Annotated in this window: 102 protein-coding genes; 61 read left to right on the top strand and 41 right to left on the bottom strand. The window is 58.7% G+C overall.

The window, feature by feature from the left end; all coding sequences use genetic code 11:
- The first annotated feature begins 154 nt into the window (after window positions 1-154).
- The 11 genes from ACE3NW_RS02005 to ACE3NW_RS01955 all read left to right on the top strand — a co-directional run bounded on the left by ACE3NW_RS02005 (window position 155) and on the right by ACE3NW_RS01955 (window position 8,990).
- Window positions 155-928 (top strand): AzlC family ABC transporter permease, encoded by a 774-nt coding sequence (locus tag ACE3NW_RS02005; RefSeq protein ID WP_374279840.1) that lies wholly within the window; start codon window positions 155-157, stop codon window positions 926-928.
- Entirely contained in the window at window positions 925-1,275 is a 351-nt protein-coding gene (locus ACE3NW_RS02000) for an AzlD domain-containing protein (RefSeq protein ID WP_374279838.1), read from the top strand. The genes ACE3NW_RS02005 and ACE3NW_RS02000 overlap by 4 nt, the downstream gene beginning before the upstream one ends.
- Complete coding sequence (locus ACE3NW_RS01995; RefSeq protein WP_374279836.1) at window positions 1,275-1,574, top strand: DUF4911 domain-containing protein; 300 nt, start codon at window positions 1,275-1,277, stop codon at window positions 1,572-1,574. Before ACE3NW_RS02000 ends, ACE3NW_RS01995 begins: the two co-directional genes overlap by 1 nt.
- A gap of 197 nt (window positions 1,575-1,771) precedes the next feature.
- Complete coding sequence (pyrH, locus tag ACE3NW_RS01990; protein WP_374279834.1) at window positions 1,772-2,485, top strand: UMP kinase; 714 nt, start codon at window positions 1,772-1,774, stop codon at window positions 2,483-2,485.
- A 20-nt stretch (window positions 2,486-2,505) separates the two neighbouring features.
- Window positions 2,506-3,066: a ribosome recycling factor gene (gene frr / locus ACE3NW_RS01985; protein WP_374279832.1), complete on the top strand. Its 561-nt coding sequence runs from the start codon at window positions 2,506-2,508 to the stop codon at window positions 3,064-3,066.
- Between the two features lie 130 nt (window positions 3,067-3,196).
- Complete coding sequence (locus tag ACE3NW_RS01980) at window positions 3,197-3,919, top strand: isoprenyl transferase (protein WP_374279830.1); 723 nt, start codon at window positions 3,197-3,199, stop codon at window positions 3,917-3,919.
- Window positions 3,909-4,724 carry a phosphatidate cytidylyltransferase gene (locus ACE3NW_RS01975; protein WP_374279828.1) on the top strand — a complete coding sequence of 272 codons (816 nt, stop codon included), beginning with the start codon at window positions 3,909-3,911 and terminating at the stop codon, window positions 4,722-4,724. Before ACE3NW_RS01980 ends, ACE3NW_RS01975 begins: the two co-directional genes overlap by 11 nt.
- A gap of 222 nt (window positions 4,725-4,946) precedes the next feature.
- Window positions 4,947-6,275: a 1-deoxy-D-xylulose-5-phosphate reductoisomerase gene (gene dxr / locus ACE3NW_RS01970; protein WP_374279826.1), complete on the top strand. Its 1,329-nt coding sequence runs from the start codon at window positions 4,947-4,949 to the stop codon at window positions 6,273-6,275.
- Window positions 6,269-7,423, top strand: a complete 1,155-nt coding sequence (rseP, locus tag ACE3NW_RS01965; RefSeq protein WP_374279824.1) for an RIP metalloprotease RseP — start codon at window positions 6,269-6,271, stop codon at window positions 7,421-7,423. The genes dxr and rseP overlap by 7 nt, the downstream gene beginning before the upstream one ends.
- On the top strand, window positions 7,423-8,277 hold the full coding sequence (tsaB, locus tag ACE3NW_RS01960) for a tRNA (adenosine(37)-N6)-threonylcarbamoyltransferase complex dimerization subunit type 1 TsaB (RefSeq protein WP_374279822.1): 855 nt from the start codon (window positions 7,423-7,425) through the stop codon (window positions 8,275-8,277). Before rseP ends, tsaB begins: the two co-directional genes overlap by 1 nt.
- A 95-nt stretch (window positions 8,278-8,372) precedes the next feature.
- Window positions 8,373-8,990 carry a nitroreductase family protein gene (locus tag ACE3NW_RS01955; protein WP_374279820.1) on the top strand — a complete coding sequence of 206 codons (618 nt, stop codon included), beginning with the start codon at window positions 8,373-8,375 and terminating at the stop codon, window positions 8,988-8,990.
- Between the two features lie 97 nt (window positions 8,991-9,087).
- Here the strand turns inward: ACE3NW_RS01955 and ACE3NW_RS01950 are convergent, their stop codons facing one another.
- The 4 genes from ACE3NW_RS01950 to ACE3NW_RS01935 are packed head-to-tail and all read right to left on the bottom strand — an operon-like array spanning window position 9,088 to window position 13,209.
- The gene (locus ACE3NW_RS01950; protein WP_374279818.1) at window positions 9,088-9,933 is read right to left on the bottom strand and encodes a histidinol-phosphatase; all 846 of its coding nucleotides are present in this window, start codon (window positions 9,931-9,933) and stop codon (window positions 9,088-9,090) included.
- A 26-nt stretch (window positions 9,934-9,959) separates the two neighbouring features.
- Entirely contained in the window at window positions 9,960-10,886 is a 927-nt protein-coding gene (locus ACE3NW_RS01945) for a bifunctional riboflavin kinase/FAD synthetase (protein ID WP_374279816.1), read from the bottom strand.
- 40 nt (window positions 10,887-10,926) lie between these two features.
- Complete coding sequence (locus ACE3NW_RS01940) at window positions 10,927-11,424, bottom strand: hypothetical protein (RefSeq protein ID WP_374279813.1); 498 nt, start codon at window positions 11,422-11,424, stop codon at window positions 10,927-10,929.
- Between the two features lie 39 nt (window positions 11,425-11,463).
- Window positions 11,464-13,209 (bottom strand): DEAD/DEAH box helicase, encoded by a 1,746-nt coding sequence (locus ACE3NW_RS01935; RefSeq protein ID WP_374279811.1) that lies wholly within the window; start codon window positions 13,207-13,209, stop codon window positions 11,464-11,466.
- A gap of 255 nt (window positions 13,210-13,464) precedes the next feature.
- Between ACE3NW_RS01935 and hisI the strand changes: the two genes are divergently transcribed.
- The 8 genes from hisI (at window position 13,465) to tyrS (ending at window position 21,064) form a co-directional block, all read left to right on the top strand.
- Window positions 13,465-13,881, top strand: a complete 417-nt coding sequence (gene hisI / locus ACE3NW_RS01930; RefSeq protein WP_374279809.1) for a phosphoribosyl-AMP cyclohydrolase — start codon at window positions 13,465-13,467, stop codon at window positions 13,879-13,881.
- 12 nt (window positions 13,882-13,893) lie between these two features.
- Window positions 13,894-14,787 (top strand): ATP phosphoribosyltransferase, encoded by an 894-nt coding sequence (gene hisG, locus ACE3NW_RS01925; protein ID WP_374279807.1) that lies wholly within the window; start codon window positions 13,894-13,896, stop codon window positions 14,785-14,787.
- Window positions 14,788-14,967: 180 nt separating this feature from the next.
- Window positions 14,968-15,741, top strand: a complete 774-nt coding sequence (locus tag ACE3NW_RS01920) for a YkgJ family cysteine cluster protein (protein ID WP_374279805.1) — start codon at window positions 14,968-14,970, stop codon at window positions 15,739-15,741.
- 383 nt (window positions 15,742-16,124) lie between these two features.
- Window positions 16,125-17,387 carry a sulfite exporter TauE/SafE family protein gene (locus tag ACE3NW_RS01915; RefSeq protein WP_374279803.1) on the top strand — a complete coding sequence of 421 codons (1,263 nt, stop codon included), beginning with the start codon at window positions 16,125-16,127 and terminating at the stop codon, window positions 17,385-17,387.
- 2 nt (window positions 17,388-17,389) lie between these two features.
- Window positions 17,390-18,121 (top strand): hypothetical protein, encoded by a 732-nt coding sequence (locus tag ACE3NW_RS01910; RefSeq protein WP_374279801.1) that lies wholly within the window; start codon window positions 17,390-17,392, stop codon window positions 18,119-18,121.
- A 462-nt stretch (window positions 18,122-18,583) separates the two neighbouring features.
- Window positions 18,584-19,327, top strand: a complete 744-nt coding sequence (locus ACE3NW_RS01905; protein ID WP_374279799.1) for a hypothetical protein — start codon at window positions 18,584-18,586, stop codon at window positions 19,325-19,327.
- Between the two features lie 165 nt (window positions 19,328-19,492).
- Window positions 19,493-19,741 (top strand): hypothetical protein, encoded by a 249-nt coding sequence (locus tag ACE3NW_RS01900; protein WP_374279797.1) that lies wholly within the window; start codon window positions 19,493-19,495, stop codon window positions 19,739-19,741.
- Between the two features lie 126 nt (window positions 19,742-19,867).
- The gene (tyrS, locus tag ACE3NW_RS01895; protein ID WP_374279795.1) at window positions 19,868-21,064 is read left to right on the top strand and encodes a tyrosine--tRNA ligase; all 1,197 of its coding nucleotides are present in this window, start codon (window positions 19,868-19,870) and stop codon (window positions 21,062-21,064) included.
- 132 nt (window positions 21,065-21,196) lie between these two features.
- Here tyrS and ACE3NW_RS01890 read toward each other — a convergent pair whose 3' ends face one another.
- On the bottom strand, window positions 21,197-23,005 hold the full coding sequence (locus ACE3NW_RS01890; protein WP_374279793.1) for a diguanylate cyclase: 1,809 nt from the start codon (window positions 23,003-23,005) through the stop codon (window positions 21,197-21,199).
- Between the two features lie 135 nt (window positions 23,006-23,140).
- On the opposite strand from ACE3NW_RS01890, the gene ACE3NW_RS01885 reads away from it, so the two are divergent.
- The gene (locus ACE3NW_RS01885) at window positions 23,141-24,376 is read left to right on the top strand and encodes a 6-phosphofructo-2-kinase/fructose-2,6-bisphosphatase (RefSeq protein ID WP_374279791.1); all 1,236 of its coding nucleotides are present in this window, start codon (window positions 23,141-23,143) and stop codon (window positions 24,374-24,376) included.
- A gap of 117 nt (window positions 24,377-24,493) precedes the next feature.
- Here ACE3NW_RS01885 and ilvN read toward each other — a convergent pair whose 3' ends face one another.
- The 6 genes from ilvN to rpsB form a co-directional block, all read right to left on the bottom strand.
- Window positions 24,494-24,790 (bottom strand): acetolactate synthase small subunit, encoded by a 297-nt coding sequence (gene ilvN, locus ACE3NW_RS01880; protein WP_374279789.1) that lies wholly within the window; start codon window positions 24,788-24,790, stop codon window positions 24,494-24,496.
- On the bottom strand, window positions 24,787-25,524 hold the full coding sequence (locus ACE3NW_RS01875) for a thiamine pyrophosphate-dependent enzyme (RefSeq protein ID WP_374279787.1): 738 nt from the start codon (window positions 25,522-25,524) through the stop codon (window positions 24,787-24,789). The genes ilvN and ACE3NW_RS01875 overlap by 4 nt, the downstream gene beginning before the upstream one ends.
- Window positions 25,463-26,464 carry a thiamine pyrophosphate-binding protein gene (locus tag ACE3NW_RS01870; RefSeq protein WP_374279785.1) on the bottom strand — a complete coding sequence of 334 codons (1,002 nt, stop codon included), beginning with the start codon at window positions 26,462-26,464 and terminating at the stop codon, window positions 25,463-25,465. The genes ACE3NW_RS01875 and ACE3NW_RS01870 overlap by 62 nt, the downstream gene beginning before the upstream one ends.
- 272 nt (window positions 26,465-26,736) lie before the next feature.
- Window positions 26,737-28,326: a transporter associated domain-containing protein gene (locus ACE3NW_RS01865; RefSeq protein ID WP_374279783.1), complete on the bottom strand. Its 1,590-nt coding sequence runs from the start codon at window positions 28,324-28,326 to the stop codon at window positions 26,737-26,739.
- 309 nt (window positions 28,327-28,635) lie between these two features.
- Window positions 28,636-29,493, bottom strand: a complete 858-nt coding sequence (gene tsf / locus ACE3NW_RS01860; protein ID WP_374279781.1) for a translation elongation factor Ts — start codon at window positions 29,491-29,493, stop codon at window positions 28,636-28,638.
- A gap of 162 nt (window positions 29,494-29,655) precedes the next feature.
- The gene (gene rpsB / locus ACE3NW_RS01855; protein WP_374279779.1) at window positions 29,656-30,429 is read right to left on the bottom strand and encodes a 30S ribosomal protein S2; all 774 of its coding nucleotides are present in this window, start codon (window positions 30,427-30,429) and stop codon (window positions 29,656-29,658) included.
- A gap of 411 nt (window positions 30,430-30,840) precedes the next feature.
- Here rpsB and ACE3NW_RS01850 point away from each other — a divergent pair, with 411 nt between their 5' ends.
- From ACE3NW_RS01850 to ACE3NW_RS01770, 17 genes are all read left to right on the top strand, one after another.
- A complete protein-coding gene (locus ACE3NW_RS01850) occupies window positions 30,841-33,753 on the top strand; it encodes an insulinase family protein (protein WP_374279777.1) in 2,913 nt (970 codons plus the stop codon).
- 102 nt (window positions 33,754-33,855) lie between these two features.
- Window positions 33,856-34,674: a cobamide remodeling phosphodiesterase CbiR gene (gene cbiR / locus ACE3NW_RS01845; protein ID WP_374279775.1), complete on the top strand. Its 819-nt coding sequence runs from the start codon at window positions 33,856-33,858 to the stop codon at window positions 34,672-34,674.
- 15 nt (window positions 34,675-34,689) lie between these two features.
- Window positions 34,690-35,751, top strand: coding sequence for a bifunctional oligoribonuclease/PAP phosphatase NrnA (locus ACE3NW_RS01840; RefSeq protein ID WP_374279773.1), 1,062 nt, complete (start codon window positions 34,690-34,692; stop codon window positions 35,749-35,751).
- Window positions 35,752-36,089: 338 nt separating this feature from the next.
- A complete protein-coding gene (locus ACE3NW_RS01835) occupies window positions 36,090-36,887 on the top strand; it encodes a 2-amino-3,7-dideoxy-D-threo-hept-6-ulosonate synthase (RefSeq protein WP_374279771.1) in 798 nt (265 codons plus the stop codon).
- A gap of 5 nt (window positions 36,888-36,892) precedes the next feature.
- Window positions 36,893-37,876, top strand: a complete 984-nt coding sequence (locus ACE3NW_RS01830; protein ID WP_374279769.1) for a 3-dehydroquinate synthase II family protein — start codon at window positions 36,893-36,895, stop codon at window positions 37,874-37,876.
- Between the two features lies 1 nt (window position 37,877).
- Window positions 37,878-39,104 (top strand): prephenate dehydratase, encoded by a 1,227-nt coding sequence (gene pheA, locus ACE3NW_RS01825; RefSeq protein ID WP_374279767.1) that lies wholly within the window; start codon window positions 37,878-37,880, stop codon window positions 39,102-39,104.
- Window positions 39,101-40,537: a 3-phosphoshikimate 1-carboxyvinyltransferase gene (locus ACE3NW_RS01820; protein WP_374279765.1), complete on the top strand. Its 1,437-nt coding sequence runs from the start codon at window positions 39,101-39,103 to the stop codon at window positions 40,535-40,537. Before pheA ends, ACE3NW_RS01820 begins: the two co-directional genes overlap by 4 nt.
- A 137-nt stretch (window positions 40,538-40,674) precedes the next feature.
- Window positions 40,675-41,406: a prephenate dehydrogenase/arogenate dehydrogenase family protein gene (locus ACE3NW_RS01815; RefSeq protein WP_374280090.1), complete on the top strand. Its 732-nt coding sequence runs from the start codon at window positions 40,675-40,677 to the stop codon at window positions 41,404-41,406.
- A 171-nt stretch (window positions 41,407-41,577) separates the two neighbouring features.
- Window positions 41,578-42,657 carry a flagellar type III secretion system protein FlhB gene (gene flhB, locus ACE3NW_RS01810; RefSeq protein ID WP_374279763.1) on the top strand — a complete coding sequence of 360 codons (1,080 nt, stop codon included), beginning with the start codon at window positions 41,578-41,580 and terminating at the stop codon, window positions 42,655-42,657.
- 83 nt (window positions 42,658-42,740) lie between these two features.
- On the top strand, window positions 42,741-44,846 hold the full coding sequence (flhA, locus tag ACE3NW_RS01805) for a flagellar biosynthesis protein FlhA (RefSeq protein WP_374279761.1): 2,106 nt from the start codon (window positions 42,741-42,743) through the stop codon (window positions 44,844-44,846).
- A 270-nt stretch (window positions 44,847-45,116) separates the two neighbouring features.
- On the top strand, window positions 45,117-46,160 hold the full coding sequence (locus tag ACE3NW_RS01800; RefSeq protein ID WP_374279759.1) for a flagellar biosynthesis protein FlhF: 1,044 nt from the start codon (window positions 45,117-45,119) through the stop codon (window positions 46,158-46,160).
- Window positions 46,161-46,192: 32 nt separating this feature from the next.
- Window positions 46,193-47,005, top strand: a complete 813-nt coding sequence (locus ACE3NW_RS01795) for a MinD/ParA family protein (RefSeq protein WP_374279757.1) — start codon at window positions 46,193-46,195, stop codon at window positions 47,003-47,005.
- 158 nt (window positions 47,006-47,163) lie between these two features.
- Complete coding sequence (locus ACE3NW_RS01790) at window positions 47,164-47,946, top strand: FliA/WhiG family RNA polymerase sigma factor (protein ID WP_374279755.1); 783 nt, start codon at window positions 47,164-47,166, stop codon at window positions 47,944-47,946.
- A 77-nt stretch (window positions 47,947-48,023) separates the two neighbouring features.
- The gene (locus tag ACE3NW_RS01785) at window positions 48,024-48,404 is read left to right on the top strand and encodes a chemotaxis response regulator CheY (protein ID WP_374279753.1); all 381 of its coding nucleotides are present in this window, start codon (window positions 48,024-48,026) and stop codon (window positions 48,402-48,404) included.
- 226 nt (window positions 48,405-48,630) lie between these two features.
- Entirely contained in the window at window positions 48,631-49,296 is a 666-nt protein-coding gene (gene fliL, locus ACE3NW_RS01780) for a flagellar basal body-associated protein FliL (protein WP_374279751.1), read from the top strand.
- A 122-nt stretch (window positions 49,297-49,418) separates the two neighbouring features.
- Complete coding sequence (locus tag ACE3NW_RS01775; RefSeq protein WP_374279749.1) at window positions 49,419-49,739, top strand: hypothetical protein; 321 nt, start codon at window positions 49,419-49,421, stop codon at window positions 49,737-49,739.
- On the top strand, window positions 49,736-50,161 hold the full coding sequence (locus ACE3NW_RS01770; protein WP_374279747.1) for a hypothetical protein: 426 nt from the start codon (window positions 49,736-49,738) through the stop codon (window positions 50,159-50,161). Before ACE3NW_RS01775 ends, ACE3NW_RS01770 begins: the two co-directional genes overlap by 4 nt.
- Window positions 50,162-50,441: 280 nt before the next feature.
- Here ACE3NW_RS01770 and ACE3NW_RS01765 read toward each other — a convergent pair whose 3' ends face one another.
- The 7 genes from ACE3NW_RS01765 to topA form a co-directional block, all read right to left on the bottom strand.
- Window positions 50,442-51,161 (bottom strand): hypothetical protein, encoded by a 720-nt coding sequence (locus tag ACE3NW_RS01765; RefSeq protein WP_374279745.1) that lies wholly within the window; start codon window positions 51,159-51,161, stop codon window positions 50,442-50,444.
- A gap of 179 nt (window positions 51,162-51,340) precedes the next feature.
- On the bottom strand, window positions 51,341-52,882 hold the full coding sequence (locus ACE3NW_RS01760; RefSeq protein ID WP_374279743.1) for an efflux transporter outer membrane subunit: 1,542 nt from the start codon (window positions 52,880-52,882) through the stop codon (window positions 51,341-51,343).
- Window positions 52,879-56,085, bottom strand: coding sequence for an efflux RND transporter permease subunit (locus tag ACE3NW_RS01755; protein WP_374279741.1), 3,207 nt, complete (start codon window positions 56,083-56,085; stop codon window positions 52,879-52,881). The genes ACE3NW_RS01760 and ACE3NW_RS01755 overlap by 4 nt, the downstream gene beginning before the upstream one ends.
- 7 nt (window positions 56,086-56,092) lie before the next feature.
- Window positions 56,093-57,205 carry an efflux RND transporter periplasmic adaptor subunit gene (locus tag ACE3NW_RS01750; RefSeq protein ID WP_374279739.1) on the bottom strand — a complete coding sequence of 371 codons (1,113 nt, stop codon included), beginning with the start codon at window positions 57,203-57,205 and terminating at the stop codon, window positions 56,093-56,095.
- 358 nt (window positions 57,206-57,563) lie between these two features.
- Window positions 57,564-58,205: a thioredoxin gene (locus ACE3NW_RS01745; RefSeq protein ID WP_374279737.1), complete on the bottom strand. Its 642-nt coding sequence runs from the start codon at window positions 58,203-58,205 to the stop codon at window positions 57,564-57,566.
- Between the two features lie 198 nt (window positions 58,206-58,403).
- Entirely contained in the window at window positions 58,404-59,579 is a 1,176-nt protein-coding gene (locus ACE3NW_RS01740) for an XdhC family protein (protein ID WP_374279735.1), read from the bottom strand.
- Window positions 59,572-61,812: a type I DNA topoisomerase gene (gene topA, locus ACE3NW_RS01735; protein ID WP_374279733.1), complete on the bottom strand. Its 2,241-nt coding sequence runs from the start codon at window positions 61,810-61,812 to the stop codon at window positions 59,572-59,574. The genes ACE3NW_RS01740 and topA overlap by 8 nt, the downstream gene beginning before the upstream one ends.
- A 408-nt stretch (window positions 61,813-62,220) precedes the next feature.
- On the opposite strand from topA, the gene ACE3NW_RS01730 reads away from it, so the two are divergent.
- The 6 genes from ACE3NW_RS01730 to ACE3NW_RS01705 all read left to right on the top strand — a co-directional run bounded on the left by ACE3NW_RS01730 (window position 62,221) and on the right by ACE3NW_RS01705 (window position 67,803).
- Window positions 62,221-62,943 (top strand): hypothetical protein, encoded by a 723-nt coding sequence (locus tag ACE3NW_RS01730; RefSeq protein WP_374279730.1) that lies wholly within the window; start codon window positions 62,221-62,223, stop codon window positions 62,941-62,943.
- Window positions 62,944-63,062: 119 nt separating this feature from the next.
- Window positions 63,063-63,701 carry a complement resistance protein TraT gene (gene traT / locus ACE3NW_RS01725; protein WP_374279728.1) on the top strand — a complete coding sequence of 213 codons (639 nt, stop codon included), beginning with the start codon at window positions 63,063-63,065 and terminating at the stop codon, window positions 63,699-63,701.
- A gap of 211 nt (window positions 63,702-63,912) precedes the next feature.
- On the top strand, window positions 63,913-65,040 hold the full coding sequence (locus ACE3NW_RS01720; RefSeq protein ID WP_374279726.1) for a hypothetical protein: 1,128 nt from the start codon (window positions 63,913-63,915) through the stop codon (window positions 65,038-65,040).
- A gap of 12 nt (window positions 65,041-65,052) precedes the next feature.
- On the top strand, window positions 65,053-66,798 hold the full coding sequence (locus ACE3NW_RS01715; RefSeq protein ID WP_374279724.1) for a glycosyltransferase family 9 protein: 1,746 nt from the start codon (window positions 65,053-65,055) through the stop codon (window positions 66,796-66,798).
- 59 nt (window positions 66,799-66,857) lie between these two features.
- Entirely contained in the window at window positions 66,858-67,463 is a 606-nt protein-coding gene (locus ACE3NW_RS01710; RefSeq protein WP_374279722.1) for a hypothetical protein, read from the top strand.
- Between the two features lie 16 nt (window positions 67,464-67,479).
- A complete protein-coding gene (locus ACE3NW_RS01705) occupies window positions 67,480-67,803 on the top strand; it encodes a hypothetical protein (protein ID WP_374279720.1) in 324 nt (107 codons plus the stop codon).
- Window positions 67,804-67,905: 102 nt separating this feature from the next.
- On the opposite strand, the gene thiE is transcribed toward ACE3NW_RS01705, so the two are convergent.
- Both thiE and ACE3NW_RS01695 read right to left on the bottom strand, forming a co-directional pair.
- Entirely contained in the window at window positions 67,906-68,553 is a 648-nt protein-coding gene (gene thiE, locus ACE3NW_RS01700) for a thiamine phosphate synthase (protein WP_374279718.1), read from the bottom strand.
- Between the two features lie 17 nt (window positions 68,554-68,570).
- Complete coding sequence (locus tag ACE3NW_RS01695; RefSeq protein ID WP_374279716.1) at window positions 68,571-69,605, bottom strand: DUF362 domain-containing protein; 1,035 nt, start codon at window positions 69,603-69,605, stop codon at window positions 68,571-68,573.
- 121 nt (window positions 69,606-69,726) lie between these two features.
- Here ACE3NW_RS01695 and ACE3NW_RS01690 point away from each other — a divergent pair, with 121 nt between their 5' ends.
- Both ACE3NW_RS01690 and ACE3NW_RS01685 read left to right on the top strand, forming a co-directional pair.
- Window positions 69,727-72,594 (top strand): mechanosensitive ion channel family protein, encoded by a 2,868-nt coding sequence (locus ACE3NW_RS01690; protein WP_374279714.1) that lies wholly within the window; start codon window positions 69,727-69,729, stop codon window positions 72,592-72,594.
- A 135-nt stretch (window positions 72,595-72,729) separates the two neighbouring features.
- Window positions 72,730-73,077, top strand: a complete 348-nt coding sequence (locus ACE3NW_RS01685) for a cupin domain-containing protein (RefSeq protein WP_374279712.1) — start codon at window positions 72,730-72,732, stop codon at window positions 73,075-73,077.
- A 109-nt stretch (window positions 73,078-73,186) separates the two neighbouring features.
- On the opposite strand, the gene aldA is transcribed toward ACE3NW_RS01685, so the two are convergent.
- Together aldA and ACE3NW_RS01675 are read right to left on the bottom strand one after the other, a co-directional pair.
- Window positions 73,187-74,620 carry an aldehyde dehydrogenase gene (gene aldA, locus ACE3NW_RS01680; protein ID WP_374279710.1) on the bottom strand — a complete coding sequence of 478 codons (1,434 nt, stop codon included), beginning with the start codon at window positions 74,618-74,620 and terminating at the stop codon, window positions 73,187-73,189.
- Between the two features lie 196 nt (window positions 74,621-74,816).
- On the bottom strand, window positions 74,817-75,644 hold the full coding sequence (locus tag ACE3NW_RS01675; RefSeq protein ID WP_374279708.1) for a P-loop NTPase: 828 nt from the start codon (window positions 75,642-75,644) through the stop codon (window positions 74,817-74,819).
- A 141-nt stretch (window positions 75,645-75,785) separates the two neighbouring features.
- Here ACE3NW_RS01675 and ACE3NW_RS01670 point away from each other — a divergent pair, with 141 nt between their 5' ends.
- Both ACE3NW_RS01670 and ACE3NW_RS01665 read left to right on the top strand, forming a co-directional pair.
- Complete coding sequence (locus ACE3NW_RS01670) at window positions 75,786-76,193, top strand: DUF5320 domain-containing protein (RefSeq protein WP_374279706.1); 408 nt, start codon at window positions 75,786-75,788, stop codon at window positions 76,191-76,193.
- Between the two features lie 86 nt (window positions 76,194-76,279).
- Window positions 76,280-76,663 carry a DUF134 domain-containing protein gene (locus tag ACE3NW_RS01665; RefSeq protein WP_374279704.1) on the top strand — a complete coding sequence of 128 codons (384 nt, stop codon included), beginning with the start codon at window positions 76,280-76,282 and terminating at the stop codon, window positions 76,661-76,663.
- A 131-nt stretch (window positions 76,664-76,794) separates the two neighbouring features.
- Here ACE3NW_RS01665 and ACE3NW_RS01660 read toward each other — a convergent pair whose 3' ends face one another.
- Genes ACE3NW_RS01660 through cutA form a run of 5 tightly spaced genes read right to left on the bottom strand, consistent with a single transcriptional unit; the run spans window position 76,795 to window position 79,599 of the window.
- A complete protein-coding gene (locus ACE3NW_RS01660) occupies window positions 76,795-77,265 on the bottom strand; it encodes a YbaK/EbsC family protein (RefSeq protein WP_374279701.1) in 471 nt (156 codons plus the stop codon).
- Window positions 77,266-77,320: 55 nt separating this feature from the next.
- Window positions 77,321-77,749, bottom strand: a complete 429-nt coding sequence (locus tag ACE3NW_RS01655) for a DMT family transporter (protein ID WP_374279699.1) — start codon at window positions 77,747-77,749, stop codon at window positions 77,321-77,323.
- 12 nt (window positions 77,750-77,761) lie between these two features.
- Entirely contained in the window at window positions 77,762-78,220 is a 459-nt protein-coding gene (locus ACE3NW_RS01650; RefSeq protein ID WP_374279697.1) for a VOC family protein, read from the bottom strand.
- Window positions 78,221-78,266: 46 nt separating this feature from the next.
- Complete coding sequence (locus tag ACE3NW_RS01645; RefSeq protein WP_374279695.1) at window positions 78,267-79,220, bottom strand: carbohydrate kinase family protein; 954 nt, start codon at window positions 79,218-79,220, stop codon at window positions 78,267-78,269.
- A gap of 34 nt (window positions 79,221-79,254) precedes the next feature.
- The gene (gene cutA / locus ACE3NW_RS01640) at window positions 79,255-79,599 is read right to left on the bottom strand and encodes a divalent-cation tolerance protein CutA (RefSeq protein WP_374279693.1); all 345 of its coding nucleotides are present in this window, start codon (window positions 79,597-79,599) and stop codon (window positions 79,255-79,257) included.
- Window positions 79,600-79,730: 131 nt separating this feature from the next.
- On the opposite strand from cutA, the gene nth reads away from it, so the two are divergent.
- Window positions 79,731-80,408, top strand: coding sequence for an endonuclease III (gene nth / locus ACE3NW_RS01635; protein WP_374279691.1), 678 nt, complete (start codon window positions 79,731-79,733; stop codon window positions 80,406-80,408).
- Between the two features lie 123 nt (window positions 80,409-80,531).
- Entirely contained in the window at window positions 80,532-81,485 is a 954-nt protein-coding gene (locus ACE3NW_RS01630) for a chemotaxis protein (RefSeq protein WP_374279689.1), read from the top strand.
- Window positions 81,486-81,595: 110 nt separating this feature from the next.
- Here ACE3NW_RS01630 and ACE3NW_RS01625 read toward each other — a convergent pair whose 3' ends face one another.
- Complete coding sequence (locus ACE3NW_RS01625; RefSeq protein ID WP_374279687.1) at window positions 81,596-82,513, bottom strand: nitroreductase family protein; 918 nt, start codon at window positions 82,511-82,513, stop codon at window positions 81,596-81,598.
- 142 nt (window positions 82,514-82,655) lie between these two features.
- On the opposite strand from ACE3NW_RS01625, the gene fliR reads away from it, so the two are divergent.
- The 6 genes from fliR to ACE3NW_RS01595 all read left to right on the top strand — a co-directional run bounded on the left by fliR (window position 82,656) and on the right by ACE3NW_RS01595 (window position 89,189).
- Window positions 82,656-83,447 (top strand): flagellar biosynthetic protein FliR, encoded by a 792-nt coding sequence (fliR, locus tag ACE3NW_RS01620; protein ID WP_374279685.1) that lies wholly within the window; start codon window positions 82,656-82,658, stop codon window positions 83,445-83,447.
- Window positions 83,448-83,534: 87 nt separating this feature from the next.
- Window positions 83,535-84,281, top strand: coding sequence for a glycosyltransferase family 2 protein (locus ACE3NW_RS01615; RefSeq protein WP_374279683.1), 747 nt, complete (start codon window positions 83,535-83,537; stop codon window positions 84,279-84,281).
- Window positions 84,282-84,328: 47 nt separating this feature from the next.
- Window positions 84,329-85,468, top strand: coding sequence for a DegT/DnrJ/EryC1/StrS family aminotransferase (locus ACE3NW_RS01610; RefSeq protein ID WP_374279681.1), 1,140 nt, complete (start codon window positions 84,329-84,331; stop codon window positions 85,466-85,468).
- Between the two features lie 8 nt (window positions 85,469-85,476).
- A complete protein-coding gene (locus tag ACE3NW_RS01605; RefSeq protein ID WP_374279679.1) occupies window positions 85,477-86,454 on the top strand; it encodes an SDR family NAD(P)-dependent oxidoreductase in 978 nt (325 codons plus the stop codon).
- A gap of 18 nt (window positions 86,455-86,472) precedes the next feature.
- Window positions 86,473-88,236: a methyltransferase, TIGR04325 family gene (locus tag ACE3NW_RS01600; RefSeq protein ID WP_374279677.1), complete on the top strand. Its 1,764-nt coding sequence runs from the start codon at window positions 86,473-86,475 to the stop codon at window positions 88,234-88,236.
- A gap of 80 nt (window positions 88,237-88,316) precedes the next feature.
- Window positions 88,317-89,189 carry a sugar transferase gene (locus tag ACE3NW_RS01595; RefSeq protein ID WP_374279675.1) on the top strand — a complete coding sequence of 291 codons (873 nt, stop codon included), beginning with the start codon at window positions 88,317-88,319 and terminating at the stop codon, window positions 89,187-89,189.
- Between the two features lie 180 nt (window positions 89,190-89,369).
- Here the strand turns inward: ACE3NW_RS01595 and ACE3NW_RS01590 are convergent, their stop codons facing one another.
- The 6 genes from ACE3NW_RS01590 to ACE3NW_RS01565 all read right to left on the bottom strand — a co-directional run bounded on the left by ACE3NW_RS01590 (window position 89,370) and on the right by ACE3NW_RS01565 (window position 100,183).
- Window positions 89,370-91,265, bottom strand: a complete 1,896-nt coding sequence (locus ACE3NW_RS01590) for a methyltransferase domain-containing protein (RefSeq protein ID WP_374279673.1) — start codon at window positions 91,263-91,265, stop codon at window positions 89,370-89,372.
- A 506-nt stretch (window positions 91,266-91,771) separates the two neighbouring features.
- Window positions 91,772-93,085 (bottom strand): methyltransferase domain-containing protein, encoded by a 1,314-nt coding sequence (locus ACE3NW_RS01585; RefSeq protein ID WP_374279671.1) that lies wholly within the window; start codon window positions 93,083-93,085, stop codon window positions 91,772-91,774.
- A 22-nt stretch (window positions 93,086-93,107) separates the two neighbouring features.
- Window positions 93,108-94,853: a hypothetical protein gene (locus tag ACE3NW_RS01580; protein ID WP_374279669.1), complete on the bottom strand. Its 1,746-nt coding sequence runs from the start codon at window positions 94,851-94,853 to the stop codon at window positions 93,108-93,110.
- Window position 94,854: 1 nt separating this feature from the next.
- Window positions 94,855-95,979 (bottom strand): DegT/DnrJ/EryC1/StrS family aminotransferase, encoded by a 1,125-nt coding sequence (locus ACE3NW_RS01575; protein WP_374279667.1) that lies wholly within the window; start codon window positions 95,977-95,979, stop codon window positions 94,855-94,857.
- A gap of 696 nt (window positions 95,980-96,675) precedes the next feature.
- Window positions 96,676-98,067, bottom strand: coding sequence for a glutamate--tRNA ligase (gene gltX / locus ACE3NW_RS01570; protein WP_374279665.1), 1,392 nt, complete (start codon window positions 98,065-98,067; stop codon window positions 96,676-96,678).
- Between the two features lie 67 nt (window positions 98,068-98,134).
- Window positions 98,135-100,183 carry an ATP-binding protein gene (locus ACE3NW_RS01565; protein ID WP_374279663.1) on the bottom strand — a complete coding sequence of 683 codons (2,049 nt, stop codon included), beginning with the start codon at window positions 100,181-100,183 and terminating at the stop codon, window positions 98,135-98,137.
- A gap of 294 nt (window positions 100,184-100,477) precedes the next feature.
- Here ACE3NW_RS01565 and argB point away from each other — a divergent pair, with 294 nt between their 5' ends.
- On the top strand, window positions 100,478-101,260 hold the full coding sequence (gene argB, locus ACE3NW_RS01560; RefSeq protein WP_374279661.1) for an acetylglutamate kinase: 783 nt from the start codon (window positions 100,478-100,480) through the stop codon (window positions 101,258-101,260).
- A 184-nt stretch (window positions 101,261-101,444) separates the two neighbouring features.
- Here the strand turns inward: argB and ACE3NW_RS01555 are convergent, their stop codons facing one another.
- From ACE3NW_RS01555 to ACE3NW_RS01545, 3 genes are all read right to left on the bottom strand, one after another.
- The gene (locus tag ACE3NW_RS01555; RefSeq protein WP_374279659.1) at window positions 101,445-102,077 is read right to left on the bottom strand and encodes an HD family hydrolase; all 633 of its coding nucleotides are present in this window, start codon (window positions 102,075-102,077) and stop codon (window positions 101,445-101,447) included.
- A gap of 120 nt (window positions 102,078-102,197) precedes the next feature.
- Entirely contained in the window at window positions 102,198-104,360 is a 2,163-nt protein-coding gene (locus ACE3NW_RS01550) for a clostripain-related cysteine peptidase (RefSeq protein ID WP_374279657.1), read from the bottom strand.
- 225 nt (window positions 104,361-104,585) lie between these two features.
- Window positions 104,586-105,176 (bottom strand): hypothetical protein, encoded by a 591-nt coding sequence (locus tag ACE3NW_RS01545; RefSeq protein WP_374279655.1) that lies wholly within the window; start codon window positions 105,174-105,176, stop codon window positions 104,586-104,588.
- A gap of 491 nt (window positions 105,177-105,667) precedes the next feature.
- Here ACE3NW_RS01545 and ACE3NW_RS01540 point away from each other — a divergent pair, with 491 nt between their 5' ends.
- The 3 genes from ACE3NW_RS01540 to ACE3NW_RS01530 all read left to right on the top strand — a co-directional run bounded on the left by ACE3NW_RS01540 (window position 105,668) and on the right by ACE3NW_RS01530 (window position 108,170).
- Window positions 105,668-105,958 carry an HdeA/HdeB family chaperone gene (locus ACE3NW_RS01540; RefSeq protein WP_374279653.1) on the top strand — a complete coding sequence of 97 codons (291 nt, stop codon included), beginning with the start codon at window positions 105,668-105,670 and terminating at the stop codon, window positions 105,956-105,958.
- A 60-nt stretch (window positions 105,959-106,018) separates the two neighbouring features.
- A complete protein-coding gene (locus ACE3NW_RS01535) occupies window positions 106,019-106,360 on the top strand; it encodes a hypothetical protein (protein ID WP_374279651.1) in 342 nt (113 codons plus the stop codon).
- A gap of 379 nt (window positions 106,361-106,739) precedes the next feature.
- The gene (locus ACE3NW_RS01530; protein WP_374279649.1) at window positions 106,740-108,170 is read left to right on the top strand and encodes a response regulator transcription factor; all 1,431 of its coding nucleotides are present in this window, start codon (window positions 106,740-106,742) and stop codon (window positions 108,168-108,170) included.
- Between the two features lie 50 nt (window positions 108,171-108,220).
- Here ACE3NW_RS01530 and ACE3NW_RS01525 read toward each other — a convergent pair whose 3' ends face one another.
- The 3 genes from ACE3NW_RS01525 to zraS form a co-directional block, all read right to left on the bottom strand.
- Complete coding sequence (locus ACE3NW_RS01525; RefSeq protein ID WP_374279647.1) at window positions 108,221-108,694, bottom strand: rhodanese-like domain-containing protein; 474 nt, start codon at window positions 108,692-108,694, stop codon at window positions 108,221-108,223.
- A gap of 214 nt (window positions 108,695-108,908) precedes the next feature.
- Window positions 108,909-110,270 carry a sigma-54-dependent transcriptional regulator gene (locus ACE3NW_RS01520; protein ID WP_374279645.1) on the bottom strand — a complete coding sequence of 454 codons (1,362 nt, stop codon included), beginning with the start codon at window positions 110,268-110,270 and terminating at the stop codon, window positions 108,909-108,911.
- A 35-nt stretch (window positions 110,271-110,305) separates the two neighbouring features.
- Window positions 110,306-111,811 (bottom strand): two-component system sensor histidine kinase ZraS, encoded by a 1,506-nt coding sequence (gene zraS / locus ACE3NW_RS01515; RefSeq protein WP_374279643.1) that lies wholly within the window; start codon window positions 111,809-111,811, stop codon window positions 110,306-110,308.
- A gap of 175 nt (window positions 111,812-111,986) precedes the next feature.
- On the opposite strand from zraS, the gene ACE3NW_RS01510 reads away from it, so the two are divergent.
- Window positions 111,987-112,448, top strand: coding sequence for a periplasmic heavy metal sensor (locus ACE3NW_RS01510; RefSeq protein WP_374279641.1), 462 nt, complete (start codon window positions 111,987-111,989; stop codon window positions 112,446-112,448).
- Between the two features lie 305 nt (window positions 112,449-112,753).
- A complete protein-coding gene (locus tag ACE3NW_RS01505; protein WP_374279639.1) occupies window positions 112,754-113,254 on the top strand; it encodes a Spy/CpxP family protein refolding chaperone in 501 nt (166 codons plus the stop codon).
- 250 nt (window positions 113,255-113,504) lie between these two features.
- On the opposite strand, the gene ACE3NW_RS01500 is transcribed toward ACE3NW_RS01505, so the two are convergent.
- A complete protein-coding gene (locus ACE3NW_RS01500; protein ID WP_374279637.1) occupies window positions 113,505-114,659 on the bottom strand; it encodes an elongator complex protein 3 in 1,155 nt (384 codons plus the stop codon).
- Window positions 114,660-115,069 lie beyond the last annotated feature (410 nt).

Here is a 115,069-nt window from a genome sequence, read left to right as displayed (position 1 = left end):
TTTTCTTTCTGGCCGGGCTGCCGGAAGGCTGCACCCCCAGACTGACGCACTGTAGAACTGCCGCACCGCCGAACACGCCTGCTTCCGGCTGACGGCTTGCCAGCCGGGAGCAAAGGGCGTAGCGTCATTGCCTTACTTTTATCGAGGTTATGACATGTCTGGCATTTCTTCCGCTTCCCCCCTGGCGGAGGGCCTCAGACGCGCGCTGCCCATTGTACTGGGCTATCTGCCCGTGGGCTTCGCGTTTGGGGTTCTTGCGGTCAAAAACAATATCCCCCCGTCACTGGCAGTTGCCATGTCTGTGCTCATGTTTTCCGGCTCCGGGCAGTTTGTCTTTGCCGGCATGTGGGGCGCGGGCGCAAGCGCACTTTCCATCATGGCGGCCGTATTTATTGTAAATCTGCGTTATCTGCTGCAATCTGCCGCAGAATCACCCTGGCTAGCGGGCTTGCCACGCGCACACCGCTTTTTGCTGGGCCTGGGCCTTACGGACGAAACATTTGCCGTACACATTACAGCTTTTCAGAGCGGCTGGCAGCGCAGCCTCACCACACTCTTTGTCTGCAACCACACGGCGCAGCTTGGCTGGGTTGGTGGCGCGGCCATTGGCGCGTTTTGCGGCGAGCTGGTCAGCGATGTGAAGCCCCTTGGCCTTGATTACGCCCTTACGGCCATGTTTCTGGCACTGCTGGTGCCGCAGTGTGTCAGCCGCCTGCACGTGCTGGTGGCACTGTTCACCACGGTGCTCTCCATAAGCCTCAAGGTCGCGGGCATGACCCAGTGGAACATTGCCGTGGCAACGGTGCTGGGAGCCAGCCTTGGCACATGGCTTTTGCTGCGCAAGGCGCAGCAAGAAGGCGCGCCCTGCGACTTTGCAGGCGAAACGCGTACCCCTGCCTGCAAATGCACCGAGGAGGCAGAATCATGAGCACCACCGGATGGTTCAGCACCAACGGCGCACTGCTGCTCTGCCTGCTTGGCAGTGTTGTGGTTACCCTGCTGCCCAAGATTCTGCCCGTCACCTTTTTGAAGGGCGACAGCCTGCCCCCGCTGCTGCGGCACTGGCTCTCGTTTGTGCCGGTTGCTGTCATGGCGGCGCTGGTGGGGCCCGATGTTTTCATTTATGAAGGCCATTTCAATGCGGGGCCGTCCAACCTTTTTCTGATGGTGTCCCTGCCCGCCCTGCTGGTTGCCTGGTGGACAAAGAACTATTTTCTCACCATCGCCTTTGGCCTTGCGCTGGTGATTCTGGCCCGCTTTGCAGGATGGTACTGATGCCAGCCGCCAAAACGCGCGGCGACTGCCCGCCCTCACTGCGCGAACGACGCAAACCGGCCCCGGCCCTGCCGCCGCCCACGCGCAGCGGCAGCCTGCTGGTGCGCATTGCGCCAGAGCACACGGGGCTGTTCCGCTTTTTGCTCGAAGCCTACGACCATGTGGCCTACTTTACCGTGCTTGAAAACAAGACAGCCCTGTTGCGGGTGATTTTTTCGCCCCACCGCGAACGCGAGACGCGCCAGGCCTTGCAGCAGATGGCCCAAAGCCTGTGCTTTAGCGTGCATGAATGGCCCTGAAACGCAGACAACTTCTGTATTTATAGCGAGATACACATATCAAACTATCCCCGCCGGGGACCCTTGCGCAAAAACACTTTGAGCTGCGCCTAATTTCTGTTACAATTTGCCAGTTTTGGGGCGGGGCCAAAAGTCCAGCCCTTTTCCTGCGTCTGGCGCAAGCCCGCAACACCTCAAGCCTTTACCAAGGCGGACCCATGCCCACACTGAAATACAAGCGCGTGCTGCTCAAACTGAGCGGCGAGGCCCTGGCCGGTGAAAACAAGACCGGTATCGACCCTGCAACCGTAGACACCATCTGCCGCGAAATCGGCACTGTGCTCGAAATGGGCGTCGAAATGGCCCTTGTGATTGGCGGGGGCAATATTTTTCGCGGGCTTTCCGGCTCGGCCAAGGGCATGGAGCGCTCGTCTGCCGACTACATGGGCATGCTGGCCACCGTGCTCAACGCCCTTGCAGTGCAGGACATGCTGGAAAAGCTGGGCTACCCCACGCGGGTGCTTTCGGCCATTACCATGCAGGAAGTGTGCGAGCCCTTTATCCGCCGCCGCGCCCTGCGCCATATGGAAAAAGGCCGTGTGGTCATTTGCGCCGCCGGTACGGGCAACCCCTACTTTACCACTGACACCACGGCGGCCCTGCGCGGCATGGAACTGAAGTGCGATGCCATCATCAAGGCCACCAAGGTGGACGGCATCTACGATAAAGACCCCGCCAAATACCCCGATGCCGTCAAGTACGACAGCGTCACCTATGATGAAACACTGGCCCGTCATCTGGGCGTTATGGACGCCACGGCCTTTGCCCTTGTGCGCGACAACAACGTGCCCATCATCGTGTGCCGCATGTTTGGCGGCGACATCTGCCGCGCCGTTAGCGGCGAGGCCGTGGGAACCATCGTTCAGAACTAGAGCCCTCAAGGAGAATACTGATGGATATAGACAGCATCCTTCTGGACGCCGAAGAACGCATGGAAAAAGCCGTTGCCGCACAGGAACGCGACTTTTCCAAACTGCGCACGGGCCGGGCCTCCACCGCCCTGGTGGACGGCATCAAGGCCGACTATTACGGCACGCCCACGCCCATCAGCCAGATGGCTTCCGTGTCCGTGCCCGACAGCCGCACGGTCAGCATCCAGCCCTGGGACAAGGGTGGCATTTCGATAATTGAAAAGGCCATTCTCAAGTCTGACCTGGGCCTTACGCCTGTCAACGACGGCAAGGTTATCCGCATCATGATTCCGCCGCTTACCGAAGACCGCCGCAAGGATCTGGTCAAGGTGGCCCGCAAATACACCGAAGATGCCAAGGTGGCTGTGCGCAACGTGCGCCGTGACGCCAACGACAGCCTTAAAAAGCTCGAAAAAGACAAGGCCATCAGCGAGGACGAACAGAAGAAAGCTTCTGAAGACGTGCAAAAGCTGACGGACAAGTTTGTGGCCGAAGCCGACAAAAAGTGCGTGGCCAAAGAAAAGGAAATTATGGAAATCTAGCCCGTGGCGGGTTATCCGCCGGGGATGCGCGCGCCCCGCAGGCAACTGCGGGGCGCGGCCTTGCTGCAACAGGCCACGCCATGCACAGCAGGGCCGCTGGCCCGCAGGACTTATCACCACAGGCTTTTGCATGACGGACCATCCAGACAAATTGCCCACCCACCTCGCCATCATCATGGACGGCAACGGCAGATGGGCCCAGGCACGCGGCCTGCCCCGCGAGGCTGGCCACCGCGCAGGCGCGGAAACAGTGCGCTCCATCGTAACCGAATGCCGGTCACTGGGCATACGCCACCTCACGCTCTACACCTTTTCCAGCGAAAACTGGAACCGCCCCAAGACCGAGATCAGCGCCCTGTTCAGCCTGTTGATGGAATTTTTAAGCCGCGAGGTTCCGCGCATGGTGGATCAGGGAATCTCCATGCGGGTGCTGGGCGACCTTGATTCCATGCCCCTTGCCCAACGCACGGCCCTGCGCCACGCGATCAGGCGCACCGAGAACGGCACTGACATGGTGCTCAATCTTGCGCTCAATTACGGCGGCAGGGGCGAAATTGTTCGCGCAGTGCAAAACATGCTGCGCCAGGGCCTGCGGCCCGAAGACGTAACCGAGCAAACACTGGCCGACCATCTGTACACCGCAGGGCAGCCAGATCCCGATCTGCTTATCCGCACCAGCGGCGAGCAGCGACTGAGCAACTACCTGCTCTACCAGTGCGCCTACAGCGAGCTGTATTTCACGCCCGTGCCCTGGCCAGACTTCGACGCCGCGCAACTGCGCATGGCCCTGGATGCCTATGCCGCCCGTTCGCGCCGCTTCGGCAAAACACAGGAGCAAATTGATGCCCATTGATCCCTCAACGCAGTCCATCGACATCCGCCGCATTTTCACCGGGCTTGCCCTTGCTGCGGTATTGTTGCTGGCGCTCTGGCTCAGGGGCCTGCCCCTTCTGTTTGTCATTCTGCTGGTCTGCGCCCTTGGCCTGTGGGAATTTTACTCGCTGTTCTGGGGTTCCAGCCGCGTACCCAGCCGCATTTGCGCCATCGTGCTTGGCTGGGGCATGATCTGCCTCACCTGGATGCATCGGCCCCAGGATGCCCTGGTCTTTCTTGGTGCGGGCTTTGTGCTGGCGTCCATGAGTTTTCTGTTCAGGTGGGACGTGCTGGAAGAGGACAATGCCTTTGCCTCCAGCGGCATCTTTATGGCAGGGCTGGCCTACGTGCCCCTGCTGCTGCTCCCTGCCACCTATCTTTCCACCACCAAGCTCATCTTTGTCATCGCTGCCGTGGCCATTTCAGACACCTCGGCCTATTTTGTGGGCACGCGCTTTGGCCACCACAAGCTGTGGCCCCGCGTCAGCCCCAAAAAGAGCTCCGAGGGTGCTGTGGGCAGCCTTGTGGGTTGCGTGATTTTTTGCGCCATCTACGGCTCCATCTACGGCAAGACCGGCTGGTTTTCGTTTGCGCTGCTGGGCATAGCCATCAACGCCTTTGCGCAGCTGGGCGACCTTTTTGAATCTGCCCTCAAGCGCTCGGTCAACATCAAGGATTCCGGCAACATTCTGCCCGGCCACGGTGGCATCCTCGACAGGGCAGACAGCCTGCTGTTTGCCATGCCCATGGTGGCCGTTGTGGACCAGTGGTTCTTTTTCTTTTAGGCCATCTGGCCCCTGGCCGCAGTTTTTGACAGCGGGCGGCGCAGCCGGAAACCCCAACGTTTCCCGGTGCGCCGCCCCTCTGCCCAACTGACGCACGCAACCGCGCGCAAACTGCATCAGCCAAAGCCCCGCCGGGGCGCTTGAATTTTTAGCCGCAGTACCTATCTTATGCGCACACGCGCCGCGAACATCTACGCGCGCCCATAAAAGGATAATCGCACCATGGCGCAACTTTGGCCCGGTCTGGGCGGCCCTTCCATCAATTACATTTCTGGCGCACCCAGCGAAAGCTGGCAGCAAACCTGGCCACGCAGCGTGGTGCTGCTGGGTTCCACCGGCTCCATAGGCCGCAGTACCCTGGCCGTGGCTGCGGCGCACCCGCAGGCATTTCGCATCATGGGCCTTGCCTGCGCGCGCAATGTGCAGCGCCTTGCCGAGCAGGCCCTTGAATGGCGGCCCCCGCATCTGGCCGTGCTGGACGACGAATTTGCCGCAAAACTGCGCCCCCTGCTGCCCGCAGACTACAGGCCGCGCATCCTTGTGGGAAGCAACGGCTATGCGGAGCTGGCATCACTGCCGGAAGCATCCACAGTGCTCTCTGCCCAGGTGGGCGCGGCGGGCCTGGCTGGAACCCTTGCGGCGGCACTGGCTGGCAAGGTTATCTGCCTTGCCAACAAGGAATCACTGGTGCTGGCGGGCGACCTTGTGCGCCGCGTGTGCGCCCGCACGGGGGCCGTGGTGCTGCCCGTTGATTCCGAGCACAATGCCATTTTTCAGTGCCTTGCGGGGCGCGGGCAGGAAGTGGAGCGGCTCATTCTCACGGCTTCGGGCGGGCCCTTCCGTGGCTGGAGCCGCGAAGCCCTGAGCGGGGTGACCATCGAGCAGGCCCTCAATCACCCCAACTGGAGCATGGGTGCCAAGATCACCATCGACTCGGCCACGCTCATGAACAAGGGGCTTGAGGTCATTGAGGCTTTCCACCTCTACGGGCTGCCCGTGGAGCGCATCAAGGTACTGGTGCATCCGCAGTCGGTGGTGCATTCGCTGGTGGAGTTCCACGATGGCAGCCAGCTTGCGCAACTGGGCACGCCCGACATGCGCATGGCCATTGCCGCCTGCCTGCTCTGGCCCCGTTGCGTGCCGGTCAATGTGCCCGCGCTCGACCTTACGGCCAAACCCCTCACCTTCCACGAACCAGACGAATCGGCCTTTCCCTGTCTTGGGCTTGCCAAGCAGGTGCTTGAAAATCGTGGTGGCCGTTGTGTTGTACTCAACGCCGCCAACGAGGCTGCGGTGGACCTGTTTCTTACAGGGCGCTGCGCCTTCATGGACATTCCCCGGCTGATTGAAGCCGCACTGGAGGCGCACGGCGCTTCCAATCCCGGCAATCAGCCCTTTTGCACGCCCCTCGAAGGCGCGGCCCTGTCCGATGATACGGACGCCGCCCTGCAACGGGAGGCGCATACATTGGCGGATCGCATGCAATGCCTTGACCGCCAGAGCCGCGAGCTGGTCTACACACTGGCCCGCGACGGAGGTTCCCTGTGCTGACAACAGTAATTGCCGTAGTGGTCGTTCTGGGCGGCCTGATTTTTTTCCACGAACTGGGGCATTTTTCCGTAGCCCGCTGGCTGGGCATGGGTGTTTCCACCTTTTCACTGGGCTTTGGCCCCAAGATTCTCAAATACCGCAAGGGCAAAACAGAATACGCCCTCTCGCTGGTTCCGCTGGGCGGCTATGTGGCCCTGGTGGGCGAAAGCGATCCCAAGGACATCCCGGATGGCTTTACCGAAAAAGAGAGTTTTGCCCTGCGCCCAGCCTGGCAGCGCCTGCTTGTGGTGGCTGCCGGCCCGGTGGCAAACATTATTCTGGCCTGGCTGCTGTGCTGGGCACTGGCCCTCGGCTGGGGCACGCCCATACTGCTGCCCCAGGTGGGCGGCGTGGTGCAGAACGGCCCGGCAGACAAGGCGGGCATCCAGCCCGGCGATACCATTGTGAGCATCAACGGTGTGGCGGTTGCCAACTGGCAGGCCATGGCCGACACCATTGCCCAGAGCAACGGCAAAACGCTTGATGTCACCCTTTCGCGCCCGGACATGGCCCCGCAGGCAGATAAGGAAACGCAGGCAGACGAAGCCGCTCAGGCAGAACAGGGCATGACCATCAGCGTGGAACTCACGCCCGAACGTTCAACCCGCAAAACCATTTTTGGCGAAGAAGAAAGCGCATGGCTCATCGGCATTCGCAATTCAGGCGCGGTGCGCCTTGAGCGCCACAGCTTCGCTGGCGCAGCCGTTGCCGGTGCGGGGCAGACGGCAGACATGGTTTCGCTGACCTGGCAAAGCTTTGTAAAACTTGCCGAACGCGTGGTTCCGCTGGATCAGGTGGGCGGGCCCATCATGATCATGCAGATGGTGGGCAAGCAGGCCCACGAGGGTCTTGCCGGTCTGCTGGCTCTGGCGGCGCTTATCAGCATCAACCTTGGCATTCTTAACCTTTTGCCCATACCCGTGCTCGACGGCGGGCAGATTGTGTTTTGCCTGTGGGAAATCGTCTTCCGCCGTCCGCCCAACCCGCGTTTTCAGGAATATGCCATGCGTGTGGGCATTGCCCTGCTGGTGGCCCTCATGCTGCTGGCAACCTACAATGACCTGTGGCGTATCATCAAAAATTCCGGCTGGTTCGGGAGCGGCTCATAATGCAGGCTGGCACGGGGCTAGAGCTGGTTCTTAACGCCGCCGAGGGCGCTTTGCAGATCGTTGTGACCGAAGACGAACGGCTGCTCTGCGTGCAGGAATGGCACAAGGCCGACCGGGCAACGGAAATTCTGGCTCCGGCCCTGGCCGAGATTTGCAGCACACTTGGCATTGCGCCTACCGCGTTTAGGCGCATTGCCTGCGTGCGCGGGCCAGGCTCGTTTACCGGCATACGGCTGGTGCTCACCACCGCCGCCGCCCTGCGCCGCGTGGGTCAGGCCCGCCTTGCGGGGCTGGACTACATGCAGGCCCTGGCTACCAGCGCGGTGCTCCAGCGCAACCTTTTTTACGGCACGCCGGTGTGGGTGCTTACCCATGCCCGACGCAACCTAGTGCATTGCCAGCCATTTATGTCCTACGGGCCGCAAATTCCGGCCCAACCAGCCGAGCCGGTTGACCTGTGCTCTCCGCAGGAGGCCCTGCGCCGTTTGGAAGCGGCCCGGCACAACCCCCTGCCGGAAGGTACGGCCCCCCACCGTTACGCCCACGTTTGCGGCAGCGGCCTTGCCCGCAATGCCGAGGTTTTTGCTGATCTGGCGGGTATGCGCATGGTTGTGGCCCCGGAGCAGACAGACATTCTGGCTCTGCCACGGCTGGTCTGCCCCGACTCGGCTTCGCTGTGCCTGCTGGCCCGCCACGGCGACTATTTCGATGCCGACATCGATCCCCTGTACGTGCGGCCCTGCGACGCCGTGGAAAATCTGCCCCAGCTGGCCCCCCGCATGGGCATGACCGGCGATTTTGCCCTGGCGGCCCTCGATTCCATGCTGGAACGCACCCCGCAGAGCGAAATTTGATTCTTTCCACAATGCTGCTGCGCACGCCCCCTCACCGTGATAGACGTCGTCCCGCAGCCATTGTTTCCTGATGATAAACACCAGCGGAGAACCCCATGATCCGTACAATCCGTCATTCGCTTTCCATGTTGTTATCACTGGCAGCGCTGGCACTTGTGCCAGCCAGCCCCTCTGTAACCCACGCTGCGGATAAAGCCGTGCGCATGGAACTGCCCACCCCCGCAAAAAGCGGCGGCATGCCGCTGATGCAAGCCCTGAACGAGCGACACTCCAGCAAGATGAACTACAGCGGCGCGGCCCTTTCGCCACAGCAGCTCAGTGATCTTTTGTGGGCCACCTGGGGCGTGAACCGCCCGGATGGCCGCAGAACAGCCCCCACAGCCATGAACAGGCAGGACGTGCGCCTCTATGTGGCCCTTGAAAACGGCGTGTGGCTGTACGATACGGGCAATGCCCTGATCCGGGTGCTGGAAGGCGACTGGCGGGCCCAGATGGGCGGCGGCTCGCTCACCCTGCTCTACGCCATTCCGCAGGCCAACGAATGGGGCGGAGCCCATGTGGGTTCGCTGTACCAGAATGCCGGGCTCTACTGCGCATCATCCGGGCTGGGCAACTTTGTGCATGTTTCCGGCCTGCACGCGCTCGACGGCAAACTTCCCCTGCCCGATGGCTGGAAAATCTTTATCATCCAGACTGTTGGGCTGCTCAAGTAACCCCCTGAACAACACGCACAAAGCCCCCGTTTGTACCATCTTGGCACGAACGGGGGCTTTTTTTGCGCATTCTGCTGCGGCGCGGGGCATGCCCCGGCTAAAAATCGAGCTCCAGAGGCTGGCGGCCAATAAAGATACGGCTGCGCGCAAATCCGTAGGAGGCGGCGTACTCTGCCAGTGTGTCAAAATGCGAGCCGGTATCCTGAATATTGTGCGCGTCGGAACCAAAACTGATGGTCAGCCCAAGGCCTGCGGCCAGCCGCATGATGGCCGGGCCGGGATACGGCTCGTGAAAAGGCTTGCGCAACCCGGCAGAAGAAACTTCCATGGCCGTATCGGTGGCGCGCATGGCTTCGAGCGCCGCTGCCACACGGTCTGTACTGCCCGGCAGGGCCAGCCAGGCCTGAAAATCCTCGTAGCAACACACCTTGATAAAATCCGGATGGGCCACCACATCAACCATGCCGCTGGCGGCCAGCTCCCGCATGGCTTCATAATAGGCATCATAGCGGGCAAACCGCTGCGGGCGCTCAACTTCTGGCCCCCAACTGCGCGGCGAACCCACCGGCACATCGCCCACAAAGTGCAGGCCGCCGATAATGTAGTCAAAGGGATATCTGCTCACGGCATCGCGCATCCAGGGCATGTTCACGGGCAGCCAGTCCAGCTCCATGCCCAGAAGCACCCGTGGAGCACCCGATTGCCCGCCCCCGGCGTGCCCGGCGGTCTGCTCCCTGAGTGCCATGACCTCGGCAGCATAGGCAGGAAAGGTAACGGCAAGGTCGCCCTTGTACAAAGGGCAGGAGTAGCCGGGAGGCAGGGGCGAATGCTCTGAAAATCCGTACCACGCCAGCTTGCGCGCCTGCGCGGCGGCAAACATTTCACCCACAGTGGCAAGGCCGTGCGAGGCAAGGGTGTGGTTATGGATATCGGCACAGATCATGGTGTTTCCTGCCGCTACAGGCCGGACTAAAAAGCTGCCTGGGCCAGCAGAGCACGCGCGTCTTTTACGTCCTGGGCAATGCGTTGCTTGAGGGCATCCACCGAGGCAAAGCGCTCTTCGCCGCGCACACGGGCCACAAATTCCAGGCGCATCATCTGCCCGTAGAGATTTTTTCCGTCTTCAAGCAAAAAGGTTTCAACGCCAAGCTCGTTGTCACCAAAGGTGGGTTTGCGCCCCACACAGGTAACCGCAGGCCAGGTATGGCCATCAAACGAGGCGCGGGTGGCGTACACGCCCTCAACGGGCAGCACCACCTCTGGCTTGCGCTGGTTGGCAGTGGGAAAACCCAGGCCAGCCCCGCGCCCGTCGCCGTGTACCACCTCGCCGGTGAATCCGTGGAATCGGCCCAGCAGTGTGGCGGCCCGCGCCACATCACCCTGGCCGATGAGCCCGCGCAACGAGGTGGAGCTGACAACCGTGCCGCTCACAAGCACAGGTTCAAGCTGCTCTACGGTAAAGCCAGTGAGCGCGCCCAGCTCGCGCAATACAGAAACCTGCCCGCCACGGTTACGGCCCAGCGTAAAATCGTAGCCCACAACCAGACGGCGCAGATGCATGGGCGCAAGAATGGTCTGCACAAAGGTTCCGGCCTCAAGGGCGGCCAGCTCGCGTGTAAAGGGCAGCTCTAGCACGCAGGCAACGCCCAGCGATTCAAGCAGGGCCAGCCTGTCTTCGCGGGTGGTCAGGGGCATGTGCCCGCGCTCTGGGAAAAGCACCTGGCGCGGATGCGGCCAGAAGGTCATGACCACCGGGGTCAGCCCTTCCTGCGCGGCCACCTCCAGCGTGCGCCGGATAAGCGCCTGATGACCAAGGTGAACGCCGTCAAAATTGCCAATGGTGACGGCTGACCCGGCAAGGGATCCCAGCGCGTCTACTGCGTGGACTATTTTCATTGGATATGTAGGTTCCCGAACAGATAACGCACGCCCGGCCCTAGATAAGCCGGTCGAAAACGAGTTTGTAAATCCTGCGGATATGCAGCACCAGCTTGAGGTTGATGCTTTTGGCCTGATTGGGGTCCTGGGTGGAAAAAGAGCTCAGATGCCGGGCAATTTCACTAAAGTCGGTATCGCCGCGAGGCTCGATCATGGCCCAGTATTCCCTGGCACGGTTCAGCAGATGGGCGCTGCGCTTGTCCCTGTGGGCCTGCGCGTATTCCTGCAAAAAAAGCTCAAACATGCACGTGGCATCCACGGGAAAAGACCGGGCCAGCGCAAGCCGCCACAGGGCTATGTAAAGCCCTGTCAGCTCGGCCTGCATCTGACGGCGGCGCATAAACTGCAAGCGTCTGACACCCAGCAGTTCTAGCTCAAGTGTAAAATCGGCATCTGCCAGCAGTGCCTTGAAATTCTCCAAAGCCGCCCGTGCGGCTTCGTGCGGGGCATTGTCGTGCAATGCCTCCTGTGCGGTGCTGTCTTCACTGTTCTGCATGGCTGTCACACTGTATGGTTACTCGTAAAACCCAAATGCCTAGTTTTCGCCCTCGTGGGACGAACCCTGACCCTGCCCACCGGCAGATTGCCCTGCAGCACCCTCTGTTGCCTGTGCGCCCCGGCTGCGCGATGACCGGCGGCGGCGCTTGCCCGACCGCGAAGGCTGGCCCTCGCCCGAAGCGGCATTGTCTGCGGCTTCGCCCTGCCCGCCTGCGCCGTTACGCGCGCGGGCCTCGCCCTGCGCGGAAGCCTGACCAGCGGCGGCATCATGACCGCGCCCGCCCGATGGCTTGCCGCGCCCGGAGCGCGAACGCCCCTGCCGGGCCTGATCGTGCTGGCCAGCAAGCGCACGGGGCTGCCCATCGGGAAAGCGCGTTTCGCGCAGGCTTTCCTGGTGGCAGGCGTCCAGCAGCATGGCCAGAAGCAGATTGTCTTCCTCATCGTTTTGCGACACAAGATCCCGCGCCAGCTGAGCGTAACGCCCAACCCGCATACGCTCAAGCCCCGTAAGCTTGCGAAACCGCCCTTCAAGAATGGCCGTAAGCCGGGTTCCCGCCACTTTCGCCACATCTTCATCAGTGGGCAGGGGCAGGCACATGATGCCAATCTTGTAGTGCTTGGCTATGCGGTCAAGCTCCATGCGCTGCATGACATCCACCAGCGAAATGACCGTACCGGCAGCGCCAGCGCGGCCCGTGCGTCCGGCACGGTGGATGTAGCTTTCGTGGTCTTCTGGCGGCTCGTAAAGAAATACGTGCGAGAGCTGCGGAATATCAATACCGCGCGCCGCCACATCGGTGGCCACAAGGTACTGTAGCTTGCCCTGGCGTATTTTTTCAAGCACGGCCTCGCGCCGCGACTGCGAAAGATCCGCCGAAAGCTCGTCTGCGCTGTAGCCAAACCCCTGCAACACGCCCGTAACATAGTGTACGTTCGACTTTGTATTGCAAAAAATTATGGCCGAAGCGGGATTTTCAGTTTCCAGCAGACGCACAAGGGCACGGTCTTTGTCCATGGGCTTCACCTCGCAAAAGAGGTGCTGCACTTCTGCCACATGCACTTCTTTTTGCGAAAGCGAAAGCATGGCCGGTTCTGCCATAAATTCGCGCGCCAGCCTGAGCACATGCGGCGGATACGTGGCAGAAAACAAACAGGTGTGGATGCTCTTTTGCGGCAGATAACGCTGAATTTCCTTCATATCGGGATAAAAACCGATAGAGAGCATGCGGTCGGCCTCGTCAAAAACCAGCACGCGAAGATCGCGCAGCTCCATGGTGCGGCGCAGCAGGTGGTCGAGCACACGGCCAGGCGTACCCACAATAACCTGCGCACCGTCGCGCAGGGCATCCATCTGTTTTTTGTAGCCCACGCCGCCGTACACGGCGACAGTGCGGATGCCGGTTTCTGCAAAAATTATCGCTGCCTCGCGCTCAACCTGAACGGCGAGCTCGCGCGTGGGGGCAAGCACCAGGGCCTGCGGGGCCTTGAGCTCGGCTGAAATATGGGGAAGCATGGGCAAAAGGTAGCAGCCGGTTTTGCCGCTGCCGGTGCGTGATTGCACCATAATGTCGCGCCCGGCAAGCAGATAGGGCAAGGCCAGCGACTGCACGGGCATAAGGCTTTGCCAGCCAGCCCGGCGGCAGGCATCCCCCACGGCCTGGGGCAGTTCTTCAAGAGTGACCCTGGGCAGGGAATCTTCGGGTTCGCTGACGGCTATGCCTTGCAGCGCGGCATCGGTTACAGCATCCGCATGTTCATTCACAGAAAAATCGTGTTCTGCCATGTATTTTCCCGGCGGTTCACCCGCCATAACTAAGTGTTTTGCTAACGTGCCAGCATGCCACACCCGCCGCTGATTCGCAAGTTTGGCATGCAAAGCACACCCTGCGTGCCTGTTTAACGCCATGCTTGCGTCCTGCGGCGCTTACAGGTAGATTTAACTGTTTGCGCGGAACAATCCGCGCCAGACCAACCCGTATTTTTTTGCCCTGGTGTAACGCGCAGCATGCCGCGCCACCGACACAACAAAGGAGGCTCCATGCCCTCTTCCCATACTGGCGGCGAGGCCCAGGAAGGCGCCCCCGGCTTTCAGCCCGACTTCAGCAAGGGGCTTTTGCCCGCCATCGCACAGGATTGCGACAGCGGCGAAGTGCTTATGCTGGCCTATATGAATGAAGAAGCCTGGCGCAAAACCCTTGAGACAGGCGAGGCCCATTACTGGAGCCGCAGCCGCAAAGAGCTGTGGCACAAGGGCGGCACATCGGGCAATGTACAAAAAGTACGCTCTGTGCGGCTTGATTGTGACAATGATACCCTACTGCTGCTCATTGAGCAGATTGGCGGCGCGGCCTGTCATACGGGCAAACGCTCCTGCTTTTACAGGGAACTGAAGCAAGGCTCGGTGCGGGAATGCTCCCCGCAGGTTTTTGACCCCAAAAAAGTTTACGGTCGATAGAAGGAAATTCTCATGAGCGCGGATACCATGCCCATTATCAAGCTTGGCGTGCCCAAGGGCTCGCTTGAAGACGCCACCATCAACCTTTTTGAGCGCGCGGGCTGGAAAATCCGCAAGCATACGCGCAACTATTTTCCCGACATCAACGACCCCCAGATTTCCGCATCGCTCTGCCGCGTGCAGGAAATTGGCGAATATATCGAAGCGGGCGTGCTGGACGTGGGCATTACCGGGCTCGACTGGCTGACCGAACGCAACCACGAAGACAAAGTGGTGCAGATTTCTGATCTTGTGTACTCCAAAACATCCAACCGCCCCTGCCGCTGGGTGCTTGCCGTGGCGGGCGATTCGCCCTACCAGACAGCCGCCGACCTTGCTGGCAAGCGCATTGCCACAGAGCTTCAGGGCCTGACGCAGCGCTACTTTGACAAAAAGGGCGTGGACGTGGACGTTTTTTATTCGTGGGGGGCAACCGAGGCCAAGGTGGTCGAAGGCCTGGCCGACGGCATTGTGGAAGTGACCGAAACGGGCACGACCATACGCGCCCACGGCCTGCGCATCATTGATGAGGTCATGGTTTCGTACCCCGTGCTGATCGCCAACAAAAAGGCGTGGGAAGACCCCGCCAAGCGCGCCAAAATCGAGCAGCTCGACCTGCTCCTGCAAGGCGCGCTGAAGGCCGAAAACCTCGTGGCTCTCAAAATGAACGCCCCGGCAGACAATCTGCCCGCCATTCTTGAAATGCTGCCCTCGCTCAATTCGCCCACGGTTTCGCCCCTGCGCGATGGCCGCTGGCTTTCTGTGGAATCTGTGGTGCAGATCAACGTGGTGCGCGACCTCATCCCCCGCCTGCGCGTGGCTGGTGCCGAGGGCATTATTGAATACGCCCTGAACAAGGTTATCTAGGCAATTTGCACAGCCGCGCAGCCCAAACCGGGCTGACCCGCGCGGCCTGCTGCCGCAAAGCACACATCACATACGGCAAGACGGCCTGCGCAAGCGGGCCGTCTTTTGCCCGCGCGGCGGGCATTACCGCTTCCCCCCGCCCCGCGCCGCCGCGCCACGGGCATGAAAACAGGAGTTCCCATGTCATCTGACGCCAGCCGTGAACTGCTTGAAAGCCTGCCAGAACTGAAGCCCGGCGAAACATTCTGCTTTGACTGCAACCCCGATGTGCCCTGTTTCAACCGGTGCTGCGCCGAGCTCACCCTGCCCCTTACTCCCTATGATGTGCTGCGCCTGCGCCACAACCTGGGGCTGGGCAGCGAGGAATTTCTTGCCACATTTACCACCCTGCGCTCCTTTCCTGATACGGGTTTTCCCCTGCCCATGCTGCGCATGCTCGATGGGCCGGACGAACCCTGCCCCTTTGTGACCCCCGCTGGCTGCTCGGTGTACGAAGACCGCCCCGGCGCCTGCCGCTACTACCCCCTGGGGCGCGGCACAAAAATGGCGGCTGACGGTGTATCCGAACGGTTTTTTGTGGTGCGCGAACCGCACTGCCTCGGCTTTGAAAAAGGCACTGTGCGCACGCCGCGCCAGTGGCTTGAAAATGAAGAGCTGCTGCCATTCAATACCTCCAACGACCGCTACATGCGCCTAATGGCCATGGTGCGGGCAACGGGAAAACCACTTGAACCCAAGCTGGTAACCATGCTAGTGCTTTGCCTGTTCCAGCTTGACAAATTCCGTGAGCTCATCACAAACATGCGAATATTCTCGCACGTGAATATTACGGAAGAACGCAAGGCCGCCATTCTTGAAGACAGCCAGAAGGGTGATGAAGCGGCCCTCAATTTTGGCCTCGACTGGATGGAGCTGGTGATATTCGGGCAGAGCGCAGGTTTGGAAAAAAAATAATCTGCCCAATATTTCACAAACTCAGCAAAAAAGCGCCCCCCACAGTCTTGCGCGGGAGCGCTTTTTCATATCCTGCGGGGGTCATTGAGTATTCTTGCATAGCAAAAAACTGGCTAATGACGGCAGTATTTTAAGAAAAATTTATTTTGAGCCCCCTCGCTCGTGATAAATTTCTTTTACAAATCCCCACGATTATGTCAGGATGACTTGGTACAGCATTTTATGAGCTGGAGAAATTTAAAAAAGTACAAAAATTTCAAGCATATCTACTGACAGAACCCAGCTGTGTGTAAGACGCGACACACGGCATTGCCTTAGACGGTTTGTTTGTTTTGGGGCCACGACCTCGGCCATTGGCCGGAACAATCGTATTGGAGGAGAGTATGAGTTTTGGCAGACAGGTGTATGAATTTCTGCTGAGCAGCTCCCAGGCTTACGCCAAATGGGATTTGGAAGTATCCACTTCCATTCTCAAAAACAGGAAGAAGATGCTCATTCTACTGGCGCTTGCAGTGCCGATTCTGGCAGGCTGCCTGGCAGAAGCGTATGAGTATCATGAAATGCTGGGCGGCAAAACCGCTTATGCTCCGGCATTCTACACCAACACAATCTTTCTTGCATCCATTGCAGTGGGCCTTGCAGCCGGTCTGATCACCGGGTGTATCGGTGCTGGCGGCGGTTTTATCATCACGCCGGCCCTTATGGCCGCAGGTGTTAAAGGCATTCTGGCGGTGGGCACTGACCTGTTCCACATTTTCGCCAAGGCCATCATGGGCACCACGGTGCACAAAAAGCTGGGCAACGTCTCCACCAAGCTGGCCATTGCCTTTTTGGTTGGTTCCGGCGTGGGCACGGTAATTGGCGGCGCCATCAACAAGGGCCTGTACAATGCCGACCCCCTGCTTTCCGAACTGTTCATCAGCACCATCTATGCCGTGCTGCTGGGCTTTTTGGGCTTTTACGCGCTGTTTGACTTTTTGAAGAGCTCGCGCGGCGGTGCCGCTGCCAGCCAGGACGCACACGGCGGCAGCGCTGGCATGACCGGCGTGGCCATGAAGCTTCAGGCTCTTGCCGTGCCGCCCATGATTTCTTTTGACGAAGACCTCGTGCCTGGCGGCCGCCGCATTTCCGGCTGGATCGTTGCTGCGGGCGGCGTTATCGTGGGCCTTTTGGCCGCCATCATGGGCGTGGGCGGCGGCTTCGTCACCTTCCCCATGTTTGTGTACATCTTCGGCGTGTCCTCCATGACCACCGTTGGTACGGACATTCTACAGATCATCTTTACCGCCGGTTTTGCCTCCATCGGCCAGTACGCCATTTACGGTTACGTGTTCTACACGCTGGCCATCGGCATGCTGCTGGGCTCTCTGCTGGGCATTCAGGTTGGCGCGCTGACCACCAAGGTGGTCAAGGGCATCCACATTCGCGGTTTTTACGCCATTTCGATCATTGCTGGCTTTATCAACCGCGCCGCCACCCTGCCCAAGAAGCTTGTTGAGCTTGAAGTGCTGAACTGGTCGCCCAGCGTTGTGGGCATTATTGAAGATGTGGGCAACGTGGTATTCTGGGTTGTTGTTGCCTTCTTCGGCATCTGGGTGTTCAGCAAGTTCTTCTTCAACCTCGGCAAGCTCAGAGGGGAGGCCTGATTATGCTTATTCACGCCAAAGCCCCCTTTTTCCGGGGCAGCTTGATGCTCATTTCGTTTCTGGTTCTGTTCGCCGCCCTGCTCATGCCCATCATGCGCGACGAAAACGGCAAACACCTGACCGGCCTTGAATACGCCGATAACGTGTTCAACGAGCTTTCCAAGGGATCCTCATACTTTATCCCCGGCGTTCGCAAAAATGTGCAGAGCGTTGACGGCAAAGTGGTGACGGTTACCGTAAAGCTCAAAAAAGCAGCTCTCGCTCCTGTTGCCGCCATGGCTTTGCAGCAGGCTGGTGCAACCGAAGTGTCGGCCACAGACGGCAAGGTTACCTTTACCGGCGACCTGGGCAAAATTCTTGCCTCTGCCACCGACGATGCCGATGCCCTGTACCACAACGATGCCGCCAAGGTGTCGCAGAAGTACGGTGGCGAAAATGCGCTTAAGGTGGCCGCTGCATGGTGGTACACGCTTTCGCCCAGCATCAAGGAACTGCAAAAGCAGCGCCTGATTGCCGAATCGCAGGTTGTGGACCATGTGCTGCGCCGCGCCGTTGAACCGGGTAACAACTTTTACAGTGTTACCGCTGCCAAGGTGTCCGAGCATGTGCTGCTGATGGCTGGCATGCTTATTTTCTATGTGCTTTATACCCTGTGGTATGGCTTTGCCATCTTTGAACTGTTTGAAGGTATTGGCCTGGCCATGACCAAATCCAAGGTCAAGAAAGAAGGCTAGGAACAGGCCGGAGACGCACATACCTTCCACGCCCGCGTCAGGCAGTCCACAGGATGGCTCGTAATACAGCAACCCTGCGGACAGGAAGTATGCCGGTGTTACCTGGTTGAATCTTAAAAAGGGCCGCTTCGTCGAAGCGGCCCTTTTTTTTAACAATCCATTCTACAAGCCGATAACCAGCGACCAAGCAAAGCAGTATGATCTCCATAGCCCACTGCAATCACAGCATATTTTACCGCCACCGCACGGTTACATTATAGAAAACACTAACGCTTTTTTGACATAGAATTGAGGCAGCTATAGACTCTATATCCAATCTATCAAACAAGGCAAAGTATGTCTTCAGACGCATCGTTCTGCCTCTGGAATTCAAGCTGCCACGAGTTGATCGCGAGCGCTCAGGACAGTGGGGCCAACATACACATGACATGCAGTTTCGTATGGCAAGACGAACCTGCATGTGTGAAGCTTGATGGCCTGCTGCGCGAAGTAAACGGCAGGGAAGCACAGCTTTTTGTGCGTAATATGGCAATGCAGCCCCTGAACCCCAAGGCCGATTTGGGCAGCGGCACGTATTACTTCAGCGTTAAACGCCAGATCGCGGAAGGCGTGGTTGCGCGGGTTGGCGTGTACGGCACGGGCAACATACTTGAAACAGTGATGGGCCCCGGCGGCGAGCTGGTATACCTGAGCCTGCGGTTTTCGCGGCACGTTACGGTGCGGCAGCTGCGCAACGGCAAAAGAATTCCCTGGTGCGACGACTACAACAGAATGTCGAGCGTGCTGCTTGCCCCAGAGCGCCCCGCCACATGCAACGACCTGCGTACCATACTTGGCGCGTACAGCAAGGAAACCGCACCACATACGCGTATCATCGATATTTCCGAAGGCGGCGCGTGCGTGTGCATGCCCGAAGAACTGGCCGTGCCCTCCTTTGGCGGCGATGCCACCTATCTTTTTTTTCTCCACCCAAGCATCCTGCCCGCAACCGTTCCGCCATACGTTTTTCTTGCCAAGCGGGCTGGCTTTGGCAAAACCGTGGATACCGAGGGGATTGCCGTAAGGCTGCGCTTTCAGGAAGAACTGGACTGGAACGCCCGCCGCACCCGCCTGCACTGGATCAACGTAAAGGGGGGCTCCCCCCGCCTGCGCCAATGCCTGCTGCACTATCCCGACCATGTGCAGGATTCGGAAAAATCCGCCTGATACGCAGCCCATGTGCAGCAAAGCCTGTTGCCTACACCAGCCGCCGCCCCTATACCGAGATCAGAGCCCAAGGTTTGTGGCCTTGATTTTGCATGCTTTATGGCATCCATGCCGCAATGCGGAAAATTTGACCCACAGCGGGTCATCAACATAAAGGATGCCGCCATGAACATTTCTGGAATCAACTCAGCCAATTCCTTTGCCTTTCCCACTATTGAAAAAGAAGAAAATGCCGCCCCTGCGGCTCTTTCGCACGATGTGGTGAGCCTCAGCGCCCCCAATCTGCTGGCAGACGACGAGGTGGACGGCGTGCTCAACGACACCATGGGCATGATCGCGCAAGACCCCATGAGCGCGCTTTCCGTACACGGTGGGCTGAGCGCCAGCCGGGTGGCCTCGCTGCTGAGCATGTAGGGCAGGCCGGGATCATTGCGGCACAGTTTGACACTGTCGCCGCCTTGGGGGTATCACTTTCCGTCTGCGCCGCTGCATATTTTTTGCGCGGGCGTTTATACCGAAGCCAGCACAGGGGTATGGGTGATGACGGATATTGACCGCCAAATGGCCACCATCAAGCGCGGCATTGCCGAGCTGATTGACGAAAAAGAACTGCGCAAAAAGCTTGAACGCGGCACACCGCTGCGTATCAAGGTGGGCTTTGACCCCACCGCTCCCGATCTGCACCTTGGGCACACGGTTGTGATGCACAAGATGCGTCATTTTCAGGAGCTGGGGCACCAAGTCATATTTCTTATCGGCGACTTTACGGGCCGCATAGGCGATCCCTCCGGCCGGTCTGAAACCCGCCCGCCCCTCACCGAAGAACAGGTACTCGCCAACGCAGAAACCTACAAAAAGCAGGTCTTCAAGATCCTTGATCCGCAAAAGACCGAGGTAGCCTTCAACTCTGCCTGGCTGGGCAAGATGGACGCCACCGGCTTTATCAAGCTGGCCTCTAGCTACACGGTTGCCCGCATGATGGAGCGCGATGATTTCGAAAAACGCTTCCGCGAGCAGCGCCCCATTTCGATCCATGAATTTTTGTATCCGCTGTGTCAGGGTTATGACTCTGTGGCCCTCAAGAGCGACGTTGAAATGGGCGGCACAGACCAGAAGTTCAATCTGCTGGTGGGGCGCACCCTTCAGGCCCACTACGGCATAGAAAGCCAGTGCATCCTTACCCTGCCCCTGCTTGAGGGAACCGATGGCGTGCGCAAGATGTCAAAATCTTACGGCAACTACATCGGCATTGACGAAGCCCCCGCGCAGATTTTTGGCAAGGTCATGGCCATCTCTGACGAGCTCATGTGGCGCTACTACGAGCTGCTTTCTGCCAAAAGCCTTGAGGACATCGCCGCCCTCAAAACCTCTGTGCAAAACGGCCAGCTGCACCCCAAGGCTGCCAAGGAAAACCTGGCCCACGAAATGGTGAGCCGTTACCACAGCGAAAAAGACGCCGACGAGGCCCGCCAGGGATTCAACGCCGTTTTTGCCGGTGGCGGCGTGCCGGACGACATGCCCGAACACAGCTGCACCTGTGGCGAAGACAGCACCCCCCCGGTGTTTCTTGAAGCCGCTGGCCTTGTCAAAAGCCGTGGCGAAGCCAAACGCCTCATGAAGGAAGGTGCGCTTTCGGTTGACGGTGAGCGCTGTGAAGACGCCGTTACCCCGCTGAACGCTGGCGAATACGTGGTCAAACTGGGCAAAAAGCGCTTTTTGAAGCTTATCGTGCGTTAATAGGCGCGCAGCATACAATCTGAAAAACCGTCTTTGTCTGGCCACATCTGCTGGCCGACAAAGACGGTTTTTTCATTACTTGAGGGGGTTCACGGTACGGAAAAATTTGGCCGTTGCCATGCAGCTTCTCCCTCAGCCGACCAGCACGGATTCAGGCAGATCATCTGCCAGCCGCACGCAGTTTCTGCCGCTGTTCTTGGCCTTATACAGGGCTACGTCTGCCCGCTTCATCATGTCGAGCAGGGGATTTTCGGCGTCAACCCGCAGATCCGCCACGCCAATACTCACCGTAAAGCTGATCTGCGCTTCACCGTAAGCGACAACAATGCCGGATGTTCTGACACGCAGAAGCTCGGCTATCTCCTTGCTGCGCAGGGGCGTAACATTGGTCAGCAGAATGCCAAATTCTTCGCCGCCCAGTCGGCCCACATGGTCGGGGGCGCGCATGGTTTCGCGCAGCAGCGTGCCCACACGCTGCAAAACCCTGTCACCGGCATCGTGCCCGTAGGTGTCGTTGATATTCTTGAAATGGTCGATATCCACCATCAAAAATCCCACCCCCAGCCCGTAACGCCGGGCACGGTCTATTTCGAGCTGCACTTTTTCCAGCAGATTCCGCCGATTATCCAGACCGGTGAGGGCATCTGTGGTTGCCATGGAGTACAGGTCCTCAATACGCTTTTCGAGCTGCAACTGTGTGTGCTTGAGCTCTGTGATGTCAGAGGCAATGACAAAAAATCCCCGCACCCCTAGTCCGTCAGAGTCCGGAATATAACGCGAAAGCACATAGCCCGTTGTGCCGTCGGCCTTGATACGCGGCTGTTCAAAATGCTGGGGCTCACCGCGCATGGTGGCTGCAATGAGCGGTTCGCATTTTTCATACTGCTCGTCGCCCAGCAAGGTGCGCACATCAAGGCCCACAATCTGGGCCTCGCTTTTGCCAAACCAGGCCCTGTACATCTTGTTGGCATAGCGGCATCTGCGCTGCGCATCCCAGTACGAAACCATGATGGGCGCGTGTTCCATGAGCACGCTGATAAATTTGTCACGCTCCTGCACGCTTTCGTGCATCCTTACCGCAGACATTTCAAACTGGCGGCGCGAGCGTGCCTCCACCAGCAGCACCGTGGTGGAAACAATTGCCGCAGCAAGCCATGCCAGCAGTTGAACAAACATATTACTGCGCCAGCGGGTGAGCACCTCTGTGTCGGTCATGACAGTGGCCACAACCAGCGGGCCATCAACCACAAAGGGGGCGGCAACCTGCCGCAACACAAGACGCAGCGGCTCTGCCCCCATGCGGATAAAGCCAATGTTTAACGATGCTGCGTCTGTCGTCATGCCGCGTATGGCCGCAACAAGTGCCTGCTCCTCTTCCTCCGTCATGCGGGCAAAGGGCATCAGCCCCCTGCCAGCCGCAGTGTACACGGCTGCCTGCGCATCAGCGGAGTTAAAGGCAGCAAGGCGCTGCTGCCAAAAATAGCTGGTCAGCGCCAGCGTAACAGTAATGGGCGCGTGGCCGTGCGCCGCACTGCTACGGGTGAACACACCACCCGCTGGCGTTTCCGGCACTGATCCGCTGCCAGCAATGAGGCCAGTACTGTCTGTCAGCACTATTCCGGCCACAAGGGGATGGCTGCGTGCGAGGGCGGCGAGGTGCGCTGCCACGTGAGCCCTGTCGACCCGCCCACCGCCTTCCGGCGTTACGGCCAGGCCTTCCACCGCATTGAGCAGGGCTGTCACGCTGGCCAGCTCTGATTTTACAATACTGGCCGCAATGCTGTTTTCAGAAACCAGCAAGCGCATATCCGCATCCTGAATCTGAAAATAGTCAAAAACCACATTGGCGCAGATGACAACAGCCAGTAAAGCCAGCCATACACTGTGGATGACCCAGTGTGAGCGAGAAGCCAACATCCTGCATATACTCGCAATTTTCATGGCTGTTCCCGGTTGTTAATGTGGGGGAAGTTCATACTAATACCTGGTTTTTTACTAGGCAAGTAGTTCTGCCAGATGAGGGCAGGTTCTTTTGTTTTTTTGGCTTTTCTCCTACCATGCGGCAACGGAGGTCGTATGCAAAAACTTTATGTGGCCATGGTGGGGCTGCCCGCAAGGGGAAAATCCACTCTTGCAAAGCGTATTCGCGACGGGCTGATGACCGAGGGTATCGCCGCCAGGCTGTTCAACAACGGAGACATGCGCCGGGCGCTGATTGGCGCAGAATCCACAGACCCCAATTTTTACGACCCCAACAACAGGCTGGGCCGCGAGGCCCGCGAAATGATCTGTGTGCGCAACATGGAGCAGGCACGCGAATGGCTGGCCCGCGATGGCGAGGTGGCCATTCTGGACGCCACCAACGTGAGCCGCGCACGCAGACACCTTATAGAAACCACGCTCACCGACCACCCTGTGCTGTTTGTGGAATGCGTCAACGAAGACCAGCTGCTGCTCAACGCCTGCATTCGCCGTAAAACAACACTGCCGGAATACGCCTCGTATACAGAAGAAGCGGCTCTCGCCAGCTTTATGAAGCGTATCAGCTACTACGAAACAATCTACGAACCCTTGCAGGACGAAAAATACTGGCTGCGGGTCGATTCCACTGCCAACCGCATTCTGGACGAACGCCCCTGCGAAAGTTCGCCCTACTACCCTGCCATCCGCGAAATGGTGGTGAGCGTATGGATTCAGTGCCTGTATCTGGCCCGTCATGGGCAGACAGAATTCAACCTGCGTGGGCGCATCGGCGGCGACCCGCCGCTCACGGCCACTGGCCGCGCTCAAGCCCAGGCGTTGGCAACCCACCTGCGTGAAAAGCCCATTGAATGGGTTTTTACCTCAACGCGCATCCGCTCGCACGAAACCGCCACTCCGCTGCTCACAGAAAGGCCCGAAGCCCACGCCATGGCCTTTAAGGAGTTTGACGAAATATGGGCTGGCGACTGCGAGGGCATGCTGTACAGCGAGATACGCGAACGCATGCCCGAAGTGACCCAGGGCCGCAATGCCAGCAAGTACACCTACGCATACCCCAATGGCGAAAGCTACGCCCTGCTGCGCGAACGTGTGCAGCGCGGCCTGCGCCGGGCGCTGTTTCTGGCGGGCGACGCCCCCCTGATAATTGTGGGGCATCAGGCCATCAACCGCGTGCTGCTTTCGCTCTTTTTACGCCAGCGCAATGAAGATGTGCCCTTTATCTACATTCCCCAAAACCAGTATTACCACATCAGCCTCACGCCGCGCCGCAAGGTTTTTGAGCGTGTTCCCTACGATGGATCACAGGGAACCAATCTGCTGGAACAGTAAAAAGGCCCGTGCCCCTGGCCGGTTGCGCGTCCATCAAACGCAAGCCCGCACAGGCGCACAGGCCCAGGTTACAGCTGCATAAACCGGGTGCGCCGCGTGGACGCACCCGGTTTTTACTCAGCACTCAAGGCAACCGGCCAGGCGGTTGAAAACCGTGGGCTCTGCATGGCCCACCTGCACATCAAGCACATCGTGCAGCTTGCGTACCTGTTTTACAATCTGCTCTATGCGGCCATCGTCCTTGACCACAAGCCACATGCGGCAGGTGTCGCCGTCGGCCTCTGGCGTAACCAGCACGCCCTCAAGGTTGTAGGCGCGGCCAGCAAAGAGGCCGCAGACGTGCGAAAGCACACCGGGATGATTGTTGACGCTCAAGTGCAAGGTCGTAAGTGCGCTCGTCACGGAACCGTTCATGCGTTAACCCCCTCTATCATCTGGCTGTTTGCCGCTCCTGGCGGCACCATGGGAAATACCTTTTCATCTGCGCTCATGCGCACCTCAAGCAGACACGGGCCCGGATTTTTCAGGGCTTTTTGCAGCACGGCCCTGGGGTCGTGTTCGCTGTTCAGGCTGTAGGCGGGCATGCCAAAACCCTGGGCAATGCGCACAAAGTCTGTTTTTTCCGTAAAGGTCGAGCCAAACAGGTTGCCCCCAAAGAAGAGATCCTGCTGTTGCTGCACAAGCCCAAGCCCCTCGTTGTTGCACAGAATAATCTTGACGTTGGCCTGATTTTCCACCGCTGTGGCCATTTCCTGAATATTCATGAGCAGGCTGCCGTCGCCGGAAAAACAGACCACGGTTTCTTCAGGTTTTGCCAGCGCAGCACCAATGGCTGCGGGCAGGCCAAAACCCATCGTTCCCAGGCCGCCAGAAGTCAGCCACTGGCGGGGCTGCATCATGGGATAGGCCTGTGCAACGCGCATCTGGTGCTGGCCCACATCTGTGGTCACAATGCCCTTGCCGTCCAGAATCTCGGCCACCTGCCTGATGATGCCGTAGGGTGAGCATACCTCGTCCGTGCGGTCAAAACGCAGGCCGTGTTCCGCCTTGCAGGCGGCCACGCGCTCAAGCCAGGGCTCGTGGTTGTTATTGTGCAACAGTGGCAGCAGGGCGTTGAGGGCCTGGGCCGCATCTGCCGTAATGCCCACCTTGCGGTATGCGCAGTTTGCCCACCTCGCAGGCGTCGATATCAATGTGGACAATGCCGGTTTTGGGGCAAAAGCTGTCCAGCCTGCCGGTTGCGCGGTCGCCAAGGCGTGCGCCCACCACCATGAGCAGATCGCATTCTTCGACCAGCAGATTTGAGGCCCGCGCCCCGTGCATGCCCAGCATGCCCACGGCAAGCTCGTGCCCGTGCGGAATGGCCCCAAGCCCGCGCAAGGACATGACTGCGGGTATGCGGCGGGCTTCCATAAAGGCCAGCACGGCCTGCGAAGCTTCGGGAGAAGACGTGCCGCCGCCAAGCAGCAGCAGGGGCCGTTCTGCGCGGTTCATGAGCTCTGCCGCCCGGGCAAGTGCCTTGGCATCCGGCTCTGGCATGGGGGCGGGAGCGCCCGCATGGGGCAGGGCCTGCAATTCGGCCACGGCCACCTGCACATCACGCGGAATATCCACCAGCACAGGGCCCGGCCTGTCGCCCGCCGCAATGGCAAAGGCCTCTGGGATGATGCGCAAAAGTTCTTCTATGGAGCGCACAATAAAGTTGTGCTTGGTGGCCGGGATGGACATGCCGTAGATGTCCACTTCCTGAAAGGCATCCGTGCCGATCATGCTCAGGGGAACCTGCCCGGTGATGCAGACCAGCGGCACGGAATCCATGCGCGCGTCGGCCAGAGCCGTGAGCGTGTTGGTTGCCCCAGGGCCGGAGGTGGCAAAGATCACGCCGGGGCGGCCCGTTACCCTGGCCATGCCCTGGGCGATGAAGCCCGCGCCCTGCTCGTGCCGGGCAAGTATGTGGTGGATTGTTCCCCTGCGCCCAAGGGCGTCGTAAAGGGGAAGATTGAAGCCGCCCGGAATACCCGCAATGTGCGTTACACCCTGGTTTTCCAGCAGGCGGATGGTGAGTTCTGCTCCCGAAAGACGTAACATCGCCGCAAGACTCCTTTTTGATGGTGGGCTTGTCGGCGGCGGTGCGGAATAAAAAAACCCCGCCGACTCGCGCCAGCGGGGTTTAACTATGCTTTCAGACCTTCCCTGCTCAAGACGCGCGCAAATTATGGCACCGTACTACTACGGCGCACATAATGGATAGCAGCGCTACCTGGCGGAAAGAAGATTGCTTGTTCATGCTCATGTGGTAACCCTACGCCTGCACCCTGCAAGCTGTCAACATGTCAGACCAGTTTTACGCAGAGGCCCGGCTACTTTTTTTTCTTGCGGCCATCGCTGTGGGGCAACAGCAGTTTTACGGCCCGCACCTCGTCGATGCGGCGGCGGTCCATGCGGGTTATTTCCAGCTCCCAGCCCTGATACCGCAACCGCGCGCCCTGTTCGGGTATGCGGCCCAGCCGCTCCATAATCAGCCCGCCCAGAGTGGCGCTGAAAAGACGCGGGGGCAGGCTTACCCCAAGCCAGCTGGCAAACAGATCCACAGCCAGACGGCCAGGAAACACCCAGCTGCCGTCGGCCCTGCGGCACACCTCTGGCCCGGCGGGCATGTCGCCCATCTGCCCGGCAAGCATGCTCAGCAGCTCGGCAGGGGTGATAATGCCCACAACACCGCCGTATTCGTCGCGCACAAAGGCCAGCGGGGCCGGATGCGTGCGAAAATCCTCCAGAATGGTCGGCAGGGGCGTGTGCTCGAAGATGGTCGGCGCGGGGCGCACGTAGGTTTTCAAATCCCATTCCTTGCTGCCAATGCCCTGTTGCTCATGCAGCAGAATATCACCGGGGTGTACCACACCCAGCACTTCGTCGGTATCGCGCCGCAGCACGGGCAGCCAGGCAAGACGAGAGGCGGCGGCAAAACGGGTGGCTGTGGCGCGGTCGGCATTGCTGTCGAGCCATTCCACCCTCTGGCGCGGAATCATGATAAACCGCGCCGTGCGCCCGCCAAGGCGGATAACGCGGGCCACCATATCCCTTTCTCTGGGGGCAAAAAGCTGCCCGTTGGCATCGCCCGCCAGCGCTGCGGCCTCAAGCTGCGCCTCGCCGCCACCGGGCACGCCGCCGCCCAGCAGATTAAGGATCACGCGGGCCGTTGATTCGCGCATGTCACGCATGCTGTAGCGCCTGCGCCGGCTGCGCAGGGCCCACTGGTTGCAGGCCTCTACCGCCACGGAAAAGCCGATGGCCGCGTACATGTAGCCCTTGGGAATGTGGTAGCCAAGGCCGTCGGCCAGCAGGCTCAGGCCAATCATCAACAAAAAGCCCAGGCAAAGCACAATGACCGTGGGGTGGCGCTCCACAAATTCCAGCAGGGGCGCAGCGGCCAGAACCATGATGATCATGGCCGCAACCACGGCCAGCATCATGATGAACACGTGGTCCACCATACCCACCGAGGTAATGATGGAATCGAGCGAAAAAACCGCGTCCAGAATGATGATCTGAAAAATCACCTGCCAGTAGCCAACGCGCGGCCCCTCGGTGTTGAAGCGGCCAGCGTGACCCTCCAGCCTGTCGTGCAGCTCCATGGTTCCCTTGAGCAGCAGAAAAACACCGCCCGCCATAAGGATAAGGTCGCGCGCTGAATAGCCGTGCCCACCAAGGGTGAACAGGGGGTCGGTAAGCAAGACCAGCCGCGCCATAAAGGCCAGCAGCACCATACGCATGAGCAGGGCAAGGCCAAGGCCGGTCATGAATGCCTGGCGCTTCCTCTCTTGCGGCAATTTGCCCACAAGAATGGATATGAACACCAGGTTATCCACGCCAAGCACCACCTCAAGCAGTATCAGCGTGCCCAGACCGGCCCAGGCCGAAGGGTCAGTTACCCATGCCAGATCCCACATATTATCTCCTGCGGTCGAGCCGCATTTGCATGAACAGATAAGAAGCCGCAGGCCACCAGATCAGGCCCGCGCACGGAGTTTCAGGCCTTGCTGGTCTGCCACACATGGCGCATGGCACCAGCACCGAATCCCGGTTAACGTAACCAGTGCGGGCGCTGTGCGCAACCGGGGCAAAGGGAAGATACCGTGGCAGCGCAGCAGATCGCCGCTTTTGCAAACGCAAAGGGGGGCCACAAGGCCCCCCCTTAAAAATGCGCTTACCCATGGGCGCGCAGCACTGCCAGCCGGTACTCCGGCGTAGCGGTGTGCCTATTCGGCAGCAAGCTGGATGCGTTCGAAACCGGTGACCGTGATTTCGTCGCCGATGGCCTTGCCCGTTTCGCGCACAACGTCAGCAATAACTTTTTTGTCGTCGCGGATGAAGGGCTGTTCCATCAGGCACACTTCCTTCTGGAACTTCTTCACGGCGCCGTCGGCAATCTTGTCCACGATCTGGGCAGGCTTGCCTTCTTCAATGGCCTTCTGGCGGTAAACTTCGCGTTCACGTTCCACAGCGGCCTGATCAAGGCTGGCAGCGTTGAGGGCCAGGGGGCTGGCGGCGGCAACCTGCATGGAAAGGTTTTTGGCCAGTTCGAGCACTTCGGGCTTGGAGGCGCTTTCGGCCTTGCCGCAGGTCAGGTACACGAGCACGCCGATCTTGCCGTTGGCGTGGATGTACTGGCCCACCACGTCGTTGGCGCCATTCTTGCTGAAGCGGGCAAACTTGCCAAGCTGCATGTTTTCGCCCACAGAGGCGATGAGCTGGGTCACTTCTTCGCCCATGAGGGCTTCAAGAGCTTCGGCGTCGGCAGGGGCCTTATCAAGAATAACCTGGGTCACGCGGGAGGCCATGGCCTGGAACTGTTCGCCACGGGCCACAAAGTCGGTTTCGCAAAGCAGCGAACCCATGGCAATGTGCATGCCGTCGGCGCTGGCGGCCACGGTCACGAGGCCTTCGCTGGTGGCGCGGCCAGACTTTTTGGCAGCCTTGGCCATGCCCTTCTGGCGCAGCCAGTCAACGGCCTTTTCCAGGTCGCCTTCCACTTCCACCAGAGCTTTCTTGCAGTCCATCATGCCCGCGCCGGTCATGTCGCGCAGTTCTTTAACCAATTGTGCAGTGATAGCCATAGTATACTCCACACGATGTCCGGCCCGAAGCCGGAGTTTCATAACTTTTAGTCGGTTGCGCGGCCTCCGCGAAGCGCGGCGCGCAGTCCTTCATCCAGACGGGGGCAGCGCAGCCCTTACAGGTTGCGCCGCCCCCAGGATACGGAATATGGAAAGGCCAGGCTATTCGGCGGCAGCTTCCTGCGCGGACGCGGCGGCTTCGGCCTTCTGCATGGCTTCTTCGGCGTTCACAACTTCGCCCTTGTGGTCCTTGTTCATGGCTTCGCCTTCCATGCAGGCTTCGGCGAAAGCAGCCACAAACAGCTTGATGGCGCGGATGGCGTCGTCGTTGCCGGGAATGATGAAGTCAATGACATCGGGGTCGCAGTTGGTGTCGGTCACGGCCACGATCGGGATACCGAGCTTGCGGCATTCCTTCACGGCGATGTCTTCACGGTGCGGGTCGATGATGAAGGCAAGCTGGGGAATGCGGTCCATGTTCTTGATACCGCCCAGGGTTTCCTCAAGCTTGTTCATTTCGCGTTCCAGAAGCAGAATTTCTTTCTTCTGGTAGCGATTGATGGTGCCGTCGCCAAACATGGCTTCGAGCTTCTTGAGACGGTCAACGCTCTTCTGAATGGTGACAAAGTTGGTGAGCGTGCCGCCCATCCAACGGTTGGTCACATGGTACTGACCAGCGCGGCCAGCCTCGGCGGCCACAGCTTCCTGAGCCTGACGCTTGGTACCGATGAACAGAACCTTGCCGCCCTTGGCAACGGTGTCAACCACCTTGTCGTAGGCAACGCGGAACAGCTTGACGGTCTGCTGCAGGTCGATGATATGGATGCCATTGCGGGCGCCAAAGATGTAAGGACGCATCTTGGGGTTCCAGCGGCGGGTCTGGTGACCGAAATGCACGCCGGTTTCCAGCATTTGCTTCATGCTGACATAAGCCATTGGGATTCCTCCAAAGGGTTAACTTCTTCCACCCATGCCCTGACCCTGCAACCCGATGTTCGCCTCCCCGACAGACAAGCCGCCTTGGACGCAAAAAATGGACGACGCACCACGCGCCGTCCCACCGGGCACCCCGGGCCGCTGCCTTTGGGTGTGCTTGATGGAAAGGGAGTCAATACACCAAGCCCCCGCGAATAGCAAGCACTGATGCGGCATTTTCCGCAAATAGGGCCGATCTGTCCGCAGCCGGATATCCGCAGCCTGCTGCCCGCAGCCGAATATGCTCGCCGCAGCCAACACGATGACGGGCACATGCCACGCGCCCCTTTTCAAATTGCCCGTCAATACTTATAGTTCTTTTTCACGCTGCCCCCGCACGGGCCGCAGCACATCAACTCTTCAGGATTCATCATGAACAATCACGGTTTTACTCTTCTTACCGAACAATACCTGCGCGAAGTGGACGGCACGGCCCGGTTGTGGCGGCACGATGTCACCGGGGCCCAGCTGCTTTCCGTCAGCAATAACGACGAAAACAAGTGCTTTGGCGTGAGCTTTCGCACACCGCCCGCAGATTCCACGGGCGTTGCCCATATTCTTGAGCATTCCGTGCTTTGCGGGTCGGACAAATACCCCGTCAAGGAACCCTTTGTCGAGCTGCTCAAGGGTTCGCTGAACACCTTTCTCAACGCCTTCACCTATCCGGACAAGACCTGCTACCCCATTGCAAGCTGCAATCTGCGCGATTTTTACAATCTGATCGATGTATATATTGATGCCGTGTTTCACCCGCGCATCACAGAAGACATCTTTCGGCAGGAGGGCTGGCACGTGGAGGCCGAAAGCGCCGAAGGGCCGTGGTCGTACAAGGGCGTGGTCTACAATGAGATGAAGGGCGTCTATTCCTCGCCCGATTCCGTGCTCTCGGAACAGAGCCAGCAGGCCCTGTTTCCCGATACGCTGTACAGCCTTGATTCCGGCGGCAACCCCGAAAACATTCCCGACCTCACCTATCAGGCGTTTTGCGATTTTCACAGCAGCTACTACCACCCCAGCAACGCCCGTTTCTTCTTCTGGGGCGACGACCCGGAAGATGAACGCCTGCGCCTGACCGCCGCCGCCCTTGCAGGCTACACGGCCCGCCCGGTCAACTCAGCCGTGCCGCTGCAACCCCGCATCGACACCCCGCGCCAGATTGAGGTGCCCTACGCGGCCTCCAAGGGCGAAAAACGCGCCCTGTTCACGGTCAACTGGCTGCTGGGCGAACGCGGCGATGTGCATCAGGCTCTGCTGATGGAAATGCTCGAGCACATTCTTGAAGGCCTGCCCGGCTCTCCCCTGCGCAAGGCGCTCATCGCCTCTGGCCTTGGCGAAGACACCACGGGCTGCGGGCTCGAAACCGATCTGCGCCAAATGTACTACTCCACCGGCCTCAAGGGCGTGGCCCCGCGCGACGTGCAGCAGGCCGAGCTGCTCATTTTTGACACGCTGGCCCAGCTGGCCGAGGAAGGCATACCGCGCTCTGCCGTGGAAGCCGCCGTTAACAGCGTTGAATTCGCCTACCGCGAAAACAATTCCGGCCGGTTCCCCCGTGGGCTTTCGGCCATGGTGCAGTCGCTCACCACATGGCTGTACGACGGCGACCCGCTGGCAGCGCTGGCGTGGGAAGCGCCGCTCAACGCGCTCAAGGCCCGTATCGAGGCAGGCGAACCCGTATTCGAACAGGCCATCAAGGACTGGTTTCTCAACAACGAGCACCGCGCAACCGTTATTCTATTGCCCGACGCCAAGCTGGGCCAGGTGCGCGAAGATGCGGAAAAAGCCCGCGTGGACGCGGTGCAGGCTGCGGCCAGCCCCGCAGAACGCGTCCATATGGTTGAAGAAACAGCCCGGCTCATGGAAGCTCAGGAAGCCCCCGACAGCCCGGAGGCTCTGGCCACCATTCCGGCCCTCGGCCTGGAAGACCTGCCGCGCGAAAACGCCCTTATCCCGCGTGCGGTGGCAGAACTGCCAGAAACATTTTTGACCCACGAGCTGCCCACACAGGGCATTGCCTACACGGCCCTGCTGCTGCCGCTCTCCAACGTGCCCGACAGGCTTGTGCCCCTGCTGCCGCTTTTTGCCCGCTCCCTCACCGAAACGGGCACAGCGCAACGCGACTTTACCGATCTGGGTGCGCTTATGGCGGCCAAAACCGGCGGCCTTGGGGCAGACTCGCTGATAGGCCTTGTGCGCGGCAGCCGTAAAACCATCGGCTACCTCAGCGTGGCGGGCAAGGCTGTGTACGACAAACTGCCCGATCTCTTTGCCCTGACCCGCGAAATTCTGCTGGAGCCCATCAAGGACGCGGACATACTGCGCGAAAGGCTGCGGCAGATGCTGCTGGAGGCCAAGGCGCGCCTTGAGCACGGTTTGCAGTCTGCGGGCCATGCGGCGGTAAGCTCCCGCCTGCGGGCGCGTTTTAACGGCGCAAGCGCGCTGGCCGAACGCACCAATGGCCTGAGCTACCTTGAAAGTGTACGGGGCCTGCTCGACCGCATGGAGGCAGACGCCCAATCCGTTATTGACGACCTTGAAGAGCTGCGTTCGCGCATCATCGCCCGCCCCGGCGCAATCCTTGACTGCACCGCCGAGGCCCAGGGCCTCACCATGGTTGAGGCAGAGGCCCGCCAGCTGCTGCGCGCCCTCGCCCCCGTGCGGGCGGGCTCAGAAACCGGCTTTGGCAGCACCCCCCTCGATCTGCCCAAGGGGGAGGCCTTTGTTGCCCCGGCCCAGATCAACTACGTGGGCAAGGCCGCCAACATCTATGATCAGGGCTACGTGTACCACGGCTCGGCCAGCGTGATCCTGCGCTATCTGCGCATGGGTTATCTGTGGGAACGCGTGCGCGTGCGCGGCGGGGCCTACGGGGCATTCTGCAATCTCGACCGCCTGGGCGGAACCCTCGTGTGCGCCTCGTACCGCGACCCCAACGTGGAAGACACCCTTGCCGCCTTTGACGGCATGGCCGAATATCTGCGCGGCTTCAGCCCCGACAAGGCCCAGCTTACCCAGGCCATTGTGGGAGCCATTGGCGACATGGACAGCTATCTGCTGCCCGATGCCAAGGGCGCGCAATCCCTTTCGCGCTGGCTTACGGACGACACCGATGCCGCCCGCGCCCTCATACGCGAAGAAATACTCTCCACCACCGACAGACACTTCCGCGAGTTTGCCGAGGTGCTGGCCGAAGCTGCCCGCACAGGTGCCACCTGCGTACTTGGCGGCCCCAAGACCGAAGCAGCAGCCAGCAAACTTGGCTGGAGCAGTACGAAACTGGTGTAATACGCCAAAGCAAAACACCTACAAAGGGGGAGATTTGCCACAAAATCTCCCCCTTTGTATTTTCTGGCACGCCCAGCCCACAGCAGCGCAAGGATTGCCCGCATGCACCATGATTTTGACAACCAGCCCCATCTGCGGCCCGCTGACCCTGCGGCCCGATTTACGGGCCTATTTGCGGGACGTTTTGCTGCGCCCTCCTTTGTGATTCCTGCCGGTGTGGCCGAAAACGCCCGCTTTCTGGCCGGAAAAGTGGACGAGGTGGGCCTGTGCCTGTTTGAAACCCGTGTCTGTCTGGATTACGGCCCCCACGATCTGCCGCCCGACCTCGCCGCCCTGCCCCTGCGCTGGCATGCCCATCTGCCGGTTGATCTGCCCTGGCCCCGCTCGGCAAGCGCCGCCCACCCGGCCCGCACAGCAGCCACACTGGCCCGCAGGGTGCTGGAAAAAACCGCCTTTCTTCAGCCGCGCTGTGCCGTGCTGCATCCGCCCAGGGCTTCTGCGCAAATCCAGCGCCGGTTGCTGGCGGGTTTTGCGCACCACTGGCAAAAACACTGTCATGTTCCGCTGTTGCTCGAAAACATCGCAGAAAGCGACATACACAGCCTCGGCGAAGGCTTTTTGCAGGATCATGGCCTTGGTCTGTGTCTGGACGTAGGGCATCTACTGGGATATGGTCAAAAAAATCTTTTGTTTTCGCCTCTTCCAGAGCAGGCAGCCCTGGTACACTGGAGCGCGCCCGGCGATGGCGACCGGCATCTGCCCCTCACGGCCCTAACCGCGCCGCAGATGCAGACTGCAACGGGCCTGATGGCTCGCTTTGCCGCCACGGCCACACACATGGCCGAGATATTCAACTGGAAGGGACTGGCCTGTTCATTGCCGGTATTGGACGCGCTTTTGCAACCACATCTTGCCCGGTGAACCTGAAGGAGAACCATGGCTGGCGCTACAGACCACATCGCCCTGCTGCAAAAATGGCGGGCAGGTCTTTGCAAGGATGACCGCTGGTGTATCCTCATCAACGCCGACCCCGACGCCCTGGCCTCGGCGCTGGCGCTCAAGCGTATCATGGTTCACAAGGTACACAGCGTCGAAATTGCCCGCATCAACGCGGTAACCAGACCCGACAACCTGGCCATGATCCGCTACCTCAACATTCCCGTTACCGCGTGGAAGCCCGAAAATGCCGGGCAGTACACCCGCTACGCCATGGTCGATTCGCAGCCGCACCACAACAAGGCCTTTCAGGGGCTGCACTTTGACTGCATCATCGACCACCACCCCCTGCCCCGCGTTGTCACCAACATCACGGCCTGCACCATGGCGGGCCCGGCGGATTTTCGCGATATACGCCCCGGCATGGGCGCAACCAGCACCATGATGGCCCGCTACCTCAAGGCCCTGCACATGCGGCCCGGCCCCCGGCTGGCCACGGCCCTGCTGTACGGCATACGCACAGACACCGCCGCCTTTGAACGCTCTGGCGGTGAGGACGATTTTCGCGCGTACCAGTGGCTTTCGCGCCATGCAGACAACAGCCTGCTGCGCCGCATTTTGCGCAGCGAATATCTGCGCGAATGGCTGCCGCTTTTTTCGCGCGCCTTCCGCTCGCTGGCCGACTGCCGTGGCGGCGGGGCCTTTGCCTCGCTCAACGAGGTCAACAGCGCCGATCTGCTGGTGGCCGTGGCAGACTTTTTTACACGGGTACACGGCCTGCGCTGGATTGCCGTGAGCGGCGTGGTGGACAAAACCGTTATCGTGATCTTTCGCGGTGACGGCGGGCGCGACATTGGCCGGCTGGCAGACGCATGTTTTCACGATGTGGGCGTGGCGGGCGGCCACCGCAACCTGGCGCGGGCGGAATTTCCGCTTTCTGCCGTGCCAGAGGGCGTGCGGCCGGGCGAATTTGTGCTCAAAAGGCTTGAAACACGCAAGCTCAGACCCAAAGAAAAAAACGATGAACACCCGGCAGACCCCGCAGAACGGGGCGCAGCCTGAGCCAGCCACTAAATTTACGCAAAAAATCCATTTTCCTGTTGACAGGCTTTTGGATGCCGCGTAGCTTTTGGACAGAAAATTTTAAGGATATTTCAATGCAGCGCATTTCTTCCAACCACACCTCCTCCTACGCCGCCGGCATCTTTAGCTGGTATTTTTTTGCGTATTTTACCGGAGCCTGTGGTCGGGAGCTTTGCTGACGCAAAAAAGTTAGAAAGTTCAACGGGCCGCAGGCAACAAGCCAGCGGCCCTTTTTTTGTATGGGTCGCCGGAAAAGAAGCGGCAAACCCCGCCACATGCGGGTCACCTCAAAGCAGCAGACTGAAAGGAGAGCACCCATGTACCTTGGCAAAAAAATCCGCCTGGAACGTATCATCAACCGCACCAATGGCCGTACAATTGTCGTTCCCATGGACCACGGCGTGACCATTGGGGCCGTTGAAGGCCTGGTGGACATGCGCGACACAGTCAACGACATGGCCACGGGCGGTGCAGACGCAGTGCTCATGCACAAGGGTCTTGTTCGCTGCGGCCACCGCAACGCTGGCAGCGACATTGGTCTGATCATCCATCTTTCTGCCTCTACCGCCCTTTCGCCTCTCGGCAACACCAAAACCCTGGTGGCCACGGTTGAAGAAGCCATCAAGCACGGCGCAGACTGCGTTTCGGTACACGTCAACCTGGGCGACCCCAACGAGCGCCTCATGCTGGCCGACCTGGGCCGCGTGGCCGAATCGTGTGACAACTGGGGTATTCCGCTGCTGGCCATGATGTACGCGCGCGGCCCGCAGATCCAGAACGGCTACGCCAAGGATGTGGTGGCCCACTGTGCCCGCGTGGGTGTGGAACTGGGCGCGGATATCGTCAAGGTTCCCTACACCGGCGATGTGGAAAGCTTCTCTGAAGTGGTGGCCGCCTGTTGCGTGCCCGTGCTGATTGCCGGTGGCGAACGCATGGATTCCACCCGCCAGATTCTCCAGATGGTCAAGGATTCGCTTGATGCGGGCGGCGCTGGCATTTCTGTTGGCCGCAACGTGTTCCAGCATCCCAACCGTGTTGCCCTGGTCAAAGCCCTGCGCGCCATTGTCCACGAAAACGCTTCCGTGGATCAGGCCATGGAAATGGTAGGAGAATAAGCCACATGTCGCGCATCTATTTCAACTGCGTTCCCTTTGACAAGGGTGATGTGACCCTGGCGCTGGAATCTGGCGTGGACGGCGTTATCGTGCCGCGCGAGCATATGGAGCAGGTGGCCGGTCTTTCGCGCTGCCCCGTGTGGGCTGCCGAAGATGTCACCACCATGGCGCTCACCGTAAAGGCCGACGAAGAGGCCGTGCTCGAACGCCTGCATAAAGGCGAGCGTGTGGTGCTGGCTCGCGGCTGGGAGGTTATACCGGTAGAAAACCTTCTGGCCCAGAGCGACAGCGTTCTGGCTGAAGCCGCAACGCTGGACGAGGCCCGCCTTGCCGCAGGAATTCTGGAACGCGGTGTGGCGGGCATTATTGTATCCAGAGAGGCGGTTGCCGACCTCAAAACCATTGTGGCCCAGTGCAAGCTTGCCCAGGGGCGCGAAGAGCTGCTGCCCGCCGTGGTCACGCGCGTGGAATCCGTTGGCCTTGGCCACCGCGTATGCGCCGACACACTTTCCCTGCTGCGCAAGGGGCAGGGCATGCTGGTGGGCAATTCCAGCGCCTTTACCTTTCTGGTGCATGCCGAAACAGAGCGCAACGAATACGTGGCCGCCCGCCCCTTCAGGGTCAATGCGGGGGCCGTACACGCCTATGTGCGCCTGCCCGGCGATAAAACCACCTACCTTGGCGAATTCAAGGCCGGACAGGAAGTGCTTATCGTGGACGCCAACGGCGAAACCAGCCTTGCCACCCTTGGCAGGGTCAAGATTGAAGTGCGCCCCATGCTGCTGGTTGAAGCCCAGGTGACCACCGAAGACGGCGTTAAAACCGGCGCAGTGTTTTTGCAGAATGCCGAAACCATCCGCCTGACCACCCCCGGCGGCGAGCCGGTGAGTGTGGTGGGCCTGAAACCCGGCGACACCGTGCTGTGCCGTCTGGACGAAGCTGGCCGCCATTTTGGCATGCGCATAAGCGAAGACATCCGGGAGATCTAGCATGGACGACAGCAACAGCCACTGGCCCAAGAACCAGGCAGAATCCCAGGTTCCGGCGGCAACTCCCGACGAGGCGGGCGCGCGCCTGGCCGCCATTCGGCACGAAATAGACGCCGTGGATCAGGACTTGCTGGCGCTCTTTAACCAGCGTGCCGCCCTGAGCCTTGAGGTCGGGCGCATCAAGGCCCATGTGCCGGGCATCATCTTTAAGCCCCTGCGCGAAAAAGAAGTGCTCGACAGCCTTGCCAGCCGCAACCCCGGCCCCCTGCCCGACGACCATTTGCGGGCCATCTGGCGCGAAATCTTTTCTTCTTCGCGCTCGTTGCAGCGGCCCCAGAACGTGGCCTACCTGGGCCCGGAAGGCACGTTTTCATACTTTGCGGGCGTGGAATATCTTGGCCACGCCGCCCAGTTCAGGCCGTGCAGCGACATTACCCAGGTGTTTCAGGAAGTGGCCTCCGGCCAGTGCGAGCTGGGCGTTGTGCCGCTCGAAAATTCCCTTCAGGGAACGGTGGGCGTGAGCTTTGATCTGTTTCTGAAGTATGAGGTACATATTCAGGCCGAGCTGTTTTCGCGCATTTCGCACTGTCTGCTGAGCAACGCGCCCTCGCTGGCCGCCGTGCGCACCGTGTATTCGCACCCCCAGCCGCTGGCCCAGTGCGGCGCGTGGCTGCGCGCCCATCTGCCCGGTGCGGGCCTTGTGCCGGTGGAATCTACCGCTGCCGCCGCCCAGTACGCCGCTGGCAAGGAAGATGCCGCCGCCATCGGCCACGGCAAGCTTGCCGACCTCATGGGCATTGGCGTGCTGGCCCGCCGCATTGAGGACGAACCCGGCAACTGGACGCGCTTTGTGATCATCGGCCCCGGCGATGCCCGTTCTGGCAGCCGCACGGGCGGCCCCCAGCCAGGGCACAACGGCGCGGACAAAACCTCGCTGCTGTTCACCACGGCAGACAAGGCCGGTGCGCTTTCAAGCGTGCTCGACCTGCTGGCCGCCAACGGCATCAACATGCGTAAGCTCGAATCGCGCCCCCTGCGCGGCCAGCGCTGGAAGTATGTTTTCTTTGCCGACGTGGAAAGCGACCTTGAAGATCCCCGCTACGCCCCCCTGCTGGAAACACTGCACGAAGTCTGCACCAGCTTCCGCATACTTGGCAGCTACCCCACAGGGCCGCAGCTGGACCGCCTTGACCTCCATTCGGAAACATCGGAGCACCTTGCCTCATGAGCCAGAGCACCCTTGCCGTTTCAGCGGCTGAAGAACAGGCCGTGGTGAGCGTCACCGCGCCCGCCTCCAAATCGGTTTCGCACCGGTATCTTATTGGCGCGGCCCTGGCCCAGGGCGTGTCCACGGTGCGTCATACCCTTGAAAGCCGCGACCTTGAACGCACGCGGGCAATACTGTGCGGCGCAGGGGCCACCATGGAAACCCTGCCCGAAAGCACCCAGCCCTCTGGCGCGTGGCGCGTGACCGGCATGGGCGGCAAGCCGCATGGCGGCACTGCCGGGGCGCCCCTTTCGTGCGATGTGGAAGAATCCGGCACTACATGCAGGCTGCTTACTGCCGTGCTGGCCGCTGGCGAGGGCGAGTTTCGCATCCACGGTGCGCCGCGCATGCACGAGCGGCCCATTGGCGAACTGACGGATGCGCTGCTGCATCTGGGCTGTTCCGCCACATTTGAGGGCAAGCCCGACTGCCCGCCCCTGGTGCTGCACGCCAAGGGCCTCAATCCCGCCCTGTGCGGGGGCGAGGTGACGCTGGGCATGGATATTTCGAGCCAGTATTTTTCCGGCCTGTTGCTGGCAGCGCCCATGGGGCCCGCGCCCCTTTCTGTGTCGCTCGGCGGGCAGAAAGCAGTTTCGTGGCCCTATGTGGGCCTTACCCTGCAATGCCTGACCGACTACGGCATCCGCTTTGAGGTCGAAACCCGCACCCAGGCCGACACAGCGTGGGTACAGCTGCCCCCTGGCGCGTGGCGCGAGCTCAAGGCTGCCCACCCCGGCTGCCTGCGGGTGACAGTACACCCCGGCGCGTATCAGGCTGGCGACTACACGGTTGAAGGCGACTGGTCGGGCGCATCCTACCTGCTGGCCGCTGGCGCTCTGGGCCTGCGCCCCGTGCGCGTGGAAGGCCTGCGCACGGATTCCTTGCAGGGCGACCGCGCCATGCTGGGTATCTTGCAGCGCATGGGCGCACGCATCAGCCTTACCCCCGATTCCGTCACCGTCTATCCCTCGGCCCTGCACGGCGTGGAGCTCGACATGGGCGACTGCCCTGATCTTGTGCCCACCGTGGCGGTGCTGGCGGCCTTTGCGCAGGGCTCCACGCGCGTCAGCAATGTGGCCCATCTGCGCTACAAGGAATCAGACCGTATCAACGCCCCGGCGCAGGAGCTGGCCAAGGCTGGCGTGGTCATCGACCAGCTTTCGGACGGCATGCTCATCCACGGCCTTGCCGGGCGGGGCAACGGCAAGCCCGACTGCCCGCAACTGCCCCAGGGCACGGCACTTTCGGCCCACAACGACCACCGCATTGCCATGTCGCTGGCCTTGCTGGGTTTGCGCCAACCAGAAGTGAATATCCGCGACCTGCTCGACGACCCCATGGTTGTGCGCAAGTCGTTTCCCCAATTCTGGAATATCTGGGAGCATCTTGCATGAACGGTAATGAAAATTGCGCTGGCAACCCCGCCGCACAAAACGGCGGGGAATCCGCAGCGGAGGATGGATTTGACGGATTTACCGGCTTTTGCCCGCGTAATCCCGTAAAAACCGTTATTGTCGGTTCCACGGGGCGCATGGGTGCCATGCTGCTTGGCCGCGCCCGTGCGGCGGGCCTGGCAGTGGAGGGCGTGGACGTGCCCCTGACGCCCGAAACCCTCGCCCCGGCCTGCGCGGGGGCCGATCTGGCTATTATTTGCGTGCCAGCCGCCGTATTCCGGGATGTCATCACCGCAGTCTGCCCGCACCTGCCCCCCACGGCGGTGCTGGCAGACATCACCTCGGTCAAGGAAATTCCCTTGCAGCAGATGGAAGCGGCGTGGCACGGGCCAGTGGTGGGCACACACCCCCTGTTTGGCCCGCAGCCCGACCCGCAGGCCGACCAGCCTGTGGCCATTGTGCCCGGCGCAAAGGCAGCGCAGGAACATGTGGAGCTGACATCGGGATTCTTTACCGCTCTGGGCTGCCGCGTATTTGGCAGCACAGCCGAAAAGCACGACAAGGCCATGGCGCGCATCCAGAACATGAACTTTATCACCAGCCTGGCCTACTTTGCCCTGCTGGCGGGGCAGGACGATCTGCTGCCCTTTGTGACGCCCTCGTTTTTGCGCCGCCAAAACGCGGCCCGCAAAATGCTGACAGAAGACGCGCGCATGTTTGCCGGCCTGTTCGAGGCCAATCCCTATAGTTATGAGGCTGTTCGCCAGTATCGGCAGATGCTCAACCTTGCCGCTGCGGGCGACATAGATCTGCTGTGCCAGCGCGCCCGCTGGTGGTGGCAGAACGATGCCGATACCGAAAAATCATAGTTTTCTGCTGCTGCATTCCGGCTCAGGCAAGCGGGGAATTTACCCCTGCGCGGTCTGAGGCCGCACCCCCGCAGAGCGTTCCCTTTATGCCCGCCAGTTACCTGACGGGCATATTTTTTGCTAATCCCCTGCCAGGCGCTGGCTGCGCCAACAAAGCAACGGGGTAACAGCATGTTCGGTGCGCAACAAGATCCAAGCAGAACAGAAAAAGCAACTCCAAAACGCGTCAACAAACAGCGTGAGGAGGGCAACGTTCCCAAGGCGCCAGAGCTTGGCAAGGCCGTGAGCCTCATGGGCGGCGTTGCCATTCTGTATGCCTGGGTTGGCCCCCTGGCCGACGACATCAAGCGTCTGTTCCGGCACTTTTTGAGCCACTCGTGGGAATTCGATCCCAATCCCGAAAACGTCTACAACCTCAGCATCGAAATTACCATTGAAGTGGCGCGCATGATCATGCCCATATTGCTGACCCTGGCATTTCTGGCGTATCTGGCCCAGCGCCTGCAAGTGGGCAAACTCTGGACAACCAGCGTGCTGCGCCCCAAGTTTCAGCGTTTCAACCTTGTGCAGGGGCTCAAGCAGATGATGCTCTCGCCGCAAACTGCCCTGCGCACCATCAAGAGCCTGCTTTTTTCGCTTATTCTCGGCATCATTCCTGGCTGGATGATCTACAAGGAATACCACAATTTTTTGCCCATGTACTACGCCACCACCGAGGGTGTGGCCGCCTACATGCTGCACATGGCCTTTCGGCTGGCCTGCTACGCTCTTATGCCCATTGCGGCCATTGCCATCTTTGACGTCTGGCAGTCGCGCTTTGCCTACAATGAAGGCATGAAGATGACCAAGTCTGAAGTGAAGGACGAGCAGAAACAGGCCGACGGCGACCCCGTGGTCAAGGGGCAGCAACGCCGCAAAATGATGGAAGTCATGAGCAAGCGCATGCTGGCCGATGTGCCAAAGGCAGACGTGGTGGTTACCAACCCTACCCACATTGCCGTAGCAATCAGCTACAACTCCACCGAAGCCCCTGCGCCCATTGTGCTGGCAAAGGGTGCAGACCACCTGGCCGAAAAAATCAAGGAAGTAGCCCGCGAGCACCGCATCCCCATTCGCGAAAACGTGCCTCTGGCACGAGCTTTGTATAAGTCCACAGATGTGGGCGACATGATTCCTGAAGAGCTTTACAAGGCTGTGGCCTCAGTGCTTGCCAGCATCTGGAAGCTCAAGCCCAAGACGGGAAGACCCTAAAAAGACAGGTCTTTTTTAGAACAAGCCCCAATTTTCAGGGATAAACCCGCATTCGGGAACCAACGCAGAGAGGTGTCATAAAAATGGCTGCCGGAGTACTTCCTCAGATTGACTATAGCCGTTATTCCAAAAACGGCGAACTGTTCCTTGCTGGCGGCGTGGTGACCATCCTGTTCGTCATGCTGGTTCCGCTGCCCACATTCTTTCTCGACATTCTGCTCTGTGTCAGTATTTCCATATCGCTGCTGGTGCTCATAACCACCATGTTCATGACCAGCCCGCTGGAATTTACCATCTTTCCCTCGCTGCTGCTCGTTACAACCCTGCTGCGCCTGGCGCTCAACGTGGCTTCAACCCGCCTTATCCTGCTCAACGGCAACATGGGCGCAAACGCAGCGGGCGAGGTTATCCGCGCGTTTGGCCAGTTTGTGGTGGGCGGTAGCTATGTGGTTGGCGCAGTTATCTTCATGATCCTGTTCATTCTCAACAAGGTTGTTATCACCTCTGGTACTTCGCGCATCGCAGAAGTGGCCGCCCGTTTTACCCTTGATGCCATGCCCGGCAAACAGATGGCTATCGAAGCCGACCTCAACGCGGGCCTTATAGACGAAGAACAGGCCAACGCCCGGCGCGCAGGCCTGCGCAAGGAAGCCGATTTTTACGGCGCCATGGACGGTGCGTGCAAATTTGTTTCGGGCGACGTGAACGCGGGCATGTTCATCACCATGGTGAACCTGATCGGCGGCATCATCATCGGCATGGCCCAAAAAGACATGGACTGGAATACGGCCCTCACCACCTACTCGCTGCTGACCATCGGTGACGGTCTGGTTTCCACCATTCCTTCGATCATTGTTTCCACCGGCACAGGCCTGCTTGTTTCGCGCGCCGCCTCCGAAGCCAAGATGGGCGAGGAATTTCTGGCCCAGCTTACCTTCAACAGCAAGGCGCTCAAGATGGTTTCGGGCGTGCTGCTCCTTTTTGCCCTTGTGCCCGGCCTGCCCACCATCCCCTTTTTGATCATATCGGGCATGATCTTTGCCGTAAGCCGCCTTACCGAAAACAAGGATCAGGACGCCGCCAACAGGGCCAAGGCCGAAGAAAAGAAAAAGAAGAACAGCGGTTCAGGCACGGCAGATACGCCAGAAGAAGTACAGGCCCTGCTGCCGCTCGACACCCTGGAACTTGAGGTGGGCTATGGCCTCATCCCCCTGGTGGATGAGGAACAGAGCGGCAATCTGCTGGCCCGCATACGCTCCATACGCCGCCAGTTTGCGCTGGATAATGGCGTGGTCATTCCCTCGCTGCATCTGCGCGACAATCTGCAACTCAAGCCCGGTCAGTACTCTCTGCTTATCAAGGGCAATCAGGTTGCCTCGGCAGAAATTCTGGTCGACCATTTTCTGGCCATGGATCCCGGCAACGTGACCACCAAGATCAGCGGCATCGAAACCCGTGAACCGGCCTTTAACCTGCCCGCGCTGTGGATTCCCGACAGCCAGCGCGAAGAGGCCATGCTGGCCGGTTACACGGTGGTCGATCCCGCCACGGTTATCGCCACACATCTGACAGAAGTGTTCAAGCGCCACCTGGCCGATTTTCTTGACCGTCAGGCGGTGCAGGGCCTGCTGGATACCGTGGCCAAGCACTCGCCCAAGGCGGTGGAAGACCTGGTTCCCAATGTGCTGCCCCTGGGCGTGGTGCAAAAGGTATTGCAGCTTCTGGTACGCGAAAACGTCAGCGTGCGCGACATGCTGACCATTGTGGAAACCCTGGGCGACTTTGGCGCGGGTGTCAAAAACCCCGAAACCCTGAACGAATACGTGCGCGAAAAGCTTTCGCGGGCCATTGTGAGGCCCTATCTCGACAGCCAGGGCACGCTCTCGGTGCTCACCCTGGCCCCCAATGCCGAAAGGCTGGTGCAGGAGGGCGTTCGCCACGCCGACAACGGCGTCACCTTCCTCTCCATGAACCCGGCTGTGGCACAGCGGCTTGTCAACAACATCAGCGCTGCCGCCGACAATGCGGTCAATGCCGAGGCCCAGCCCGTGCTGCTGGTCACGCCTCTCATCCGCCCGCATCTGGCCCAGATCATCACGCGCTTTCTGCCCACGGTTCCGGTTATTTCGCAGGCAGAAATTCCGCCCGATATCCGCTTGCAGTCGGTGGGCGTGGTGGACGCAGAATAAAACAAGGGTGCATACATGCACGGCGCTGCTGGCTCAAGGCTGGCAGCGCCTTTTTTTATAGGCTGTACAGGCTTGCCCCGCGCAAAAATTGCAATTTGGCCTTGTAGCGGCTATTGTAGGAATGGGGAAAAACCCCTGCGGCAATTTGGCCCTTGAGGAAAAAGAGCGCCTTACAGTTGGCCCCAAATTTGCATTTAACCTGATGTCGTCAAACAAACGGCACACACTAGCCGTTTGGCGATACTGAACCGTCAGGCAAAGGAATGGGCCATGCAGGTAAAGACGTTCACAGGGGCCACATCACAGGAAATTCTGGCCAGAATCAAGGTCGAGATGGGGCCTGACGCCGTTATCCTGGGCAACCGCACCTACCGTAAAAACGGTGTGGTCTGCCACGAAATAACTGCCGGTATTGAGCGCCCCAAGACAGAATCTGCCCAGGGTGCTGGCGCACCCGCCGGCTGGGGAGAATGGCACCGCGACTGGATGCAGCTGAAAGATCAGATTTTCGCACTGATGAAGCCAGCCATCCAGCTTGAGCGCCTCACCCCCCGTCAACGCGTGGCTCTTGAATATTTGCAGCGCGAAGGGGTTTCGGATTCTGTGGCGGTTGATCTTTACAAGCGGCTGCTGGCAGAACCCGGCGCATCGGTGCTTGAATGCCTGTGCGACATGGTCCCCGTAAAAACCTGGGGCGCAGAACACTGGGGGCAGCGCATCCACCTGATGGCCGGGCCGTTTGGCCTGGGCAAAACCACCACGGCCCTGCGCTTTGCCCTGCACCTGCGCAGAAACGACCCGGAAGCGCGCATTGCCTTTATCAACGCCGATTGCCTGCGGGGCAACGGCAGGCTGATTTTGCGCCACTGGGCAGAGCTTTCCAATTTTTCGTACATGGAAGCGCCCGACAAGGCCTCCATGGAGCACGCCCTTGCCGCCACGCGCGAGGCCAGCGCTGTATTTATCGATGTTCCCGGCCTCGACCGCAACGGCAGCCTTGCCAGCTGGAAGGCCGACATGGGGCTTGATGCGGTGGAGGCGGCAACGCACCTTACACTTTCGCCCTTTTTTGACGCCCTGCAAACCCAGGCTTTTTTGCAGCGCTACAAATCAACCGGGCCGGGTTCCATTGTCTGGACCAAGCTGGACGAAGCCGTGAGCTTTGGCAATATTGTTAATGTGGCCTGCCAGGCGGGCCTGCCGGTTTCAGCACTGTCTTTTGGCGCGGAACTCAAGGAAAGCCTTGCCCCGGCCACAGAGCCGCTGGTCTGGCGTCTCATTTTCAAAAGGCAACTTCCCGGTCAGGCCGCCTAGCGCGGTTCGGCCTTAACATGTGGAGCAGACAGATGAGCGGCACTTTCCCCCTGGTTTTTTCCGTCACTTCAGGCAAGGGCGGCGTAGGCAAGACCAATATCTCGGTCAATCTCGCCATCTGCCTTGCGCAGCTGGGCAAGCAGGTAGTGCTTATTGACGCCGACCTTGGCCTGGCCAATGTGGACGTGGTGCTTGGCCTTACTCCGCAAAAAAACATTTTCCATCTGTTTCACGAGGGCGCAACCATAGCCGACATTCTGTTTCCCACGCCCTACGGCTTTTCCATACTGCCCGCATCGTCTGGCATGAGCGAAATGCTCACGCTCTCCACAGGGCAAAAGCTGGAACTGCTGGAAGCCGTGGATGAAATGGAAGACGGCCTCGACTACCTTATTGTCGATACAGGGGCCGGTATCAGCGACAACGTGCTCTATTTCAACATGGCCGCACAGGAAAGGCTGGTGGTGCTCACACCAGAGCCCACATCGCTCACCGATGCCTATGCGCTTATCAAGGTGCTCAAGAACAACCACGGCGTCGAACGTTTCAAGGTGTGCGTGAACATGGCCCCAGACCTGAAGACAGCCAAGGACATGTTTGTGCGGCTGCACCAGGCCTGCGACCATTTTTTGAGCGGCGTTTCACTGGAACTTGTGGGTGTTATTCCGCGCGATACGGGCGTGCGCAAGGCCGTTGTGCAGCAGCTGCCCTTTTGCATCAGCGAGCCGCAAAGCCCGGCCGCCAAGGCCACAATGTCGCTTGCCAAAAATATCAGCGCCTGGGAAGCCCCCGAAAATCTCGACGGCAACATCAAGTTTTTCTGGAAAAAACTGCTTTTCCGCTAGGCGCACAGGCAGCGCACGCTGCCGCTGGCAATAACCACGATCACTAACCTCAACGTGTTGCAAACGCGGCGCTTCCGGCCTTGGCGGGCAGGTGGGGCGCAGCATAACAGGCATGCAGATGCCACGGGGTAGAAGAGGCAGATCCGAAGGAAACCATCATGAAGACCGGCACAGCGCAAGCGCAAGCTCCCTGCCCCTGGGAAGCGCTCGAAACCGGGGCAACCCCTTGGGAGAGCTTTTCACCGGCAGAGCAGGAATCTGTGGTGCGGCATTATGCGCCCAAGATCCGCTTTCTCGCTTTGCGGCTCAAAGCCAAGCTGCCGCGCAGCGTCGAGCTTGGCGAGCTGATCAGCTCTGGCACGCTGGGGCTCATGGAAGCTCTGGGCAAGTTCAGGCCGCAGCTGGGCATACGCTTTGAAACCTATGCCGAAAGCCGTATCAAGGGAGCCATGCTTGATGAATTGCGCCGTCTTGACTGGTTTCCGCGATCGTTGCGCCAGCGTGTCCGCGTGCTTGACGAGGCCATGCGCAAGGTGGAGCACGAGCACGGCAGGCAGGCCACAGAAGACGAACTGCAAAAAATTACCGGGCTTGACATGCGCGACGTGCGCCAGGGCCTTGAAGCACTGCAAAACCAGCTCTGGATTTCTCTTGATGCCATTCAGGACACACTTTCGGGCGAGGGGCCCGAGGGTGGTGGCGAGCCCTTCCGCAATACGGCCCTGCAAGAGCTTGTGGAACGCGTGGCTCCGCTGATCGACCGCTTGACGCCAAGGGAAAAATTGGTACTGTCCCTGTATTACACTGATGAGCTTAATATGCGTGAAACAGCCGAAGTAATGGGCATTACCGAAGGCCGCGTTTCACAATTGCATTCGCAGGCCCTGAACCGCCTTCGCAAAGAGTTTCATAACCTCTATGGCGAAGGTTCCGAAATATAAGCTTACAACAGACAGTGGCGCACGGCTGCAACGTCTGTTGCAAACCGATATAGACGGCGCTCCAAGGAGATTCTCTCATGCCTTACAATCCGAATATGCGTGTTCTTGTGGTTGACGATTTCTCCACCATGCGTCGTATTGTGCGCAATATTCTGCGCCAGCTCGGTTTTCAGAACGTGGTAGAAGCCGACGACGGCACTTCTGCCTGGGATGTGCTTAACCGCGAAAAGATCGACTTTATCGTTTCTGACTGGAACATGCCGCAGATGACCGGCATCGAGCTTTTGCGCAAGGTTCGCTCCAGCGAGCAGTTTGCCAACATCCCCTTTCTGATGGTCACTGCCGAGGCGCAGCAGGAAAATATCATAGAAGCGGTGCAGGCCAAGGTTTCCAACTACATTGTCAAGCCGTTCACTGCCGACACCATGAAGCAGAAGATCGACAAAATTTTTCCCTAGCCTTTGCACAAACATCCCTGGCTTAGACGGCCCGCACCTGGCCGGGGTTAGCGCCACACAGCGCAACCTGGCCGGGGCGGGCCTTTTTTTGCAGGCCCATGGCCAGCAGTGTCGCTGGCCAAGGCAAGGCCGCTGCACGATTGTTGCCCCAAGTCATCCATGGGCAGCCATTGGCGCACTTGGCCGTTTGACCTTACATATCGGGCGTGGCCGTCAGGAGTGACGCGTGGCTGAAAAACAGGATCTCAAGGAAGCCCCCGCCAAGGACGAGCTGCAAGTTGCAGTAAGCCCCGACACAAGCCTGCGCAAGGTAGAGCTTGATCTCGACGACGCGCCCTTTCTCACGGAGCAGGAATCCCCACCACCGGCCAAGAAGGAAGACGCTCCCCTTCAGGTGGCCGCAGACGCCCCCGCACCCAACAAAAAGAAAAAGCTTATTCTCATTGCGGGCGCGGCTGCGCTGGTTGTTGTGCTGGCAGCTGCTGCGGCTGTATGGTGGTTTGTGCTGCGCACACCGCCGCCACCACCGCCAGAGCCCGTCAAACCAGAAGTGATTGTGGTCCCCACACCCAAAACACCCACGGCCAAGCCTGACAGCGTCAAGGAACTGGCCCCCTTTGTCATACCCCGGCAAACGGCCAAGGGAGCCCGCTTTCTTATCTGCAAATTTTCTACTGTCAGCCAGAGCCCCAGGGTGGGCACGGAAATCGACCAAAAACTCATTCCCCTGCGGGATGCCCTGTACTATTACCTGAGCAGCAAGACGGACGCTTTTTTACTTGATCCGGCCAATGCCCCGACAATCAAGAAAGACCTGAGCGGCGTGCTCAACGACTATCTCACGCAGGGACGCATTGATGACATCCTGTTTGAAAGTTATCTGAACGAGTAAGCTGTTCCGCAGGCCGCTGCCAACGACAGAGCGCAGGGCACGCAGATTGAAGCCGAGTGCGCAGGGGGCAATGCAGGCCCATGCTGGCCCGGCAGCCTGCAAACCGGCAACAGGAGGCCGCCATGAGCGTTGACGCCACAATGGCCGTGCTGTATGCCCAGACAAATCTGGCCGCCAATGTGAGCAATGCCGCTGCGGTTGCTCCACAGGCATCTGCCGCCATGTCGCGCGTGCTTGCGGCGGCCATGGCCAAGCAGGAGCAGCAACAGGTGGCGCAGACAGACCCAAGCCACCAGACAGCCCTGACCCCCGATGCAGAAAAACGCGGTCTTCCCCAGTTTGGCAGCCGCCGCAAACGAAGACCCCCACCCAAGCCTGAGCCCGAAACAACCGGAGAACTGGCGCCGCCCCTGGTGGGTAACCTGTTGAACATAAAAGTATGAACGATACCCTGCTGTTTGCCCTGGTTGCTCTTTTTTCGCTGTTCGAGCTTGCCATTCTTGGCGGCGTGTTTGTTTTTTATATGCGCCTGCGGCGCTCCGAGGCCCTGCTCAACGCGCTGCAAGGCAATCAGGAAAGCCTGCTTGCACGCATCGAAATGAACGCACGGCTTGAAAAGGAAATTGTGGCCACCTTTGCGCAACGGCAAGCCGAACTGCGCAATCTTGATGAAAAGCTTGAGGAACGCACGCACGAACTGCGGCGCTTGCTTGAGCAGGCAGAGGGAATCAGCCGATCCCCCCAGTTTTTGCGGGAGCTTATTCTGAACGGAAGGCGCAAGGGGCTGAACAGCCGCCAGATCGCCAAAAATGCAGGCCTCAGTGTTGACGAGGTCGATCTGATCCTGGCGCAGGAAGCGCAATAGTATTTTGCGCCCCACCAGCCACGCAGGCTCTGCGCGTCGAGCGCAATACTCTCGGTGCTGACCAACGTAGCCCGCAGGGCATCTGCCACAGCTTGTCTGCCTTGCTAGCAATATTTGTGAGCTGGTTGTCAGGACGAAACATCCTGCCAGACCGCTGACCGCTACAAAACATGGCTTCCGCCATGCCTTGGGCATAAATCGGTTGGTGCGCCGCGTGCTGGTCGTTTTAAGGAGATTCCCTGCCGCGCCCTCTCCAGAACCCAAGGCGAGAGCAAAGCGGCTAAAAGCCCAGTTTGAACTGCATGCCCATGCCCAGAGCAGATTCGGGCTGTTTGTTGGCCGCCGTGCGTTCGCGTTGTTCGTCCTTGAGAATCAGCTCTGGCCCCACACGGATATTCAGGTCGTCCCCAGCATCCACATCTGCATAAGCGCGCACCACATGGCGGCTCTGCATGGGAATGTTTTCGTCAACAGATTCTGGCTCCATCTGGCTTTTTTTACGCCACGCCGATTCATCCTGCCCCACGCTCACGGCCAGGCCATTCTTGCGGTCTGCCTTGTTCGTCGCCGACTTCAGAGCTGAATTTATGCCAGAAGCCGTGTTGACGGAGTTGTCCTTGGCGGCCTCTTCGCCCACGGCGCGCTTGCGCAACTCACTGGAGCTTGTTCCGTCGCGCCATGCCTCGCGGCTATGCGTGCCGCTGTCAAATGCCCAGGCAGGGGCGTGAATGCCAGCGCCTGTTTTATCCCTGCTCTTACCGGCTGGCCGTTTTGCCTTGCCCGACGCTTCGCCACGCGTGTGGGACTTCTGCGCCTTGTCACTGCGGCCTGCGGCGTCGGCGCTGGTTGGTGCGGCAGATTCCGCCTGCCCACCACCAGATGCAGCGGCTACGGGGGCTGCTGTCGTGGGGCGTTCCTGAGCGCGCACCTCCAGTGGCGCACCCAGCATCTGCTGCGCCACAAAAAATGCAAGAAGAAGCCAGGCCAATTTTTTGTCCATGATTTCCCTTTACGACAGGCAGGCCATGTCTGTAAAGCCCACGGTTTTTACTTGCAAACCGATGGCCGCCATTCGGGCTCTGTATATCCAATGGCACAACGCACAGCGGGGAAAGCGCCGTAACGCCTTCCCCGCTGTGGTATTTGTAGTGGGGCACTGCTGCCACCACAATCAGTCTGCTATTCGGTCTTGCTCACAGGCGCCGCTTTTTTGGCGCTGGTCTGCTCTTGCAACAGCTTTTCTGTATTCACAACAGGGAAGCTGGGGCTTGTGCCCGCATCCTGCCAGCCGCCGCCAAGGGCCATGCACACGCTGACAACGCTGTTGAGTCTGTCACGCAGGGCAGTGGCCAGTTGCAGCTCTGCTGCAAAAAGCTGGCGCTCGGCGTCCAGAACCGTCAGGTAGTCGGTGTAGCCGTTTGTGTATTGCAGGCTTGCAATCTGCACGGCACGCCGCAGGCTCTCAACCTGTACCTGCATGCTGCGCACGATGTGGTCGGCCTCTCGCTGCGAGGTAAGCGATGTGCGAATATCCTCAAAAGCCGACTGCACAGTTTTGCGGTACACGGCAATGGCGGCCTTTTTCTGGGCCTCGGCGTCCTTGAGGTTATACCAGTTGCGGCCAAAATCCAGCAGGGGAATCGTGCCGGTAACGCCGTAGTTCCACGTGCCGGCAGGGCCGGTAAAGAGATTGCCCACCGAGGCGCTCAGGGTTCCCAGCATGCCCGTAAGGGAAATGGAGGGGAAGAACTGGGCACGGGCAACGCCGATATTGGCGTTATAGGCCATAATGGTAAACTCGGCGGCGCGCACGTCGGGACGCCGCTCAAGCAGATCAGAGGGCAGGCCTGCGGGCAGCACGGGCGGCGCTGGCAGCATGTTGATGGCCTGACCGCGCTTCATGGCGCTGTCCATGATGTCACGGGGCGAACGGCCAAGCAGCACGGCCAGGCCGGCTTCGGCCTTGTCCACGGCCACGGTGCTGGTATGCACCTGGGCGCGGGCTGTTTCCACTTCTGCACGGGCGCGCTGCCAGTCAAGCTCGGTTATGTCACCCTGCTTGTAGCGGGCCGTGTAGATGCGGAACGATTCTTCGCGTGACTTGAGGGTACGGCGGGCCGTATCAAGCTGCATGTCCTGCGCCAGCAGGGCAAAGTAGCCCTGTGCCGTCTGCCCGGCCACCGAAAGCCGCAGGGCCTCGTGCCCGATCACCGTGCTCATGAGCACATCGCTCAGCATGGTGTACTGGTTGCGCACCTTACCCCAGAAATCGAGCTCCCACGAGGCGTTCAACGCGCCCTGATAGCCGGTGGAGGAACGCGAGAGCTTGGACTGGTCAAAAGGTACCGTATTGGCGCTTTTTTCCGATGCCCCCTGGGCCATGGCCGCCCCCGAGCCCGAAACAGCAGGCGCAAGGGCTGCCGTGCCAACGCCCACCTGGGCCGCAGCAGATTCGATCTTGGCCATGGATTCGGCCAGATCCTGATTGTTTTTTAACGCCTCATCTACCATTTCTGTCAAAACAGGGTCGTTAAACCTGTTCCACCAGTCGGTATGCAGCGGTGCAGAGCCCATATCCACCGAACGCCACTGCTTGGGCATTTCCTGCTCCGGCCTGTCATAGTGCGGCGCAAAGGAACATGCGGAAAGCAATACCGTCAGCGTCAGCACCAGGGCCGGTGCTTTAAACTTGATGCCTGCTGTCTTGGCCGAAGCGGTCATATGTCTTCCTCCTGGTCTTCCGCAAGGTGATCCCTGCCCGCGTTGGGGTCGGTTTTTCCCTGGAGTTTCAGTGAGAGTTGCATGATGGCCTTAAAAAAGAACGGCACAAACAGCGTGGCTATGCACGTTGCTGCCAGCATGCCGCCAATAACCGCCGTACCGATGGCGTGGCGGCTGTTTGCGCCCGCGCCAGTGCTGATGGCCAACGGCACGCAGCCCAGAATAAAGGCAAGCGAGGTCATCACGATGGGCCGGAAACGCAGTTTCGATGCATGTATGGCCGCCGCATCCAGGCTGCGCCCGGCGCGCCAGGCCTCTACGGCGAATTCAACAATCAGAATGGCGTTTTTGGCCGCCAGACCAACCAGGGTAACCAGCGCCACCTGAAAATAGATGTCGTTGGAAAGCCCCCGGCCCCAGGTTGCCACCAGCGCACCAAACACGCCAAAGGGCACGGCGGTGAGCACCGAAAGCGGCAAGGACCACGATTCATACTGCGCGGCAAGAATCAGGAAAACCATGACAAGCGCCAGCACAAAGATGATGGTGGTATCGGAGCTGGCCAGCTTTTCCTGAAGGGCCGAGCCAACCCAGCCAAGCTGGAAGTCGGACGAAAGCACAACAGCTGCGGCCTTTTCCATTTCCGTAAGGGCCTGACCAGAAGAATAGCCAAGGTTGGGCGACCCCATGATATGCGCAGCCGGGAACACGTTATAACGTTCCACCACCTGCGGGGCCGTGCGGCGTTCAAGGGTCATCACCGCAGTCAGCGGCAGCATTTCGCCCGCGCTGTTGGCCACGTATATATCGTTGAGGCTTTCGGGCAGCACGCGAATATCAGACTCGGCCTGCATACGCACCTGGAAGGTGCGCCCCATCATGTTGAAGTCGTTGACATACGAGCTGCCGAATGTGGCACTCATGGCCGAGTACACATCACTGATGCTGATACCCATGTCCTTGCAGCGTTCGCGGTCAAGGTTGGCATAGAGCTGGGGCGAGCCGGTAGAGAAGAGGTTACGCACCATGCCAATGGACGGATATTTGGGCGATCCATCGGCGTTTTTGGAAGTAACCTCGGCCACCAGTTTGTTGGCGGCGTCTTCCATGTCTTTAAGGCTGCCGCTGCCGCGCATCTGCACATAGCCTTCAAAACCGCCCGTGGTGCTCATGCCGCTGATGGGCGGCGGCGAAAATCCTAGAATAAAGGCTTCGGGCTGCATCACGGTAACCGCGCCCACGGTTCCCACAATGGCGTCGGCAGACAGCTTGGGATCCTTGCGTTCGCCCCAGGGTTTGAGCAGGGCAAAGAAGGTGCCGTAGTTACTCTTGGCAGCCATGGAGGTGATATCCAGGCCAGAGAGAGTACCCACGCTCAGAACAGCAGGGTTTTTGAGCATAAAGTCGGTGAGCACCTGGTTAACCGCGCGGGTGCGGGGCTGGGCTGCGCCGTCGTCGAGGATGGCCAGACCCAGCAGATAGCCCTGATCCTCGTTGGGCACAAGACCACCGGGAACCACGCGGAACAGCCATGCAATGCAGACCAACATGAGCCCGCAGAGGGCAAGGGCCCGCCAGGCAGATGTCTTGATAAAGCGCACCGCGTTCACATAACGGCGGGTAATGCGGCCAAACACGTAGTTGAACCACACAAAGCCCTTGGCAGGCTGCCTGTCGTGCTCGTGCGGCTTGAGCAGCAGCGCGCAGAGCGCCGGGGTAAGGGTAAGCGCCACAATACCCGAAAGCACAACCGACACCGAAATGGTAATGGCAAACTGCTTGTACATCTGCCCCGCAAGGCCGCCCATAAACGAAACAGGGATAAACACGGCGCACAGCACCAGCACAATGGCGATAACCGGGGCCGTCACTTCGTTCATGGCCTTGGCTGTCGCCTCCTTGGGCGGCAGATGCTCCGAACTCATAATACGTTCAACGTTTTCAAGCACAACGATGGCGTCGTCCACAACAATACCGATGGCAAGCACCAGGGCAAACAGCGTAAGCGTGTTGATGGTGTAGCCAAAGGCAAACAGACCCGCAAACGTACCGATAATGGACACCGGCACGGCGATGCAGGGAATGAGCGTTGCGCGCCAGTTTTGCAGAAAGACGTAAACGACGATGAACACCAAAATCATGGCTTCGACCAGGGTGCTCACCACTTCCTTGATGGATTCGATAACAAAGTCGTTGTTATCCACCAGCAGGGTGTAGGCGAGGCCGTCGGGCATGCGCTTGGCTATTTCTTCCAGTTTTGCCTTGACCAGATCGCCGGTGGCGATGGCGTTGGCACCGGGCAGCAGATACACGGCGCCCATACGCGCGCCCATACTGTTGTAGCTGGAAAGAACGCTGTAGTCCTTGCCGCCCAGTTCTATGCGGGCCACGTCCTTGAGCCGCAGCATGGCGCTGTCGGCACCGGCACGGATAATGATTTCGCCAAATTCTTCGGGTGTCACCAGACGGCCCTGGGTGTCGATCTGCCAGGTGAGCTCGGTGCTATTGGCGGTGGGCATGTCACCCAGGCGACCGGGAGCGTACTGCGAGTTCTGCTCCTGAATGGCCGCGCTGACCTGTTTGGCGGTAAGGCCATACTTGGCCAGCTTGTCGGGGTACAGCCAGACGCGCATGGAGTAGTCCATGCTGCCAAACAGCGAGCAGTCGCCCACGCCGTTGAGGCGCTTGAGTTCGTCAACAACGTTTACCTGGGCCCAGTTGTGGATGAACACGTCGCTATAGCGCCCGTCGGGCGAATAGAAACAGAACACCTGCAACATGGCTGGCGAACGCTTGGTAACCGTAACACCCTGGCGACGCACGTCTTCGGGCAGCGTTGCCTGGGCCAGGTTGACCTTGTTGTTCACGTTGACCAGGGCCATGTTGGCATCACTGCCCAGGGTGAAGTAAACGTTGATGCTGCCCGAACCAGAACCCGAGGCGGCGGTGGAAGTCATGTAGAGCATGTTTTCCACACCGTTGATGTTCACTTCAAGAGGAGCAAGAACGGTCGAGGAAATCGTTTCCGCCGACGCGCCGGGGTATGACACGCTCACGTTGACGGTGGGCGGCACAAGGTCGGGGTATTGTGCGATGGGCAGGGCCTTCATGGCCAGAGCGCCCACCATGGTTATGACAATGGATATGACGGCCGAAAGTACCGGCCTACGCAAAAAGAAATTCGGCTTTGTAGAAACAGCCATATGCTACCTACTTCTTGGGCGCGGCATCCTGGGGCTGTTGCCCACCGGCCTGCTGCACGCGCACTTGAGTCCCTGGGCGGGCCTTGATGATGCCTTCGCTGATGATGCGTTCGCCGCCCTTGAGGCCCGAACCCACCAGATATTTGTCACCCACAGCCACTGTCACCGTAACGGGGATGGGATAAACCTTGTCATCCTTGTCCAGCCCCATGACCACCGCACCCTTCTGGGTCATGACCACGCACTTTTGCGGAATGAGAATTGCGTTTTTGAGCACATCACCCTCAACAAACAGGCGTACGTACTGACCGGGCATGATCTGCCCGTCGGCATTGGGAAATACCGCGCGGGCCTTGATAACGCCGGTTGTGGGCTGCACCTGGCTGTCAATAAAGGTTACCTCGCCCTCGGTGGTGTACATGGTTCCATCAAGCAGGCGCAGCCTGGCCTTGTAGCGGTTGCCCTGCGGGAACTGGAGCACGCCGCTGTTCACAAGCTGCTGGCGCATCATGCGCTCTGGCGCGGCAATGGAAAAATCAATGTACATGGGGTCGGTCTGGTTCACCGTGGTGAGCAGCGAATTGTTGCTCACCAGGTTGCCGGGAGTGTAGTTTTCCTTGCTGCTGTAGCCAGAAACAGGGGCAACCACCTGGCAGTAATCCAGATTGATCTTGGCCTGGCGCAGGGCGGCCTTGGCGCTGTCGTAAGCGGCAAGGGCCGAATCGCGGTCTTTCTGCGAAACGGCGTTCTTTTCGTACAGCGGACGAATACGCTTCCACTCGCGGTCAGCGTTTACGTACTGGGCCTGAGCCTGCTGCATCTGCGCCTCGTACTGGTCGCGCTCAAGCTGAAACAGCTGTTGCCCGGCCTTCACAAAATCGCCTTCGTTGTAAAGACGCTTTTCAATAATGCCCTGCACACGGGCACGCACCTCAACGGCGCGCGAGCCCGTGGCCTGGGCCTGAAACTGGCTGGGCCAGGGGGTGTCGGCCACTGTCACCTCTATGGCAGAAACCGGCAAGCGCATGTCGGGCGCGCCTTTTTTATCGCTTTCGCAAGCGACAAGGGCAAGGCAAAGCCCCAGTACAACTGAAATTTTTGCAATAGGTCTGATACTCATGAATAACTCCATATGGGCGTGGCGCACGGCGCTTAAAACACGCACGGCGTAACGGCGGCGGCATGAATTACCACCGAGACGGGTCATCAAAAAAACCTGGTTCCTGGGGGGGATCAGCATGTAAGATTGGGCGCACACAAGCGCCCCATGACGCACGTGGGGACGTCATTCGGCCCCAGCCTGACAACACATCGAAAATTGCGAAAAACCACCCCTCTAAAAAGCACAGTTCACGCCAAAAAGCAATGTTCAGGAAATCTTGTGCCGCCAGAGCGCCCAAATAATAAGCCATGTTATTTCAGCATGTTAGCTTATCGTGGTGCGTTTTTATAACTAGCTGAAATTACAGCATATTTTTTTAGGAGAATTCTCCATCAGATTCGGGGGTTTCATTGCCTTCAAAGTACTCTTTTATGCGCCGGGCATTGTGGCTTGCGTTGTCCAGAAACACGGTCCACCACACCGCATCCTTGAAGAGTTCCATGCGCTTGAACTTGTGCCGCTCGTCGTTCATGCGCAACACGGTAATTTCCAGCTGCTTTTCGTCGCTGGCTTCACTGGCAAAGGTAATGCGCACCCCCGCCCTTTGCATGACCCTCAGATCGGCGGGAGAATAACGGGTAAGAATTCTGCCAGCCACATCGGTGGCTTTAAGAAAGCTGGTGCTCTGGGCAGAAGAAATGCCCACCTCGCGCACTTCGCCGTTAACAAGCAGATCCGCACGCCGTATGTTGGCCAGATTGATACGGCTGCGGTTGATAACCTTGCCGTCGCGCAGCACGCGGTAATAGCAGGCCCCAATTTCTTCCGAAACACCCAAAATAACCGTGGCGTTCACATCGGGGTAAAACACGCCGATGCTGGCAGTCATGCCCGATGATTTGGCTATGTCGCCCTTTTCTTCTGCAATGATGCGCAAATGGCGGGCCGCACGCATCCTGGCATTCAGATAAATGCCCACCAGCACGAGAAAAAGCAGGGCCACAATCGTAAGGGTCATGCAAAACGCCTTGGAAGGGTTAGGGGTGAGGCGGGCCTGAAGGCCGCAGATTCTGCTGTATGTGTGGCAAAAGGCAGACGCTCAGGCGGCGCGGTAACAGGGCAGGCGGTCGGCCAACGAGCTCAACAGGGCTGGTTGTTGCTGGCCCCGCCACACACCGCAGGCACAGCAAACGCACAGGCGCGCGCCAGGCCGCGCCTAGTCGTCGAAGCGCAGTCGCACCAGGGTTCCGGCGCGCGCGGCCAGCAATTCGGCCACAATGGAAACTGCGATCTGCTGCGGGGTTTCCGCCTCTATGGTAAGCCCAATGGGGCAGCACACGGCTGCCAGCTCCGCATCTGGCACCCCCTGCTTGCGCAGGGCTGCATATACCTGTTCACGTTTGGTTTTGCTGCCTATCATGCCCACATACTGCGCATGGCTGGTCAGGGCCTGGGCCAATACCTCGCGGTCAAAACTGTGCCCGCGCGTGATAATGGCCACAAAATGCCTGCGCCCTATGCCGCAGCTCTGCACAAGGTTTTCGTACCCCGGCAGAACCAGACAGTTGCGCGCCATGGGGAAACGCCCGGCATTGGAAAATTCGGCCCGGTCGTCCACAACATCCACAACAAAATCGCAGGCATGGGCCAGACGTGCAACCTCAAGCGAAACGTGCCCACCGCCGCACAACAGCAGCACCGGCGGCGCGGCCAATGGTTCCACATAAAAGACATGGCCCTCGTGCTCTACCAGCCCCGGCTTGTTCTTGCGGGCATCGAGCAGGGGCTGCACGCCCTCCAGTCCAATGCCCACACCCGCAGGCAGCGCGCTTTCTGGCTGGGCCGCATCGGGCAGGGCATCGACATACAGATGACGCACGGGGTTTTCGGTTTCGCCGTGCAGCGAAACGCCGTCGTTGCGCAGCTCCACAAGCCACAGACCCCGGCCACCCTGACGCAACACCTGCGCAGCAAAGGCAAAAAGATCGGCCTGACTGGGCGAAAGCACCTCGCACAGCACTTCCATGCTGCCGCCGCAGATCATGTCGCTGTTAGGTGAAAACCCTGTCATATCAACAGAAACACGGGCAGAAGCGGCGCTGGCAAGACTGCCGCGCGCGGCCTCCATGGCGCGGGCCTCAAGCAGGCCACCGCCCACGGTTCCTTCAAAACCATTGCGGGTTTGCAGGGCGCGCGTACCGGCATCGCGCGGGGCCGAACCGGTACGGCTGACCACGGTGACCAGCACAGAGGGCTCGCCATCTTGCAGCAGTGAGGCCACGCGCGCCTCAAGGGTGTCTTCCCACGGGGTGGTTACCAGTGTTTCTGGCGTACCAGCAGTGTCTGTTCCCGTCAGGGCAAGCCCGGCCTTGTCGCCGTCTTTTTTAGCCATCCTCATCCTCCTTCACGTAGCCACAACCCTTGACCGGACAGATCACTTTTGTGCCGTCGCGACTTTTCTTTTCGACCAGATAGGGGGAATTGCAGCGTGGGCAGGGGCCGGGCACGGGCTTTTCCCACAGCGCAAAATCGCACTGGGGGTACTGGTCGCAGGAGTAGAATATCTTGCCCCGCTTGGTGCTTTTTTCTACCAGCGAGCCCTTGCCGCAGCGTGGGCAGGGCACACCCGTGGAAAGGGGGGCTGCGTGTTTGCAGTCGGGGTAGCCTGTACAGGCAATAAAACTGCTGCCCGTGCGGGATTTTTTGATCACAAGATCCTTGCCGCACTGCGGGCACACGCCCACTTTTTCGTACTGGGGCTTTTCCTGCGCCACGGCCTCGACCTTTCCGTCTTCCGTGCGCTCGAAATTACTGGTGTAACGGCATTCGGGATAGCCGGAACAGGCCAGAAAAGCCCCGGCCTTGCCAAACTTGATGAGCAGATCCTTGCCGCATTCCGGGCAGGGCAGATTGGCGGGCATGCCGCCCTTGAGGCTCTTCATGTTTTTGGAGGCAGCCGCCAGCGTGGGATTGAAATCTTCCGAAAACCGGCGCAGCAGCTCAACCCACTGTTCCTGTCCATCGGCCACCTTGTCCAGATTCTCTTCCATCTGGGCGGTGAACCCCACATCCATCAGCTTGCCAAAATGCTCCACAAGCTGGGTACACACCACACGCCCCAGATCTGTGGGTACAAAGTGGCGCTCCTTGAGGCTCACGTACTCCCTGTCCTGCAAGGTGGAGATAATGGCCGCATAGGTGGATGGCCGCCCGATGCCCAGCTCTTCCAGCTCGCGCACAAGGCTTGCTTCGCTGAAACGGGCCGGGGGCTGGGTGAATTTCTGCTCCTTGTCGAGCTTTTCAAGCGTGAGGGTCTGCCCTGCGGTAAGGGGCGGCAGCTCGGCGTCGGCCTCGTCCTTGCCGCGCGGCATGACCGCGAGAAAACCGGCAAACAGCAGGCGTTCGCCCTTGGACTTCCACAACGTGTGCGCGCAGGAGATGCTGGCCGTGGTATCGTGAAAGCGCGCGCCCGCCATCTGCGAGGCCACAAACCGCGCCCAGATGAGCCTGTAGAGGTTGTACTGCTCTGGCGGCAGATGGGCCTTTACCTCGTCGGGGGTGATATTCACGTCAACGGGGCGTATGGCTTCATGCGCGTCCTGCGCGCCGCCCTTGGCCTTGTAGACCCTGGCCCGCTTGGGCAGATATTCCTTGCCAAAACTGCCTTCAATAAAGGCCTTGGCTGCGTCGCGGGCCTCGTCGGCAATGCGCGTCGAGTCGGTACGCATATAGGTGATAAGGGCTGTAAGCCCCCTGTCGCCGATTTCCACGCCTTCGTAGAGGCGCTGGGCGATATTCATGGTGCGCTTGGCCGTGTACGAAAGACGCTGGTTGGCCGCCTGCTGCAAGGTGGAGGTGATAAAGGGCGGCTGCGGTGCGCGCTCGCGCTCTTTTTCTTCCACGCTTTCGACCACAAAGGGCTTGCCGGCCATGGCGTCCTCAATATCCTGCGCCTGTGCCGCATTGCTGACAACAGCCTTTTTGCCGCCCACCTTGGCAAGCTCGGCCTTGAATGACGGCGGCACGTCGGCGGCCAGCAGGGCCTTGAACAGCCAGTATTCTTCGGGCTTGAAGACCTCGCGGGCCTCCTCGCGCTCCACAATCAGGCGCAGGGCAACAGACTGCACACGCCCGGCAGAAATACCCCGTTTGATGGACTTCCACAGCAGGGGCGAAATCTTGTAGCCCACCAGTCTGTCGAGCACGCGGCGTGCCTGCTGCGCGTCAAAAAGATGCCCGTTGAGCTCGCGCGGATTGGCCAGCGCTTCCTTGACGGCCTTGGCCGTGATTTCGTTGAACTGAATGCGCTTGATATCCTTGGCCTTGTCGCGGATAAGCTCTGCCACATGCCAGGCAATGGCCTCACCCTCACGGTCGGGGTCGGGGGCAAGATAGACGGTGTCGGCCTTGGAGGCCGCAGCGCGCAGCTCGCTGACAACGTTCTTTTTGTTGTCGATAACCTCATAATGCGGCGCAAAATCATTGGCCTCGTCCACTCCAAGCGAGCTGGACGGCAGGTCGCGCACATGGCCCACACTGGCCTGCACCATGTACTGCGGCCCCAAAAACTTCTTGATGGTTTTCACCTTGGCGGGTGATTCCACAATAATAAGCTGTTTGCCCATGCTGCCCCTCGGATTATCTCGTGCTTGCCGGCATAAAAGGCCCGGCCCAGTGTACCGCACACGCGGTATGCGCTGCGGCTGCGGCCCACAGCCACAGCAGGCAGCCTTTTTTGCGCGGCCAAAACGCGGCCCTGCGGCGGTGCTTGCTGTCAGATACGCCGCACCATACGCAAAAAGCCAGAGCGCCCGCCGTTTATCTGGCCGGAACCCACTGCAACGCCATCACTCCCCACCGGGGGCAACGCGCGACACAACCAATAGCGTCAAGTACGAAGCATTTGTCAAGTCCCGGCCCTGCAGCATTCCATTCCTGCGCACTGCTCGCCGGGGGCCCAAAGGGGTAAAACTGGACAGCTTGGCCATTCTGGGCTATTAATGATAGTGTTGTTTAATTTTGCAAGGAAACGTATGCGCGTCTGTTTTCTGCCACTCAAACTTACGGTCATGCTGTGCATGCTGGCACTGTGCGCCCTTGGCGCCGGTTGTGCCGCGCAACAGGAGCAGCCTGCTGCCCCGGTGCCTTCCAGCGGTGCGCCCAATGCTGACGCCCCTTCCGGCAGTGATGCCGGAGCGACAGATTCTCCCCTGCAAAGCGTGCAGATACGCAAGGGGCAGACCGTGCATGTCAAGGTAAACGGCGGCGATTCTGGCTTTAACGCAGACATGGAATCCATGCTCACCAGTTATCTGCAAAGCGAAAAAGACCTCACCCCCGCCGATTCATCCCAAAAAGCCGACCTGCTCATCCGCGTCAAGATAGAAGATATCTACCCGCTTGGTTCGCGCAATGCGCCTGTGAGCGCGGGGCACGCGCTTGGCAGCACCGCCACCGGGGCCATGCTTGGCGCGCTGCTTGGAGGAGCCACCGGCGGCAGGGGCGGCCTGGCCTGGGGCGCGAGCGCTGGCGCTGCGCTGGGGCTTGGCGCTGCGCTGCTCGACAGCTCTGGCAAAAGCAAAGTTTGGGGCATGAAGGCTCTGGTTGGCGTAGGCCGCAATGGCCGCGAACCGGCAGAATCAGACATGCACCGCACAGTTGTGCGCGCCGAAGGGGCCAACATGGGCAAGGATGAAATAGCCCCCGCCCTGGAGGACACCCTGAGCCGCAAGATTCTGGATTCTCTGCGCCCCTGATTCCGCGCCAACACTACCCGCACAGGCAGGCAGCGCCACGCGCCGCCAGCCAGCATGCATGATTTCCCCCCGATAATACCATCCGCGCCGCACAAGCTGCGGCATATACGAGGAGTAGTATGTCCTTTACCCGTTATATTCTGTTGCTCTGCCTGATTTTCGCAACCCTGTGCGGTTGCGTGCGCCAGTCGGCCAATGGCGCGCGCGTGGAAGTGCTGCGTCAGGGCCAGCTGGAACAGCCGGAAAGCGACGCAAACATCCCCCCCGCTGTCTACGTGAACGTGCGCGACAATACCAACAAACTGTCGGGACTGCGCGCCCAGGCCGAATCATGGCTGCAACGCCAGGGCTACACCATTGTGCCCAACCCCAGCGAGGCCGGTTACATACTTCAGGTTGTGGTGCTCGCTGCCGGTGTTGCCGCGCCAGAAAGCGTGCGACAGATGGTGGCTGCGGGCTATGATGCCCCCTCAAAGCTCGACGGCAGGGGCGGCACGGCACTGGTGGCCGACGTGTTGCTGGTGCAGCGCAACGTGCCCAGCGCCAAGCAACCGGCCCGCTCAAAGCTCAAGAGCATCTCGAAGCGCAACGCCGTTGCCAGCAGCCAGATGCGCATTGGCCTGCTGGCCCTTCAGGAATTCAAGGTAGATACGGGTGTGCCGCCCATTTTTGCAGAAACCATGGGCAAGGAACTGGCCACCCATATTCACGGCGCATCTGGTCAGGATGCCCCGGCGCAGCCTGCCAGCCCCCAGTAGTTCTCCATTGCAGCAAAAGCCCACAGTTGTGGGCATGCCTCGGCAGGGGCCGTCCGTAACCGGGCGGCCTTTTTTGTGCCACAGGTGTCAGCATTCCGGCGGCCCTTTGACGACAGGGGCATAACCCGGCGTATTTCTGCGCATATCAGACATTGGCACTGTACTTGCTTTTTCCTCTGTGCGGCGGCAGCAGCCCCCGCAGGAGGAACTCATGGCACTTTCCAATTTTCTGATCCGTCCACCATCAGACGCGCAGCCAGCCCAGGGGGCCATGTCGCGCCGCTCGGCGAGCCCACAGGCCGGAAATTCCGCGTCTTTCGCCAGTATCATGAATGGTCAGACCACCAATGCGGAAACCGCCAGCGCCCCGGAAGCCCAACGCACGAGCCTGCCCGCAGGCGGCATGGGCCTCCAGCACGGCATGGTTCTGGCCGGGCGCTCGCCCAGCGATCTTATGCGAACCCAGGTCTTCAGCAAGGCAGAAACCGACATGCGGCAGACCAAGGCCATCGACAGCCTCATGCAAACCGTATCCGGCGGCAATTCCACCCTTGATCTTGCCCGCAGCATGGGCACGGCGCGGCACCTACGCTCCATGACCAGCGCCATGGACAGCCGCATGAAGGGGCTCAGCATGGGCGACTTTGTGCATTCGCGCCCGCCGGTGCAAAGCCGCACCAAGCCCGCCCACAAGGTGGAAGATGTCGAACTGGGGCAGCTTTCCGCCCGCTTCGAATCGGGCAGCGACGGCATTGCCGCCGTGGGCTACGACCGTGTGGGTGGCACGTCATACGGCAAATACCAGGTTTCGTCCCGCGCGGGCAGCCTGAAGGATTTTCTGGATTTTCTGGATACCGAAGCCCCCGAACTTTCGCGCCGGCTGCGGGCCTCCGGCCCCGGCAATACCGGCAGCCGCAAGGGTGCCATGCCCGACACATGGCGCGCCATCGCCAACGAGCAGCCCGAACGGTTTGAAAATCTTCAGGAGGCATTTGTCCACCAAAGCCACTACAAGCCAGCTCTGGACTCCATTGCGCAGCGCACCGGCCTGAACCCGGACAAGATTTCAACTGCCATGCGCGAGGTTATCTGGAGCACGTCGGTACAGCACGGCCCCTCTGGCGCGGCGCGCATTTTTGAACGCGCCCACGGCATGAGCGGCAGCCCGTCCGATCCGTCATACGAGCGTAACCTCATAAACAACGTGTACAACATCCGCGTGGGCCAGTTTGGCTCGTCCGACAGCAACATTCAGGCAGCGGTTGCCAACCGCTTCAAGCAGGAAAAAGCCCTTGCCCTGAACATGCTGAACGGCGGCAAAAACTCCTCGCTGGCGTAGGACTGCTGACCCATGGACACCACAAATCCTGCGGGTGACACAGCACTGCCGGACAGCGCCCAGAGCGGCGCAGGCGTAACCGTAGTCATCAACCTGACACGGTTTGGCGATCTGCTGCAATGCCAGCCCCTTATTGAAGACCTGCACCGGCAGGGCAACCGCGTGCATCTGGTGTGCCTGGACAACTTTTCCAGCGTGCTGCCCCTGATGCGCCATGTGGAACGCGCCTGGCCCCTGCCCGGCGCGCGCCTTATGGCCGACATGGAAAAGGACTGGCGCAGCGCCGCCGCCCGGCTGCTGGAGTATGCCCACGCCATCCGCGCGGGAGCGGCTCCCGCCTGCGTGGTAAACCTCACCACCACCCTGCCCGCCCGGTTGCTGGCAGGCCTTGTGGGTGGCAACACCGCCGAAATGCGCGGATTTGTTCTTGATGCCCTTGGCTTTGGTCAAAACAGGGGTATCTGGGCAACATTTTTGAACAGTGCCACAGTCAACCGCCAGAGCGCACCGTTTAACCTTGTGGATATCTTCCGCATGGTGGGCGGATCCAGCGCGCACTACGGCGGAGACCAGCAACCGCGCCTGCGGCTCACACCGCCATCGCAACGGGCGCTTGCTGCGGCAGATGCCCTGCTGGCGGCCACTCCGGCAGATGCCACAGGCTTTGTGGCCATGCAGCTGGGAGCCAGCGAACAACGCCGTCAATGGCCCGCAGAATATTTTGCCAGCGTTGGCAACAGCCTGTGGCGCGAGCGCAAGCTCTGCCCCGTGCTGCTGGGCTCGCCAGCCGAAAAACCCCTGGCAGAGGCCTATGCCCGCCATGCGCAAGGCCCTTTTGTAAACGCCGTTGGCAAAACAGATCTCACCCAGCTGGCGGCCCTGCTGTGCCGCTCGCGCCTGCTGCTCACCAACGACACGGGCACGATGCACCTTGCTGCGGGCCTTGGGGTCACGAGTCTGGCCATCTTTCTGGCAACGGCGCAGCCCTGCGATACGGGCCCCTATTTGCCCGGCTGCTGCTGCCTAGAGCCTGCCCTGCCCTGCCACCCCTGCCCCTTTGGACGCCCCTGCCCCAACAATCTTGCCTGCGTGGGCCATATTCGCCCGCAGAGTGTGGAGGCACTTGCCCTTGCATGGCTCGATACGGGCCGCTGGGACACCGCGCCGCTCGAACTCGCCGGGTGCGAGGCCCGCGTGTGGCAGACAGAGCTGGACAAGGACGACTTTATCACCGTGCGCTGTCTTTCTGCGCATGCAGCAGAAGACCGCAGCCAGTGGCTTGCGCAGCAGAGAGACTTCTGGCGTCAGATCCTTGACGATCTGGCCGGTCCCTCTGCCGCCCATTCCAGCACCAACGAGGGGCCGATCAGCCCAGAGCGCCCCTGCCGCGCGCTCAACCTCGCAGATGACCACGCAGCAGGCCACACAGCCGACGGAGGCAACGTCGTTTCGCTCCAGTTTGCGCAGCGCATGTTCGCCACCCTGGATCAGGCCATTCAACTTTTGAATATTCTTACACAACAGGGTCAGATGCTGGGCAAAACTCCCAAGGCGGGACAACTTTTCTTGCGCAACTGCGAGCGCCTTCAAACGGTGCTCGATGCCTGCCCTGAACTGCGTTCACTGGGTGCGTTCTGGCGCGAGCTGCGTCAGGAGCGCGGCGAGCGTCTGGACGATCTGCTGGCACTTACTACCCATCTTGGCGCGCAACTTGTTGATTGGCGTGATAAATACGCAAATGGCACGTCATTTGCTTAATTCGTGGCATACCACATTACGGTAAAATCTTCCCTGCGGGGGAGAGGAGGGGAACTGGAATGATTATCATCGACGGCGCACAAAGCGAAAAAAGCATTACCGCCTTTGCCAACCTTGAGGAACTGCTCAAGGACGTTATGCAGGAAGACAAGATGGTAGACCGTGTAGTGACGGACGTTTTGGTCAACAACGAAGCTTTTTCCGAAATCTACCCGCATCAGGCCGAAGACATTGCCTGCTCTGATATTTCTTCCATCGAGGTGCGTTCCGTACCCGTGGCCGAAATGGCCGTGGAAATGTCGGCCGAGATGGGCAAGGTGGCGAAGATGATGGGCCACGGCGCCCGCGAAGTGGCCCGGCTGTTCCGCGCCGCCTCCGACACCGACGCTCTCGAACTTTTTCAGGATCTGCTGGACGTGACCCGCGATTTCATGGGCATGCTGGGCGAACTGCGCACCCGTTACACCAACGGCGCACTGCCCGACTTTGCCGAAAAAACAGAAAAATTTTCCAACATGCTCTCCGAAATGGGTGATGTGCTGGAAAACGAAGACTGGATTCTGCTGGCCGACCTGCTTGAATACGAATTCATCCCCCTGTGCAACGAATGGTACGAATCCAGCGAAATACTGCACAAACAGGTTGTTGAACACATGGCCCAGTAGGGCCGCAGGAGCTCGTATGAGTCAGGGCGTATGCCTTTTGGATGAAGCGCTTAACCTCGCCCGCCAGGAAATGGCGGCCCTTGAGGACGGCGCATACGACAAGGCTGTCGAGCTTGCCGAAAGGCGGGGCGAAGTGACCAGCATGGCCTGGCATATGCTCGACGACAGCCAGGCCGACGAATACCGGGCGCACCTGATCGAACTGGCCCGTGTGCAGGATCAGCTTACCGAGCTTGCCACCAAGGCGCACGGCGAGATCAGGTCGCAGCTGCAACGCTCACGTCTTGAGGGCCAGCGCATGCGCGGCTACCACAGGGCAGTGGGCCAGGCGCTGCAATAAAGGCCGCCTGTCTTAGGACAAAGATCAAAAGATCAAGGGCACCGCGCGCGAAAGCGTTCGGTGCCCTGTTTTTTTGACAAAAAGCCCTGCAAGCGGGCGTTATCAGCCCACCATGCCCTCACGCATGGCATTGCGCACCGCCTCTACCCTTGCGCGTATGTCGGGCGCGCCCACAAGCTCGCTCACCAGCGAGCAGCAGCGAGCACCGTGGCGCGCCACTTCAGCAATATTGTGCTGCTTGATGCCGCCAATGGCCACAAAGGGCACATCGGCATGCCGCGCCACCCAGTCCAGATATTCATAGCCCACGGGTGCCACCACATCTTCCTTGGTCTTGGTGGCAAATATGGGCCCCACGCCGATGTAGTCTGCACCGAGGGCGCGGGCTTCGCGGGCCTGTTCCGGCATATGGGTTGAAAGGCCAATGATCATGCCCGGCCCCACAAGGCTGCGCACGGCGGGCACGGGCAGATCCTCCTGCCCCACGTGTACGCCGTCGGCCTGCACCATCATGGCAATATCAATGTGATCGTTGACGATAAAGCAGGCTCCGGCCTCGGCAGTCAGCCGCCGCAAGAGGCGGCACTCTTCAAGCATGGCCCCGCCCTTCAGCTTTTTTTCGCGGTATTGCACTATGCGCACACCAGCCCCCAACAGGGCAGAAACCACCTCTTCGAGAGGTCTGCCCAGTGAAAGACCGGCATCGGTGATGGCGTAGATATCTGTTTCTCCTGGGAGAATCTTGGCCATGACAGGCTCCTTGGCTCTTATTTTTTAAACGCCGCAAAAATACGGCGAAAGCAGCTTTGAACAAAACGCGCCGGGTGAAACGACGTGTGCGAAAGCTCGGCAGGCAGCTGAAAACCGGTGGCACAAAAATCTGCCGGGCCGTGCAGAGGAAAGACCGCCTGCGTTCCAGCCGCTGCGCTGCCCCAGGCCTTGCGGCGGCACAGGGCCGCCCCCAGCGGCACTTGCTGCGGAGCCTGCCCCAGCACGGCATACAGGGCCTCGTCCAGGGCAACGGCAGAGGCACTGGCCCCAAGCAGGCCAAGCGCAAAGGGCTTGCCATTGCTCGGCCCGGTAATATGCATGGCCGTGATGCCGTCGGCCACCGCTGCCACGGGGGGCAGCGCGGCCCACAGGGCGGCGAGGCAATCGGCAAAAAACAGGGGGTCGCGCCCCTCACGGGCGTGAGCAACGGCCTTGTGCAAACCGCACACACAGCCAAAACAGTTTTTGACAGAGAGCGTCAGCAGCATCTGGGCGTGGGCCTTGACCCTGGGCACAGAAACGATCAGGTCGCTTTCCATGGCCAAGCGTGCCACGTGAAAACGTGAGCCGCCCGCCTGAAAACCCGCCTTTTGCGCAGCCTCGCCCTCAAGGGGCAATGGCAGGGGCACGGCAGGGCCGATTTCTTCCACGCAAAGCCCCAGAGGCCGCAGGGCAGCCTCCAGCCCCACAGCGCGGGCCACATGCGCAGCACGCCCAAAACCGGGCGAATCGGCCACGCGTACCTTTACGCCCTTGTCCAGAAGCCAGGCGCATACCGCCACCACCACCTCCGGCGAGGCGCAGGCAAGGGGCTTGGCCAGCAGCAGATTGGGTTTGACCAGTACGCACGCGCCGGAATGCAGGGGGTAATATTCTGTCAGGCGGGCCGCGTCCATCACCTGCCCCACGGCCTGTTGCAGACCGGGCCCGGTGTAGGCCTCGTGGCGCAAAAGGGCCACAGGCAAAGGATCACCGGGGTTGGGGCGAACGGCTTTCGACGCGACATCCTTGGGGTTCATGCCAGTTTTCATGCCCGAATTATGCCGCCGGGGCCAGGCATTGTAAAGGCCGCGCCCTTTTCAAACGGGCCGTCTTGACGTATGGAAGGGCTGCTACCGTATCCAAGACAACAGACTGTAATCTGAGGATTCCATGCACGCACCCAATCAGCTGCTCATCGCCTTTTTACTGGCCCTGTGCTGTGCCCTGGCCTCTCCCGCCGCCTACGCAGCGGAAACGACCCCCGCCACCAAACAGGACGCACCCAAAGCGGATGCGGTCAAGCCCGATGCACCCAAGCCGGACGCCGCCAAACCCGACACCTCAAAGCCGGACGCCGCAAAGCCTGACACGGCCAAGCCAGAAGCAACCAAGGCCGATGCGGCCAAGCCGGACGCAGCCAAGGCTGATTCTGGCAAGGCAGATACCGGCAAAAAGGATTCGCCCAAGGCCGACAAGCAGGACAAGCCCGCTGCCAAGCCCGACGCCAAAGCCGACGCCAAGGCTGACGCTAAAGCAGACGCCAAGGCCGACGCTAAAGCAGATGCCAAGCCCGATGCCAAGGCTGACGCCAAGGCCGACGACAAGACTGCCGATCCAAAAGAAGGCGAGGCCCCCATTCCCACCCTGCCCCTGCGCGATCCGTGGGAAATGGTCTGGAGCGGCCAAAAGGCCATGCTCGACGAGATCACCCAGAAGGCCACCGTCATGGGCGATTCCTTTGCCCAGCGCTCAAGCAACCTGAGCGAAAAGGTGCAGCCCTTCATGGAAGAAGCCCGGCGTCTGCTGGTGCTGCTCAATACCTACAAAAACTGGCCCAACCCGGTTGAGGCCGTGAGCCGTCGCATCACCTCCACCGTGCTTGATCTGCGCAAGGTGCTCGACCCGGTCATGGGCGCGCGCACAGAGGTGCAGGCCCTGCTGGAACGTGTGGGCTATCTGGCCGACAGTATGCCCGAAGATCTGCACGACGGCAGCCTCAGCCCCGAAATGCAGGATTATGCCAAAACCATCGTGCTCACCCGCCTGCGGCTCACCGCTGTGATGGCCCAGTACGATTCTGCCCTTGCCCCTGCGCTGGCCCTCATCAAGCGGCTGGAAAAAATGCAGGACGAAATCAACGCCCAGATTCCCCTATTGTGGAAAAACTACTATCTGCAAAGCCCCGTGCCGTGGCTCAGCCCCGATGCCTGGGCCGACTTTGGGCGGCAGATGCACTATTCCGCCCAGGGCATGATTTTGCGCCTGCCGGTAGAAATACCCGTTACCGTGCAGCGTTGGGGCACGGCGGTGCTGCGCTTTGTGGTGTGCCTGCTGTTCACCGGCGTACTCACCACCCTGCTGTACCGCCGCTGGGCCGCTCACGAAACCAATACCACCGTGCGGCATATCTTCAGGGTCAGTCTGCCCTGGCTGTGCGTTGGGCTGGCCCTGCTGGGCAGCTCGGTATCGTCATCTGGCGAGTTTTTTCGCCTGTTTCTGGCCCTTGGCAACCTGTGCCTCATTGTGGCCCAGATACATCTGGCCTGGGATCTGCGTCTGCTGAAATATCCTGAAGTACAGCAGCAGAAACCGCCGTTCTGGACGCTTATCCAGCCCACCCTGTGTTCATACGTACTGCTCTATCTGCCCCTCACCCAGCCGCTGGTGCTGGTTATCTGGCTGGGCATCGTGATTGTTTCCCTCATACGGCAGCACCGCAGGCCCAAGCTTGATCTTGGCCCCATGCATGTGGAAACCAGCGTGATTGAATGCGAGCCCCTGGTGCTGTGGATATGCCTTGTGCTGACCCTGGCCGGGCTGCACATCTACAGCATGGTGCTGTATCTGCTCTTTGTTTCGTGCTCTCTGGCCCTGCAACTCTGCCTGGGCGGCATGGCGCTTGTCAGCACGCTCAACGACAGACTGCCGCAGGAAGGCGTGCGCGCCGCCCTGGCCCACCTTGCCGTGGCGCTTTCTGCGCCTGTGGTGCTGGTGGCGGCCTTTGTGGGTGTTTCCCAGTGGGTGGGCACGCTGCCCGGCGGCATGCACCTTTTGCAGCACTATGTGCTGCGCGGGGTAAACGTGGGCGCAACCCAGTTCAACGTGGTGCATCTGCTGCTTATCATCACCATGTTCTACCTCACCCGCACCGCCGTGGGCATGGGTTCGCGCTTTCTGGCCCGCCTGCCCAAGCAGGGCGTTGCCATCGACGCCACACTCATTCCGCCCATGCAGACAGCCTTTACCTACGCGCTGTGGTGCTGCTTTGGCCTGTTTGCCCTGCGGGCCGTGGGCATGGAGCTCAGCAATCTTGCCATGGTAGCCGGTGGCCTTTCTGTGGGTATCGGTTTTGGCATGCAGACCATCGTCAACAACTTCCTGTCGGGTCTGATACTTATCTTCAGCCGCACCCTTCAGGCTGGTGATGTGGTTGAAGTGGGCGGAACCCAGGGCCGCGTGCGCAAAATCAGCGTGCGCGCCACCATGGTGGAAACCTTTGACAACGCCCTGATCATTGTCCCCAACTCTGAATTTGTGGCCAGCCGCCTCATCAACTGGACGCGCAACAGCCGCACCGTGCGCCGGGAAATCAAGCTGGGCGTGGCCTACGGCTCTGACGCAGACCAGGTCATGAAAATTCTGCTGGCCATGGCCAATGCCAACAGCAACGTGCTCAAGTACCCGCCGCCAAGCGTGGCCTTTGCCGATTTTGGCGCCAGCACGCTCGACTTCAGTCTCAAGTTCTGGGTGCGCGACTACGATGTGGCGGTTTCCACCGCCTCCGATATCCGGCTTGAGATCGAAAGGGAGTTCCGCGAGCACCGCATCGAAATTGCCTTCCCGCAGCTTGATGTGAACATCAAGGAACTGCCGCCGCGCACCAAGGCTCCCCTGCCCTCGGCAGAGCCCCGCGCCAGCAAGCGCCGCGCGCCGCGCCGCCCCCGCAGGGTGCTGCCCGCCGGGGCCAAAGGCGTGAAGCCTGGCGATAAAAAAACCGCCACCCCCGACGACGGGGACGACGACGAAAACAACAGCTAAGCGCCTTCCGCGCCGGTAATCGCCGCAGCAATGCCCGGTTATGGCGCGGGTGTTGCCGGGCGGGCCTTACCACGGAGACTTCTCCGCAGCACAGCTCTAACCGGCGCAGACGCGCCTGAACAACAGGAGACCACCATGATCAACCGCGCAGACGCCCTGGAATGCTTTGAAAAGGAACTTTTCGGCGGGCCGGGCTCAGTCCATTTCACCAAGATTGTCAACGAACACGGCCTTGCCGACAAGGGCCGTCTGTTCAATATCGGCACACTCAAGCCCGGCTGTGCCGTGGGCAACCACAAGCACAACGGCGAGATTGAAATATACTACATTCTTGAAGGCGAAGGCCTGTACAACGACAACGGCGTGGAAGCCACAGTCAAGGCTGGCGACGTGACCGTGTGCAACGATGGCGAAAGCCATGCCCTGCTCAATACCGGCACAACCGATCTCAAGATGGTGGCTCTCATTCTGTTTACCAAGTAAGCAGCACCCGCCCCAAAATGCAGCAAGGCCCCTCCACTGACGGAGGGGCCTTTTTTATGGAGCCTGTGCGCGGTCTTTTGCAGGCCGCGTGCAAAAGGGCTGTTGCGCGCTAATACTGAATGTAGGCCACCTGGGTTTGCAGATATTCCATGAGCCCGTGCTTGCCATCCGCGCCGCCGATGCCGGATTTGCGCCAGCCCGCGTGGAAGCCCTGCATGGCCTCGAAGTTTTCGCGGTTCACGTAGGTTTCACCAAACTTGAGACCGTTTATGGCCGCCATGGCAGTGGACACGTTGGTGGTGTAGATGGACGAGGTGAGGCCGTAGTCGCAGTCGTTGGCAAGTTCCAGGGCTTCGTCCAGATCGTGGAAGGTCAGCATGGGCAGTACGGGGCCAAAAACCTCATTACGCACAATTTCCATATGCTGCTGGCAGCCGCGCAGCAGGGTGGGCTTGTAGAAATAGCCGCTGCCACGCTCGGCAGGGGCACCACCGGTAACCACCTCCGCGCCCTGCTCCTTGGCGCGAACGACCATGCCGTCGATCTTGGCAAGATGCCCGGCGCTGATCTGGCTGCACATGTCTGGTGCGGGCTCGTCAAAGGGATCACCCAGCCGCACGGCTTCAAAGGCTGCGGCCAGCTTTTCCGCAAAGGCATCGGCCACGCTTTCGTGAACATAGAGGCGCTCTGCGCAGTTGCACACCTGCCCGCTGAACACCGTGCGCGAGGCGGTAACGGCCTTGACGGCCAGATCCATATCGGCATCGGCGCAGACAATGGCCGGGGCCTTGCCGCCCAGCTCCAGCGAAACCTTGGTGATATTGTGCGCGCTGGCGGTGATGATGCGCTGCCCCGCCTCCACGCTGCCGGTCAGGCTTACCATGTCGGTCATGGAGCTGGAGGACAGCGTTTCACCCAGGGTGCTGCCGCCGCCTGTCACAAAATTCAGCACGCCTGCGGGCAGATCAATCTCGCGCAGCAGGCTGGCAAAATGCATGACGGTGGCCGGGGCCAGGCTGCTGGGCTTGATAACCGCAGTGCAGCCCACCAGCAGCGAGGGTGCAACCTTGCGCGCCATGACAAAGAAGGGGAAATTCCAGGGGCAGATGCCCACCACCACGCCGATGGGCCTGCGGTAGAGCAGTATGTTTTCGCGCGGGCGGTCGCTCTGGATGATCTCGCCCTCGTATATGCGCGCCCAGCCTGCGTAGTAGTCAAAATACTCTGCTGTCAGGTCAATTTCTATCTGCGCAAGGGGATGGGTTTTGGCCTGCTCCTCGGCCAGAATACGCCCAAGCTCAAGCCTGTGCTTGCGGATCAGGTCGGCCATTTTTTTCAGATACCCGGCCCGCGCCACAGCGGGAAGCGCCGCCCAGGCACTCTGCGCCTTGTGGGCTGCGGCCAGGGCGGCCAGCCCGTCCTCCTTGCCGCCGTTGGGGGTCTGGGCCATTATTTTTCCGGTAGAGGGGTTCTCTACCTCGATAACTGCAAATCCTGTGGGGGAAACCAATTTACCGTTGATAAACTGTTGAAAGGTACGCATGGTTGCTCCTTGGTTTGGTCAACCATAATCACACATGCCGTCAAAGGTAAAGCAACCCCTTTTTTTACAAAACCGGCACGTTGTGTTTCCTTGCCTGATGCAGAAATGGCCAAAAGAAAGGGGCGGCAGCCCTACAGACTTCCGCCCCATAAAAATGTGGCCGCACATGCTGATCGCATGCGCCACCCGCGAACCGTTACATGCGCTCAATCACAGCCAGCGCGCCTTCCATAAAGTGCTCGCCCACGCCTTCTATGGCTCCATGGTCGCAGGCCGTTGCCAGCGCGGGATCAATGGGCAGTCGGGCCAGTACCTTGAGGCCGTGGCGCTGGGCTATGCTATCAATGTGGCTTTCGCCGAATATCTTGTATTCCTTGTTGTTATCCGGGCATTTAAAGTACGAGTAGTTCTCGACCAGCCCAAGAATGGGAACATCCATCTGCCGGGCCATATCAATGGCCTTTTGCACGATCATGCTCACCAGCTCCTGCGGCGAGGTCACAATCACTATGCCGTCCACTGGCAGGGACTGAAACACGGTCAGCGGCACGTCGCCTGTTCCAGGAGGCATGTCCACAAACATGTAGTCCACATCACGCCAGATCACGTCTGACCAGAACTGCTTGACCGCACCGGCAATGATGGGGCCGCGCCACAGCACGGCATCCGAATCGCCGGGCAGCAGCAGATTCATGGACATGATATCCACCCCACCCTTGCTGCGCTCTGGCACAAGGCCGTCGCCTTCCACATGGGCCTTGCCCGTGAGGCCAAACACGCGGGGAATGGACGGGCCGGTAATGTCGGCGTCAAGTATGGAGCAGTGCTTGCCCTGGCGGGTCAGCGCCACGGCCAGCAGCGAGGTTACCAGCGACTTGCCCACGCCGCCCTTGCCGCTCACAACACCTATGACCTTGCCTATGCGGCTTTGCGCATGCGGCTTGACGCGAAAATCCTGCTGGGCTTCACCACGCTCGGCGCAACTTTCGCCGCAGCTTCCACACTGATGGTCGCAATCACTCATGTTCCGCACCCTGATAAAAGTTTTATTCCAACAAGTACGGGGGCCAACCATTTTTTCTCGCCCCTCGTTATTGACATATGTCATTAACAGACATACTCCAGTTATTGACATATGTCAATAACAACTACCAAGGAGCATCGTATGCCTCATTTCGATCACACAGGGCCAGAGGGCATGGGTTCGCGCACAGGGCGCGGCAGGGGCCAATGCATGAACCGGGGCGGCAAGGGCCGCATGGCCGTGCAAGGCAGCAGGGGCAACCCTGCCGAAACGGCGCAGATGCCAGAACAGGCAACGGGCCAGAACATGATTCAGGGCCGCTGCTGCCGCCATGGACAAGGGCAAAACAACAGGATGCGCAACTGCGGCATGAACGATCAGGGTGCAGGCACGGGGCGCGAAATGGGCCGCGGCATGGGCCAAAACATGCGGCAAGGCCAGGGTATGCAGAAAGCCCAGGGCATGGGCCGCAGCATGGCCACCAACCAGCCCGAAAGCTGCGGCACGGTCCCCACGACGGGCAGTGACGGAACAGACAATAACAGCTAATCTGCAAAGATATGAATGAACACGGGCCGCCCGGGCACAGAGCGCTTGTTGCATGCGCCACGCCGGACGGCCCCAGAGAGGATTGCATGCCAAGACCCAAAAAGTGGCGAAAAGTCTGCTGCCTGCCAGAAAACCGCAGTTTCGGGCCTGTGCCGGGATTTGCTCAGTGCGCACCACAGGCAGAACAGCCCGTCATCATGACCGTGGATGAATACGAGGCCGTGCGCCTCATTGATCTGGAAGGCATGAATCAGGAGGCCTGCGCCGAAAAAATGCGCATTGCCCGCACCACAGTGCAGAGCATCTATGCCGAGGCACGCAAAAAGCTGGCCGATTCACTGGTCAACGGCAAGCTGCTGCGCATTGAGGGCGGGGATTATGAGCTGTGCGACGGGCACGGCACACGCTGCGGCATGGGGGCATGTCACAGGCGGCGCGGCGGCAGGGGCGATGGCGGTTTTGGCCAGTAGCCATGCAAAGCCCGGCAAAAATTCCCACGGCGCGGCAGTTCAACAGGTGCAGCGTCCGCAGTATCCGGCACGCTTCGCGGTCCTGAGGCCCGGCGTGCGCCACTGATACTACGGGCACTTTCGCACAAAAATCAGGCTTCGTCGCTCTTGCACACGTCCACCCATGTGCCGCCGGTCACGCGCTCCAGTTCTTCCAGGGTCAGCTTTGCGGCATTGTTGGGCGCGCCCGCTGCCGGGTACACGGGGTCAAACTGCCGCAGGCTCGTATCGAGGTAGACGGCTACGCCTTCTGGCAGGGCAAAGGGGCAAACGCCACCCATGGGATGCCCCACCTGGGCTTCCAGGTCTTCCGGCTTGATAAAGCGGGCCTTGGAGTGGAAGGCATCCTTGAATTTGCGGTTGTCCAGACGGGCCGTGCCCATGACCACCAGCACCATGGGCGTATCGTTCACACTGATGGAAAGACTTTTTGCAATACGCCCCGGTTCGCAGCCAATGGCCTGTGCAGCAAGATCAACCGTGGCACTCGAAACGTCAAATTCGCGATAGGCCTGTTCCAGACCGTGGCGGGCCAGAAACTCCCGCACTGCATCAACACGCATGTTTTTCCCTTCATTTTTGCGGGCAGCGGCATGGGCCGCGCCAGCAGATACACCATCAGCGGCGCGCCACCAGGGCTATGCCCGCCAGCACAAGGGCCAGGCCCAGCATTCTGCGCCAGTCAAAGGGGATGGCGGTGAGGCCAAACCAGCCCTTGTGATCAATGATGGCCCCCATCACAAGGTTGCCAAAAATCATGGCCACAAGTGTGCTCAACACGCCAATGCGCGGCGCAGCCATGGTGGTGGTTACAACCATGAATGCCCCAAGCACCCCGCCCGCCAGTTGCCAGGCGGGAATCTCTGCTACGCGCAGCACACTGCCCCGCCCTGTGAGCAGCACGGCCACAGCCAGAGACAGCGTACCCACGGCAAACGAGATCAGCCCGCTTTCGAGCAGGCCAACAGTGCGGCCCAGCGCCGCGTTGATGGGCGGTTGCAGGGCCACCACGCAGCCCGCAAAGACCACCAGCGCAATGTACAGCATGCTGCCTCCGCCCTAGGCTGTTTCCTCTGCCGATGCCGCCTCGCGCAAAAAAGGCGTGTGGGTGAGGGCCATCAACATGCCCTCCGGGCTTAAAAACCGGGTGACGGTCTGTCCCCAGGGTTCTTCCTTCAGCCGGGTAAGCAGCGCATAGCCGTTCTGCTCAAGAATGCGCGTGGCCGAAGCGATGTCTTCCACATCCAGCTCAAGCCAGGCCTGCGGCACAGGCAGATGCGCAGGCCAGGCAGATTCGCCAAAGCAGGAGAGCGCCGCCTTGTCCAGCGGCCAGAGGGCAAAATGTTTTACCCCCTCCATGCACTGCGAATGCCAGTAGCCCTCGTACCCTTCCTCATGCCGCAGTGGCAGGGCAAGCACCTTGCGGTACAGCTTGTCGCTCTTGGCCCGGTCGGCCACCACAGGCCCGAAACCGGCCACGAACAGAACCCGTATACCATCAGGAAGATTGGTCTGCATGCTGTGCTCCCGGTTTCAGGCCCATGGGTTCCCTGTTTTGCTCTATCTAGTCGAGAATGCCTTCGGGCAGGGGGCCGAATGTTTCTTCATAGCGCTGGCGGAACACCTCTGGCGTGAATACGTGTTCCTGCGTACCCATTTTTTCAAGGCAGAAACTGGCGCTCACCGAACCAAGCTTGGCGGCCTCGGGCATGGAAAGCCCACGCAGCAGGCCCTTGAGCAGGCCAGCGCGGTGGGCGTCGCCCGCGCCGGTGGGGTCGAGAATCTGGCGGGGCGGCACAGGAGGAATACGCGTTTCCGTGCCGTCTGCGCCGCGTATCAGCGCGCCGTCCGCACCAAGGGTGGTTACAAGCCACAGGGTGCGGCCCACAAGCTCATCTTCCGTCTTGCCTGTGGCCTTGCAGATCATGTTCAGTTCGTAGTCGTTGGTAATGCAGGCAAACGACCCTTCAATGGCCGCCAGCAGATCGTTGCCGGTCAGCACGGGCAGCTGCTGACCGGGGTCAAAAATGTAGGGCACGCCCTTTTCGCGGTAAAAACCGGGCAGGCGGCGCATGTCTTCCACGTTGCCGGGCGAAATGATGGCAATGTCTTTATCTGCATCAATGGCGGGAAAATCGTAATCGGCAGAAAGGCTCATGGCCCCGGGGTAAAAGCCGGTGATCTGGTTGCTGTTGAGGTCGGTGGTGATATAGCACAGGGCGGTAAAGATATCTTCCGCACGGCGGATACCCTCAAGCGGCAGGCCCATATTTTCCAGCACAATGGCGTAGGGGCCAAAATCGCGCCCGGCGGCGGCCACAATGGTGGGCTTTTCGCCCAGCAGGCCAAGCGAATAGGCTATGTTGCCCGCGCAACCGCCGCGCCGCTCGTCCATGCCGTCCACCATGAAGCTCACGTTGATCATGTGCAGCTTGTCCATGAGGATATGATCCTGAAAGCTGCCGGGAAAGGTCATGATGCGGTCAAATGCCAACGAACCAGAAACATAGATGGACATAACTTCCTCGTGATGACGTGCGGATGAAGGTTGGTCAGGCCGGATGAGGCAGACTGTTTTCAGCGATCCATTGCAAAAAAGGCTGATGGCCAGCCTCAATGGGCATGGCAACCACGCAGGGAACCTCGTAACTGTGCAGGGCGCGGGCCTTTTCCATAAATTCGGGCAGTGCGGCCCCGCTTACCTGGGCCAGCAGCAGGCATTCGCCCGCCTCGTGAACCGTGCCCTGCCAGCGGTACACCGACCGGGCTGCGGGCAGCATGTTTACCCCGGCGGCCAGCCGCATGCGCACCAGCTCACGGGCCAGATGCAGCGCCTCCTGCTCGGAGGGCGCGGTCATGTAGACCAAAAAAACCTTCTGGTTTTCATTTTGTTCCATACTGGCAGCATACACCCTGCCGCCCAAAAAACAAAGTGCCGCAACGCCAAAAATGGCGGTACAGGCCAGCAGCATAGGCCCACGGCGCGGCCCTGGCTTGCGGGCCTGCCCAGCCTGTGGCATAAAGAGGTATGAGCGTTACATCTACACCAGAGGCAACAGCCCGGCAGGTGCTTGCGGCCCTGCAAGCGCGTTACCCGCACCCGCGCACGCACCTCGACGCCCAGAACGCCTGGGAGCTGCTGGTGGCCACAGTGCTTGCGGCCCAATGCACAGATGCGCGCGTAAACACCGTTACGCCAGAACTTTTTCGCCGCTGGCCAACGCCCGCCGCCCTTGCTGAAGCGCCAATTGAAGAGCTTGAGGGCGTCATTCGCCCCACGGGCTTTTTTCACAGCAAGGCAAAAAATCTGCTGGGCGCGGCACGGCGCGTGTGCGATATTTTTGACGGGCAGATTCCCAAAAGCATTGAAGACCTGATCACCATTCCCGGTGTTGCCCGCAAAACAGCCAATGTGGTGCTGTTTGGCGCGTTTGGCATCAACGAGGGGCTGGCTGTAGACACACATGTAAAACGCATTGCCTATCGGCTGGGGCTTACGGACGAAACCGACCCCGTGCCCATTGAGCGCGACCTCATGAAACTTTTTCCGCGCGAGGAATGGGGCGACGTAAACCACCGCATGGTCTGGTTTGGCCGCGAGGTGTGCGATGCCCGCAAACCCTTGTGCGACGCCTGCGAAATGCGCTCATTCTGCCCTCGCCGCGAGCCGCCAAAGGCGGCAAGGCCAGCAGGCCGCCGCAAATAGGTTTTTGGGCCGGGGCCTTAAGAGAATACATATTCGGCCGATACATCAAAGCAGCAGTTCCCGTAACCGGAACCCACGATCTCGGTGGAAAGCCACGCCTTCCGCAGCACAGGATGGAACGCCATGTCGCAAAACAGCTTGCTGAACGTTAGCAATAACGAACTTGAAATCATTGAATTCATTATCGACGAGAAGCAGCCAGACGGCAAGGTTTACAGCGGGCATTACGGCATCAACGTAGCCAAGGTGCTTGAAATTATCCGCCTGCCCAACATTACCAGCGTGCCCAGCAAGTGCGACCCTTCCGTGCTTGGCACGTTCAATCTGCGCGGCAAGGTGCTGCCCATCCTTAATCTGGCCGCATGGCTGGGCAAGGAAATGGCTACGGAAGAAAACACCAAGGTTATTGTCACCGAATTCAGCGGTGTGCAGGCGGCCTTTATGGTTTCTTCCGTCACCAGCATCCACCGCATGACCTGGGACCGCATTGAACCGCCGAACCAGTACGTGCAAACCTACTCGCGCGAGACCATTACCGGTGTTCTGCGCATTCAGGACCGCGTGCTCTTTATTCTGGATATGGAAAAAATCCTCGCCAGCCTCGACAAGGCGCTCGACATGTCGCAGGTAGAGGTAGACACCAGCCCGGTTGAAGGCGCGGGGCAGTTCCATCTGCTGGTGGCTGACGACTCAAGCTCGCTACGCAACGTGATGCAGTCGTCGCTCGAAAAATCGGGTTTTCAGGTTACCGCCGTGGGCAGTGGCCGCGCTGCCTGGGAATTTTTGCTGCGCACGCGCGAAGAAGCGCAGGCCAAGGGCAAGGAACTGACCGATGTGCTGCACCTGATCATTTCTGACATCGAAATGCCGGAAATGGACGGGCACATGCTCACGGCAAAGATCCGCGAAACCCCCGGCCTCAGCACCTTGCCGGTCATTCTGTTTTCTTCGCTCATTACCGACGCCCTGTACGAAAAAGGCGTCAAAATGGGGGCCGACAGGCAGGTTTCCAAACCCGATCTGCCGGGTCTGAACAAGATTATCCGCGAAGTTATTTCTGAAAAGCTGAACAAGTAATACTTGAGGCACAGCACAGTTCTGCGGCGAAGGGGCATGCCCCTTTGCCGCTTTTTTTTCATAAAGACTGCCCAAACCAGCTACAGACAGCGCATTTTGTTCTGGCCGGGTCAGGGCCTTGTAACCGAGGCAAAGCTGCGTTCGATACCCCGCGTGTAGTGTACGCGCGGGCGGCCAAACAGCACCACCAGCCCCTCACGGCTTTTGTGGACGATGCCGTATCGCTGGCGAAAACGCGCAGCACTGCCGCCCCATTGTATCAGCGGGTGTATGGAGCCGATCATGCAGGTTCCCAGCCCCTGCGCCTCGCCTGCCAGCATGGCCAGGGTGGCGGCAACCACAGGGTCGGCCGGGTCGGCCCAGGGTGAGGCGTAAAAATACATGAGCAGGGGCGCATCGTAGGTGACAATGTTCCTGCCCGCATCCATGGAGGCAGTGAATGCCGCCAGTGCGGGCCGCACAAAGTTGCTGAACAGCTCGTGGTTGGCCCTGCCCCAGAAGGGCCGCATCAGGGTGAGAAACCAGGGCGCGGTGAGCCAGCGCAGGGTTTTGAGGTGCTCGCAAAAATCGCGGACAAAGGCCCTGTTTTTCTCCAGGCTGTCCAGCACGAGCACGTTGACATCCGAGGGCGGCACGCCGGTAGGCGCGGTGCGTGCGGCATCGAGAATGGCCTGAATCTGCTCCTGGGCCACGGGCTCTGGCAAAAATTCGCGCACGCTTCTGCGCCTTTGCAGCAGTGCGTGCAGGCCCGCAAAATCTGCGGCCCCGCCTCTGGGCGGCAGCGAAAACATATCTTTCGGCCCCAGGCTGCGCCCTTGCACGCTTATGGCCCCTGTGGGGCATATTGCCATGCAGTGCCCGCAGCCCACGCAGCCAAAAATCGGCTGTGCCGCAAGGCTGGCCTTGCCCTCGTGCAAACGCAGATAAAAATCCTTGCACACGCTCACGCACAGGCCGCAGCCAGTACACAGCGCATTTTCTATACAGACTGTTGCCGCCTCGTGCGTGCGGGATGTGGGAATGGGCATGCCGCCCCCCTTGTGGATAGTGCGGAAAGGATATGCTATCTCCATTTGCAGCCCGCCCCACGCCAACGATTCCAGAACGTTGTGGACACAGGGCGTCACACCTCTGACAAAAGTCTGGCAACCTTTTTGCAAATCTGACCTTATGGACGTTTACAGCTATAATCCGGCCAGCGTGCTCAGCCTGTTGCTCACCATGATGCGTGTGAGCATTGTGGTGTTCATGCTGCCAGTTTTTTCTACCAACAACATCCCCATGCAAGTCAAGGGGGCCATAACCATTGTGTTTTGCCTTGGTGTATGGCCGCACCTGGCCCTGAACGGCGCAGCGATGCCCGCTCACCCCTTTGATGTGGCCATCATGATGATGGGTGAGGTGGTGCTGGGCATGGTGCTGGGCATGGCTGTCAATTTTCTTTTTATGGGCATTCAGGCGGGCGGCGAGCTGCTGGGCTTTCAGATGGGTTTTACCATGATCAACATTGCAGACCCGCTCACCGGCAACCAGACAGGCGCAACTGCCTTTTTTTTGTGGATGGTTTCCCTGCTGGTTTTTTTGGGGCTGGACGGCCACCTCTACATGATCAAGGGCTTTGTGGCCTCCTTTGATCTTGTGCCGCCCGGGCAGCTCTTTATTGGCCCCATGGTGTTGCGGCAGATCATGTATCTGGCCTCGCAGATGTTTGTGCTGGCCTTGCAGATTGCCGCGCCTGTCATGGTGGCGCTGTTTCTGGTTGAGGTATCACTGGGGCTCATGGCGCGCACCTCGCCGCAGATACCCATTATGGAATTTGGCTTTCCCATCAAGATTGTAGTGGGCTTTTTCTTTTTGGGGCTGCTTATGGTCATCATGTCTGACCGCATCGCCTCCTTTGTGCAGGGGCTCGACGGTCTGTTCGGCAATCTGCTGCGTTCCATGAGCCCCATGTATCAATGACCACGTATTGTTTTGTGGCAGGCTTTGCATTAGGCTCATAACGCGTAACATCCACATGGGCAGCAGCGCCGCAAACGGAGAGCGCCGGTGAAATATTCGATCATCACAGCCGTCTACAACGGCGAAAAATACATTTCCCGTTTGATGGCCTCTGTCTTCAACCAGTCCTACCCCAACATCGAATGGATTGTGCAGGACGGCGGCTCCACCGACGGAACAATGGACAAGCTGCGCCCCCACGCCGACAGGATCAAGCTGGTTTCCGAACGCGATTCCGGCGTGTACGATGCGTGGAACAGGGCGCTTGCCCGCGCCACGGGCGACTGGGCCATTTTTCTTGGTGCGGACGACTTTTTTATCAGCCCGCACAGCATTGCCCAGTGCCACCGCCATCTGCGCGGCATGCCGCCGCACATAGCCATGGCCTACGGGGCGCTGCTCATGGGCAGCAACGGCAAGGCAGAGCATCTGCTCAACCGCACCATGCACCGGGCCTACAATACCTTTCTTTCTGACATGGGGGTTCCCTTTCCCGCCACGTTCACACGCGTGCCCGTGCTGCAAAGGGAGCGTTTTGACCCCTCGTACAAGATCGCGGGCGACTTTGAATTTGCCGCCAGAATACTCACCGGCGAAAACGTGGCGCGGCTGCCCATAATTGTTGCGTACATGGAAATGGGCGGCCTGAGCAGTGATTCGAGCAACTGCACGCTGCTGGAAGAACGCCTGCGCGTCCTGTACTCGCGCATAGCTCCCAAGGCCCGTGAAATAATGGAAACCAGCATCAATCACGTGGTGGACAGCGACGACAGCCTGGAAGCCATGCCGGAATAAACGGCACAGGCAACGGTTTCACACGCCCCAGCAAGGATGCAAAGGCCATGCAGCAGAACGTTATCCCCTTCGCCAACCCCCACGCGGCCTACGCCCTGCGCAGGCAGGCAATCATAGACGCGGTTGTGGGCTCCCTCGATTCCGGCCAGTACATTCTGGGGGCCGAGGTTGCCGCCTTTGAAAGCGGCTTTGCCGCATACCTTGGCGTTGCTGCTGTTGTGGGCTGCGCATCCGGCACAGATGCCATCGAGCTGGCACTGCGCGGGCTGGGGGCCGGGCCAGGCAAGGCGGTGTTTACGGTGTCGCATACGGCTGTTGCCACTGTGGCAGCCATACGCCGCGCCGGGGCGGTTCCCGTGCTTGTGGATATCGAACCTGCCACGCACACCATGTCGCCGCAATCGCTGGCTCAGGCGCTTGAACACGTTCGCACCAGCCAGCCAGAGCTGGAGCCTGCCGTTATTATCCCCGTTCATCTGTACGGCCACCCCTGCGACATGGACCCGATACTGGAACTGGCCCGAAAGTACGCCTGCCATGTGCTCGAAGACTGCGCACAGGCCCACGGCGCACGCTACAAGGGCAGGATGGCTGGCTCCATGGGCACGGCGGCCGCGTTCAGCTTTTATCCCACAAAAAATCTTGGCGCACTGGGCGACGCGGGCGGCGTGGCCACAAATGATCCGCAACTGGCCGAGACCCTCAGGACCCTGCGCCAGTATGGCTGGCAGCAGCGCTATATCAGCGCGGTCGAGGGCATCAACAGCCGCCTTGACCCCGCGCAGGCTGCGATTCTCTCTGTTCAGCTCCAGTTCCTGGATGCAGATAATGCTGCACGCCGCAGCATTGCAGAAATGTATGACCGGGGCCTCGCAGGCTGCGCGCTTGCTTTGCCGCAGGCTGCCCCCTGGGCCGAGGCGGTGTATCATCTCTATGTGGTTCGCTGCTCCCGCAGGGAACATCTGGCTGCGTATCTGAAGGCAAACGGAATCGGCACGGCAATACACTACCCCGCGCCTGTCCACATGCAGCCAGCCTACACAAACTGCATCTGCGCGCCCCATGGCCTGCCCCACACCGAGGCTGCCGCCGCAGAAATTCTGAGCCTGCCCATGTTTCCCCAACTGGACAGAACGTCTGTTGCATTTGTAGTTGAAACCATATGCCGCTGGCAGGCAGAGCCATAAGGACGGCCATGAACTTTACCAACGCCAATATACTTATTACCGGTGGAGCGGGCTTTATCGGCTCGGCACTGGCCCGCCGCCTGGCAAAGCAAGGGGCGCATGTCACCATTGCCGACAGCTTTGTGCCGGAATACGGCGGCAACATGGCCAATATAGAGGATATCCTGCCTGCGGTGCATCTTTCCATCACAGATGTGCGCGACCAGCACTCCATGAACCATCTGGTGCAGGGCAAGGATTTTCTCTTCAACCTCGCGGGGCAGACCAGCCACCTCGATTCCATGACCGCCCCCTTTACGGATCTTGAAATCAATGTTCGCGCCCAGCTTTCCATTCTTGAGGCGTGCAGGCAGTTCAACCCCCGCATAAAAATAGTTTTTGCCGGAACGCGCCAGGTTTATGGCAAACCAGACTACCTGCCCGTGGACGAAAAGCACCCGCTGCGGCCAGTGGATGTCAACGGCATCAACAAGCTTGCCGGCGAGTGGTACCATCTGCTTTACAACAATGTACACGGCATACGTGCAACGGTGCTGCGCCTCACAAACACCTATGGCCCAAGCATGCGCATCAAGGATGCCCGCCAGACCTTTGTGGGTGTGTGGATTCGCAATCTGCTGACAGGCCAGCCGCTTGAGGTGTGGGGCGGCGAGCAGCTGCGCGATTTTACCTATGTGGATGATTGCGTTGAAGCCATGCTGCTGGCAGCCGCAAGCGACGCCGCAAACGGCATGGCCCTCAATCTTGGGGGCGGTGATGCGGTCAGCCTGCGGCAGCTGGCCACCCTGCTCACAGAGCTGCACGGCGGCGGCAGTTATACGATCAGGGAATTTCCCGCTGAGAGAAAAAAAATTGACATCGGTGACTATTATTCGTCGGATACGTTGCTGCGAAGCACGCTTGGCTGGGCCCCCACGGTTTCTTTACGCGAGGGCATGCAGCGCACACTGGATTACTTTTCTTCTCATTTAGAGCGCTATATCTGACAGGGATAAAGGGAAACCATGAATACCCGCTTCTGCACCTATTTTGACCGGCGCTACCTCACACGGGGCATAGCCATGATCGACTCGTTGCTGTCGTTCATGCCGCAGGCAGACATTACCGTTCTGTGTCTTGACCCGCTCACCCAGGTATTGCTGCGGCAAATGTACCCGCAGACGCAGCGGCTGCTGGTTCAGGATCTGGAGGCTGCCTACCCTGACCTGCTCAAGGCCAAGACAGACCGCACAACCCCCGAATACTACTGGACGCTTACCCCCTGCCTTATGGAACTTATGCTGCGGCAGGCAGAACCGGGCGATTCGATTGTCTATCTCGACGCAGACCAGCTGTTTTTCTCATCGCCGCTGCCCATTCTGAACCAGCTGCAACATGTATCTGTGATTATGCAGCCCCACGCCTTTCCGCAACGGCTGGAACAAAAGCTGCTCAAGTTTGGCAAGTTTAATGTGGGCGTGGTGGGCGCACGGCAAACACCCGAAGGAATGAAGGTTATTGGCTGGTGGAAGCAGCGCTGCATTGAATGGTGCCGCTCGCACTATGAGGAACCAGACAGGTTCGGTGACCAGAAATACCTGGACAAGTTTGCTGAAATTTCCGCCGATGTGGCTGTCATGCGGCACCCCGGCGTGGGCGTGGCCCCCTGGAACCACGAAAATGCGCCTTTTTCCACCTCTGCCGCAGGGCAGGTCATGTACGGAAAAGTGCCGCTCGTGGTCTTTCACTACCACTCGTTTGTGATTGTGAATGACGGCATATACCTTCCTGCCCGGCACAACGAGGACTACCAGCTTTCGCTGACCACCATTGAGCACTGCTATATCCCGTACATCAAAGCCCTTGAAGCCGCGCAAAAAAAGGTTCAGACCATCGACGCCAGCTTTGCACCGCAAACGGCAACAAGCGAAATTGAAGCAGGAACCCCGCTGGTTATACGTTCCGCGCTGGCCGATGCCATAGACAGCTCAATGCCCTACAGGATGGGCCGCGAGGTGGACGGCTACCGCATATATATGCCCGATCTAGCCCCAAGCCATAACCTCTGGCAGGGAAGTTACACATCGTGGGAGCAGGCCTGCCAGATGGCGGGCGGCTACGACAGCGAAGAAGTTCTGAATAAAACGCTGCATACATCCCGCCTGGCCAGAGATGGAAAAATCGTTTGCGAACGCGATTCCGTGGCATTACCCCAGCGCGAATATCTTTTGCCAACCCTGGCTGGCATACTGATGGGGGCGGCAAGAAACAATGGCCGCCTGAATCTCATCGACTTTGGCGGCGCACTGGGCAGCACCTACCGCACGTGCCTGCCCTTCTTGCGCCAGCTGACATCTGTAAGCTGGAATGTAATAGAGTTGCCGCAGATTGTTGAGCTTGGAAAACGCGAGTTTGAAGACCAATCACTTCATTTTTACAGCAATATTGATGAGTGCCTTGCGCATGACAGTATTGACGGAATTTTATTCGGCAGCGCCTTGCAATATCTGCCAGACCCCTATGACGTGCTCAATTCGTTGGGCAAGTATAAATTTGACTACCTTATTATAGACAGAACGCCGTTTTCCAACAGTGGCGGTCACAGAATATGTATTCAGCATGTTCCCAAAAATATCTATGACGCCTCCTATCCATGCCATATATTTGACTACAACAATTTTCTTCAATCCATTGCATCTCATTTCTCCCTAGTCGATTCCATACCAGCCCCCGAAGGCATTATTGGCGATATCCGTTTTAAAAGCATTATCGCCACTGCAAAAAAGTGAACTCACAGCAGACTTGCATAACAAAACAAACAATACGTTGAGAATAAAATCTAACCCCAATGTATCTTCAAGGGCAAATCATGCAAACACAACAATGCGCACCTGTAGTTCTTTTTGCATTTAACAGGCCTTCGCATCTGCAAAAAACCCTTGAAGCACTGGCGGCCAACGGCATGGCGGCCAATACCCCCTTGACCATCTATATTGATGGCCCTCGAACGCCAGACGATATTCCCAACATAGTGGCTTGCGCCAAGATTGCGGCGCGCCCCTGGAATTTCGTCAATGTCGAAACCCACGTCCGCGATAGCAACTGGGGGTTGGCCAAGTCTATCATTTCTGGCGTTACCAGCATGCTTGAGCAGCATGAGCGCGTTATCGTTATGGAAGATGACATTGTAACATCAAGATTTTTTCTTCAATACATGAACGAAGGGCTCACCATTTATGAAGATGAACCAAGAGTAGCCAGCCTGCACGGATGGTGCTTTCCGCATGCGGTGCAAGACCCGCCGGAGACGTTCTTTTTGCGTGGTGCAGATTGCTGGGGGTGGGCGACCTGGCGGCGGGCCTGGCGCTATTTTGAGCCCGATTCGGGCATTCTGCTTAAACGGCTTGCCGAGGCAGGGCTGCAATCGGCCTTTGATGTGGGCGACAGCTACCCTTACGTGCGCATGCTACAGGACCAGCACGCGGGCCGCGTCAATTCGTGGGCCATACGCTGGCACGCGGCCACTTTTCTGGAAAACATGTACACGCTGAATCCTGGTCGGCCTCTGGTACACAACATCGGCATTGACGGCAGCGGCACGCACTGCGGCACAACGCACATGCTGGATGTTTCGCTTGCAGACACGCCAGTTCGCCTGGAGCGGCAACCCGTTTTGACCAATATCAGAATGAATGCCGCACACCGCAACTATCTGCGAAGAATAACAGGCAAAACCCCCTGATAACAGAGGACGCAGGCCTCACCGCAAGGCACAACTTGAGGCCAGCCCCGCACAACAGCACCAACAGGGGCACGCGCGAGCGGGCTGCCCCAATTATCCCTGCCGTTACGGATACTGCGCCCCCAAAAAGACCTTGGCCAGCCCCGCTTGTGGCCCCCACAAAAACCGCATTCCACGGTGCTATGCGTGAGGCGGAGATGCTTCGCCCTCAAGCCGGGCTTTGCGCGCCTCCATAAACAGGGAATCAGGCTTGCGCACGCTGCCGTCTGGTTCCGTGTCGAGGTGATAGCTGTCAAAACCATGCCAGCCCGATTCATCGGCGCGCACCACGCGCACGTCTTCAAACCCGCACAGGCGCAACAGCTCTGCAAGAGAAAAAGCGTCGTACATCCAGCGATGCACCTCGCCGCCCATGCGGAACTGCCCCACCTGAAGCGGGTCTGTGACGGCAGGAGAAGGCCTGGGGGGACACTGACGCAAAGAATCAACCAGCGCCCGCCCTTCTGCGCCAATGCGTTGCAGCACAAAATCAAGCTCTGGAACGGGATTTTGCCCAAGGTACGCGAGCATCTCTCCCCCGGTTTGATGCCGCGCCAGCTGGTCAACCAGCTCCAGCACCATCCAGCGGTATCGGTGTTGCGCCCCCGCTTCACCCCGGCGGGCTGCGGCCAGCTGCTCCAGGTATCCTCTTGCAATGCCTTCGAGATCGGGTACGGCCACCCGCATGAGCCCACCGGGCTTGAGCGTGCGCCAGCAACGGCGCATCAGCTCTTTCCCCTCGGCAAAACTCATGTGCTCCAGCATATGCGAGTGGTATGCCATATCAAAAAAATTGTCGGGCAAGGGCCAATCCACGCGCAGATCAACGCTCATAACCTCTGGATGTGGGGAAGAGATGTCCACATTCAGCCATTCTGGGTGCCAATGCGTGCCACAGCCGCAGTTAAGCAGGCGCGGCAGGCGCGGATTTTCGGCGTATGCCCTCAACCGATGGGCCAGCCCGGCACCCGTATCGGCCTGGGCTGCTGGGGCTGCGGCCCCGCGCAAAGCAGGCAGCAGCAAAAAGCTATCGTGCCACGTGCCGCCAAGCGGAACAAGCTTCTCTGCAAGAGCACCCAACAGCTGACGTCTTTCTTTTCTTACCAAAATGCACCCGCCGCGCCCCGCTGCATCCTGCGCGAAACCAGCGGCAAAGGATGGCGCAACCGCGCGGGCGCGTTCCAGCGCATTCTCAAGCGCCACAACATACGGGGCTACAAACATGCGCAGGGCTTCTTTGGGCAGTGGATATGCAGCCAGGGCAGGCGAAACGCAGCCCTCGGCCATGACCGCAAACGAATGGTAGTGGTAAAAGACCACAGGCACTCCGTCTACCAGCGGGGCTCCATCCTGCCCGATGGAAAGCGTGAAGCCATGCACGTTCCACGGGGCAACGCCAACACCCACATGCTCTGCCACCCGCACGCCCTGCGAGATATCCTGAAAATAATCAAGATATTTCTGATCTCCAAATCGGCTAAGACCATCAGGGGTCTGCACGATCTCCCTGCCTGTGTATTCCAGGCAGCGCAACTTCCACCATTCCAGCACCACAGTGGCCTCAGCATTGTTGCGAAAGCCCGTCATCCCCACGTTATATTTACCATAAATGCCGAGGTGCTGCCAGTCTGGCGGAAAATTATGCGCATGAATGTAGACAGAAGCACCAGCCATTTCCTGAAAAACCGGCTCTACATCGCTGTAAAAATACAGATCGGCATCCAGATACACCAGCATGGCATCTTTTGGCACAGCCGAGAGAAGATATTCCAGAATCACAGGTGTCAACGTCCAATAATATTCAACAACACCCCGATTTTTTCTCGCAACTCGCAGTTCTGGATATTTGCGCTCTATGAGCGAAAGGGGCAAGGCCCGCACATGGGGCAGGGCCAGCGCTTCCATGACCTGTAGGGCAAGATTGTCGAGGCAAATGACATAAACCTGCTGCTCCCCGCCATGCTTTTGCAGGGAATCGAGCATGGCAAGGCCTTTCATCAGATAGTTGCTATCAAAATAGGTGCAGTAATAATGCATGAGGCTTTATCCCTCTTGGAAGTATCGAGAATTTTTTGCACATCCTGGCAGCAGCTGCCGATGAAGCCCCGTATTGAGGCAGGACGGCCCCAATTTCAGGCCGGTAGCCTCTGATTCATGTCCATAGCACCTTGGGCATGGCGCACAACCGGGCATGACGTGCCCAAAGAGCGCAGCACGGCGGCCACCTGCATTCGCCCACGGCCATCTGCGCTAACAGGTTTGCACCTTGCCGCCCATAGAGCGCTACAGGCACACGCTTGCCATAATAAAGCTCGTTTCGACCAACGTTGCAGCACACCAGGCAGCATTATGGTATCTGGGCATATGCACAAAACATATGCCCGTCGAATCAACCGTGGCGACGGGCTGTGAACAGCAGGCATCAGACACCCGTGGCATGTCGCACAGCACGGGCTAAAAAACCAGATCTGGAACGACATGGGCCTTCACTGGCCGAAGATTCGCCCAATCACAGGGCGCAGCAGGCATCTGAACTGGTGGCGCTACTTCCAGAGCGCGAGCACCGGCCTTCTTTTTTCGCTGAGGCCGATCACTTCTACCTTACTGAATTTGTCAAACAACAAGACGTCCCTTCTCCACGAGCCATAATAGTTTTTGAGTATCAGGGCCTTGTGCTTATCAAGCGAAGACATCTTGTGCTGCCAAAGCATGTTCTCGTTCCAGTTATAGCGATGCCCCTCGCCGCTGACTTCTATCAATTGGCCTTTGTCATCGTAGAGTTCGTTCCAGAATTCATGATCCTCATAGAATATGACATCAGAGGTCACATCAAAAAGCTTTTTCATCAGCCCTTTTTTGTTTTGAATATGGTGCAATACGGACAAACAGAACGAAACATCGAACTTTTCAACGCCGAGATTATAGAGCTGAAAGGGGAAGGAAACGTTTTCGAGATTGCAGTTCAGAAAATTCACTCCGGCCTGCAAAAAGTTGTTGAACAGGTACGCATACGTAATTGCCTGCCCCATTATGCCTTCGTATTCATAATCGACGCCCAACACCTTGTTGGCGCCAAGCATTTTGGACTGAAAACAGAACCACCCGCTATTGGAACCAATATCGAGCAGATTTTTGTGAGTAAAATCATAATTCGAAACGAACATGTACATTCTGTCAAAGTTGTACCGCTCGCCATAGCCGTGGGGTGTTTTTTCCTTTTGCTCATCGTCATAAATACCAACACCCAAGTTATGATAATTATACACAGACTTGGCAGTATTTACGTATTGATCCCGCAAGGCCGTAAGGGCAGCGCCGCTAATCTGTTCAGGGAGAATGTCGGCAAAGCAGAGAATATTGCAGTCCTGATTGATCCGTGCCCAGTCGAGATTTGGTATATTTGCGCCAATTTTAATGGGCCCGTACTCTGCAAGGGTAAAATCAATAAGCTTTACCATGCCATTTTTTACGATCACATTGCGATCAAGCATGTCATTATGCTTGATGCCAAGCTTGTGCAGCACATATAGAATATTGCGCGACTGCCAAAGATAGTTTTCTCTGGTAATACCGCAATCCGGGCTTAGGGGTGTGCCCGCAAATTCCATAATTATGGCAGTCTTGGTGATGGAATGTAACTTGGGCACAATACCATAGGGCTCAAGCCTTTTCAGAACAGAAGCTTCGTGACAAATCACCGGCGGGATAACCGGATCATCATAAAACTGCTTCAGATAGTCATTCAGCCACCTGATACAGGGAGTATCCATCCTGTATTCTTTTTTGACCAACAGGCCCGATTCTGTTTCAACAACAGAGATATCAGATTCGTAATGCTCGCCAATTATGATATTCATAGTATTTATTCTTTCTGAGTTTTTATGACATAATGACAATCATGTGCGAATTATCTTCGCCCGGGCCAATTATCTTGACATTCTTGCCCTGCTTTTTCAGCATGTAAATCTGCTCTACAGTCGCTGTAACAACTGTGTACTTAACATTTTTAATAACCCAATCATCAAATTTGATTGGAGTATCTTTTTCATCATCACGCAAATCAGCTGAATTCCAACCACGGTAGGTATTGAGCATCAGCAGAACATCAATCTTCTTATCCGGCGCATGGTCAAGAAAATTCTGCAAATAGCCGTAATACAAATCCACACCGTTGTTGATGACCATTTTATGGGTTTCAAACTTGCCCTTAAGACAATCAACACCAGCGCAAAATGCTTCCGGAAAAGACGACTTTACCATGCCGAGAACAATCGCATCACCGCAGCACAGGTCAACGGCGTTAAAATCCGCATCCAGCATTCCCTGCGCTATGAACTTTTGAAGCTGCATAACAATAGAATGCGAGCGCGAACGAGGATTGTTGATATCATAATCGGTGGCGCCAACCCGCTCCAAAATCTTGTCCTGATGATGCGGGGTCATGGGCGTTCGGGGCCACAGGTACAGGCTGTCGAACTTTTCGTGATGCCCGATATTCTCTATCTTGGCCAGAAAACACTTCAGAAAAAGGTGCTTGTCTTTTTCCGAATCGTCTTTAAACGAAACCCGCTGCAAATATTCGTCCGAGGGTACATCGCTTTGCATGGCATCTGCGAACTGCTGCAAGGCATCATCAGTAGAAAAAACTTCATTACTGACAATGGGCTTAATCTTTCCACCAAAGGTAAATACAAACTCATTCCAAAAATCAATTGGCGTCGTGCCCAAGCCATAAACACTGGCAGGAGCAACCGCATAAACGTCTTTTCCCAAGAATGGCGGAATATAAATATGGCTGCCAAAATCGCCGGTAGTAAAAAACACATTCCTGAATGCGTGCTTTATGAGCGTTATCTGCTCTGGAAATGACGTACACGTATAATACAGTATATTATCTATGTTATTCTGTTCGCACGCAGAATAACTGTCATACTTTCTTTGCGTATCAAAATTTATAAAAATTACAGTCGTATCTTCAGATACAAGCTGAAAAAATTTTTCCACATCTACACTGTCTTTAGACCGCACAACAATACTGCGCTGCCTGTTCTGAACAAGAATGTATTTCTTATTCAGATCAAAATGCAGCTCTGCCTCAATTTTTTTACGGATTGCATTATCCGAATAATTTATCACTTCATACTGGTTATCGTGCAAGCCATGCTTGCCATAGATATCAAAATCCTTATCCGTGGCAAAATCATCCTGGTCCAACCCAAAATTGACACCTGAAACAACATTTCTGTCCGAGCTAAAAACAAACCGGGCCTGACCTTCGTCAAATCCAGGCATTTTACTGCGAAGTTCGGCGCAGACAAATGACTTTATGGCCGCCTTTACTTCCTGCAGAAAGACAAAGTTGATGCCAGAGCTGTCGGCAGAAAAATTTTCGCACGCATCAGGGTGGTTGCACAGATACATACTGGCGACACTCTGCTTGAATTCAGGCACGCTTGATATATCAACGTACATATCGGCGCTTTCATACAGCGGATACAAATTCGCCCGACTGCAACAGACAATCTTGTCCGTTTCGTTTTTCATATGGCTAAAACGGCGAACTCGTCCCTGCCAATTAAACAGCTCATAGCCAAATTCACCCAGAAAAATAAATATATATGTCATATTACCTCCAAAACTTTAAAATTTTATCAGCAATATACGCTACATTTTCAGATGTAAGCGCCTGATGCATGGGAATGCACAACGTTTTGAGTGATGCGCTTTCAGCAGACGGAAGGTGATCATTGCACTCGAAATATGGCACCTGATGCAATGGATAATATCTAAAAGTGGTGTATATATCCTGCTTACGCAGATAGTTTGCAAGCGCATTGCGCTCTTCCTCAGATTCCATCTGAATCCAGTACATATAATACGAAGACTCCATGTACTCCTCAAGCTCTGGTGGCACAAGAAAATGCGTATTATTTTTAAATGCATCATTATAAAAAGTATGTATATCTTTGCGAACCTGAATATTTCCAGGAAGCTTCTTCAGCTGTTCAATACCTATGGCAGCAGTTATATCATTGATAATATCCCTTCTGCCAAAGCAATTAATATCAAATTCCCACCACTTGTTATCAACGCTGTTGCTTATTCCACTTTTACTAAGCAGCCCAAGATAAGAATTCTTCAAAAATTTTTCTGCAATAACATCATCTTTTATATGCACCATGCCACCATCGCCAGTGACAAGAATCTTCATGGCATCAAAAGACCACGTACCCGCATCACCCATGGCACCGCAGGCCTTGCCTTTATATACGGAAGCTACGCTAGTGGCAGCATCTTCAATACAAATGATATTTTTTGATTTACAAAGATCTAAAATGGCATCCATCTCACACGGATAGCCACCATAGTGCAAAACAATAACAGCTTTCGTTTTAGGCGTGATTTTTTCTTCAATGCTTTCTACAGTAGCATTGAGCGTTCTTTGATCAACATCGCAAAAAACAGGCTTTGCCCCTGTATGCGCTATTGCATTGGCTGCACCAATAAAGCTCACGGTAGGCAAAATAACTTCATCACCATTTTTAATGTCAAAAATTTCAATCAACTGAAACAAGGCAGACGTGCAGCCATTAATACTATACGTGTTACCGCTGGGATTTTTGAGCCACTCATGAAACTTTTTTTCAAACTCTGCGGTTTTTGCCCCTTTTCCAATCCAGTTTGAAGCAAAAACTTCAGAGATGGCATGCAGCTCTTCGTTTCCAAGTGACGGCTGAAAAATATTTATCATGGCTTTTCCTAATTTTTAAGAAAAGTAAAAAACACTTTTTACAATTCAAAGCGCGCCTTTTACAGGGGGGCGCTAAACCCGAAGCATCTTTTGAAGTTTCTTTTCAGTAACTAATTTATGAAATGCAAAAATTTTTAGCAAGAAGATATTGCCCAACGCCAACGCGTCAAAATCCCTACGCTTCATCTCCAGATGATGAAGACAATCCCCATCACAAAACACATAAGTTTATTCAACAAGTCAACAGAGATAGCAGCAATCGCACTACTGTTTGCGTAACGTTTATGCTCTTGCGACACGACATCTTTCACTAGCAAAAATTGTGCCCACTGCGACAAATTTAGCGCGCCCACCCTGCACCTGAGTGAACAAGGGACACCATGTCGGCACGCACAATACCCGTTTGCGTCACTATTTTTCTGTTGTGGCTGCATGCTGACCATACATCTGCCTGTTCCGTTTGTACCTTGCGCGTGTTCAATCTCTTTCGTGGCTAGCCACTGTCGTATCCAGACAGGTCAAACCTCTACGGCCTGCGCCAGTGCATCAAAAAAAACAACAGGGGCGGAGCATCCCAATAAACTGGATGCTCCGCCCCTGCCATATGTATTGTACGGTGCAGAGGCTGGCCGTGACGCGCATTACCGTCAGGTTACTCCTCTGCACGCGGGCACGCTTGCAGTAAGCAGTTTGCCGCTAGGCCATAGCCCTTTGCAGCCGTGCCAGGGTTTCCTGCTTGCCCAGAAAGGCCATGATTTCATTAAGGTGCGAACCGCCCATAAAGCCCATGAGGGCCGTGCGCAGCGGCGGGGCCACTTCCTTGAATTTCAGGCCGTTGTCGGCCACATAGGCATTGAGGGCAGCCTCGATGGCCTCTGCCGTAAAAGGCTCGCATGCGGCAAACACAGCCGCAAGGGCCTGCAAATGCGCCTTGCCTGCATCCGTAAAATGTTTGGCGGTGTCTTTTTCCACATAGCCAAGCTCGGCGGCAGGCACTACCAGCGGGCGAAAGGCTTCGCCCAGGGTTTTGAGGTTGTTGGCCCGCTCGCGAAACATGACACACAGGGGTTCAAGCTTTTCCTGCGGCAGAGTGCCAAGCCCGGCCTCTTCCACAAAGGGGGCCACCAGAGCGGCCAGCTCCGACAGGGGCAGGGCCCGCATAAAGTGCGCGTTGCACCATTCAAGCTTGGCAGGGTCAAAGGCGGCGGCGGCGGGATTGAGGCTTGTACCGTCAAAAAACTCGATCAGTTCTTCCTTGGTGAACAGTTCCTGATCGCCGTGCGACCAGCCAAGCCGCACAAGGTAGTTGACCAGGGCCTGTGGCAGCAGGCCATCCTGCTGATATTCGATAACAGCCCGTGCGCCGTGGCGCTTGGAGAGCTTTTGCCGGTCGGGGCCAAGAATCATGGGCACGTGCCCAAAGCGCGGCACGGGCAGGCCAAGGGCCTCGTAAATAAGAATCTGGCGCGGAGTGTTGGAAACGTGGTCGTCGCCGCGAACAACATGGGTGATGCCCATTTCGTAGTCGTCCACCACCACGGCCATGTTGTAGGTGGGCATGCCGTCGGCGCGCCGAATGACCATGTCGTCCAGCTCGGTCACGTCCACGGCAATCTTGCCCTTCACCAGATCGTCAAAAACCACCTTGCCCGCCACCGGAGCCTTGAGGCGCACGCAGTGCCCCTCGCCGGGGCCGATATTCCTTTCGCGGCAGCGGCCATTATAGCGCGGCTTGAGACCGTTTTGGCGGGCTTCTTCGCGCATGGCTTCCACTTCTTCGGGGGTACACGAGCACCAGTAGGCGTGGCCCGTTTCCAGCAGTTTGTCCACATAGCGGTTGTACACGTCGGCGCGCTGGGTCTGGTAGGTCAGCTCGCCGTCCCAGTCCAGCCCAAGCCAGCGCATGGAGGCCAGAATGGAGTCGGTATATTCCTGCTTGGAACGCAGAAGGTCTGTATCTTCAATGCGCAGATGAAAACGGCCACCAGAGTGACGGGCCAAAAGCCAGCAAAAAATGGCGGTACGGGCGCCGCCTATGTGCAGATGCCCCGTGGGGCTGGGAGCGAATCGGGTTACCACTTGAGTCATGTTGCTTTCCTTGAAACTGGCGTTGCTGGCAAGTTGGCGCATGGGGGGCGCGGTGTCAAGAGCCGCCTCAACAGCCAGAGGGTGCATCGCCGTCACCAGGAAAACGGCTGCCCGGTTCCTCGCCCTCTGCGGTGTTCTGCACGTCTGCCGGGCGCGGATTAAAAAGTTTGAGGGTGCGGGTCAGGTCCTCAAGGTTCACAGGCTTGGTCAGGTGGGCGTTCATGCCCTCCTGGAGGCTGCGCTCTGCATCGCCGCGCATGGCGTAGGCGGTCATGGCGATGATGGGCACGCTTTGCGCACCGGGCACGTTGCTTGCCCGAATGGCGTGGGTAGCGGTGTAGCCGTCCATAATCGGCATCTGTACATCCATAAGGATAATATCAATCTCCCCACCTCGCAGGGTCCAGAGTTCCACCGCCTCCTGCCCGTTGACCGCAGAAATACACTCAATGCCCATGCCGTCGAGCAGCACTTCCATTATTTCGCGGTTGATATCGCCGTCTTCGGCCACAAGCACGCGCAAGCCATGCAGAGAGCGGGAATCCGTATCCGCGCTGACTTCGTTATTCTGCTGCTCACCCTCTTCGGTGTATGCAGCAAAGGGCAGCTCGACCCGAAAAACGCTGCCCTTGCCGGGCTCGCTTTCAACCGAGATGCGGCCGCCCATCAGGGCCGTCAAATGACGGCACAGCGAAAGCCCAAGCCCCGTACCCCCAAACCGGCGGGTAATGGACGTATCCGCCTGTGAGAAAGGCGTAAAGGCGCGGGCCAGTTCGTCCGCAGACATGCCGATGCCCTCATCGCTCACCACACAGGCCAGCCGCACGCTGTCGCCCGTGTTGCTCAGCAGTTCAAAGGCAATGCGCACGGTTCCGCGTTCTGAAAACTTCAGGGCATTGCCGCCCAGGTTGAGCAGTATCTGGCGCAGACGCAGGGCATCGCCCGATAAAAACTCCGGGATGGCCGGGTCGATATAACTTTCGAGCGTAAAATCCCTGCCCTTGTGCGCGGCCTTGGGCCGCAGCAGCGACATGACGGATTCAAGTTCTTTTTCTGGCTGAAAAGGCAGATCCTCCAGCTCCAGCAGATTGGCCTCGACTTTTGAAAAATCCAGCAGATCATTGATGATATCGAGCAGCGATTCACAGGTTGAGTGGATTTTTTCCACATAGTCGCGCTGCTGGGCGTTCAACGGCGTATTGAGCACAAGGTGGGCCATGCCCATGATGCCGTTCATGGGCGTGCGTATCTCGTGGCTCATGTTCGCCAGAAAAATACTTTTGGCGGCATTGGCGGCCTCGGCGCTTTCCTTGGCCTCTCGCAGAATACGCTCGTGCTGGCGGGTTTCGGTCACGTCGCTGATATAGCCGGTTATACGCAGCACGCCCGGCCCGGTAACCACCTCGTAAGCCAGGGCATACCAGCGCAACCCCTTGCGGGGATGGGCCACGCGCAGTTCCAGATGCTCCTGCCCGCCAGCTGTCCACAGGCCGGGCGAACAGAGCTTGCGCCACTTGGGCCGGTCTTCGGCCACAATGCGCGAGCCCATGCGTTCCAGCCTTTCGGCCATGCTGGCCGAGGCATTGATGCCAAACTGCTCGTAAAAAACATCGTTGCCGGTCAGATCAAGCTCGCCGCTCTCAAGGCGGGCCATCTCAAAACCCCCCAGCCAGCCAAGACGGCAGGCCAGAGAAAGGCGCACAAGCCCCTCGCGCAGGCTTTGGTGCGCCTCGTGCAGTTCTGTCATGTCCTGATGATAGCCAACAATGCGCACCACACTGTCTTCGTCGGCGCTTATGCGCCGCCCGCCGCAGCGCACGGGAACCAGCCCCCAGGTGGGATGGTTGTACAGGTAGCGCACTTCGTGCATGGCCGTGTCGGCAATAAATTCGTCGTGGATGGCCCACAGGTGCTGGCGGGAGCGGGCATCAATCCTGTCTACCCACAGGTTAAAGCAGTCTTCGGGGGTAATTTCTTCGCTGGCGCCCAGCAGACGTAGTGTCACCGGGTTGGCGATCATGCGCACATGGCCGGTGTTGCGGTCTATCTCGATAACCCACAACCCCACATTGGCCGCAGCCAAGGCTTCGCGGTTCCAATCCTCGTTGCGGGACACGTCTTTTCCTGCGCCGTGTGCGGTCATATCTCCCCCATTTACATGCATACACTCATAGCTGTTTTATCCCGGCAACACAATGGCAACCATATTTCTGATTACTTAGCACTCCCCCGCAGCAAACAGAAGAGGCATAAAAACAAAAAATCCATGCAATGCCACGCAGTTGTCACGCACGGCGCTTGCATGGCGGCCCACAGGGTGCTAGCGTTTCATCTGTCATCCAAAACACAAATACAGCGAAAGGTCCGCAGACGAGCGGCCTTTCAGGCTCTACAGCCAGAGGAATACCAGATGAAAGATACCACCGTTGTTATCAAATACGGCGGCCACGCCATGGACAAGCCGGATCTCAGCTCGGCCTTTGCCACCGACCTTGCCCAGCTCTCGGAGCAGGGCATGAAGTTTGTGGTTGTACACGGCGGCGGCCCCCAGATTTCGGGCCTGCTCAAACGCCTGAACATCGAAAGCCACTTTGTCGATGGCCTGCGCGTTACCGATATCGCCACCATGGAAGCCGCCGAAATGGTTTTGTGCGGGCAGGTCAACAAGGCTGTTGTCAATGAATTTGCCCAGCAGGGCGTGCGTGCGGCGGGCATTTCTGGCCGGGACGGCGGCCTGCTGCGCGCCACGGTAAAAAATCCCGCCCTGGGGCTTGTGGGCACGGTAGAGAGCGTCGATCCCGCCCTGCCCCGCTGCCTGCTGGATGCCGGATTTGTGCCCGTGGTGGCCCCCGTGGCCTCCGGCCCGGACGGCAAGGCCCTGAACATCAACGCCGATACGGCTGCTGGCGCGCTGGCCGGGGCCATTGGCGCAGAATATTTTGTGCTGATCAGCGATGTGCCCGGTGTGCTGGACGGCGACGGCAGGCTCATACCCAGCCTCAACCGCAAGGAAATACAGCGCCTGCGCGATGCAGGCGTGATCACCGGCGGCATGATTCCCAAGGTGGGGGCCTGCCTCAACGCTCTGAACGCGGGCTGCCAGCGGGCGCTCATTCTTGATGGCCGCTCGCCCTCAAGCCTGCGCCGCTATCTGCTGGACGACGCCCCACTGGGTACGGTTGTGACCGACTAGGAAGTGGTATGCCGGGGTTGGCTACGGCAAATGCCGGTTCCCAGCCTGTGTTCCCCTCTGTTGCAGAGGCCCCCGCATACAACGGCGGCAAGCGCAGATTTCAAAAAAAGGCCCGATACCGCACGGCGCATAGAAACTGCGCCACCCGGTTTCGGGCCTTTCGTACTTTTGCAAGATCAGTTTTTCAGCGGCCCCGCCGCACCCACCATTCGCGTTCAACCTTGCCATACCACCAGCGGTTGTGGTCTGCGCGCAGCACCGCCTCGGCCACCTGCTGCGCCGCAGGGCTGCGCAGACGCTTGACCGCGCTTTCCAGCCACTGGGCCGCAAAGTCGTTGCCCTTGTCAAGTTCGGCCTTGAGATTGCAGATGAAATCGAGCTGGTCGGCGTCGTGCGCCAGCAGGGCCTCGCGGCTCGATTCTTCTTCCAGCTCGTCCCACAGGGGCAGTACATCCTGTTCCAGCCCGGTTCCTTCCAGGCAGTCTTGCAGCGCCTTGCGGGCCTGGCACTGCGCATAACGGTGGTTCACATAGTTGAGGTCGCCGGTGCGCGCCTCGTGCAGATCGTGGAACATGCACAGATAGGTTACCCGCGCGGGATCCATGCCGCACATGCGGGCCAGCACGTAGCCCATGACGCTCACCCGGTAGGAATGCTCGGCCACATTCTCCTGCCCGGTTCCCAAAAAGGCGTAGCCCGTGCGCGGGGTGTGCCGCAGCATGCCCACTTCGTTAAAAAAATCTGCCAGACGGTCAAGCCGCTCTGCGCTCACGTCCACAGCCGCAAAATCGCCGTTGTTGGTCTTGGACTCGCTCATGCCTGTTCAATACCGATACCGGCGGCGCGTGGCAAGAACGCACCGCAAAAGCGCGGACAGCCGCACAGCCAGGCCGGTTGAGCCGGGCTGGCCACAAGGCGGAATGAACCGCCCGCAGCCTCAGTTGCTGTACAGGGCTTCGCCATCTTTAACTTCAATGGTGACAATCTGTGATGTGGCGGTATTGTTCTGCACGTCTGTCATTTCAAACATGAACATGAACTGCCCGTCGCCCATGTCCGTATCTTCAAAGGTAACTTTTTTACCAAGGGTAAAGCTGTCCACCTCCACCTCCTGAAACTCGCCGTCCTCGTCATCCATCTGCATGGCAAGAAGAATAGTGGTAACCTTGTCGCCCGCCTTGAGCCTGATAAGCGCCTTGTCGGTCATTTCGCCTTCCTGCACACGGCGCGCACCAAGAACCTTGTATTCCTTTTTTGCAAAATCGTAGACGACAATCAGGTTGCAGCGCACCCCGTTCAGCATGATGGGCACAACATAATGGTTTATCCCGTCATCCTGATGCGTGATTTCAAGATACACCAGATGATCGTCCAGAGCTGCCCACCTTCCCTGAAAATTGTCCTTGAACACGCCCTTGGCCCAGTCGGCCTCCATGTCGGCATCCTTGCCCAGCAGCATGATCAGGTTGTCTTCGATACTGTAGTAGGCAAGGTAGAACTGCACGCTGTCCAGAAACTTGACGCGCTCTGGGCCAAGATCGAGCCGCGCCTCACCGCCGTTGCCGATTGTGACCTCAACATCCTCAAGGCTCGTAATATCCAGCGGTTTGAGCGGCACAACAGAGGCGCCCACCGCGCTGGCCGCCTGACCAAGCAGGGCCGCAACACTGCCCACCGAGGGGCCGTCATCCGTCTGCTTGCCAAGCATGGCCGCCAAGCCGGACTGCAAGGGAGCCCACTGGCCTTGTGTGCCCCCCTGCCCCTGCGGGGACGGGGACGCGGGGGAAGGGGCGGGGGAGGGCGGAGCCTGCGCCTGTGGCGAATTTTCTTCACGCTCAAGGGCTGCTGTTATGTCGGTGGAGATGCGCTCAAGGTGCTTTACCGCGCTGTCCGTATCCAGAAAACCCAGCTGAAGCCCGCTGAGAACCAGAAACGTGGTGATGTTCCCGGCCTGCATCATGCTGGAAAATCCCGACTTGCCGCCGTCAAAGGGATAATAGCCCGAAAGGCCAGAGGGCGACCGGTACGGACCATGCACCGAATAGACAACCGCATCGCCCAGGGAATCGAGAAAGTGCTGGGAAAATTCTGGCAGGGTTGTTTTGAGCCTGCGCACCATCGAACCCAGATCCACCATGTTGGAGTATCCCTCTGAGCGCGAATTTACGTAATTTTCAGCAGCCTTGGCCTGCCTGCCGTAGGCGGCGTAAAAGCTGTCGTCATCCATGGCGAGCGAAACAGCTTCAAGCCCCAGGGCGTTGTAGGCCAGATTCACAAAAGGAATCTTGGCAAGGTCGATGAGCGAGAGGGTGGCGTTGCCAGCCGTTTGCGCCTCTTTGCATCCTTCAAGGTAGGTATCGCAGATAATCCTGCCAAGCGCCTCCGGGCTCAGGGCGGTATTCGCCCCCAGCGCATTTGGCCAGGCGGTGTAGTGCCAGCCGTTGGCGGGCTCTACCTCTTGCGAGGCCACCATGTACCTTGCAAAACCGCTTATCGCGCTGGCCGTGTCCAGCGTGGCCATAAGACAGGCATCAAAACCGATGATTTCAAATGGCGGGCGCTCGGCTGAGGCCGTGTAGACCTTTTTGAAGGAATTGTTGATTTCCTTGAGTGTAAGGGCATCAAAATTAAAGTTTTCGTCATTGGCAACACCGCCTATGCTGCCGCCGCCGTGATCCCAAAAAATGAACACCTGGTGGTCTGCGCTGTAGTTTTCTTTGCAAAAGGCAAGAAAGGAGGTCAGCGTTTTTTCATCTCCCATGCTTGCCTGCGGCAGCTTGGCCACCTGCTCAAGCTTGCCCTTGTGGTAGACATAACGGCCAATGTGCTTTGAGCTGATACCCGGCCTGTGCCATTGGCCAGCACCGCCGGTCTGGATGACAACCTTTATATTGTCCGGCAGGCGGGCCTTGAGCAGCTCTGCCAGATCGGCAGAGGCCGCGCCGTCTTCCGTCTCAAGATTGCTGCCGCAGAGATACCAGTACACGGCCCAGGTTTCAGCCGCACGGGCATGATAAGGGCAGAGCAGCGAAATCAGCAGCAAAAAAGGCAAAATGCAGGCTGCGCATCGTTTGGGATAGCGAACAGTTTTGAGCGGCATAATGTGTACTGATTCCTGGCTTGCAGGGTTACGCCGCCAGAAGACAATGGCCCCGGGGCGGTCAATAGGCCTCAAGGGGCCTGCGCGTCAGATCACCCAACCGGGCGGTCTTGCCGTACCAGTAAAGGGCATTTTCCCTGTTTTTGTCCACACCTTTGCCTCCCGGTGTTCCGGGGGGCGGCATGCGCCTTCGCAGCAGGCCCCTGCCGCTTGCCCGCCGCCAATCTATAACAGCAGCAGCGGAATACCCACCTGAAGCAAGACGGCCAGCAGCAAGGCAAGCCAGCGCACAGAGCCGAGCGAGGCCGGGGTAACGCACTGCCGGAGGGACAACAAACCTTGCAGGGTGCGCTTGAGAGTCCACACAAGGTACAGCAGGGTCGAGCCGCACATCAAAACAACAAGAGCCTTGCTGCCGGGAATTGCCCAAAACTGGCGCAGCATTTCCATCGGAGGCTGGTCACCGGCTGAGAGCTCGTCAAGCCTTGCCATGACCGCCGGGTCATTTCCCATCCAGCCTGCCACGCCAACAATTCCCCCAAGCCCCACCACGGCGAGAAGCAGGGCAAGCCAGACCGTGTTCACCTGCCACTGCGCATGGGCGTATTCTGCCTGCATGCCGCATTTGCGGGCCTGTCGGCGCTGGTAATAGCCAAGGGCCAGTGCGGCCAGACCAGCCCACAACAAAAGGCTCCAGTAAAGCGAAAAGGAAAAGAGAAGCAGCAGAGCATAGCCCGCCCAGATCATGCCGCCAACGCGAGTGCCGGAATCGTTCATCGAGAGTTTCTCCATAACGTGATTTTCAACGTGAAGCATGGACACAGAATTCCAGCAGCGTTTTCCTTCAAATTTGCACAAAGCGGTATCACCCAAAGTGACCTTTTATCCAAAAAAATTTCTCATCCCTGCGGGTGACACTGCCGCACCAGCCTCTCGATCTGCACGCAACTGGCAGGCAGGCCGCAGTTTTATGGAGCAGGGGCACGGGCCTCAGCGGGCGGTTATCAACCACATGCCCCAGATGAACACACATGCAACAAGCTTAATTTAATAATTTTTTCATGCCACCCCCACACATCTCACCCCCAGGGGTGAACCGCAAAAGGCAAAATCGAACATTAAGGTGATGTGCAGCGCCCCGCCCGAAGTGTAGGCCTAATCGGGTTGCGAAGGCCATAACAGGGTTATGGCTGTGGGCGTCGGCACAAACGGCATTGCCCCCGTGCTCTGGCGCATCCCACCCGGCATACGAATATCTTCGGATGATTCTGCTTACGCGTAAATATCTAAGGGAGACGGAGGAAATGATGAAGAAGTATCTGTTGGCCGCACTGACCGTTGTTATGCTGGGCGCTGCCCCTTTTGCAGCCCAGGCAGCAGAACAGGACGTGGCCAAAATCACCTGCAAGGACTTTCTGGCCGACAAGCAGAACATCAGCATGATGGTCATGTGGATTGACGGCTACATGAGCGGCAAGAGCGGCAACACCTCCATCAGCGACCAGTGGATGGAAAAGCTGGGAACCCACCTGGGTACGTACTGCGCCAAAAATCCCGCCAAAACCATTATGGACGCCATTGAAGCAGTGCCCGAATAGCACATGCTGCCTATCGCCGCACACGGTTCCCACACATTCAGGACAACACGGAGAACACATATGAGACGCCTTATTCTTTCTTTTGCCGCTGCCCTCATGCTTGTTGGCTTCAGCGCTGGCGCAGCCCTTGCCCAGGAAATTCTCATTGCCAACGGCACGGGCTTCACCATTCAGCGCCTTGGCCTTGCTGATTCCAATGCCAGCGGCAACGCCCAGGATTTGCTCGGCAACGACACTCTTGCCAACGGCGAAGGTCTGAAGATCAACATCAACGGCAGCCCCAAGGGTTGGGAACTCATTGCCGTTGACAACGAGGGCAACCAGGTGAACTGGCAAAACCTTGACCTGACCGGCGTGAAAAAAATTACCCTGCGCGGCGATGGTTCTGCCGACCTTCAGTAAACAGCACCAACCGTCTGTGGGGCAAGCGCGACTGCCCCACAGGTATGCAACCCAAGGCCGCCTGCCCTGCTCTGTTTCGTCTTGCGGCGGTTTTGAAGAGGAAGAAGCCCGAATTCTGTTCGGGCTTCTTTACGTTATGTCTCCATCTGCCCATGAACGTCTGTTGCTGCGTACTGCCGCAATTTGCAGCACAGCTGCTCCGGGCACATACGTGCCAGTTCCATTGTCACGCGCCTCAAACCTGCGCGTCACGCAACACATCAAATAGCAGATATATACTTTTACTGTTGACCGTCATTCAATGTGGTGTTCTTATAGGAAATAATGAATTTGCGACTGAATATCTGATCACAGACGGCACAGATTTTTCGGAGAACCAATGGAATCAGTCAAAAAGGGGCTCCCCCTCCTTTCCGGCATGGGCATTGCCAGCCTGCTGGCAGCCCAGTTTGTACTCTTTCTCGAAGGCCGGGGGCTTGGCATTGTCTCTTTTTCGCTTCAAAACGCGGCTGCCGGTTTTTGCGGAGGCGCCATTCTTGGCGGCCTGCTTTTTTCAAGCTGGCTGCCCAAGCGGTTTGGCCCCCCGTGCGCCGTGGCCCTTACCCTGGTGAGCGTGCTGCTGTGGGCTGGGGGCATATTCCAGAACAATGCCACCTATTCGTATGGTGCGTGTTTTTGGGGTGGCGCGGTTTTGCCGCCCCTTCTCAAGAATTTCTTTTCGCGCAGCGCGTCACCCGGTTTTCATATGGGCATTGCCTTTGCTGCGGGAGATTTTTTCTGGCTGTTTTTATACCTCTTTCCCCTTTCTGCCGGGTCGCTGCAATGGCTTTTGCTCTGCCTTCAGTTTGTCAGCGGCAGCATGGCGGCCCTGTGCCTGCTCCGTGAGCAACCGCCCGTCGAAGGCGTGGAAATCGTGCGCAAGTCAGACCGGCTGACAACCATCTCGCTCAGGTATCTGACTGTCATCGCCTTTATATTTTTTCTGCTCAATGCCTTTGTTGACATCACTTTTTACCGAATTCACAGCCAGGCCTTTCCCATTCCCGCACAGGTACACCTGTATACATGGCTGGCCTACCCCCTTGTGGGCGTGCTGATCGACAAATCCGGCACAGACATGCGCCTGTTACTCGTATGCATTGGCGGAGTTATTCTTTCCCCTACTCTTGTTGTGATCACAGAAGGAACAATTGTCTACTGGATTATCTATGTGATAGATCTGGTCTGCCGTGGCATAGCGCAACTATACTTTTTGCTTGTTTTTGCACAGATAGGCAGACAGTCACCCCGGCGTGGGCTCATTGCGTCTATTCCCTATGTTACAATGCTTGCGGCATTTTTGTGCGTATACCGCGTTGTCGAGCATTACCCCGGCACAGTGCCTGTCGCGTTCTGGTGCCTGTTTCTTACCACGGCCTTCAGCTACGTGAGTTCGCGCATACAGTACGCGCTGACGCTTTCAGGAGTATCAAGAACACCCACCACTGGCGACGGGCGCGTGGCAGAGAGCGCACCGTTTACTCCGCTGGAACCGCACAAAAATGAACATTGCCGCGCAGACGGCATTGCAGATTTTGCCCTGAAATACGGCATTTCCCTGCGCGAACGGGACGTTCTGTGCCTGATTCTCGAAGGGTGCGATACAGCAGCCATCTGCGACCGCCTGCATATTTCTGAAAACACGCTCAAAACCCATATTCGGCAGATATTGCGCAAGACAGAAACGCGCAACAGAAACGCCCTTCTGGTGCTCTTTTTTAATGAGGAAAGCATGGAAAAAGAAGCCGGGGCGCAGCTGGAGAGCTTTTAGCTGCGGCCTGCGGCGCTGCGGGCAAAACCTGCGCTCTGCGGAGGGTTATTTTACTGTTTCGGCAATGATTCCTGCGGCAAAAGAGCAAAATGCAGCTGCCCTGCGGCGTAACGGACATTGACGATGTCTGGCCGCAACCGCCTGAACAGCTTGTAGGCCTGAAGCGCCCTGTAGCCATACTGACAGTGCAAAAGTACCGCTGCGTCCTGCGGAATACTCTTTACCATGTCATTAAAGGCATACAGCGGCATGTTTATGGCATTGGGCAGATGCCCGTCGGCAAATTCCTTTTGGCTGCGCACGTCAACGACAAGCAGCCCCGGCGTGGTACGTATATATCTGCGGGCTTCTTCTGACGACAACGCTGCCGAATGCGCGGCGCTTGTAGCCGCTGGCAGCGCAAACTGGCCGTAAACATACGTTTCAGCGCAGGCAATCACCAGCAGCGCTGCAACAATTTTCAGCAGCCGCAGCCTTCCATCCGTGCCCCAATACTGGGAAAGTCCATTTTCTGCTGTTTCCACTACAAACCTCTGTTGCCAACGCCCTTGCTTAATAAAAAGCGCTTCTGACGCAGCCAGCGTGCAAAAGAATCCCTACCCCATTTTCTTGCGTGATCGGATACATTTTGTGCGCTGGCAAGGAAGAAACGCCTTTTTATGCAGGGAGTGTACTCTGATGGTACTCGACCGGAATAAAAAAGCGATTCTGACGCAGCCAGCGTGCAAAAGAATCCGATCACTCAAGGCCGTATTTGCGAAGCTTGTTATGCAAGGTAGCCCTCGTAATGCCAAGCTGGCGCGCAGCTTCACTTTTGTTGTCGCCGGTCTGGCGCAGGGTTTCCTCGATGGCACGGCGCTCCACGGTATCGAGGGGCAGGCCGGCCAGAGAGGCCTCCACATCGGGCTGGCGCTCACCGGGCTGGGCGGGGCCGGTGACAACGCTGGGCAGCTCGCGCTCGGTGATGAGGTCGCCGTTGCAGAGAATCACCGCCCGTTCCACGGCGTTTTCCAGCTCGCGCACGTTGCCGGGCCAGGCATAGCGCAGCATGCAGGCCAAGGCCTGGGGCGAAAAACCGCGCACACTTTTGCGGTTGCGGCTGGCGAAGCGCTCCAGAAAATGCGCGGCCAGCACGGGGATATCCTCGGCCCTTTCGCGCAGGGGCGGCACTTCTATACAGATGACGTTGAGGCGAAAATAGAGATCCTCGCGAAAGCGCTTTTGGGCTACTTCTTCGCGCAGGTCGCGGTTGGTGGCCGCAATGACGCGCACGTCCACGGTTATGGCGGCGTCGGCCCCCACGCGCTGCACCTCGCCCTGTTGCAGGGCGCGCAAGAGCTTTGATTGCAGGGTAAGGGGCATCTCGCCGATTTCGTCCAGAAAGAGCGTGCCGCCGTTGGCCTGGGCAAAGCGCCCCTCGCGGCGGCGGTCGGCCCCGGTAAAGGAGCCTTTTTCGTGCCCAAAAAGCTCTGATTCCAGCAAATTTTCTGCCAGGGCCGCGCAGTTTACCGTTACCAGCGGCTTTTCCGCCCGCGCGCTTTCGCAGTGCAGGGCGCGGGCCACCAGTTCCTTGCCTGTGCCCGATTCGCCGGTGATGAGCACCGTGGCCTCTGTGGGCGCAACGGTGGCGATGATTTCCTGCATGGCGCGGATGGGCGCGCTGCGGCCAAGAATGCCGGGGCGGGTTGCGGCATCGCTGAGCTGGCGGCGCAGCTCGCGGTTTTCCACACTGAGGCGCGAATGCTCAATGGCTTTTTCAAGCGCGTGCCTGAGCGCCTCAAAATCCAGCGGCTTGACCAGGTAATCGTATGCGCCAAGGCGCAGAGCCTCCACCGCCGTTTCCACAGACGAGTAGGCCGTCATGAGCACCACGGGCAGGGCGGGATTGTACTCCAGAATATTCTTGAGCGCGTGGATACCGTCCATGCGCGCCATACGCACGTCGGTCAGCACGGCATCAAAGGATTTTTCGCGCACCAGGCTCACGGCCTCGTCGCCGTCGGTGGCTTCTTCTACCGCATATCCCCACGAACGCAGCATGGTTCGCAGCATGCCACGGTGGGCATCATCATCGTCTACAACCAGAATGCAGGTGCTCACGGTATCCTCACTTTATGCTTGGCAACAGCCCGAAATCAGTCTGCACGCGTGGCCTGCGCCACGTCGCCCTGCGCCGCGCGCGGCAGCCAGATGCGGAAGGTGGTTTCGCCACGCCGCGCAGCCTGTGCCGGGCGCGAGGTAACGCTGATCTCGCCGTCGTGTGCCTCTACTATCTTGTGTACCATGGCCAGCCCCAGGCCCGTACCCTGCCCCTTGGTGGTGAAGTAGGGATCAAAAATGTGCGGCAGCTGGCCGGGCTCTATGCCTGTGCCGTTGTCGCGCACCATCAGGCACACACGGCCCTTGCGCTCAACAATGGCCAGGGTGAGCTGCCCGCCTTCGGGCATGGCGTCGAGGGCATTGAGGCAGAGATTCAGCAGGGCCTGCCCCATGCGCTCTGGATCTGCCATGGCCAACGGCACGCGCCGGGGAGCGCGGCAAACAATCTTGACCCCACGCTTTTCCGCATCCTGATGCACAAGGCGGGTCACATGATCAACCACAAGCTTGAGATCTGCGGCGTGGGGGCTCACGTCGCTGGGGCGCGAAAGCCCTATAAGATCCATAATGACGCGATTGAGACGGTCAACCTCGTGTACCATGACATTGGCGGCCTCGCGGTCTTCGCTGCCCTCAGGAAAGCGCTGGCCAAAATAGGTGGCGTAGCCCTTGATGGAACTGAGCGGATTGCGAATCTCGTGGGCCACACCGGCGGCCAGATTCCCCACGGCGGCCAGCTTTTCCTTGCGGCGCACCTCTTCCTCGAGGCGGCGCACCTTGCCCTCGGCCATGCGCTGCCGCTGGCGCGATTCGCGCGCGCGTTCGGCATAATACAGGGCCACCAGACAGGCCAGACCCACCAGCAGGGTTACAGCGGCCAGCATGGCCACATAGTCGCGGTTCTGGCTGCGGGTTATTTCAAAGGGTGAAAGATCAAGCCCCAAAAAAATCACCGGCAACGGAAACCCCCTCGGCAGGTCGCGCATGCCGGGAGAAAACTGCCGGTACACCGCAAACACGCGCCGCCCCTCCATACGCATGATACCCCAGTGGGGCAGCATGTCGGGCGCGAGGTCGCGCATGATGCTGTCGTCGGCCTCGTGCCCGCCCACCTGCAATATTTCGCCAAGGCGAGAGGGGTTGCTGTGGGCCACAATGGTTCCGTCGGGCATGGTGACAGCCACAAATACAATGCCGGGGCTGTCGGCCATTTCTTCCAGCAGCACTTGCAGGCGCACGCCCGCCTCGCTGCGCATGCCCGACCGCAAAATGCTCTCAAAGGCGATGATCAGCGACGAACCTTTTTCTGCCAGCAGGCGGGCCATGGCTGCCTCGCTGCGGTCAATGGATATGAGCGTCAGCAGGGTCACCATAAGCGCCAGCACAACTGCCGCTCCGCCCAGCAGCAGGCCCAGGGGGGTACGCGCGGCAACATAGGCGGCCTGTGCCAATTTTGCCGCATCGTCCTGCGCCGCAGTTGCGGAACAGGCACGGGCTGGCTCTGGCGTTTTTTTGTCAGGGGGGGTGTTTTCCATATTCATAGTGATGCTCGGCATTATTTGCGCTGCCCGCAGATGGCGGCCACATCTGGTCAAAAAATTTGCACGCTTCTTGCAAGAATTTTTACATTCCTCGCGCCCACAAGGCCGGGAATCTTGCCACCCCGTTCAGTGATTGGTATGAGAGCGGGACGAGTTTATTTCCAGAAGGTCTTTTATGATGAAACCCCTTCTTTCTCTTTGTGTACTGGCCAGTCTTTGTCTTCCCCAACCCACGGCGGCAGATCAGACCGACTATGCGGAATATACCCCCGCGCCGGGCAGCCCGGCCGGTGTACACGCGGCAGACATGCGCGCGTGGCTGCAACAGCTTTCGCCCTCGCAGAGGGCCAAGGCCCAGGCCGTTATTGACGAATACACGCCAAAGGTAACCGAGCTGCGCAAAAGCATCATGCAAAAAAAGAACGAACTCGCGCACCTGAGCTACAACCAGAACACCTCGCCCGAAACCCTGCCCCGCTTGGGGCACGAGCTGCAACAGCTGCGGGACGAACTGCGTGCCCTTTTGCAACGGGCAGACCAACGCATGGATAACGAGGTGGGCGTTCCCCTTGGCAGCCCGCAAACACGCGGGTGCAGCATGGAATATCCCGGCCTGTCTACTTCTGCCAGCAAATAACGCAACCGCACACTCACATCAGCGCGCGCCCTCCCTAAAAAGGTGGGCGCGTTTTTTATGCCCAGAGCTCAAATACCCTGTAAGAAAATTATGCAGTTGTACAAATTTTATACAGGGATGAATCTTCAATGTATAAAAAACATACGCTTCCCCGGCCCACCACGCAACGCAAAACACAGACCACATCTTAACATATTAAATTTAAAAGATAAAAAACATTTGGCACGGGCATTGCTTTATAGCAAGCAAACGTTGCACGAACAACGAGCCCATATACAAGAATTTCGAATACGAGGTAGCTTTCCATGAAATCCAAAAAAATCGCCATCGCAACCATACTTGCAGCAACCCTGATGGGAAGCGCCATCACTGTTTACAGCCAGCCGGCCCCTGCGGGCGATATGCCTGACGGCATGCGGGAAATGGGCGGCTGCCAGGGCGAAATGCCCTGCCCAGGCATGCAGGGACACGGCATGCACGGCATGATGGGCCGAGGCGCTTATACCCCAGAACAACAGCAGAAATATGATGCAATTGTGGCCGATTTCGCCAAGCAGATGGAACCCGTCAAAGACCAGATGTTTATAAAAAGGCAAGAGCTGCGCGCCCTGCAAAATGCGGCCAACCCCGACATAGCGGCTGTGCGCGCCACTGCGACTGAAATGCTGCAACTCAGAAAGCAGCTTGGTCAACTGCACGAAACCATGACCCAGCGCATTGAAAAAGAAGTGGGCAAGCCTGCGGCAGCCATGCCGAAAAAGGACGCCCCCGCTCACGCCAAACATCAGCACGGCGCGGCCCAATAGCCACTATCCCATATTGCCGCTCCCAACTCGTCCGCCCATGGCGGTGAACATATAAAGCCTCCTACAGCGTAACCTTTCCGTTATGCCCTCTACCCCCAAGGGGGGCATAACGGAGCCTCCAAAAAACCTCCTCCTTAGAACAGAACCTTATAACCATCAACACCCTCCCTCCCTTCTCGGCCGCCGGTTCCCCCCCGGCGGCCGCCTCCTTTTTTACGCCTGAAAAATGCGAACAGCGCAAAACCGGGCTTCAGGCGCGCGGTGGCATCAGCAGCAACTGCGGTTCAATGCCCTCTTCAAAAGCAAGGGCGCGCAGGCCAAGGGCTGCCCACACAGGGCGCAGATCGCCCCCCGCCCCCCAAAAAAATCCCTGCATGGCCCGTGGCAAACGCAGGGCAAAGCCCCCTGCCGACACTCCTTGCTGCTTGGCTGCCAACGACTGCAAGGCCTCGCGCACGGCCAGCACAAGCGCCCGCCCCTTGACCCTGCCGCCCAGCTCCCTGTCCACGGGCCCAGCCAGTATGGCCTCGGCCAAGCCCTGTTCCGGGGCAAGCCCCATGCGTATGACAGGCACGCCCGCACGCATGGCCGCAAGCCAGCCCACGGCCAGGGCGTCGAGTGTTGGCTCCAGTTCCCAGGGCGTATAGAGGCCCTCGCGCCACATGGCGGCAAGGCCCGTGCCCTCCAGCACCAGGCAGGGATAAAAGCGCAGCATGTCTGCACCGGCAGCCAGGGCCGCAGGCACATCATGGGCAAAATGGGCGGGCGTGTGGCCGGGCATGCCGGGCAAGAGCTGCACCCCAAGCTTCAGGCCAGCCTCGCGCACGCTGGCGCAGGCGGCCAGCGCAGTTGCGCCGGTATATCCCCGGCGCGAGGCCGCAAGCGCACTGTCGGCAAAACTTTGAACCCCCAGTTCCACCACACCGCAGCCAGCAGCGCGCAGCCGCCGAAGAACGGGGGCGTCCACCCTGTCGGGCCGTGTGGAACAGCGAAACGAGCTTATCCAGCCCTGCTCCAGAGCCTCGTTGGCCATATCCAGGCAGGCGGCAAGCTCATTTTCTGGCAGGGCCGTGAATGTTCCGCCATAAAATGCCAGCTCAGCCGGGGGCTGCCCGGCCTCGTGCCGCTGGAGCAGATTTTGACGGGCCTCGCGCAGCACCTTTGCAATGCCTGCGCCCGGCTGCCCGGACGAGGATTGCGGGGCGGGCACGCTGGGCTCGGCGCGCTGGAATTCGGGTGGCAAAGGATGGTGGGCATCCGCAAGCCCAGTCTGCACATCCTGCGCGCAAAACACGCAGCGCACAGGGCAGCCGCGAAAAGGCAAAAACACGGGTACAACCGGCAGGCGCGCTGTTCTTTCTTCCCCTTCTGTTTTGGCTGCCCCGCACTGCCAATGGAGCGGCACGACCACCTTGTGCAAAGAAGCACATAAATGTTGCCAATCCCCTGCATTATCGAGCGAATTACTCTGATAAAGGCTTGCACTTGTGCCCTCTGGAGGGTGTGACCAAAACTTTTTTTTGCGGGGCATAGGTGCTCACTGACTGTGAAACGGTATGTGGAGCGCATCACACGGAAATTGGCATGCAGGCTAATTTTTTAAATAAATCTTGCTCTGCTTGTAAGTTGCGTGTATTTTACACAAAAGTTCCGTTCGTGTGAAGCTGACGACCATTGCTGCGGGGCATCAGGAACACGGGGTTCCATTTAGCCATACCAGCGCACTGCGCCGGAGAGCACTATGAAAAAAACACTGACCAAAGCGGACATCGTGGAGGCCATCTACGAAGAAACGGACAAGAACCGCGTAGATGT

Source organism: Desulfovibrio sp., from assembly GCF_041907885.1.
Taxonomy (GTDB): domain Bacteria; phylum Desulfobacterota; class Desulfovibrionia; order Desulfovibrionales; family Desulfovibrionaceae; genus Desulfovibrio.
This window is presented reverse-complemented; position numbering and strand designations above follow the sequence as displayed.

Bases quoted from the DNA above. Each gene is read 5' to 3' on its own strand.
- ACE3NW_RS02005 (WP_374279840.1), top strand. From the start codon at position 155: ATGTCTGGCATTTCTTCCGCTTCCCCCCTGGCGGAGGGCCTCAGACGC.
- ACE3NW_RS02000 (WP_374279838.1), top strand. From the start codon at position 925: ATGAGCACCACCGGATGGTTCAGCACCAACGGCGCACTGCTGCTCTGC.
- ACE3NW_RS01995 (WP_374279836.1), top strand. From the start codon at position 1,275: ATGCCAGCCGCCAAAACGCGCGGCGACTGCCCGCCCTCACTGCGCGAA.
- pyrH (WP_374279834.1), top strand. From the start codon at position 1,772: ATGCCCACACTGAAATACAAGCGCGTGCTGCTCAAACTGAGCGGCGAG.
- frr (WP_374279832.1), top strand. From the start codon at position 2,506: ATGGATATAGACAGCATCCTTCTGGACGCCGAAGAACGCATGGAAAAA.
- ACE3NW_RS01980 (WP_374279830.1), top strand. From the start codon at position 3,197: ATGACGGACCATCCAGACAAATTGCCCACCCACCTCGCCATCATCATG.
- ACE3NW_RS01975 (WP_374279828.1), top strand. From the start codon at position 3,909: ATGCCCATTGATCCCTCAACGCAGTCCATCGACATCCGCCGCATTTTC.
- dxr (WP_374279826.1), top strand. From the start codon at position 4,947: ATGGCGCAACTTTGGCCCGGTCTGGGCGGCCCTTCCATCAATTACATT.
- tsaB (WP_374279822.1), top strand. From the start codon at position 7,423: ATGCAGGCTGGCACGGGGCTAGAGCTGGTTCTTAACGCCGCCGAGGGC.
- ACE3NW_RS01955 (WP_374279820.1), top strand. From the start codon at position 8,373: ATGATCCGTACAATCCGTCATTCGCTTTCCATGTTGTTATCACTGGCA.
- ACE3NW_RS01950 (WP_374279818.1), bottom strand. From the start codon at position 9,933: ATGATCTGTGCCGATATCCATAACCACACCCTTGCCTCGCACGGCCTT.
- ACE3NW_RS01945 (WP_374279816.1), bottom strand. From the start codon at position 10,886: ATGAAAATAGTCCACGCAGTAGACGCGCTGGGATCCCTTGCCGGGTCA.
- ACE3NW_RS01940 (WP_374279813.1), bottom strand. From the start codon at position 11,424: ATGCAGAACAGTGAAGACAGCACCGCACAGGAGGCATTGCACGACAAT.
- ACE3NW_RS01935 (WP_374279811.1), bottom strand. From the start codon at position 13,209: ATGGCAGAACACGATTTTTCTGTGAATGAACATGCGGATGCTGTAACC.
- hisI (WP_374279809.1), top strand. From the start codon at position 13,465: ATGCCCTCTTCCCATACTGGCGGCGAGGCCCAGGAAGGCGCCCCCGGC.
- hisG (WP_374279807.1), top strand. From the start codon at position 13,894: ATGAGCGCGGATACCATGCCCATTATCAAGCTTGGCGTGCCCAAGGGC.
- ACE3NW_RS01920 (WP_374279805.1), top strand. From the start codon at position 14,968: ATGTCATCTGACGCCAGCCGTGAACTGCTTGAAAGCCTGCCAGAACTG.
- ACE3NW_RS01915 (WP_374279803.1), top strand. From the start codon at position 16,125: ATGAGTTTTGGCAGACAGGTGTATGAATTTCTGCTGAGCAGCTCCCAG.
- ACE3NW_RS01910 (WP_374279801.1), top strand. From the start codon at position 17,390: ATGCTTATTCACGCCAAAGCCCCCTTTTTCCGGGGCAGCTTGATGCTC.
- ACE3NW_RS01900 (WP_374279797.1), top strand. From the start codon at position 19,493: ATGAACATTTCTGGAATCAACTCAGCCAATTCCTTTGCCTTTCCCACT.
- tyrS (WP_374279795.1), top strand. From the start codon at position 19,868: ATGACGGATATTGACCGCCAAATGGCCACCATCAAGCGCGGCATTGCC.
- ACE3NW_RS01890 (WP_374279793.1), bottom strand. From the start codon at position 23,005: ATGAAAATTGCGAGTATATGCAGGATGTTGGCTTCTCGCTCACACTGG.
- ACE3NW_RS01885 (WP_374279791.1), top strand. From the start codon at position 23,141: ATGCAAAAACTTTATGTGGCCATGGTGGGGCTGCCCGCAAGGGGAAAA.
- ilvN (WP_374279789.1), bottom strand. From the start codon at position 24,790: ATGAACGGTTCCGTGACGAGCGCACTTACGACCTTGCACTTGAGCGTC.
- ACE3NW_RS01870 (WP_374279785.1), bottom strand. From the start codon at position 26,464: ATGTTACGTCTTTCGGGAGCAGAACTCACCATCCGCCTGCTGGAAAAC.
- ACE3NW_RS01865 (WP_374279783.1), bottom strand. From the start codon at position 28,326: ATGTGGGATCTGGCATGGGTAACTGACCCTTCGGCCTGGGCCGGTCTG.
- tsf (WP_374279781.1), bottom strand. From the start codon at position 29,493: ATGGCTATCACTGCACAATTGGTTAAAGAACTGCGCGACATGACCGGC.
- rpsB (WP_374279779.1), bottom strand. From the start codon at position 30,429: ATGGCTTATGTCAGCATGAAGCAAATGCTGGAAACCGGCGTGCATTTC.
- ACE3NW_RS01850 (WP_374279777.1), top strand. From the start codon at position 30,841: ATGAACAATCACGGTTTTACTCTTCTTACCGAACAATACCTGCGCGAA.
- cbiR (WP_374279775.1), top strand. From the start codon at position 33,856: ATGCACCATGATTTTGACAACCAGCCCCATCTGCGGCCCGCTGACCCT.
- ACE3NW_RS01840 (WP_374279773.1), top strand. From the start codon at position 34,690: ATGGCTGGCGCTACAGACCACATCGCCCTGCTGCAAAAATGGCGGGCA.
- ACE3NW_RS01835 (WP_374279771.1), top strand. From the start codon at position 36,090: ATGTACCTTGGCAAAAAAATCCGCCTGGAACGTATCATCAACCGCACC.
- ACE3NW_RS01830 (WP_374279769.1), top strand. From the start codon at position 36,893: ATGTCGCGCATCTATTTCAACTGCGTTCCCTTTGACAAGGGTGATGTG.
- pheA (WP_374279767.1), top strand. From the start codon at position 37,878: ATGGACGACAGCAACAGCCACTGGCCCAAGAACCAGGCAGAATCCCAG.
- ACE3NW_RS01820 (WP_374279765.1), top strand. From the start codon at position 39,101: ATGAGCCAGAGCACCCTTGCCGTTTCAGCGGCTGAAGAACAGGCCGTG.
- ACE3NW_RS01815 (WP_374280090.1), top strand. From the start codon at position 40,675: ATGGGTGCCATGCTGCTTGGCCGCGCCCGTGCGGCGGGCCTGGCAGTG.
- flhB (WP_374279763.1), top strand. From the start codon at position 41,578: ATGTTCGGTGCGCAACAAGATCCAAGCAGAACAGAAAAAGCAACTCCA.
- flhA (WP_374279761.1), top strand. From the start codon at position 42,741: ATGGCTGCCGGAGTACTTCCTCAGATTGACTATAGCCGTTATTCCAAA.
- ACE3NW_RS01800 (WP_374279759.1), top strand. From the start codon at position 45,117: ATGCAGGTAAAGACGTTCACAGGGGCCACATCACAGGAAATTCTGGCC.
- ACE3NW_RS01795 (WP_374279757.1), top strand. From the start codon at position 46,193: ATGAGCGGCACTTTCCCCCTGGTTTTTTCCGTCACTTCAGGCAAGGGC.
- ACE3NW_RS01790 (WP_374279755.1), top strand. From the start codon at position 47,164: ATGAAGACCGGCACAGCGCAAGCGCAAGCTCCCTGCCCCTGGGAAGCG.
- ACE3NW_RS01785 (WP_374279753.1), top strand. From the start codon at position 48,024: ATGCCTTACAATCCGAATATGCGTGTTCTTGTGGTTGACGATTTCTCC.
- ACE3NW_RS01775 (WP_374279749.1), top strand. From the start codon at position 49,419: ATGAGCGTTGACGCCACAATGGCCGTGCTGTATGCCCAGACAAATCTG.
- ACE3NW_RS01770 (WP_374279747.1), top strand. From the start codon at position 49,736: ATGAACGATACCCTGCTGTTTGCCCTGGTTGCTCTTTTTTCGCTGTTC.
- ACE3NW_RS01765 (WP_374279745.1), bottom strand. From the start codon at position 51,161: ATGGACAAAAAATTGGCCTGGCTTCTTCTTGCATTTTTTGTGGCGCAG.
- ACE3NW_RS01760 (WP_374279743.1), bottom strand. From the start codon at position 52,882: ATGACCGCTTCGGCCAAGACAGCAGGCATCAAGTTTAAAGCACCGGCC.
- ACE3NW_RS01755 (WP_374279741.1), bottom strand. From the start codon at position 56,085: ATGGCTGTTTCTACAAAGCCGAATTTCTTTTTGCGTAGGCCGGTACTT.
- ACE3NW_RS01750 (WP_374279739.1), bottom strand. From the start codon at position 57,205: ATGAGTATCAGACCTATTGCAAAAATTTCAGTTGTACTGGGGCTTTGC.
- ACE3NW_RS01745 (WP_374279737.1), bottom strand. From the start codon at position 58,205: ATGACCCTTACGATTGTGGCCCTGCTTTTTCTCGTGCTGGTGGGCATT.
- ACE3NW_RS01740 (WP_374279735.1), bottom strand. From the start codon at position 59,579: ATGGCTAAAAAAGACGGCGACAAGGCCGGGCTTGCCCTGACGGGAACA.
- topA (WP_374279733.1), bottom strand. From the start codon at position 61,812: ATGGGCAAACAGCTTATTATTGTGGAATCACCCGCCAAGGTGAAAACC.
- ACE3NW_RS01730 (WP_374279730.1), top strand. From the start codon at position 62,221: ATGCGCGTCTGTTTTCTGCCACTCAAACTTACGGTCATGCTGTGCATG.
- traT (WP_374279728.1), top strand. From the start codon at position 63,063: ATGTCCTTTACCCGTTATATTCTGTTGCTCTGCCTGATTTTCGCAACC.
- ACE3NW_RS01720 (WP_374279726.1), top strand. From the start codon at position 63,913: ATGGCACTTTCCAATTTTCTGATCCGTCCACCATCAGACGCGCAGCCA.
- ACE3NW_RS01715 (WP_374279724.1), top strand. From the start codon at position 65,053: ATGGACACCACAAATCCTGCGGGTGACACAGCACTGCCGGACAGCGCC.
- ACE3NW_RS01710 (WP_374279722.1), top strand. From the start codon at position 66,858: ATGATTATCATCGACGGCGCACAAAGCGAAAAAAGCATTACCGCCTTT.
- ACE3NW_RS01705 (WP_374279720.1), top strand. From the start codon at position 67,480: ATGAGTCAGGGCGTATGCCTTTTGGATGAAGCGCTTAACCTCGCCCGC.
- thiE (WP_374279718.1), bottom strand. From the start codon at position 68,553: ATGGCCAAGATTCTCCCAGGAGAAACAGATATCTACGCCATCACCGAT.
- ACE3NW_RS01695 (WP_374279716.1), bottom strand. From the start codon at position 69,605: ATGAAAACTGGCATGAACCCCAAGGATGTCGCGTCGAAAGCCGTTCGC.
- ACE3NW_RS01690 (WP_374279714.1), top strand. From the start codon at position 69,727: ATGCACGCACCCAATCAGCTGCTCATCGCCTTTTTACTGGCCCTGTGC.
- ACE3NW_RS01685 (WP_374279712.1), top strand. From the start codon at position 72,730: ATGATCAACCGCGCAGACGCCCTGGAATGCTTTGAAAAGGAACTTTTC.
- aldA (WP_374279710.1), bottom strand. From the start codon at position 74,620: ATGCGTACCTTTCAACAGTTTATCAACGGTAAATTGGTTTCCCCCACA.
- ACE3NW_RS01675 (WP_374279708.1), bottom strand. From the start codon at position 75,644: ATGAGTGATTGCGACCATCAGTGTGGAAGCTGCGGCGAAAGTTGCGCC.
- ACE3NW_RS01670 (WP_374279706.1), top strand. From the start codon at position 75,786: ATGCCTCATTTCGATCACACAGGGCCAGAGGGCATGGGTTCGCGCACA.
- ACE3NW_RS01665 (WP_374279704.1), top strand. From the start codon at position 76,280: ATGCCAAGACCCAAAAAGTGGCGAAAAGTCTGCTGCCTGCCAGAAAAC.
- ACE3NW_RS01660 (WP_374279701.1), bottom strand. From the start codon at position 77,265: ATGCGTGTTGATGCAGTGCGGGAGTTTCTGGCCCGCCACGGTCTGGAA.
- ACE3NW_RS01655 (WP_374279699.1), bottom strand. From the start codon at position 77,749: ATGCTGTACATTGCGCTGGTGGTCTTTGCGGGCTGCGTGGTGGCCCTG.
- ACE3NW_RS01650 (WP_374279697.1), bottom strand. From the start codon at position 78,220: ATGCAGACCAATCTTCCTGATGGTATACGGGTTCTGTTCGTGGCCGGT.
- ACE3NW_RS01645 (WP_374279695.1), bottom strand. From the start codon at position 79,220: ATGTCCATCTATGTTTCTGGTTCGTTGGCATTTGACCGCATCATGACC.
- cutA (WP_374279693.1), bottom strand. From the start codon at position 79,599: ATGGAACAAAATGAAAACCAGAAGGTTTTTTTGGTCTACATGACCGCG.
- nth (WP_374279691.1), top strand. From the start codon at position 79,731: ATGAGCGTTACATCTACACCAGAGGCAACAGCCCGGCAGGTGCTTGCG.
- ACE3NW_RS01630 (WP_374279689.1), top strand. From the start codon at position 80,532: ATGTCGCAAAACAGCTTGCTGAACGTTAGCAATAACGAACTTGAAATC.
- ACE3NW_RS01625 (WP_374279687.1), bottom strand. From the start codon at position 82,513: ATGCCCATTCCCACATCCCGCACGCACGAGGCGGCAACAGTCTGTATA.
- fliR (WP_374279685.1), top strand. From the start codon at position 82,656: ATGGACGTTTACAGCTATAATCCGGCCAGCGTGCTCAGCCTGTTGCTC.
- ACE3NW_RS01610 (WP_374279681.1), top strand. From the start codon at position 84,329: ATGCAGCAGAACGTTATCCCCTTCGCCAACCCCCACGCGGCCTACGCC.
- ACE3NW_RS01605 (WP_374279679.1), top strand. From the start codon at position 85,477: ATGAACTTTACCAACGCCAATATACTTATTACCGGTGGAGCGGGCTTT.
- ACE3NW_RS01600 (WP_374279677.1), top strand. From the start codon at position 86,473: ATGAATACCCGCTTCTGCACCTATTTTGACCGGCGCTACCTCACACGG.
- ACE3NW_RS01595 (WP_374279675.1), top strand. From the start codon at position 88,317: ATGCAAACACAACAATGCGCACCTGTAGTTCTTTTTGCATTTAACAGG.
- ACE3NW_RS01590 (WP_374279673.1), bottom strand. From the start codon at position 91,265: ATGCATTATTACTGCACCTATTTTGATAGCAACTATCTGATGAAAGGC.
- ACE3NW_RS01585 (WP_374279671.1), bottom strand. From the start codon at position 93,085: ATGAATATCATAATTGGCGAGCATTACGAATCTGATATCTCTGTTGTT.
- ACE3NW_RS01580 (WP_374279669.1), bottom strand. From the start codon at position 94,853: ATGACATATATATTTATTTTTCTGGGTGAATTTGGCTATGAGCTGTTT.
- ACE3NW_RS01575 (WP_374279667.1), bottom strand. From the start codon at position 95,979: ATGATAAATATTTTTCAGCCGTCACTTGGAAACGAAGAGCTGCATGCC.
- gltX (WP_374279665.1), bottom strand. From the start codon at position 98,067: ATGACTCAAGTGGTAACCCGATTCGCTCCCAGCCCCACGGGGCATCTG.
- argB (WP_374279661.1), top strand. From the start codon at position 100,478: ATGAAAGATACCACCGTTGTTATCAAATACGGCGGCCACGCCATGGAC.
- ACE3NW_RS01555 (WP_374279659.1), bottom strand. From the start codon at position 102,077: ATGAGCGAGTCCAAGACCAACAACGGCGATTTTGCGGCTGTGGACGTG.
- ACE3NW_RS01550 (WP_374279657.1), bottom strand. From the start codon at position 104,360: ATGCCGCTCAAAACTGTTCGCTATCCCAAACGATGCGCAGCCTGCATT.
- ACE3NW_RS01545 (WP_374279655.1), bottom strand. From the start codon at position 105,176: ATGCTTCACGTTGAAAATCACGTTATGGAGAAACTCTCGATGAACGAT.
- ACE3NW_RS01540 (WP_374279653.1), top strand. From the start codon at position 105,668: ATGAAGAAGTATCTGTTGGCCGCACTGACCGTTGTTATGCTGGGCGCT.
- ACE3NW_RS01535 (WP_374279651.1), top strand. From the start codon at position 106,019: ATGAGACGCCTTATTCTTTCTTTTGCCGCTGCCCTCATGCTTGTTGGC.
- ACE3NW_RS01530 (WP_374279649.1), top strand. From the start codon at position 106,740: ATGGAATCAGTCAAAAAGGGGCTCCCCCTCCTTTCCGGCATGGGCATT.
- zraS (WP_374279643.1), bottom strand. From the start codon at position 111,811: ATGAATATGGAAAACACCCCCCCTGACAAAAAAACGCCAGAGCCAGCC.
- ACE3NW_RS01510 (WP_374279641.1), top strand. From the start codon at position 111,987: ATGATGAAACCCCTTCTTTCTCTTTGTGTACTGGCCAGTCTTTGTCTT.
- ACE3NW_RS01505 (WP_374279639.1), top strand. From the start codon at position 112,754: ATGAAATCCAAAAAAATCGCCATCGCAACCATACTTGCAGCAACCCTG.